The sequence below is a fragment of the Lactobacillus taiwanensis DSM 21401 genome, assembly GCF_001436695.1.
In the GTDB taxonomy this organism is placed as follows: Bacteria; Bacillota; Bacilli; order Lactobacillales; family Lactobacillaceae; genus Lactobacillus; species Lactobacillus taiwanensis.
In genome coordinates this window covers 1-114,068 of record NZ_AYZG01000007.1, presented here as the reverse complement: position 1 = coordinate 114,068, position 114,068 = coordinate 1, and the positions used below count along the sequence as shown (strand labels likewise).

At 33.8% G+C, this 114,068-nt stretch carries 115 protein-coding genes, 1 other RNA gene, 6 pseudogenes and 1 other annotated feature; of the genes and pseudogenes, 22 read left to right on the top strand and 100 right to left on the bottom strand.

All coding sequences use genetic code 11. The annotated features are described in order from the left end of the window. Positions 1-232 precede the first annotated feature (232 nt). A complete protein-coding gene (locus tag FD18_RS02375) occupies positions 233-598 on the bottom strand; it encodes a CvfD/Ygs/GSP13 family RNA-binding post-transcriptional regulator (protein WP_057718370.1) in 366 nt (121 codons plus the stop codon). 95 nt (positions 599-693) lie between these two features. Here FD18_RS02375 and FD18_RS02370 point away from each other — a divergent pair, with 95 nt between their 5' ends. Continuing rightward, on the top strand, positions 694-1,650 hold the full coding sequence (locus FD18_RS02370; protein WP_057718369.1) for an NAD(P)/FAD-dependent oxidoreductase: 957 nt from the start codon (positions 694-696) through the stop codon (positions 1,648-1,650). Positions 1,651-1,676: 26 nt separating this feature from the next. Next, complete coding sequence (locus FD18_RS02365) at positions 1,677-2,327, top strand: VTT domain-containing protein (protein ID WP_057718368.1); 651 nt, start codon at positions 1,677-1,679, stop codon at positions 2,325-2,327. Positions 2,328-2,334: 7 nt separating this feature from the next. Here FD18_RS02365 and FD18_RS02360 read toward each other — a convergent pair whose 3' ends face one another. From FD18_RS02360 to FD18_RS02340, 5 genes are read right to left on the bottom strand one after another with little or no spacing between them, the layout of a single operon-like run. Beyond that, on the bottom strand, positions 2,335-2,943 hold the full coding sequence (locus FD18_RS02360) for a TIGR01906 family membrane protein (RefSeq protein ID WP_057718367.1): 609 nt from the start codon (positions 2,941-2,943) through the stop codon (positions 2,335-2,337). Next, complete coding sequence (locus tag FD18_RS02355) at positions 2,940-3,722, bottom strand: TIGR01457 family HAD-type hydrolase (protein ID WP_057718366.1); 783 nt, start codon at positions 3,720-3,722, stop codon at positions 2,940-2,942. Before FD18_RS02355 ends, FD18_RS02360 begins: the two co-directional genes overlap by 4 nt. A gap of 2 nt (positions 3,723-3,724) precedes the next feature. Then, positions 3,725-4,270, bottom strand: a complete 546-nt coding sequence (locus FD18_RS02350; RefSeq protein WP_057718365.1) for a YutD family protein — start codon at positions 4,268-4,270, stop codon at positions 3,725-3,727. Beyond that, positions 4,260-5,648: a bifunctional metallophosphatase/5'-nucleotidase gene (locus FD18_RS02345; RefSeq protein ID WP_057718364.1), complete on the bottom strand. Its 1,389-nt coding sequence runs from the start codon at positions 5,646-5,648 to the stop codon at positions 4,260-4,262. Before FD18_RS02345 ends, FD18_RS02350 begins: the two co-directional genes overlap by 11 nt. 17 nt (positions 5,649-5,665) lie before the next feature. Then, on the bottom strand, positions 5,666-5,992 hold the full coding sequence (locus tag FD18_RS02340; protein ID WP_057718363.1) for a hypothetical protein: 327 nt from the start codon (positions 5,990-5,992) through the stop codon (positions 5,666-5,668). Between the two features lie 99 nt (positions 5,993-6,091). On the opposite strand from FD18_RS02340, the gene FD18_RS02335 reads away from it, so the two are divergent. The 6 genes from FD18_RS02335 to FD18_RS09705 all read left to right on the top strand — a co-directional run bounded on the left by FD18_RS02335 (position 6,092) and on the right by FD18_RS09705 (position 13,576). Continuing rightward, complete coding sequence (locus tag FD18_RS02335) at positions 6,092-7,474, top strand: glycerophosphodiester phosphodiesterase (protein WP_057718362.1); 1,383 nt, start codon at positions 6,092-6,094, stop codon at positions 7,472-7,474. Between the two features lie 19 nt (positions 7,475-7,493). Continuing rightward, a complete protein-coding gene (gene pepV / locus FD18_RS02330; RefSeq protein WP_057718361.1) occupies positions 7,494-8,891 on the top strand; it encodes a dipeptidase PepV in 1,398 nt (465 codons plus the stop codon). 101 nt (positions 8,892-8,992) lie between these two features. Beyond that, positions 8,993-11,806 (top strand): transglycosylase domain-containing protein, encoded by a 2,814-nt coding sequence (locus FD18_RS02325; protein WP_057718360.1) that lies wholly within the window; start codon positions 8,993-8,995, stop codon positions 11,804-11,806. A 152-nt stretch (positions 11,807-11,958) separates the two neighbouring features. After that, positions 11,959-12,477 (top strand): ABC transporter ATP-binding protein, encoded by a 519-nt coding sequence (locus FD18_RS10020; protein ID WP_162257025.1) that lies wholly within the window; start codon positions 11,959-11,961, stop codon positions 12,475-12,477. A gap of 58 nt (positions 12,478-12,535) precedes the next feature. Continuing rightward, on the top strand, positions 12,536-12,796 hold the full coding sequence (locus FD18_RS10015; RefSeq protein WP_338141083.1) for a hypothetical protein: 261 nt from the start codon (positions 12,536-12,538) through the stop codon (positions 12,794-12,796). A 132-nt stretch (positions 12,797-12,928) separates the two neighbouring features. After that, complete coding sequence (locus FD18_RS09705; protein ID WP_235499854.1) at positions 12,929-13,576, top strand: ATP-binding cassette domain-containing protein; 648 nt, start codon at positions 12,929-12,931, stop codon at positions 13,574-13,576. Positions 13,577-13,664: 88 nt separating this feature from the next. Here the strand turns inward: FD18_RS09705 and FD18_RS02310 are convergent, their stop codons facing one another. Continuing rightward, positions 13,665-14,660 (bottom strand): substrate-binding domain-containing protein, encoded by a 996-nt coding sequence (locus FD18_RS02310; protein WP_057718359.1) that lies wholly within the window; start codon positions 14,658-14,660, stop codon positions 13,665-13,667. Positions 14,661-14,803: 143 nt separating this feature from the next. On the opposite strand from FD18_RS02310, the gene FD18_RS02305 reads away from it, so the two are divergent. Then, positions 14,804-15,910: an aminopeptidase P family protein gene (locus FD18_RS02305; RefSeq protein ID WP_057718358.1), complete on the top strand. Its 1,107-nt coding sequence runs from the start codon at positions 14,804-14,806 to the stop codon at positions 15,908-15,910. 111 nt (positions 15,911-16,021) lie between these two features. On the opposite strand, the gene FD18_RS02300 is transcribed toward FD18_RS02305, so the two are convergent. Both FD18_RS02300 and FD18_RS02295 read right to left on the bottom strand, forming a co-directional pair. After that, the gene (locus FD18_RS02300) at positions 16,022-16,354 is read right to left on the bottom strand and encodes a hypothetical protein (RefSeq protein WP_057718357.1); all 333 of its coding nucleotides are present in this window, start codon (positions 16,352-16,354) and stop codon (positions 16,022-16,024) included. 33 nt (positions 16,355-16,387) lie between these two features. Next, entirely contained in the window at positions 16,388-16,819 is a 432-nt protein-coding gene (locus FD18_RS02295) for a DUF948 domain-containing protein (protein ID WP_057718356.1), read from the bottom strand. Between the two features lie 126 nt (positions 16,820-16,945). Here FD18_RS02295 and FD18_RS02290 point away from each other — a divergent pair, with 126 nt between their 5' ends. Continuing rightward, positions 16,946-17,845 carry a mechanosensitive ion channel family protein gene (locus tag FD18_RS02290; RefSeq protein ID WP_057718355.1) on the top strand — a complete coding sequence of 300 codons (900 nt, stop codon included), beginning with the start codon at positions 16,946-16,948 and terminating at the stop codon, positions 17,843-17,845. Positions 17,846-17,887: 42 nt separating this feature from the next. On the opposite strand, the pseudogene FD18_RS02285 reads toward FD18_RS02290, so the two are convergent. From FD18_RS02285 to murI, 3 genes and pseudogenes are all read right to left on the bottom strand, one after another. After that, positions 17,888-18,651, bottom strand: a pseudogene (locus tag FD18_RS02285) (acetate/propionate family kinase); the annotation flags it as partial. A gap of 167 nt (positions 18,652-18,818) precedes the next feature. Then, positions 18,819-19,442, bottom strand: a complete 624-nt coding sequence (locus FD18_RS02280; protein WP_057718354.1) for an XTP/dITP diphosphatase — start codon at positions 19,440-19,442, stop codon at positions 18,819-18,821. A gap of 2 nt (positions 19,443-19,444) precedes the next feature. Then, positions 19,445-20,245 carry a glutamate racemase gene (murI, locus tag FD18_RS02275; protein WP_057718353.1) on the bottom strand — a complete coding sequence of 267 codons (801 nt, stop codon included), beginning with the start codon at positions 20,243-20,245 and terminating at the stop codon, positions 19,445-19,447. A 96-nt stretch (positions 20,246-20,341) separates the two neighbouring features. Between murI and FD18_RS02270 the strand changes: the two genes are divergently transcribed. Further along, entirely contained in the window at positions 20,342-20,737 is a 396-nt protein-coding gene (locus tag FD18_RS02270) for a YslB family protein (RefSeq protein WP_057718352.1), read from the top strand. A 79-nt stretch (positions 20,738-20,816) separates the two neighbouring features. Here the strand turns inward: FD18_RS02270 and trxA are convergent, their stop codons facing one another. The 30 genes and pseudogenes from trxA to FD18_RS02125 form a co-directional block, all read right to left on the bottom strand. After that, positions 20,817-21,128, bottom strand: a complete 312-nt coding sequence (gene trxA / locus FD18_RS02265; RefSeq protein WP_020807775.1) for a thioredoxin — start codon at positions 21,126-21,128, stop codon at positions 20,817-20,819. An 84-nt stretch (positions 21,129-21,212) separates the two neighbouring features. Beyond that, positions 21,213-23,579, bottom strand: a complete 2,367-nt coding sequence (locus FD18_RS02260) for an endonuclease MutS2 (RefSeq protein WP_057718351.1) — start codon at positions 23,577-23,579, stop codon at positions 21,213-21,215. Between the two features lie 40 nt (positions 23,580-23,619). Beyond that, a complete protein-coding gene (locus tag FD18_RS02255) occupies positions 23,620-24,162 on the bottom strand; it encodes a CvpA family protein (protein WP_057718350.1) in 543 nt (180 codons plus the stop codon). Between the two features lie 52 nt (positions 24,163-24,214). Then, a complete protein-coding gene (locus FD18_RS02250; RefSeq protein ID WP_004895671.1) occupies positions 24,215-24,529 on the bottom strand; it encodes a DUF1292 domain-containing protein in 315 nt (104 codons plus the stop codon). Position 24,530: 1 nt separating this feature from the next. Continuing rightward, positions 24,531-24,962 (bottom strand): Holliday junction resolvase RuvX, encoded by a 432-nt coding sequence (gene ruvX, locus FD18_RS02245; protein WP_057718349.1) that lies wholly within the window; start codon positions 24,960-24,962, stop codon positions 24,531-24,533. Further along, positions 24,962-25,219, bottom strand: a complete 258-nt coding sequence (locus FD18_RS02240) for an IreB family regulatory phosphoprotein (protein WP_003647717.1) — start codon at positions 25,217-25,219, stop codon at positions 24,962-24,964. The genes ruvX and FD18_RS02240 overlap by 1 nt, the downstream gene beginning before the upstream one ends. 54 nt (positions 25,220-25,273) lie before the next feature. Beyond that, positions 25,274-27,922: an alanine--tRNA ligase gene (gene alaS, locus FD18_RS02235; RefSeq protein WP_057718348.1), complete on the bottom strand. Its 2,649-nt coding sequence runs from the start codon at positions 27,920-27,922 to the stop codon at positions 25,274-25,276. Between the two features lie 233 nt (positions 27,923-28,155). After that, complete coding sequence (locus FD18_RS02230) at positions 28,156-29,541, bottom strand: DEAD/DEAH box helicase (RefSeq protein ID WP_057718347.1); 1,386 nt, start codon at positions 29,539-29,541, stop codon at positions 28,156-28,158. Next, on the bottom strand, positions 29,525-30,490 hold the full coding sequence (locus tag FD18_RS02225; RefSeq protein WP_057718346.1) for a DHH family phosphoesterase: 966 nt from the start codon (positions 30,488-30,490) through the stop codon (positions 29,525-29,527). The genes FD18_RS02230 and FD18_RS02225 overlap by 17 nt, the downstream gene beginning before the upstream one ends. 36 nt (positions 30,491-30,526) lie before the next feature. Next, complete coding sequence (gene dinB / locus FD18_RS02220) at positions 30,527-31,648, bottom strand: DNA polymerase IV (protein ID WP_057718345.1); 1,122 nt, start codon at positions 31,646-31,648, stop codon at positions 30,527-30,529. After that, entirely contained in the window at positions 31,648-33,096 is a 1,449-nt protein-coding gene (gene zwf, locus FD18_RS02215) for a glucose-6-phosphate dehydrogenase (protein ID WP_057718344.1), read from the bottom strand. Before zwf ends, dinB begins: the two co-directional genes overlap by 1 nt. 115 nt (positions 33,097-33,211) lie before the next feature. Next, entirely contained in the window at positions 33,212-33,655 is a 444-nt protein-coding gene (yajC, locus tag FD18_RS02210) for a preprotein translocase subunit YajC (protein WP_057718343.1), read from the bottom strand. A 60-nt stretch (positions 33,656-33,715) separates the two neighbouring features. Continuing rightward, entirely contained in the window at positions 33,716-34,735 is a 1,020-nt protein-coding gene (ruvB, locus tag FD18_RS02205; protein WP_057718342.1) for a Holliday junction branch migration DNA helicase RuvB, read from the bottom strand. A 23-nt stretch (positions 34,736-34,758) separates the two neighbouring features. After that, positions 34,759-35,337 (bottom strand): Holliday junction branch migration protein RuvA, encoded by a 579-nt coding sequence (gene ruvA, locus FD18_RS02200; protein WP_057718341.1) that lies wholly within the window; start codon positions 35,335-35,337, stop codon positions 34,759-34,761. Positions 35,338-35,342: 5 nt separating this feature from the next. Further along, complete coding sequence (mutL, locus tag FD18_RS02195; RefSeq protein ID WP_057718340.1) at positions 35,343-37,232, bottom strand: DNA mismatch repair endonuclease MutL; 1,890 nt, start codon at positions 37,230-37,232, stop codon at positions 35,343-35,345. Between the two features lie 5 nt (positions 37,233-37,237). Beyond that, the gene (mutS, locus tag FD18_RS02190; RefSeq protein ID WP_057718339.1) at positions 37,238-39,814 is read right to left on the bottom strand and encodes a DNA mismatch repair protein MutS; all 2,577 of its coding nucleotides are present in this window, start codon (positions 39,812-39,814) and stop codon (positions 37,238-37,240) included. 108 nt (positions 39,815-39,922) lie between these two features. Then, positions 39,923-41,752 (bottom strand): ABC transporter ATP-binding protein, encoded by a 1,830-nt coding sequence (locus tag FD18_RS02185; RefSeq protein ID WP_057718338.1) that lies wholly within the window; start codon positions 41,750-41,752, stop codon positions 39,923-39,925. After that, the gene (locus tag FD18_RS02180; RefSeq protein WP_057718337.1) at positions 41,749-43,530 is read right to left on the bottom strand and encodes an ATP-binding cassette domain-containing protein; all 1,782 of its coding nucleotides are present in this window, start codon (positions 43,528-43,530) and stop codon (positions 41,749-41,751) included. Before FD18_RS02180 ends, FD18_RS02185 begins: the two co-directional genes overlap by 4 nt. A 16-nt stretch (positions 43,531-43,546) precedes the next feature. Continuing rightward, a complete protein-coding gene (locus FD18_RS02175; protein ID WP_057718336.1) occupies positions 43,547-44,788 on the bottom strand; it encodes a lanthionine synthetase LanC family protein in 1,242 nt (413 codons plus the stop codon). Further along, a complete protein-coding gene (locus FD18_RS02170; RefSeq protein ID WP_057718335.1) occupies positions 44,775-47,657 on the bottom strand; it encodes a lantibiotic dehydratase in 2,883 nt (960 codons plus the stop codon). The genes FD18_RS02175 and FD18_RS02170 overlap by 14 nt, the downstream gene beginning before the upstream one ends. Before the next feature lie 60 nt (positions 47,658-47,717). After that, complete coding sequence (locus tag FD18_RS10325; protein WP_268766057.1) at positions 47,718-47,840, bottom strand: hypothetical protein; 123 nt, start codon at positions 47,838-47,840, stop codon at positions 47,718-47,720. Positions 47,841-47,995: 155 nt separating this feature from the next. Further along, on the bottom strand, positions 47,996-48,826 hold the full coding sequence (locus FD18_RS02165) for a helix-turn-helix domain-containing protein (RefSeq protein ID WP_157053596.1): 831 nt from the start codon (positions 48,824-48,826) through the stop codon (positions 47,996-47,998). Between the two features lie 141 nt (positions 48,827-48,967). Next, a pseudogene (locus tag FD18_RS02160) lies at positions 48,968-50,731 on the bottom strand (ABC transporter ATP-binding protein). A 607-nt stretch (positions 50,732-51,338) separates the two neighbouring features. Beyond that, on the bottom strand, positions 51,339-52,166 hold the full coding sequence (locus tag FD18_RS02155; RefSeq protein ID WP_057718333.1) for a helix-turn-helix domain-containing protein: 828 nt from the start codon (positions 52,164-52,166) through the stop codon (positions 51,339-51,341). Positions 52,167-52,314: 148 nt separating this feature from the next. Then, positions 52,315-53,946 (bottom strand): chaperonin GroEL, encoded by a 1,632-nt coding sequence (gene groL, locus FD18_RS02150; protein ID WP_057718332.1) that lies wholly within the window; start codon positions 53,944-53,946, stop codon positions 52,315-52,317. 30 nt (positions 53,947-53,976) lie between these two features. After that, on the bottom strand, positions 53,977-54,261 hold the full coding sequence (gene groES, locus FD18_RS02145; RefSeq protein ID WP_003647727.1) for a co-chaperone GroES: 285 nt from the start codon (positions 54,259-54,261) through the stop codon (positions 53,977-53,979). A 217-nt stretch (positions 54,262-54,478) separates the two neighbouring features. Further along, complete coding sequence (locus FD18_RS02140) at positions 54,479-55,237, bottom strand: LiaF transmembrane domain-containing protein (protein ID WP_057718331.1); 759 nt, start codon at positions 55,235-55,237, stop codon at positions 54,479-54,481. Next, positions 55,234-55,692, bottom strand: a complete 459-nt coding sequence (locus FD18_RS02135; protein WP_057718330.1) for a LytTR family DNA-binding domain-containing protein — start codon at positions 55,690-55,692, stop codon at positions 55,234-55,236. The genes FD18_RS02140 and FD18_RS02135 overlap by 4 nt, the downstream gene beginning before the upstream one ends. Positions 55,693-55,869: 177 nt before the next feature. Next, a complete protein-coding gene (locus FD18_RS02130; RefSeq protein WP_057718329.1) occupies positions 55,870-56,436 on the bottom strand; it encodes an LOG family protein in 567 nt (188 codons plus the stop codon). A 132-nt stretch (positions 56,437-56,568) separates the two neighbouring features. Further along, positions 56,569-57,213, bottom strand: coding sequence for a redox-sensing transcriptional repressor Rex (locus tag FD18_RS02125; protein WP_003647732.1), 645 nt, complete (start codon positions 57,211-57,213; stop codon positions 56,569-56,571). 167 nt (positions 57,214-57,380) lie between these two features. Here FD18_RS02125 and FD18_RS02120 point away from each other — a divergent pair, with 167 nt between their 5' ends. Then, positions 57,381-59,306 carry an ABC-F family ATP-binding cassette domain-containing protein gene (locus FD18_RS02120; RefSeq protein ID WP_057718328.1) on the top strand — a complete coding sequence of 642 codons (1,926 nt, stop codon included), beginning with the start codon at positions 57,381-57,383 and terminating at the stop codon, positions 59,304-59,306. A 110-nt stretch (positions 59,307-59,416) separates the two neighbouring features. Further along, positions 59,417-60,709, top strand: a complete 1,293-nt coding sequence (locus FD18_RS02115; RefSeq protein WP_057718327.1) for an extracellular solute-binding protein — start codon at positions 59,417-59,419, stop codon at positions 60,707-60,709. Positions 60,710-60,802: 93 nt separating this feature from the next. On the opposite strand, the gene FD18_RS02110 is transcribed toward FD18_RS02115, so the two are convergent. Beyond that, the gene (locus FD18_RS02110) at positions 60,803-61,267 is read right to left on the bottom strand and encodes a hypothetical protein (RefSeq protein ID WP_057718326.1); all 465 of its coding nucleotides are present in this window, start codon (positions 61,265-61,267) and stop codon (positions 60,803-60,805) included. Positions 61,268-61,384: 117 nt separating this feature from the next. Beyond that, positions 61,385-62,203 carry a helix-turn-helix domain-containing protein gene (locus tag FD18_RS02105; protein WP_057718325.1) on the bottom strand — a complete coding sequence of 273 codons (819 nt, stop codon included), beginning with the start codon at positions 62,201-62,203 and terminating at the stop codon, positions 61,385-61,387. Between the two features lie 325 nt (positions 62,204-62,528). Between FD18_RS02105 and FD18_RS02100 the strand changes: the two are divergent. Then, positions 62,529-63,017: pseudogene (locus tag FD18_RS02100) on the top strand (ABC transporter C-terminal domain-containing protein); the annotation flags it as partial. Between the two features lie 58 nt (positions 63,018-63,075). On the opposite strand, the gene FD18_RS02095 reads toward FD18_RS02100, so the two are convergent. From FD18_RS02095 to FD18_RS02055, 10 genes and pseudogenes are all read right to left on the bottom strand, one after another. Next, entirely contained in the window at positions 63,076-64,329 is a 1,254-nt protein-coding gene (locus tag FD18_RS02095) for an MFS transporter (protein ID WP_057718323.1), read from the bottom strand. A gap of 206 nt (positions 64,330-64,535) precedes the next feature. Then, on the bottom strand, positions 64,536-65,357 hold the full coding sequence (locus tag FD18_RS02090) for a helix-turn-helix domain-containing protein (protein ID WP_057718322.1): 822 nt from the start codon (positions 65,355-65,357) through the stop codon (positions 64,536-64,538). 138 nt (positions 65,358-65,495) lie between these two features. Continuing rightward, complete coding sequence (locus FD18_RS02085) at positions 65,496-66,683, bottom strand: CaiB/BaiF CoA transferase family protein (RefSeq protein WP_057718321.1); 1,188 nt, start codon at positions 66,681-66,683, stop codon at positions 65,496-65,498. A gap of 99 nt (positions 66,684-66,782) precedes the next feature. Continuing rightward, positions 66,783-66,941, bottom strand: a pseudogene (locus FD18_RS10010) (type II toxin-antitoxin system YafQ family toxin); the annotation flags it as partial. A 15-nt stretch (positions 66,942-66,956) separates the two neighbouring features. Next, the gene (locus FD18_RS10320; protein WP_268766056.1) at positions 66,957-67,091 is read right to left on the bottom strand and encodes a hypothetical protein; all 135 of its coding nucleotides are present in this window, start codon (positions 67,089-67,091) and stop codon (positions 66,957-66,959) included. Next, the gene (locus FD18_RS02075; protein WP_014567149.1) at positions 67,091-67,390 is read right to left on the bottom strand and encodes a type II toxin-antitoxin system RelB/DinJ family antitoxin; all 300 of its coding nucleotides are present in this window, start codon (positions 67,388-67,390) and stop codon (positions 67,091-67,093) included. The genes FD18_RS10320 and FD18_RS02075 overlap by 1 nt, the downstream gene beginning before the upstream one ends. A gap of 118 nt (positions 67,391-67,508) precedes the next feature. After that, a complete protein-coding gene (locus FD18_RS02070; protein WP_057718320.1) occupies positions 67,509-67,958 on the bottom strand; it encodes a bis(5'-nucleosyl)-tetraphosphatase in 450 nt (149 codons plus the stop codon). Positions 67,959-67,974: 16 nt separating this feature from the next. Next, a complete protein-coding gene (locus tag FD18_RS02065) occupies positions 67,975-68,718 on the bottom strand; it encodes a hypothetical protein (RefSeq protein ID WP_057718319.1) in 744 nt (247 codons plus the stop codon). Positions 68,719-68,795: 77 nt separating this feature from the next. After that, positions 68,796-70,091: an adenylosuccinate lyase gene (gene purB / locus FD18_RS02060; RefSeq protein WP_057718318.1), complete on the bottom strand. Its 1,296-nt coding sequence runs from the start codon at positions 70,089-70,091 to the stop codon at positions 68,796-68,798. A 3-nt stretch (positions 70,092-70,094) separates the two neighbouring features. Beyond that, positions 70,095-71,384 (bottom strand): adenylosuccinate synthase, encoded by a 1,290-nt coding sequence (locus FD18_RS02055; RefSeq protein WP_057718317.1) that lies wholly within the window; start codon positions 71,382-71,384, stop codon positions 70,095-70,097. Positions 71,385-71,573: 189 nt separating this feature from the next. Here FD18_RS02055 and FD18_RS02050 point away from each other — a divergent pair, with 189 nt between their 5' ends. Continuing rightward, positions 71,574-72,566 (top strand): GMP reductase, encoded by a 993-nt coding sequence (locus FD18_RS02050; RefSeq protein WP_057718316.1) that lies wholly within the window; start codon positions 71,574-71,576, stop codon positions 72,564-72,566. 101 nt (positions 72,567-72,667) lie between these two features. Further along, a complete protein-coding gene (locus FD18_RS02045; protein ID WP_057718315.1) occupies positions 72,668-74,041 on the top strand; it encodes a ClC family H(+)/Cl(-) exchange transporter in 1,374 nt (457 codons plus the stop codon). A gap of 92 nt (positions 74,042-74,133) precedes the next feature. On the opposite strand, the gene FD18_RS02040 is transcribed toward FD18_RS02045, so the two are convergent. The 23 genes from FD18_RS02040 to FD18_RS01935 form a co-directional block, all read right to left on the bottom strand. Beyond that, positions 74,134-74,757: a hypothetical protein gene (locus FD18_RS02040; protein ID WP_057718314.1), complete on the bottom strand. Its 624-nt coding sequence runs from the start codon at positions 74,755-74,757 to the stop codon at positions 74,134-74,136. A gap of 236 nt (positions 74,758-74,993) precedes the next feature. Next, positions 74,994-76,040: a tRNA (adenosine(37)-N6)-threonylcarbamoyltransferase complex transferase subunit TsaD gene (gene tsaD, locus FD18_RS02035; RefSeq protein WP_057718313.1), complete on the bottom strand. Its 1,047-nt coding sequence runs from the start codon at positions 76,038-76,040 to the stop codon at positions 74,994-74,996. Next, positions 76,037-76,594: a ribosomal protein S18-alanine N-acetyltransferase gene (rimI, locus tag FD18_RS02030; protein ID WP_057718312.1), complete on the bottom strand. Its 558-nt coding sequence runs from the start codon at positions 76,592-76,594 to the stop codon at positions 76,037-76,039. Before rimI ends, tsaD begins: the two co-directional genes overlap by 4 nt. Next, complete coding sequence (gene tsaB / locus FD18_RS02025) at positions 76,578-77,303, bottom strand: tRNA (adenosine(37)-N6)-threonylcarbamoyltransferase complex dimerization subunit type 1 TsaB (RefSeq protein WP_057718311.1); 726 nt, start codon at positions 77,301-77,303, stop codon at positions 76,578-76,580. Before tsaB ends, rimI begins: the two co-directional genes overlap by 17 nt. 29 nt (positions 77,304-77,332) lie before the next feature. Further along, on the bottom strand, positions 77,333-77,848 hold the full coding sequence (locus FD18_RS02020; protein ID WP_218824133.1) for a folate family ECF transporter S component: 516 nt from the start codon (positions 77,846-77,848) through the stop codon (positions 77,333-77,335). A 51-nt stretch (positions 77,849-77,899) separates the two neighbouring features. Beyond that, the gene (locus tag FD18_RS02015; protein ID WP_057718309.1) at positions 77,900-78,640 is read right to left on the bottom strand and encodes an acyl-[acyl-carrier-protein] thioesterase; all 741 of its coding nucleotides are present in this window, start codon (positions 78,638-78,640) and stop codon (positions 77,900-77,902) included. Positions 78,641-78,657: 17 nt separating this feature from the next. Further along, positions 78,658-79,515, bottom strand: a complete 858-nt coding sequence (gene rsmI / locus FD18_RS02010; RefSeq protein ID WP_057718308.1) for a 16S rRNA (cytidine(1402)-2'-O)-methyltransferase — start codon at positions 79,513-79,515, stop codon at positions 78,658-78,660. A 4-nt stretch (positions 79,516-79,519) separates the two neighbouring features. After that, complete coding sequence (yabA, locus tag FD18_RS02005; RefSeq protein ID WP_057718307.1) at positions 79,520-79,864, bottom strand: DNA replication initiation control protein YabA; 345 nt, start codon at positions 79,862-79,864, stop codon at positions 79,520-79,522. Positions 79,865-79,874: 10 nt separating this feature from the next. Then, positions 79,875-80,732 carry a DNA polymerase III subunit delta gene (locus FD18_RS02000; RefSeq protein WP_057718306.1) on the bottom strand — a complete coding sequence of 286 codons (858 nt, stop codon included), beginning with the start codon at positions 80,730-80,732 and terminating at the stop codon, positions 79,875-79,877. Further along, on the bottom strand, positions 80,732-81,058 hold the full coding sequence (locus FD18_RS01995; protein WP_057718305.1) for a cyclic-di-AMP receptor: 327 nt from the start codon (positions 81,056-81,058) through the stop codon (positions 80,732-80,734). The genes FD18_RS02000 and FD18_RS01995 overlap by 1 nt, the downstream gene beginning before the upstream one ends. Positions 81,059-81,071: 13 nt before the next feature. Continuing rightward, positions 81,072-81,713, bottom strand: a complete 642-nt coding sequence (tmk, locus tag FD18_RS01990; protein WP_057718304.1) for a dTMP kinase — start codon at positions 81,711-81,713, stop codon at positions 81,072-81,074. A gap of 107 nt (positions 81,714-81,820) precedes the next feature. Beyond that, positions 81,821-82,057, bottom strand: coding sequence for a YaaL family protein (locus FD18_RS01985; protein ID WP_057718303.1), 237 nt, complete (start codon positions 82,055-82,057; stop codon positions 81,821-81,823). After that, positions 82,054-82,653, bottom strand: a complete 600-nt coding sequence (gene recR / locus FD18_RS01980) for a recombination mediator RecR (protein ID WP_057718302.1) — start codon at positions 82,651-82,653, stop codon at positions 82,054-82,056. The genes FD18_RS01985 and recR overlap by 4 nt, the downstream gene beginning before the upstream one ends. Before the next feature lies 1 nt (position 82,654). Then, entirely contained in the window at positions 82,655-82,984 is a 330-nt protein-coding gene (locus tag FD18_RS01975) for a YbaB/EbfC family nucleoid-associated protein (protein WP_057718301.1), read from the bottom strand. Between the two features lie 13 nt (positions 82,985-82,997). Then, a complete protein-coding gene (gene dnaX / locus FD18_RS01970; protein ID WP_057718300.1) occupies positions 82,998-84,806 on the bottom strand; it encodes a DNA polymerase III subunit gamma/tau in 1,809 nt (602 codons plus the stop codon). 62 nt (positions 84,807-84,868) lie between these two features. Beyond that, positions 84,869-84,949, bottom strand: an RNA gene (ffs, locus tag FD18_RS09265) — signal recognition particle sRNA small type. A 33-nt stretch (positions 84,950-84,982) separates the two neighbouring features. Further along, entirely contained in the window at positions 84,983-85,465 is a 483-nt protein-coding gene (gene tadA / locus FD18_RS01965) for a tRNA adenosine(34) deaminase TadA (RefSeq protein WP_057718299.1), read from the bottom strand. A 73-nt stretch (positions 85,466-85,538) separates the two neighbouring features. Next, complete coding sequence (locus FD18_RS01960) at positions 85,539-85,865, bottom strand: YxeA family protein (RefSeq protein WP_057718298.1); 327 nt, start codon at positions 85,863-85,865, stop codon at positions 85,539-85,541. A 21-nt stretch (positions 85,866-85,886) separates the two neighbouring features. Next, positions 85,887-86,540 carry a putative bacteriocin export ABC transporter gene (locus FD18_RS01955; protein ID WP_057718297.1) on the bottom strand — a complete coding sequence of 218 codons (654 nt, stop codon included), beginning with the start codon at positions 86,538-86,540 and terminating at the stop codon, positions 85,887-85,889. 11 nt (positions 86,541-86,551) lie between these two features. Further along, positions 86,552-88,537, bottom strand: coding sequence for a hypothetical protein (locus FD18_RS01950; RefSeq protein WP_057718296.1), 1,986 nt, complete (start codon positions 88,535-88,537; stop codon positions 86,552-86,554). Between the two features lie 58 nt (positions 88,538-88,595). Then, on the bottom strand, positions 88,596-88,865 hold the full coding sequence (locus FD18_RS01945) for a lactococcin 972 family bacteriocin (protein WP_094495897.1): 270 nt from the start codon (positions 88,863-88,865) through the stop codon (positions 88,596-88,598). A gap of 305 nt (positions 88,866-89,170) precedes the next feature. Next, positions 89,171-89,353, bottom strand: coding sequence for a hypothetical protein (locus tag FD18_RS01940; RefSeq protein ID WP_057718294.1), 183 nt, complete (start codon positions 89,351-89,353; stop codon positions 89,171-89,173). Between the two features lie 77 nt (positions 89,354-89,430). Further along, positions 89,431-90,042 (bottom strand): class I SAM-dependent methyltransferase, encoded by a 612-nt coding sequence (locus FD18_RS01935; RefSeq protein WP_057718293.1) that lies wholly within the window; start codon positions 90,040-90,042, stop codon positions 89,431-89,433. Positions 90,043-90,151: 109 nt separating this feature from the next. Here FD18_RS01935 and FD18_RS01930 point away from each other — a divergent pair, with 109 nt between their 5' ends. Continuing rightward, positions 90,152-90,376: a hypothetical protein gene (locus FD18_RS01930; RefSeq protein WP_057718292.1), complete on the top strand. Its 225-nt coding sequence runs from the start codon at positions 90,152-90,154 to the stop codon at positions 90,374-90,376. 45 nt (positions 90,377-90,421) lie between these two features. On the opposite strand, the gene FD18_RS01925 is transcribed toward FD18_RS01930, so the two are convergent. The 11 genes from FD18_RS01925 to rpmG all read right to left on the bottom strand — a co-directional run bounded on the left by FD18_RS01925 (position 90,422) and on the right by rpmG (position 96,958). Further along, a complete protein-coding gene (locus FD18_RS01925; RefSeq protein ID WP_057718291.1) occupies positions 90,422-91,258 on the bottom strand; it encodes an ion channel in 837 nt (278 codons plus the stop codon). A 77-nt stretch (positions 91,259-91,335) separates the two neighbouring features. Beyond that, on the bottom strand, positions 91,336-91,698 hold the full coding sequence (gene rplL / locus FD18_RS01920; RefSeq protein ID WP_003647769.1) for a 50S ribosomal protein L7/L12: 363 nt from the start codon (positions 91,696-91,698) through the stop codon (positions 91,336-91,338). A 42-nt stretch (positions 91,699-91,740) separates the two neighbouring features. Continuing rightward, a complete protein-coding gene (gene rplJ / locus FD18_RS01915; RefSeq protein ID WP_057718290.1) occupies positions 91,741-92,241 on the bottom strand; it encodes a 50S ribosomal protein L10 in 501 nt (166 codons plus the stop codon). A 37-nt stretch (positions 92,242-92,278) separates the two neighbouring features. Next, positions 92,279-92,402: a sequence feature (ribosomal protein L10 leader region), on the bottom strand. Between the two features lie 38 nt (positions 92,403-92,440). Then, positions 92,441-93,229 carry an amino acid ABC transporter substrate-binding protein gene (locus FD18_RS01910; RefSeq protein WP_057718371.1) on the bottom strand — a complete coding sequence of 263 codons (789 nt, stop codon included), beginning with the start codon at positions 93,227-93,229 and terminating at the stop codon, positions 92,441-92,443. After that, entirely contained in the window at positions 93,229-93,876 is a 648-nt protein-coding gene (locus tag FD18_RS01905) for an amino acid ABC transporter ATP-binding protein (RefSeq protein ID WP_057718289.1), read from the bottom strand. The genes FD18_RS01910 and FD18_RS01905 overlap by 1 nt, the downstream gene beginning before the upstream one ends. Next, a complete protein-coding gene (locus FD18_RS01900; protein WP_011161561.1) occupies positions 93,863-94,507 on the bottom strand; it encodes an amino acid ABC transporter permease in 645 nt (214 codons plus the stop codon). Before FD18_RS01900 ends, FD18_RS01905 begins: the two co-directional genes overlap by 14 nt. Positions 94,508-94,637: 130 nt before the next feature. Beyond that, the gene (gene rplA, locus FD18_RS01895) at positions 94,638-95,330 is read right to left on the bottom strand and encodes a 50S ribosomal protein L1 (protein ID WP_004895751.1); all 693 of its coding nucleotides are present in this window, start codon (positions 95,328-95,330) and stop codon (positions 94,638-94,640) included. Positions 95,331-95,427: 97 nt separating this feature from the next. After that, on the bottom strand, positions 95,428-95,853 hold the full coding sequence (gene rplK / locus FD18_RS01890) for a 50S ribosomal protein L11 (protein ID WP_004895752.1): 426 nt from the start codon (positions 95,851-95,853) through the stop codon (positions 95,428-95,430). A gap of 131 nt (positions 95,854-95,984) precedes the next feature. Next, a complete protein-coding gene (gene nusG, locus FD18_RS01885) occupies positions 95,985-96,536 on the bottom strand; it encodes a transcription termination/antitermination protein NusG (RefSeq protein ID WP_057718288.1) in 552 nt (183 codons plus the stop codon). A gap of 94 nt (positions 96,537-96,630) precedes the next feature. After that, the gene (secE, locus tag FD18_RS01880; protein WP_004895754.1) at positions 96,631-96,801 is read right to left on the bottom strand and encodes a preprotein translocase subunit SecE; all 171 of its coding nucleotides are present in this window, start codon (positions 96,799-96,801) and stop codon (positions 96,631-96,633) included. A gap of 7 nt (positions 96,802-96,808) precedes the next feature. Beyond that, the gene (gene rpmG, locus FD18_RS01875) at positions 96,809-96,958 is read right to left on the bottom strand and encodes a 50S ribosomal protein L33 (protein WP_003647778.1); all 150 of its coding nucleotides are present in this window, start codon (positions 96,956-96,958) and stop codon (positions 96,809-96,811) included. Positions 96,959-97,287: 329 nt separating this feature from the next. On the opposite strand from rpmG, the gene FD18_RS01870 reads away from it, so the two are divergent. From FD18_RS01870 to FD18_RS01860, 3 genes are all read left to right on the top strand, one after another. After that, complete coding sequence (locus FD18_RS01870) at positions 97,288-98,340, top strand: polyprenyl synthetase family protein (protein WP_057718287.1); 1,053 nt, start codon at positions 97,288-97,290, stop codon at positions 98,338-98,340. A 97-nt stretch (positions 98,341-98,437) separates the two neighbouring features. Beyond that, positions 98,438-99,685 carry an MFS transporter gene (locus FD18_RS01865; protein ID WP_057718286.1) on the top strand — a complete coding sequence of 416 codons (1,248 nt, stop codon included), beginning with the start codon at positions 98,438-98,440 and terminating at the stop codon, positions 99,683-99,685. 97 nt (positions 99,686-99,782) lie between these two features. Next, positions 99,783-101,543, top strand: coding sequence for a 1-deoxy-D-xylulose-5-phosphate synthase (locus tag FD18_RS01860; RefSeq protein ID WP_057718285.1), 1,761 nt, complete (start codon positions 99,783-99,785; stop codon positions 101,541-101,543). A gap of 67 nt (positions 101,544-101,610) precedes the next feature. Here FD18_RS01860 and FD18_RS01855 read toward each other — a convergent pair whose 3' ends face one another. The 12 genes and pseudogenes from FD18_RS01855 to FD18_RS01805 all read right to left on the bottom strand — a co-directional run bounded on the left by FD18_RS01855 (position 101,611) and on the right by FD18_RS01805 (position 111,909). Next, positions 101,611-103,119, bottom strand: coding sequence for a gluconokinase (locus tag FD18_RS01855; protein ID WP_057718284.1), 1,509 nt, complete (start codon positions 103,117-103,119; stop codon positions 101,611-101,613). Between the two features lie 121 nt (positions 103,120-103,240). Then, positions 103,241-103,459 (bottom strand): P8 family protein, encoded by a 219-nt coding sequence (locus FD18_RS01850; RefSeq protein ID WP_003649422.1) that lies wholly within the window; start codon positions 103,457-103,459, stop codon positions 103,241-103,243. A 67-nt stretch (positions 103,460-103,526) separates the two neighbouring features. After that, on the bottom strand, positions 103,527-104,084 hold the full coding sequence (locus tag FD18_RS01845; RefSeq protein ID WP_057718283.1) for a sigma-70 family RNA polymerase sigma factor: 558 nt from the start codon (positions 104,082-104,084) through the stop codon (positions 103,527-103,529). A 143-nt stretch (positions 104,085-104,227) separates the two neighbouring features. After that, a pseudogene (locus tag FD18_RS09580) lies at positions 104,228-104,353 on the bottom strand (family 1 glycosylhydrolase); the annotation flags it as partial. 53 nt (positions 104,354-104,406) lie between these two features. Continuing rightward, entirely contained in the window at positions 104,407-104,514 is a 108-nt protein-coding gene (locus FD18_RS10315; protein WP_256978280.1) for a hypothetical protein, read from the bottom strand. 23 nt (positions 104,515-104,537) lie between these two features. Continuing rightward, a pseudogene (locus FD18_RS09905) lies at positions 104,538-105,242 on the bottom strand (PTS transporter subunit EIIC). Between the two features lie 470 nt (positions 105,243-105,712). Further along, positions 105,713-106,468, bottom strand: a complete 756-nt coding sequence (gene rlmB / locus FD18_RS01830; protein WP_057718281.1) for a 23S rRNA (guanosine(2251)-2'-O)-methyltransferase RlmB — start codon at positions 106,466-106,468, stop codon at positions 105,713-105,715. Continuing rightward, entirely contained in the window at positions 106,455-106,898 is a 444-nt protein-coding gene (locus tag FD18_RS01825; protein WP_057718280.1) for a Mini-ribonuclease 3, read from the bottom strand. Before FD18_RS01825 ends, rlmB begins: the two co-directional genes overlap by 14 nt. Continuing rightward, positions 106,891-108,303 (bottom strand): cysteine--tRNA ligase, encoded by a 1,413-nt coding sequence (cysS, locus tag FD18_RS01820; protein ID WP_057718279.1) that lies wholly within the window; start codon positions 108,301-108,303, stop codon positions 106,891-106,893. Before cysS ends, FD18_RS01825 begins: the two co-directional genes overlap by 8 nt. Positions 108,304-108,397: 94 nt before the next feature. Further along, positions 108,398-109,897 carry a glutamate--tRNA ligase gene (gene gltX / locus FD18_RS01815; protein ID WP_057718278.1) on the bottom strand — a complete coding sequence of 500 codons (1,500 nt, stop codon included), beginning with the start codon at positions 109,895-109,897 and terminating at the stop codon, positions 108,398-108,400. A gap of 81 nt (positions 109,898-109,978) precedes the next feature. Then, positions 109,979-111,358: a DNA repair protein RadA gene (gene radA, locus FD18_RS01810; protein WP_057718277.1), complete on the bottom strand. Its 1,380-nt coding sequence runs from the start codon at positions 111,356-111,358 to the stop codon at positions 109,979-109,981. Continuing rightward, a complete protein-coding gene (locus FD18_RS01805; protein WP_057718276.1) occupies positions 111,358-111,909 on the bottom strand; it encodes a dCTP deaminase/dUTPase family protein in 552 nt (183 codons plus the stop codon). The genes radA and FD18_RS01805 overlap by 1 nt, the downstream gene beginning before the upstream one ends. A 182-nt stretch (positions 111,910-112,091) precedes the next feature. Between FD18_RS01805 and pepC the strand changes: the two genes are divergently transcribed. Beyond that, entirely contained in the window at positions 112,092-113,441 is a 1,350-nt protein-coding gene (pepC, locus tag FD18_RS01800) for an aminopeptidase C (protein WP_057718275.1), read from the top strand. A 157-nt stretch (positions 113,442-113,598) separates the two neighbouring features. Next, positions 113,599-114,015, top strand: coding sequence for a low temperature requirement protein A (locus FD18_RS01795; RefSeq protein WP_057718274.1), 417 nt, complete (start codon positions 113,599-113,601; stop codon positions 114,013-114,015). Positions 114,016-114,068: the final 53 nt, after the last annotated feature.

The following is a 114,068-nucleotide window of genomic DNA, read 5'->3' as shown; positions in this document are numbered from 1 at the left end:
TTCGCTTGCCTCAAACAGCATGTATTACTTTACAGGCTTTTTTACTTTTCGTCAACAAGTTTTTTAAGAAAAAATGCATTCTCGAATATTAATTATTTATTTATCTATTATTATCTGGTTTTATCCTTAATATTTTTTGTTTAAGCCTACTATCTATAATTAAAATTCGGATATATAGAAAACTGCGTTAAGCATATTTACTTAACACAGCCTTCATCTCTTTTTATTTTTTCTAAATTGAATATCTTTCTTTAGCTTCTTTAATCTGATTATTTAATACTTCTTTTAATGGAGAAAATCCATTTTTTACACGTTTAGAGGTCCAAAAATGCACTCTCTTTTTTCTTGCTTCCTTTACTTCTGGCAAAACTGCACGTCTAGATAAACTAATTTGATTAGAATAAGGATCGATATCTAGCACTTGCACCTTTATAGTTTCTCCAACTTGATATTCTCTTCCTATATCTTTTACGTAACCTCCATGAATTTCAGAAATGTGTATTAAACCCTCTCTCTTACTATCTAATCTCACAAATATCCCATACTGCCGTATCCCACTAATCTTTCCTTCAACTATGTCACCAATTTTAACTTGCATACTATCTCATCCCTTACTAATATTAATTATAACTGTCTTTTTAATTAACGCTAAAGACATGACTTCTATGATTAATTTTGATGGAGGAGTTTTTAATGGAAAAATATGATCTAGCAATCATCGGAGCTGGTCCCATTGGACTTTTTGCTGCTTCCTTTGCTAATTTACATGGTTTAAAAACAATTTCTTTTGACGCTTTAGACGAAGTCGGTGGACAAATCAATATGCTTTATCCTCAAAAAGAAATTAAAGATGTACCTGCCTTTTCTTCTATTAAGGGGAAAAAACTGGTATCTAATCTACTTAAGCAAAATACTAAAACTAACTTTTTACTTTCTCACAAAGTAAAAAATATCTCATTTTCAGACGATAATAGTATCTTAATTGACAATGCATACCAGGTTAAGAGTTTACTAATTGCTACTGGTCTTGGTGCTTTTAAACCTAAGACTCTCCCTTTAGCTATAAATGCTAATGAAAAATCACATATTCATTATTCAATGCAACATCCCGAAGTTTTTGCTAATAAAAAAGTCGCAATTCTAGGCGGAGGCGATTCAGCACTTGACTGGGCCTTAGAATTATCAACTACGTCAGATGTATTTCTAATACATCGTAGAAATGAATTTCGTGGACTTGAAAGCTCAGTTACTAAACTTAAAAGTTTAAAAAATGTTGAACTTTTAACGCCTTACCTTCCAAAGGATCTTCACTTAATTGATAATAAAATGGAATTGGTTTTGCATAAGGTTGGTAATAGTGATGAATTTATTACTAAAGATATTGATGAAATTTTAGTTGCATATGGATTTAAGAGTGATAATCGCCAGTTGCGTAAATGGGGTATTAAACTAGAAAATAATCTAATCTCTGTTTCACAGCAGATGCATACAAATCTTCCAAATGTTTACGCAGTTGGTGATGCAATCACTTATCCTGGAAGAGTACCAATGATTGCTTTAGGTTTTGGTGAAGCACAAATTGCAATTAGCAGCATTATGCAAAACCTATTTCCAGAGAAAACAATGATTTTTCATTCTACTAGTATCTAATTTTTGAAAGGAAAAAATTTATATTTATGGGACTTATTGATTTTATTCTACATATTGATGACCACTTAGTTACCATTGTAAATATGTTTGGCAACTGGACCTATTTAATCTTATTTGCAATTATCTTCATTGAAACAGGTTTAGTTATTTTTCCATTTTTACCGGGAGATTCACTTATCTTTGCTTGCTGTGCCATGGCCGCAACCCCAAAATATAATCTCCATTTCTGGGTCTGCTATCTAGTCTTTATTGCTGCTGCTGTTTTAGGCGACACAATTAACTATGAAATTGGTCATTGGTCACAAGCCGAAGGAGCAAAACACAGCTGGTTTAATAAATTGATTAATCAAGACAAGCGAAAAGCTGCAGAAAACTTCTTTGATCGACACGGCGGTATCACAATTGTAATTGGTAGATTCATTCCATTTATTCGTACATTTGTTCCATTCGTATCCGGTGCAAGTAAGATGCATTATAGAACCTTCATTATCTATAACTTCATCGGTGGTTTTCTCTGGGTAACCTTATTCTCTGCTCTTGGATTTTTCTTTGGAAATATCCCAGTTGTCCAAGAACATTTTTCATTGATCGTAATCGCAATCATTTTAATTTCAGTACTGCCGGTCTTAATTATCTGGTTAAAGAAAAAGATGGTATTAAAAAAGGAGCTTCGTTAAAGCTCCTTTATTTTTTTGCCAAAATAAAACAAGAAAAATATAATTCATAGATTATTCCACCAATTGCAAAACAACCAGCAAAGAATTCTTCTGTTAAGACATTGATAATCGGATCAGTTGTTGGATTAAATAACCAGTCATTATTATTAAATAATAAGTGATGAAATGAAATAAAGAATTCATCAAAATTCATTAAAGCAAAAGGTAAAACAATTACTGGTAAAATCATAAAAATCAAAGCAGTTGTTCTTGAAAGGTAAATATAATTAAATCGCTTTCTCATTTTTAAGAAAATAAGAATAACTAACCCAATTATAAAAACAATTATCGCTAATTCAAACAGTAATTTACATTCATAAAAATGACGTGCTGCACTGGCTGAAGTTGGAAAATCAGACATGCGGAGCTTTTCTTTAAAAGGCGATAATAAGTAATCTAACAATTGAGTATAGTTTTTCATTACTGTTCCAATTGAAGTTTTTACTAACACATTTGTTTTTTGAACTTTCACAAAAACTGCTAAAAGTGGCCAGCTCAAAACTAATGCGCCTAAAGTAGCCGTAGCTAACGCCCTCAAAAAGTTATAAATAATTGCAACGATTGGTTTTCTTTTCATAGTTCCCACTCATCTAGATTTTCAACTACATAAGTTGGTTGTTTATCTTTTTCATCAAGCTGCTCTTTAGTAGTAACTCCAGTCATTGTTAATAATGAATCAATCCCGCAATTAATCCCAGCCATTATATCAGTATCATAGTTATCTCCAACTAAAATAGCATCTTGGCTTTGAGCATTTAACATTTTTAGAGCACTCGATACAATAATTGAAGATGGTTTTCCAATATAAGTTGGTTTAACTCCGGTAGCAACTTCAATCATTGTACAAAGTGCGCCATTTCCAGGTAATAATTCATCCCCAGAAGGTAAATTCTTATCAGCATTTGTCCCAATAAAAGTTGCACCACCTCGAATTGAACGAGTTGCAACACGAATTTTATGATAGGTTAAGTCAGTATCCATTCCAACAATTACATATTTAGGATTACGATCATCATAATAAAAACGCTCATTTTTAAGTAATCCTTGAACTAGTCCAATCTGACCAATAATGTAAACTGGAATTTTAGCAGCATCAGGATTTTGTGCAAGCAAAAACGATTCAGTTGCCAAAACCGGCGTATAAATATGATAAATATCAGTATTAACTCCATGTCCACGAAGTTTATCAACTACCATTTGCGGTGTACGAGTTGAATTATTAGTTAAAAATAAATGTGGAATATTTTTCTCTTGCAAGCGGTGAATAAATCTAACACCACTTTCAATGGTATCGCTTCCGCGATAAATTGTTCCATCTAAATCTATTAAGTAACATTTATAATCTTTATGTTCCACAATTAGCCCTTTCTCTTCTTAATTACAAAGCCTTTATTTTTATGTTGTCCACTTCCACGTTGATATTTTACAGCTGTTTTATGACCACCAATTATTGTCTTATGCACGCGATTTTCTTTAAAATATGGACATTTGCTACGATAACGATTATTGGATATATTCTTTCTCTTATTTTGTCTACCAAAAGCGACTTTCTTTATTTTATTTTCTTGAGCCAATCGTAAAACAAAATACGCGCTGCCAGGATTACAATATTCTTCTAAATAATCAACAATTGCATTGGCTTTTTTATCTATTGCAACCCGATCATTTTCATCATAAAATCCTTTTAATCTTAAATGCTCACTTGATACGTCTCCAACCAAATAATCATATTGATCAAGGTACGGATCGTACTTTTCTTTTAGCATATCAATATCTAGCGCATCTTTTATATTAGCTATAATTTCATACTTTCGCCCGTTAATCATTACAAAATCTTCATTAATAATTACATGAGCTAAAGGATGATAAAGCGTTGATTCTTTATTTTCTTCTTTATACTCCATTATTTTTCTCTCTATTGCTTATTGGATATTTCCTTTTCAAATAATTTCCAATTACAGTCCTTAAATAATTAGGAAATAAAAATTTATTCTTCCCCATAATTGAAATTGTAGGGAAAAATGGAATCAAAACATAATGATCAAGTAAAGCTAAGGTATATTCTTTTTCAGGATCAATCTCTTTTCCGTTAATGTAAACAGTCCTACTCTCATGATCTACTTGAATCCCCTTATATACGAGATCACCAAATATTTTTCCTCTAAAACTCATCCCTTTAAGAGCAAATTTACTTAAAAAATGCCGATTCTTTTCCATTTCCATAACCATCCGCCAAACATCTTTTCCAAATAATTTAGTTTGAACTACATGCATTGGATGAGGTAAAGATGCTTGTAAGTCTGCCTCAGTCAAAATTCCTTGGTGAAATGGTTTTAAAAATAAGCCACTATTTAAAACTGCGACATCAGTTCCAGCAAAATCACTAATTGCATCAAGTGAAACCTGAATGGCTGCCATTTTATCATTATTAAATTTAGCCGGTAAATCAGCAACTTGACGGGCATTTAGCATTTCCTCACCTTTTTGACGCCAAGCCAAGATTTGCTTTTTATCAGAAGCTAAAGTTGGTAAATCTTCTGTAGAAACAGTATTAGGCTTGATTGATACTACTTGATGATCATCATTTAATTCAATGCTAATATCGCCAATATGCTGTCCCCATTTACCTGTTTGCGTAATCCAAGTATGATTTACTTTTTCACCTTTTGGTAAATAATCATGACTATGTCCACCAACAATTAAATCTACTTCTGGATAATTATGTGCTATATATTTATCTACTCTTAACCCAATATGACTAACTACTATTAACATGTCATATTCACCTTTTATTTTAGGAAGCAAATCATCTAAAGCATTAGAAATCAATTTTATATGCCAATGGTTTGGGCCATAAGTCATTGGATAAGCAGCCGTTAGTCCTACAACTGCAATTCTAGTATTCTTTTTAGTTTTAAAAATCTTATATGGAGTGCACCATTTAGGCATACTTTCGTCTTCTTCACGTAAATTTGCCAAAATAACTGGAAAATTCGCATTATCAAATAATTTTTCTAATACAGCATGCGAATTAGAAATTCCTTCATTATTTCCAATAGTAATTGCATCATAATTAAATTCATTCATTAATTCGATATTTACTTCTCCCTCCGTTGCGTCTGACAAGGGATGAGAGCGATCCATAAAATCTCCAGCATCAAAAGTAAAAGTTTGATCGACACTTTTATCATTTTGTGCTTGGTGTAAATATCTTTTTATTTTAGGAAATTGTTCGAAATGAGAATGTAGATCATTTGTATGAACAATACGTAGTTTTTCCATACTCTACCTTTTTCTTTCTAACCAATATGATTGGCTTTTAATACAGCTTTAAAAGCATCTAAAACTTTTCCTTTTGGCTTATCCCATTCTACCCATTGTGGATCCTTCCAGTCATCTTCATTAGTTAAGGTTTCTAGTTGATAAGTTTCATTAATATATTCTTCGTATAATTGAAGAGCCTTAGTTCTAGCCAAATTCAGCTGAAGTATCCGCACTTTCTTTATTAATCCTCGGTCTACGGCCAGTTCAGCAATTCCATTTTGATCAATATTTGAAATTTCATAGTATTTAGATCCATCATTTCGAGTAACTTCTTCGATTAAATCTAATTGCTCATAAGCCATCTTTAGCATCTACTTTCTTAAAATGATTATTAACTACTATATTAATTATAGAAAAAAGTACACATCCATGCTATTGTTAAAAAGAATAGAGGTGTACACATGAAAACAAGCAGGCTTTCTTTTTTAGCCCTTTTTTTTAGTTTGATTTTTATTTTTGAATCGGGATTTCTGGTTATTGGACATCGCGGCAATCCTAGCAAATATCCTGAAGAAACCATTCAAAGTGATGACTCAGCTTTTGACGATGGAGCGGACTATGTAGAACTAGACCTGCACGTTTCTAAAGATAATACTTTAGTTGTTTCTCATGATCGCGACTTAAGCCGAGTTGTTGGATCATCGGTTATTGTATCACAAAACAATTTCTCCTATTTAAACACCTTAAAACAAGCTAATGGTGAATCAATTATCTCCTTAGATCAGTTATTTAACTACTATAAAGATAAACCTAAGACTAAGTTTCTTATTGAAACAAAAAAGACCAAACATAACAGCCCTAAAAATATGGAAGAGCTCCTTGCCGCAAGTATCAAAAAATATCATATGCAAGATCGAGTTATGATTCACAGTTTTTCTGCTTCTAGTCTAAAAACTATGAATGAACTTTTACCAGATGTTCCAAGAATTTTTATTGTAGGATCATTAAAAAGAATTAACTTTGAGGTATTGAGTTATGTCAACGGTATTAATATCTCCTCTGATCTAATTACTCAAAATCCTAAACTTATTAATCAACTTCATGCCTTGCATCAAAAAGTTTTTGTCTGGGCAGAAATGAATGAATCACCCAGACTCTGGAATTGGCTAATTAATAATGACATTGATGCTGTTGTAACTAACTTCCCAGCCCTAGGATACAAGTATAAACTAGCCAAAAGTGGTACTAAGAAATATGACGTCAACAAAGATGGGATGTACTTTGGTCGTCTTCCAATTACTATTAGTGAAAATCCATATCTAAGCGTCAAAACTTCAAAAGAGCTCAAATTCTTAGAACCAGTTCATGTTTCTTCAGCTGTTATTACTTCTGAGCAAACATTCTATCAAATTGGTGATAAAGAATTTGTACCTGCAGACTTAGTTAGTTTAGACTTACAACCTGAGTGGATTTTACCTTATTGGAATTTAAGTATTATTAATCCTACTCAAAATCCAATTTTCACTTATAATAAACCTGATAAGCAATCTGGTAAAAAAGGTCAGCTTTTACCACGAAAGCAGTATCGAATTTTGGGTGTAAGTGGAGGTGTTAAGGAATTATGGCTTTTGACTGATAATGGCTGGATTAAGTCATCAAAGATTCTGTACTATGGCTTATTTGACAAAAAATCATTTGCCTACAAGAACTATAAGCGACTTGATCCCGCCTATCGTCAAACAAATGTCGCCCTGTTTCCTTACTTACCCGTAGAAAAAGTTCCAATTAAAAGTTTTTGGTCGACTTATTCTGATGTAAATGCTGTAATATTTAATCAGAGATAAAAATTAAAGGAGTACATTTATGGAAGAACTAGATTATAAGAAATTAGCTCAAGAAAAAAAGGATGCTATTTTAAACGATTTAAAAGAATTGATCGCAATTGATTCTTCTGAAGATTTAAACAATACTAGCAAAGAATATCCAGTTGGTCCTGGCCCAGTTAAAGCAATGAAGAAGTTTTTATCTTTTGCTAAACGTGATGGTTTCGACACTGAAAATTTTGATAACTATGCAGGTCGAATTAACATGGGTGCCGGTGACAAGCGTGTAGGTATTATTGGACATATGGATGTTGTTCCTGCTGGCGAAGGCTGGAAGACTGATCCATTTAAGATGACTATTAAAGATGGAAAAATTTATGGTCGTGGTAGCGCTGATGATAAAGGTCCATCATTAGCTGCTTATTACGGAATGCTTATCTTAAAGGAACATGGATTTAAGCCTAAAAAGAAAATTGATTTTGTCCTTGGAACTAATGAAGAAACTAATTGGGTAGGAATTGATTACTACTTGAAGCATCAACCAGCTCCTGACATTGCCTTTTCACCTGATGCAGAATTTCCAATTATCAACGGTGAACAAGGTATTGTTACCTTAAAGCTTGACTTCAAATTTGATCCAAGCCAAGGTAACGTTAAGCTTTGGACATTCCAATCAGGTATTGCTACTAATGTTATCCCTCAAACTGCTCATGCTCAACTTGAAGGCGACATTGACGGTATTAAAGAAAAATTTGACCTATTCCTTAAAGAACATAAACTTGAAGGAAAGGCAGAAATGCTTAGTGGTCGTCTATCATTAACTTTAACTGGTCATGGTGCTCACGCTTCAGCTCCAGAAACTGGTAGAAATGCTGCTACTTACCTTGCACTCTTCCTTGATAGCCTAAGTTTTGACGGTCAAGCAAAGAATTTCTTACATTTTCTTGCAACTGTTGAACACAAAGACTTTAATGGTAAGAAATTAGGCATCTTCCACCACGATGATTTAATGGGCGATTTAACTAGCTCACCAAGTATGTTTAACTTTGAAGGTCAAAATGCATACCTACTAAACAATGTTCGCTACCCACAAGGTATTGAACCAGAAGAAATGGTCAAAAACATTAACGAAAAATTTGGTGACATCTTAGACGCTAGAGTTGAAGGTTCAGCAGAAGCTCCTCACTACGTTCCTGAAGACGATCCAATCGTTAAGACCCTTCTTTCAGTTTATGAAAAGCAAACTGGTAAGAAAGGTCACGAAGTTATTATTGGCGGTGGTACATACGGCCGTTTATTTAAACATGGTGTAGCTTTTGGTGCTCAACCAGAAGGTGCCCCACTTGTTATGCACCAACCAAATGAATATATGAAAGTTGATGATTTGATCAATTCAATTGCTATTTACGCCGAAGCAATCTATGAATTAACTAAGTAATTAAAAATATTAATGAATTCGTAAAAAGGACAGCATCAAAGCTAGTCCTTTTTTTGCTATAATAGGTGGAAAGTAAAGTAATTAACAAAGGATCCTGATCTGTGAAAAATTTAAAAGAAAAAATCAGAAAATTCCTGACTGCAGGGCCGGAAATAAAAAAACTACAAAGCGAATCAGACGAAAGTCAATGGAAGTTCTATAGTGGCATAATTTATTTGACTTTGCGTCGCGTTTTCCACTATTTGATTTTAATTGCCTTTTTCGGCTTATTTTTACTAATTGGTTTTGGTGGAGGATATGCTCTTGGAATTGTCCGTAACCAATCTATTCCAACAGTTAGCGAATTAAATCATCAAATAAATCACGCTCAAAATTCAGCTACCCTTTATTACGCTGGCGGCAAGAAAATAGCTACAGTACAACCTGATACTGTTACTAAAAAAGCTAGTAAAAACGAAATAACTCCATTAGTTAAGAATGCTGTTACAGCAACTGAAGATGAGAACTTTTACATCCATAAAGGCGTATTACCTAAATCCTTAGTTAGGGCTGTTCTTTCTGAATTAACCGGCGTCGGGGTACAGACTGGTGGGTCAACTTTAACTCAGCAATTAGTTAAAATGCAATTTTTAACTAGTCAGACAACTTGGCACAGAAAAGTTACTGAAATGTTCTATGCACATAAGATCGAAAAATACTTCTCTAAAGAGGACATTTTACGTGCATACTTAAATGCTGCTCCTTATGGTAAAAATAATCGTGGTGAAAACATTGTAGGTATCAAGACTGCAGCTGAAGGTATCTTTGGCAAGTCCATTTCTGAACTTAACTTACCTCAAGCTGCCTTTATCGCCGGTTTACCGCAAAGTCCCTCTGTTTATACTCCCTATCGCTTAAACGGAAAAGTCAAAAAAGATCTCGACTTAGCTATGCGTAGAAAAGATATCGTGCTTTTCCGTATGTACAGAAATGGTGATATTAGTAAAAAAGACTATCTTGCGGCTAAAAAATATGATCTACGAGCAGACTTCCTTAAACCTGAAAAGGCACCAAAACAAAAGAAACAAAGCGGTTATCTGTACAACCTCGTTATGAATAAGAGTACCAATCTTTTAGTAGAACAATTAATTGAGCAGGATGGTCTAAAAGTTTCTGACGTGAAACAAGACACTAATCGTTATAACCAGTACTTAACTAATGCTAGCGAATTATTGCATCAAAAGGGCTATCATATTAAAACTACAATTAGAAAGCCTCTTTACCAAACTATGCAACGTGTAGTTAAACAAAATAAATATGGTCAAGATAAAACTTCACGTGACTTTGATTCAGATACTAACAAGTGGGTTAATACAACGGAACATGTAGAAAATGGTAGTGTCGTAATTGATAACGCAACAGGCAAAGTTTTAGCCTTCAGCGGTGGCGTTGATTTCAAGAATTCTCAAATTAACCACGCCTTTGATACTTATCGCTCACCTGGTTCGTCCATCAAGCCATACCTAGTTTATGGGCCTGCAGTTGAACATAAACTTATTTCTAGTCAAACTGCACTTGCTGACTTCCCTACTCGCTTTGGAAACTATATTCCAACCGACTATAATTCTACTGTTGAAAATAGATTTATATCTGCTCAAGAAGCATTAAGTAAGTCCTACAACTTACCAGCTGTAAACCTATACAGTAAGCTTGTAAACGATAAGAATATTAATCTACGTCAAGATATGAAGAAGCTTGGCTTAAACCTTAGCAAAAGTGAATTTGAAAACTTAGGCCTAGCTCTTGGTGGTACAGACTATGGCTTCTCTGTAGCTGATAATGCAAGTGCCTTTTCTAACTTCTACAACAATGGCAAACGTGCAGATCCTTACTACATTGATGAAATTCAAGACCCATCTGGTAGAGTAATTTACAAACATAAGCAAAATTCACAAAAAGTATTCTCTACTGGTACTTCCTACATTATGCAGAAAATGCTTCACCAGGTAGTAACCAAGGGTACTGCTTCAAGTTTAACTGGTACTTTAAAGTTCAACTATAAAAACTTAATCGGTAAAACTGGAACTAGTAACGACTACCGCGATATTTGGTTTAATGGCTCTACTCCAGGAATTACGATTTCTAGTTGGATGGGATATGATAACTTCTATGGTCACTCCTACAACCTAGATTCTAATTCTAGTGAAACCAATCTAAACCTCTGGGCAAATATTGCAAATGCCTTATATAAAGAAGACCCTACAATCTTTAAGCTCTATGATTCTCCAAGTTCTCCAAGCTCTGTTTATAAGAATAGAGTTTTGAAACAAACTGGAACATTACCAGGAACAGTTAGTTTTGATGGCGATAACATCGACCTAACCGGTAAAAAGACAACTGCATTAAGTCTTTCTCCAGCTCCAGCTGCAACTGCTAAGTTTGGTATTGGTGGTTCAACTGCCGACTACAATCTCTTCTATGATCACTTAGAAGGAAAAGACAATGACTACGGTAAGGTCTTAATCTACACTGGTAAGACTATTTCTAAGAAGAAAAATATCAATAGTCTCTTTGCTGTAGCGAATGGCTCAACATCTGAAGATGCACGTAACTATTATGGTAAGAACCATGAAGTCTACCGTGAATCAAATAACAACTCATCATCTTCAACTAATAGAAACGTTGGAGCAAATGATAGACAAGCTCGTAGTAGTGGCGGACAAGGAGGAAATAATAATTCTTCTTCATCGTCAACCAGACGGAATACAGCGACCGAATCTCCTTCTCAAAATACTAGTTCAGAAAACAGTAATTCAACTAATGAAATTAATTCAAATATTAGTTCCGATGAATCTGTCTCTATTAATGCAAACAGTAGTACTGAACCAACAGCAGGCGATGCTGCTGCCGTGGACAATGGTCCTACTACTCTATAGTTAAAATTATTATTTTAAAGTATCAAAACTGATAATCATTAATTTGATTATCAGTTTTTTATTTGTGAAAATTGTCATTTTATTAAAATTTGTATTGAAAATAGTTAATTAAAGTATTAATATTTAAATAAATTTTAATTAAAGGAGAAGGTATGGAATTACTGAAATATTTTAAAAAGTTAAAATGGGAATTTCTATTAGTAGTATTTCTTATAATTGTTAATGCTGGATTTTTAACACTAGCAGGTATTTCTAGCGCGAATGCATTGAGTGCGGTTGCTAAATTACGCGCAGCTGAATTCTTTATGTGGGTTGCAATAATGGGTGGAGCCTATATTATTTATGCTATTGTTAATTGTCTTGTTAATGTAGAACAAATGCGTTTATCTCAAAATGTAGACAAACTAATCAGAAATAGTATTGCAACAGACTTATCCAAGGCAAACTATGCTACTTTTCATAAACAAACTGTAGCCACATACAGTTCTTGGTTAACTAATGATATTACTACGATTAATAATTTCGGAATCACTGACTTTTTAATGATTGTCAGACAAATTAGTGAGATTGTTTTTGGGATGCTCACCCTAGCATATTTCAATATAAGTTTGGTAGTAACTGTTGTTGTCTTAACAGTTATTATGGGGAATCGTGCCAAACATGTTTTCTAAAATCCTAGCTAAACGATCATTAGAATAGACTCATGCTAACGAACGATTAGTTAACACAATTAATGATATATTAAATGGCTTCAATACCCTCTTTTTAGCCAATCTTCCTCAGACCATTGTTAAAAAAATCGATGGTTCTTCAGACGATGTAAAAAAGCATACATTAAATTACAGTAAAACTGCTGGAATAACTCAAGCAATAACTAATGGTTTAGCATTTATTAGCCAAGTTATTATTTTAGGACAAACGGGTTGGCTCATTTTACATCATCTCACTCCAGTAGGAACTATTAGTGGTGCACAATTTTTGCTGAATTAAGTGGTATTAGCTTTAACTGGCAGGAATTTAAGTCTATAAAATCAATAATGGAAAAGTTCAAATCTATCTCTAACAAACAAAGTGAGCCTCATTCAATTTCTAATTGGCAACTAGGAAAACTTGGCTTAAAGATTGGTTCATCATTATGCTAAAAATGATGAACCAATCTTTCATAATTTGAATTTAGACTTTCTATTGCAAAATAAATATATCTTAACGGGAGATTCTGCAGCTGGAAAATCCACAATTTTAAATTTAATTGGTGGTTTACTAAGAAACTATCAAGGAGAAATTAATCTTGGTAATATGCGTTATGATCAAATTTCAGATCATGACCTACATCAAAAGATTTCTTATTTACAGCAAGATCCATATATTTTTTCAGCATCCCTAAAATGGAATTTAACCCTAGGAAAAGAGATATCAACTCAGAAAATTAATAAAGTAATCAAAGAGTGCGGTCTAGAAGATTTAATTGCTACACTACCTAAAGGAATTGATACAGTTTTAGATGATCAAGGAAAACAATTATCTGGCGGACAAAAACAACGTATCGCATTTGCTAGAGAAATATTACGTGACACTCCAATTTACCTATTAGACGAGGCAACGTCTGCATTAGATAAAGCTTCAAGTATACAGCTTGAGCGTTTGATCTTGACTAAACAGGATAAAACTGTGATTATGGTAACCCACCACTTAAGAAACGAAATTGAACAATTAGCTAACGAAGTGATCAACTTAAATAAAATAAAAAACACGACCAGTGAAAATATTTAAACTCACTACTACTAAAAAAGTACTGTTAACATCAACGGTTTTTCAACCGAAGAGTAACAGTACTTTTTTATTTTTAATATTAACTTATCTACTTAGTAGAAGCAGACTTCTTCAAAGTATATGGCAAGATGACATGAGCATCATCTAGCTCTTCATCATTCATCAACTTAGTTAACATTCTCATTGCAACAGCACCGATATCATAAAGTGGTTGTTGAACAGTAGTTAATTGAGGACGAACAATTTTAGCAACATTAGTTGATGCAGCAGAAATAATTTCTAAATCTTCTGGAATCTTCACACCGGCAGCAGAAGCAGCATTAACTATACCAGCAGCTACCACATCACGTGTTGCAATAATTCCATCTACTTTATCTGTCTTAATTTTATCAAATAGATTATAACCATCTTCATAGGTTCTAGCATCTTCGTAGATATGAACATTCTTTAACTTATGTTCTTCCATAAAGTCTTTATAAGCAACGAAACGGTTATCTTTGTTAACATAAGCTTTTCCGTCACCAACAACTAAAGCAAGGTTCTTCTTACCATTCTTCAATAACAAACCTAAAGCTTCTTTTTCAGCAGCCTTATAATCAATTGTTACACTTGGAAAGTCTTGGTTAGCATCAGCAGTGCCAGCTAAAACAACCGGTGTATTAGTACGCTCGAAGATTTCTTGCGCCTTTTCACCCATTAAGTTTGACATGTAAATTACACCATCAACTTGCTTATTAAGTAAGTTTTGGATTACTTGATCCTCATTTAACAAAGTATTACCAACACTGGAAAGTAAGATATTGTACTTGTACATTGTAGCAATATCGTCAATTCCTTTAGATAATTCTGCAAAGTGCATATTTGTCAAATCTGGCATAATTAAGCCAACTGTTGTAGTTCTCTTTGAAGCCAGTCCTTGAGCAACTGCATTAGGTTGATAATGCAGGCGATCAATGACAGCTAATACCTTTTCACGTGTTTCTTTACGTACATTATTATTTCCATTTACTACTCTTGAAACAGTAGCCATAGAAACTTTTGCTTCACGAGCAACATCATAAATAGTTACTTCTTGCTTTTGCATAAATTTCTCACACTCCTGTAAAAACACTCTTTTATAACTTATCAAGAATAGCAACACATTGCAACCGTTTACGACTAAAAACTCATTACTTTACCATATTATATGGTATACTCCCAGTATATATTAAAAAAGGAGTTAAAATTATGAACTTAGACAAATTACAAAATTGGTTAATTTCAACTAATAATGATGTTGCCTACATCTCTGACCCAATTAGTATTAACTACTTTACTGGCTACAGCATGGATCCTCACGAAAGAATCTTTGCTTTACTAGCTTTTAAAGATAAACCAGCCTTTATTTTTGCACCTGAATTAAATGTTGAAGAAGCTAAAAACTCTGCTTGGAACGGCGATGTTTATGGTTATCTCGACCATGAAGATCCCTGGGCAAAAATTGCTGATTTAGTAAATCAACGGATTAGCAATATTAAAAATATCGCTATTGAAAAGACACACCTTTCAGTCGATCGCTTAGAAGCACTAAGAATCGCATTTCCTGATTCATCATTTACAAATAATGTTTCTCCTTTTGTTGCCGAAGCACGCTTACGCAAAACTCCTGAAGAAGTTGAACAATTAAAAGCGGCTGGTGCAGAAGCAGATTTTGCCTTTCAAATTGGTTTTGATGCTCTGAGAAATGGCGTAACTGAGCGTTATGTTGCTGGCCAAATTGACTACCAATTAAAGCTTCAAAAAGGCGTCATGCATACTAGTTTTGAAACAATTGTTCAAGCTGGTAAGAATGCTGCTAATCCTCATCTTGGTCCAACTATGAACAAGATTGAGCCAAATGAATTAGTTCTTTTTGACCTTGGAACTATGCACAATGGATACGCTTCTGATTCAAGTAGAACCGTAGCTTACGGCGAACCAACTGCTAAAGAAAAAGAAATCTACGAAGTTAATCGCGAAGCTCAACAAGCAGCTATTGAAGCCGCAAAGCCAGGTATTACTGCTAGCGAATTAGATGCTGTCGCTAGAGATATCATCACTAAAGCCGGCTATGGTGAATACTTTATTCACCGTCTTGGACATGGTATCGGAATGAATGTTCATGAATTTCCACAAATCATGGAGGGAAATGATATTGTTCTTGAAGAAGGTATGTGTTTCTCAATCGAGCCTGGTATTTACATCCCTAATGTAGCCGGCGTTAGAATCGAAGATTGTGGTGTTGTAACCAAGAATGGATTTGAAACCTTTACTAAGACCAGCAAAGACTTGAAATACATTCCGGTCAAAGATTAATCCTAAAAAATAGTATCTCTATTTCCCTGCTGATAATTAAATCAGCAGTTTTTTTTAACAAAAAAAGAACCAAGTATCAAAACTTGATTCCTTAAATAATAAAATTTAACTTTAGTTAGTTTCAGCATTGTTTAAATCACTAACAGTATCCTTATCAGCCTTTTCGTCTTCACCAAGGTCCTTGTTAGTGTCGTCAATTACGATATCATCAAAATCTTTTAATTCTGAATCATCTTCAACTGACTTAGGGAATGATGCTAATTGGTTCTTAATTGCTTCTGTTCCCTTATCATACTTTTCTTTTAAATGTTGCAATTTTTCATTTTCAGCAATTTTTTTCTTTACATCGTCGGTTACATCTTCTGGCAATAACAATGAGCCAGCAATCAAACCAACACCTAAACCAACAACGCTACCTAATAAAAATCCGCCAAGTTTACGCATAATTATTCTCCTTTAATAAATATCTAATAAATATTAGTCTTCACCGCGACGACGTTTACGTCTTGCAAACATTCGACTAACTAGAGATGAAAAGATGCCAATTCCAACTCCTCTAATACCCATATTAGAGAAACGCTCAACCATTCTTCTTGATGAAGAATTAATATCTGACACACTTTCACCTAAATCTGCAGCTGCCTTCACAACTGGTTCTAATTCTGTTACTTTACCGTTTACATCAGCTAAAAGAGCATTACTTTTTTCTAATAAATCTTCACTTTGTTTCATCAATACAGCAGTTTGCTTTGTTAAATCATCAACAGCTGTATTAACGCTATCCAGAGTTGAGTCAACTTTCTTCATTGTCTTAGTAGCTCTAACAATTAAAGGCAAAGTAAATAAGACCAAGATTAAAAAGGCAACCGCTGCAATTAAGCCAGCCAATGCACCATATGAAATTGACATAATCTATCCTCCATTAATTATTCCTCTCATAAGAAAGTCTAGCATTATTCCTCACCTCAAGCAATAAAATAGTACCTAACTTTTTGATATACTATTAAAGAGAAAGCTAAGAAAGAAAGGAAATCTATGAACTGGTCTACCCTTCTAAAAGGAACTTCTACTACAACTAAAAAAACTAACGTCGATTCCTTAATTGATTGGAACGACGTATTTCATACCTTATTAAGTCGTAGTATTCAAATAATAATCACCACTGTCATTTTCTTTTTAATTTGGCATATTGGTAAAAAATTACTAACCAAATACTTACTCAAAAATCCTAAATTTCAAGAAAAAATGACAGGTCGAAAAAGGACTTTGGCTCAACTTGGAGTCGCTCTTTTCCAATATACCATTCTTTTGTTCTATCTCTACAGCATTTTAACCCTGCTTGGTATACCTGTTGGCACACTTTTAGCCAGTGTGGGACTTGTTTCACTAGCTTTAGGGATGGGCGCCCAAGGGCTTGTTAGTGACGTCATAACTGGAATGAACATCTTAAGTGAAGGGGAATATAATATTGGCGATACAGTTAAGATTGGCAACTATACTGGAACCGTCCTTTCATTCACGCTACGCAATACTAGACTTAAGACAACCAATGGTGCCGTCATCTACATCCCTAACCGCAACATTACTGTAGTTGAAAATTTAAGTCACGGTTCACATTCAGGGTGGAGTATGAACATCGACTTAAACTTATCAGTTGAAAATGATCTTACTGATATTAATCATGCTGTCGATAAGGCTAATGGTGCTTTAAAAGATAAATTTAAGAAACAAATCAAAAAAGGACCGCAAATTATTGGAATTATTAATCAAACAGGTTCTAGTTTTATTTATCAAATTCATTTCCAAGTAATTGCTAATAGTCAAAGTATGATTAAAAATGCTTATCTAACTGCCTATATTAAGGAATTTAATCAGGCAGGAATTAAATTTAGTTCCCTTCCCACCAAGCAAGATAATAATCAATCTAATTCATAAAAGATTAAATAGCTAGACTTTCGTCTACAACTTAATCTTTTTTTATTGCCTTACACGCACTATTTCACGTGCAATCATTAATTCCTCGTTAGCTGGGACAATTAATGCCTTTACTTTTGAATCAGGCTTAGAAATAAATTTTTCACCATCAGCTCGATTAGCTTTAAAATCTGGATCTAAACCTAAACCCTATAACCCCTGCTCGAATGTCAGGATCATGCTTACCTATTCCAGCAGTAAAGATAATTGCATCTACCCTATTCAATTCAGCGGCATATGCACCAACATAGCAAACAACACGATTTATAAAAATTTTACGCGCTTATCTTTACTTTCAATTAAATCACGCAGATCAGATGAAATCCCTGAAATTTCCAATAAACCTGATTTATAGTTTAAAATATCAATTGCTTCATCTATATTCATTCCTGTTTTATGCATTAATCTTTGCAAGGCAGATGGATCAAAATCTCCACTTCTAGTCCCCATTATTGTACCAGTTAATGGACTAATTCCCATTGAGGTATCATAGGACTTTCCACATTTTACGGCCGTCACAGAAGCACCAAATCCTAAGTGACACACAATTAGATTAACCAAGTTAGGATTCTTTTTTAATATTTTTGCTGTTCGTTGTGCTACATAAGAAACTGATATTCCATGCGCACCATATTTACGAATACCATAATCTTGATAGTACTTATAAGGATTGAATACAAATAATGAATTTGATCAAGAGTTTGATGATAAGAATTATCAAACACTGCAACTTGTGGTACATTCGGGACAATTCTAATGATGAACTTCCTGAGTTAATTGCTAAAACTTTTTTCATACGCTATAACCTTAAATTATATTTAAACCGACGTTTATTAAGAACTATACAGTTTAAGTATGGCGCTTTTATTAATAAAATTAAAAGTCACAACAAAAAAAGAACTTATTCCTTAATTAGAATAAGTTCTAAATTTTATTATTCATTTTCCATCTTTTTCCACCAACTAGGTAGTTCAGCCAATAACTTTCTTAAAGCTTGACCACGGTGAGAAATTGCATTCTTTTCATCAACTGTCATTTCAGCAAAAGTCTTTCCCTTATCTGGTACAAAGAAAAGTGGATCATAACCAAAATTGCCGTCTCCTTGCGGATAAGTCAAAATTTCTCCCCGAATCTCTCCTTCGGCTACTAAATCATCATCAAACTTACCAGGCCAAGATACAACCATCGTAGTATGAAAAGTAGCCTGTCTTTTTTCTTTCGGTACACCGCCCAATTCTGCCAATAACTTGGCATTATTTAAAGCATCATTATGAGCTTCTCCACCATAGCGTGCTGAATAAACACCAGGTGCTCCGTTTAATTTATCAACAGACAAACCTGAGTCATCGGCTAAAGTTGGTAAATTACTAAATTTAGCCATTTTATGTGCCTTTAATTTTGCATTAGCTAAAAAGGTAGTTCCAGTTTCTAAGACATGTGGTGGATCATTTAAATCATGATTAGTAATCACATGAATTGGAAAATTAATCTTACGTAAGGCTTCTTCTACTTCTTTAGCCTTATTTTTATTGTTAGTCGCAAATAATAAAGTATCCATTTTTATTCCTCAGCATTTACATGATAACCATTAATAGTGTCGTCATTCATCCATTGACGCGTAATCTCAGTAAACTTCTTTGCTTCACCCGTTGTGTAATACTCATGTTTAGTATCATGTCCTTCAGCAGCAAATAAACCATCGCGTCGTAAAACATTATAAGTATATTGTGCCACCTGGTCAGCTGGATCAACAATCTTTTTGTCTTGACCAACAACTTCTACAATCTCATCCCTTAATAAAGGATAATGCGTGCATCCTAAAACTAAAGTGTCGTAATCCGCATCCTTTAGCGAAGCCAAGCTTTCTTTCACTACTACTTTTTTTATGTCTTCACTAGGATCTTCTTCAGCTAAAGGAGCTAATTGTGGTTGTGCGAATTCACTAACTTGAATTTCAGGATCACGATATTGAATTTCTTTTAAATACGAATGACTATCTACAGTTGCATTTGTTCCAATTACGGCTACATTTTTAGTATCTGTAGTTCTAGCAGCCGCTAATGCACCTGATTGCACCACACCGATTATTTGCAAAGGAATTTCTTTTTGAATTGTAGACATAGCTACAGCAGTTGCAGTATTGCAACCAAAAATAATAATTTTTACATCTTTACTTAATAAGAAGTTTACACTATCGCGAGTTAGAGAAATAATTTCTTCTCTTGAGCGATCCCCATACGGCATATTAGCCTGGTCGCCAATAAAAATTGTTGACTCATTAGGCATCTTTTCAATTACTTTTTTTAAAACGGTTAAGCCGCCTAATCCTGAATCTAAAACTCCAATTGGTCGATTATCCATTTAAAAAACTCCTTTAAACAAATGATGATTAAATTCTCTTTTCTACTTCACCTATTTTAAGTTAAAATGATATAGAAGACAAAAGGAAATGAAAGCATGGAACATACAAACGAACATCTTTATTTTTTAAATTCATTATATCGTGATTTTATCTTACCTACCATTTTAGGTAGCGAAGATAAAGAAATTCTTTACTGGGCCGGAAAACACGTCAGTAGAAAGTATGATCTATCAGACATTGATGATCTAATTGAGTTTTTTGATATGGCTCAATTTGGAACATTAAAAGTTCTCAAAGATAAAAAGCATACTGCAGTTTTTGAATTATCGGGGCAAGTTGTGACTGATAGACTTGATAGTCAAAGCGATGAATTTTCACTTGAAAGTGGCATTATCGCTGAGTGTCTAGAACGTCAAAATGGTACACCAACTGAAGCTTCAGCTACAATCACTAAAAAGCACGTCGTTCAAATTACTGCACAATCTGATTAGCTTAGCGATGTAAGTATTAACACTAAAAAACGGGTAATTCCTCAATACAGAGGTTTTACCCGTTTTTTATCTCTATAAATTAGTCAGTGTATTGATCTAAAATTTGTTCTAGCTTTTCTTTAGGAGTGTAACCAGTCAAACGGTCAACAATCTTACCATCCTTCTTAATTAATAAGGTTGGGATTGCCATAATTCCTAAATTACGTGCAGTTTCTTGGTTTTGATCAACATCCATCTTAGTGAACTTTACATCGTCCATTTCTTCAGAAAGTTGGTCAATTACCGGTGATTGCATCTTACATGGACCACACCAAGTTGCCCAAAAATCAGTTAAAACAACGCCTTCACTAGTTTCATCTTCAAAAGTTGCATCTGTAATTTCATCAACCATAGTTATTACCTCACAAAATCAATTAAATTCTTTATATTATAAGTATAGTTTAGTTGAACTGCTTACTTTTTGCAAGTATATTGCTTACTGTAAATGAACGATTGTTGCTCCAGTTCCGCCTTGATTAGCAGGTGCATAGCTATAACTTTTTACATGTCGATTTCTCTTTAAGTATTGCTGTACACCATTTCTAATCGCACCAGTTCCGATACCATGAATAATAGTTACGGTATTTAATCCCGCTAACAGAGACGTATCAAGATAACGATCTAAATTAGTTAAAGCTTCTTCATAACGTTGTCCTCTTAAATCAAGCTCACTACTTGCTCTACTTGAACGAAGACCGCGACTAGAACGAACAGTTTTTTCTGGTTTCTTTAGACTAGATTGAGTTGCAACTTTTTCAACATCACGATCAGTAACTTTAACTTTCAAGATACCAATTTGAACTTCAAATTCATGTTCTCCTAACTTCTTAGTAATCACACCTTGTTGCCCATATGACAATACTTTTACATTATCACCTACATTTACATCATGCCGACGCTTTTCACGTTGCAATACTTTATTATGAGCCAAATTTTGATTTTCACGTTCAAGTTTGTTTAACGCACCCTTAGCATCAATTACCTTATTAGTTCTAACCTGTCCACCGGCTCTTCTTTGTTGTTCCAAATCATTGATAATCTTATCAGCTTTTTGTCTCTTTTTAGCAAGCATTTCATCAGCTTTTTCTTGAGCTTTTTCAAGTTGTTTCTCCACTTGCTGATTATACCAGTCAAGACCATTTTGAAGTTGGCGTTTAAGCGTAATACTTTGATCAACATTCTGCTTCAAAGTTTCATGAAGCTGCTCAGCTGCCTTAGTTTGCTCAGTTAAACGCTCAATCATCTTATTGATATCACTATCTTCATCATTCATTAAGCTTTTAGCTTTATCAACAACAGCTTCATCCATCCCCAATTGATGTGCAATAGCAAAAGCATTACTTTGACCAGGGATACCAATCCTTAAACGATAAGTTGGTGCCAATTTTTTTAAGTCAAATTCCATTGAAGCATTTGTTGTTCTTTTGCGATTATAGCCATAGAGCTTTAATTCTGGATAGTGAGTAGTAATTGCAATTTTTGCTTTCGTTTGACGTAAATCATCCAGAATTGCAATTGCCAAACTAGCACCTTCTTCAGGATCAGTACCAGCACCTAATTCATCAATTAAAACTAAATCGTCTTCAGTTACATCCTTCATAATGCGAATAATTTGATCCATATGGGATGAGAAAGTACTCAATGATTGCTCGATTGACTGCTCATCCCCAATATCGGCATAAATTTCATTAAAGACAGTTAGTTGACTACCATCCTCAGCCGTAATAAATAAACCAGCCTGAGCCATTAATTGCAACAAACCTAAAGTTTTTAGAGTAATTGTCTTTCCACCTGTATTTGGTCCAGTAATTAGCATCGTGTCAAAACTGGTTCCTAGTTCAATATTATTTGGAACCACCTTTTTAGGATCAATTAAAGGATGTCGAGCCTTTCTTAATTTAATTACATGATCTTGATTTAAAACTGGCTCAGTGGCTTTCATCACCTTAGCTAACTTACTTTTTGCACTTAAAAAATCTAGTTGCGTTAAAGCTGTAGCATTATTCTTAATTTCTTTTTGATAAATACCAGCAAGTTCTGATAATTCAACCAAAATGCGGTGAATTTCTTGTCGCTCTTGTGCCATTAAATTTTGCTGACGATTGTTAAGAACTAAAACTGCTTGTGGTTCAATAAATAAAGTTTGTCCACTAGCACTTTGATCATGAACGACTCCGCCAAACTTATTTCGATATTCTTGTTTTACTGGCAAAACATAGCGTCCATCTCTAATAGTTACAATATTTTCTGATAGATATTGTGTGTGTTTACCGCTAATATAGTCATTCATATGATTCTTAATGTCAGTTTCATTACTTTGAATATCATGTCTTAACTGCATTAATTGAGATGAAGCTGTATCTTTAACCGTTCCATCATATTCAATTGATTGATATAGTTTCTTAAATAATTCTTCTGGAACCGCTAAATTTTTGAGATATTTTTCAATTGGACGTGTCTCAATTTCTCGCTCTTCTAAATCTGATGCAAATTGTCCAACATCTTTAGCTAAACTTAAAACTAAAAAAATATTACCTAATTCTTCACCGTTTAGATTAGCTTTAACTTTTAATCTCTTTAAACTAGATCTAACATCCTTAAAATTAGTTATTGGCATTGGCCCTTTAACTCTAAGAATATTAGAAAGTACCCTAGTTTGATCGATTGACTTTTTTACTTCATCAAAATCACTACTTGGCATTAATTTCAACGCCTGCTTTTTTGCAGGGGCAGTAATTGCCAAGTCACTTAGTTGTTTAATTATTCGATTATATTCTAATTTTTCAATAATTTTAGAGTTCATATTTTCCACCTAGCAAAAAGGTCCCATCACTGGGACCTTTTTATATTGTTGTAATGAATAAATTTATAAAAATTTGGGAAATCCCTGGGGAAAAGTGCAAAATTCCGCTTGCCAGAATAGAATGTCCCAACATATTTTGCAAACTATTATTAGGAATCGTAGCCAAAATAAACAAAAGTAGATAGACACTAATTAAAGTCACAATAAAGGAAATTATTAAGCTCCCCCATAGATTTAATCTAGCATCTACAATAACATATCTTAACTGACTAAAACCTAACATTACCAGGCGCCATAAACAGCATACAATTAATAAAATAAGCGAAAAAGCAAAAGCTGCATAAAATGACTTATCTAATGTTAATCCTGTCGTTTTATCAAAAAATGCGAAACTACTTCGATCACTTGCAGAAGGATATGGTACCCAAAGATTTAGAAAGTTGCTAAAAGGTCGATACAAAAGAGTTGCAAAAATTAATCCTATTACATATCCACCAGCCGCTAACCCCTCATATACTATTCCACGCCGATAGCCTACATAACAACAATAGATAAAAATTAATAAAATGAAGAAAGAAATCATTGTTCATCCTTATTAAGCAAAAAAGACCAGCAACGCCAGTCTTTTTTGAAGATTATTCGCCGCTTAAGCGATCGTCTGACAAAAATGTATTTAAAACGCCTTGTACCATGTTCCACTCATCATCATCAGTGATTTCATGCAAGTCAGAACTAGTTACATCGCCATCTGCATCTGCGTCATAGCTAAAAGCTTGTACTTCAACATCATCGTCGTCGCTAACAGCTGCAGGATATAGTAAAACATAAGATTTACCATAATCTTCAGACGTAAAAGTAAACAAAATTTCAAAAAGTTCCTCATTACCTTGTTCGTCAACTAAAGTAATTTGACGATCATTATCTTGGTTAGCGTTAATTTTTTCACTCATTTTAATTATCCTTTCTGGTTGCTTCTAAGTAGTTTTGCAAGATTAAAACAGCAGCCATTTGATCAATAACTTTTTTTCTTTCAATACGATCATGAACACCGGCTTCTTGAACCAAAATTCGGTCAGCCTGAACCGTTGTAAGACGCTCATCCATGTAGTAAACAGGAAGATCAAACTTCTCTTTCAAGCGTTCTCCATACTGCTTACTTCTTTCAACTGAATGACCGCTGCTGCCGTCCATATTCTTAGGTAAGCCTAAAACAAAGCCTTCAACATCGTATTTTCGCACAATTTTTCTAAGTTGACGCATGCCAAAACTATACTTGCTTTCGTCAATTTTTATAGTTTCAAGCTCTTGAGCAGTAATCCCCAAAGGGTCACTGATTGCAACACCAACGGTTTTAGAGCCAACGTCTAGTCCAAGTAATCGCATTATTTATTTTTACCTAAATAACTCTTAACCAATTCCTCAATAATTTCATCACGTTCATGTTTCAAGATTAAATTACGGGCATCATTATGCCGAGGAATATATGCAGGGTCGCCTGAGAGTAAGTAACCAACAATTTGATTAATTGGGCTGTAGCCCTTTTCCTCAAGTGCATTGTATACGTCTTGAAGAGTATCGTACACATTCTTACCCTTATTTTGGTTAAAGTCAAAATGCATTGTTTTATCTAGCGAACTCATAATAAAATTCCTCCTATTCTTCTTAATTTTACTTGAAATATCGAACGAACTCAATTAATTTTGTTTTTCTTCAACTTCTTGTAACACTTTAGCAATAGCGTCCTTTAAACCAGCTGGATTCTTACCACCAGCCTGAGCCATATTTGGACGACCACCACCGCCACCACCAAAGATTGGAGCAGCAGTCTTAATTAAGTCGCCTGCCTTAAGACCTGCTTTAATTGCTTTATCATTCAAGCTAATTACCATGTTAGCCTTATCATTAACTTGGGCAGCCAAAACTAAGACATCGGACTTATCGCTACTCTTCCAGTTGTCGGCAAGCTCACGTAAATCGTTCATACCTTCAACATCAGCTTGAGCAGCAATTACAGTTAAGTCCTTAACTTGTTTAACATCGTTGAACAAGTCACCTGCTTTTGCCCTGTTAATTTGAGCCTTTAATTGTTCAGCTTCTTTTTGGCTTGTACGTAAATCTTCTTCAATTGAAGCAATCTTATTAGTTACATCTTCAACCTTGGTTGCCTTAACTTCTTCTTGAACTTCCTTCAAGATCTCATCACGGTCTGTTACATACTTGTATGCTTCTGGTCCAGTAACAGCAATAATTCTACGGGTACCAGCACCGACAGCAGATTCAGAAACAATCTTAAGCATACCGATTTGGTCAGTATTTTCACAGTGAGTTCCACCACAGAATTCAGTTGAGAAATCATCAATTTGAACAACACGGACTGTATCACCGTATTTTTCACCAAATAATGCTAAAGCTCCCATCTTCAAACCAGTATCTGGATCAGTAACAGTCGTTTTTACTGGAATTTCTTCCCAAATCTTTTCATTAACTATCTTTTCAACGTTAGCAATTTCCTTCTTAGTCATTGGCTCTAAACTAGTAAAGTCAAAACGTAAGTAGTCAGGTTCAACTAAAGATCCAGCTTGGTGAGTATGAGTACCTAAAACCTCACGTAGAGCTGCATGCAATAAGTGGGTAGCAGTATGATTGTGCTTTAAGCCGCGACGACGCTTTTGATCAACCTTCAAGATGTATTCTTGTCCCTTTTCAAGTGGCAAAATAACATCTACAAAGTGCAAGTTTTGATCATTTGGTGCGTGTTGTACATCAGTTACACGAGCGACTAATTCACCATTTTGATTCAAAATTTCACCATGATCAGCAACTTGTCCACCACGTTCTGCGTAGAATGGAGTCTTATCAAAAATTAAAGTTGCATGTTCACTGTCAGCCTTGTCAACTAACTTATCATCTACAACAATATCAATCAACTTAGCATGCTTTTCTTCTAAGACACCATATTCGAATTCACTCTTATCTTTAATGTTCATTAAAGTAACATCTTGTGAACCCATTGATTGTAAGTTACCACGAGCTTTTCTCGCACGTTCCTTTTGGGCTTTCATTTCTTCATCAAAGCCCTTCTTATCAACTTTAAGGCCGGCATCTTGAGCAGCTTCAAAAGTTAATTCGTATGGGAAGCCATAAGTATCAAATAACTTGAAAGCATCCTTACCAGAAATAGTTTTATTATCGCTCTTCTTAGCTTCAGCAATAATATTATCAAGCAAGTTCAAACCAGATGAAAGAGTCACTTGGAATCGTTCTTCTTCGTTCTTAATTACCTTTTGAATAAATGCTTGTTGATCAACAACTTCTGGATAGTGACTCTTCATAATTTCGCCAACTACAGGTACCAACTTGTACAAAAATGCACCCTTAATACCTAAACGTTGCCCATTTAAGTCAGCACGTCTAATTAATCGACGCAAAACATATCCACGACCTGAGTTTGAAGGTAAAGCACCATCTGCAATCGCAAAGCTAACAGCACGAACGTGGTCAGCAATGATCTTAAATGAAACATCGTCTTCTTTGTTTACTGCATATTTCTTGCCATCACTTAACTTCTCAGTTTCCTTAATGATTGGCATAAATAAGTCAGTTTCAAAGTTAGTTGGAGCATCTTGAATAATTGAAACAACACGTTCTAATCCCATACCGGTATCAATGTTTTTATGTGGTTGATCAACATATTTACCATTAGGCAAGTGGTTAAATTGTGAAAATACGATGTTCCAAATTTCGAGGTAGCGAGCATTTTCTCCACCTGGGAAGTTTTCTGGATCGTCTTCTGCAACGTCATTATTTTCTTGACCACGGTCGTAGAAAATTTCTGAGTCAGGACCACATGGACCTTCACCAATATCCCAGAAGTTATCTTCTAACTTAACAATGTGGTCTTCTGGCAAACCAACAACATCGTGCCACATGTGGTATGCTTCAGTATCTTTTGGATAAACAGTTACATAAAGCTTGTCTGGATCAAGACCTAACCACTTTGGACTAGTTAAAAATTCCCAAGCCCAAGGAATAACTTCTTTCTTAAAGTAGTCCCCAACTGAGAAATTACCAAGCATTTCAAAGAAAGTTTGGTGACGTGCTGTTTTACCAACATTCTCAATATCGTTAGTTCTGATTGATTTTTGAGAAGAAGTAATTCTGTGATTCTTAGGTACCACAGAACCATCAAAATATTTCTTCATTGTAGCAACCCCAGAGTTAATCCATAACAAGGTTGGGTCGTCTTGTGGAATCAATGATGCACTTTGCATAACCATGTGGCCATGCTCTTTAAAAAAGTCCAAGAACATTTGACGTACTTGTGAACTAGTCAATTGTTTCATAAAAATCTCCTACAACAATATAAAAAACACTATTGCATTTAACAAGGACGCTCCCAGCGCGGTACCACCTTGATTGCAACAGTGTTTGTTACCTCTTAATTATTTATTATTTATCAATTTAAAATTAGGTAGCATTACTAAGTACCTCTAGATCTTCTCACCTAATAGATCCTCTCTTTGAAAAAATACCTCAGTAATATGTCCTAAACGTGATTTATTTTACTACAAATTTTCTAGTTGTCAAAATTCTCACGTGCTTGTTCGCGTTCACGTTTACGTCTACGCTTAGCTTTTCTAATTTGATGGCGTTCTTCGATCTTCCTCTTTTGCTGACGGTCTTTTTGAATAGCCTGTTTAATCTTCTTCTTGTAGCCCGGCTTAACCTTCTTCTTGGTCTTCTTAACCATTCCAATCATTCGGTTATCTAACTTGTGGCTACGAGCTTGACGATTGTCTCTACGATGATAGTGAGTTCTTTCAACTAGTTCGCCATTCTTTAATTCCTTAAAGTCAAAGTGAATACCTAATTTTTCTAGATCTTCAATTTGTGACATTTCATCATCATAAATTAGAGTAATTGCATGTCCTTCTAGTCCATTTCTTCCTGTTCTACCAATTCGGTGAATTACAAATTCAAGATCCTTAGGAATTTCATAGTTAATTACCGAACTTACACCAGGTATGTCAATTCCTCTAGCAGCTAAATCACTGGCTACAACGTATTGATATTGACCTTCATGTACTTGACGAATAATTCTCTTTCTTTCGCGTTCAGTAATTCCACCATGGATTTTCGCTACCTTAAGTCCTTGCCCTTCAAGATAGTCGGTCAATTCATCAACTGTCTTTTTGGTATTAGCAAAAACTAAAGCCAAATATGGCTGTCCCATCGTCAAAAGTTTGTACAAGATTTCTTTTTTATCGCGAGAACCAACATCAATTAAGTCATTTTGAATTGTTGGAGCAATAATTGCTGGATTATCAATTACAATAAAGTCTGGCTTTGCCATGTACTTTCTTAAAAAGTTTTCAAGTTTAACCGGAATTGTAGCTGAAAATGCACCTAAAACAGCCTTCTTGTCTAGTTTAGACATAATTTCATCCATCTGACCTAAAAAGCCCATGTCTAATGTCATATCTGCTTCATCAATGATAAATGCCTTGACATTCTCTAAATTAATGAACTTTTTAGAAACAAAATCATGTAAACGTCCTGGAGTTGCAATGATTAATTGCGGCGCCTTATTTTCAGCCTTCTCAATTTGTCGATTACGATCATTTCCACCACCTAAATATTCAATGGAAATATTTAAGCCACTAGCATCCCTTAATTGACGTGCAACCTTATATAATTGATTAGCTAATTCACGGCTAGGTGCAGTTACAACAGCTTGTGTTACTGGTGCATTTTCATCAATCATATTCAAAATTGGAATCAAATATGCATGGGTTTTTCCTGAACCAGTTGCAGCTTGTACAACAACATTTTTATTATCTAAAAGTGCTGGAATAACTGAAGATTGCACTTTAGTTGACTTTTTAAAATTAATTTTTTCTAGTCCAGCTTGTAATTCTGGACGAATTTTTTCATTTTGAAATATGCTACTTGTTTGTGCCATGTTCCTCATTGTACTTCTTTGTTACTTCTACTACTTCGTCAAAGACTTGCTTAACTTCATCCATATCTTTGGCATTAGCACCAGATGCTAATGCGTGTCCACCACCATCGTGCTTTTCAGCCAAGTGATTAATTACAGGACCTTTTGAACGATAATGTACACGGAAAGAACCGTCTGGTTTTTCAACGAATACGTTCCATGCTAAAACATCCTTAATTCGACCAGGGGTTGAAACAGCAACATTTGCTTGATCATCAGTAAGACCCATTTTCTTTAAGTCATCTTGCATTAAAATGGTGTAAGCTGCTCCAACAGGATTAACTTCCATTTTATCCATTGCTAAAGCTTGAAGCTTAGCTTCATCAAAGGTTACATCCGCAATTTCTCTAGCGATATCAGTAATATTAATTCCTGTCTTAGTTAATTCAGCTGCTACATCAAAAGTATGTGCAGAAGTTTCAGGATACATAAATCTTCCCGTATCCCCGACTATACCAGCATATAAAGCTTCAGCCACTTCTTTAGTAATTGGTAAATTTTCTTCCTTTAAAAAGTCAAAGACAATTTCTGAAGCTGCTGGTGCGTCTGGATCAACGTAGCTCATATCTGCATAAGGATCTACATCAGGGTGGTGATCAATCTTAATTAAAAGATCCCCTTTATCATAATTTTTATTAGAAATACGAGGTGTATTTGCAGTATCAGTTGTAATGACTAAAGCACCCTTATAGTCTTCAGGCTTAACTTCATCCATTTTGTTAATCCAGATTAGGTCGCCTTCATCATTTTCACCAGCACAAAGAATCTTCTTATCTGGGAAAGCTAATCTTAATGATCTAGCTAAACCAGCTTGTGATCCAATAGCATCTGGATCGGGACTAGTGTGTCGATGCAAGATAATTGTTGGATATTCTTTTATTTTTTCATAAATTTCATCAAAAGTTGCCATAATTTCTCCTTATTCTTTTTTATTCAACTTTATTATTTACTTATTTTCAAAAATATCTAAAGAAATATTTTCGACTGGGTGCTCTTCAAAATCAGTTACTGTTAATCCTAAAAGCCGGATTCCGGTTGCAAGCATTTCTTTTTCTGTTTCAAATAATGCACGTCCAGTATCGTAAATAACTATTTTATCATTAGTTCCTCTTTTTAGCTTTCTGCGTTTGGTAATTGTTTTAAAGTTAATGTCTCTAACCTTCAAGACAACACAATTAGCAAGAAAATGTCTTTCCCTTAGACTTTTCTCAAGCTCACCACTATAAGCACGCAATTTGGTTAAAGCTTCATTTTCATCAAATAAGCTTTGATTAAAAGTACGCTCAATTCCGATGGATTTCCGGTTTCTTTCTGAATCAGTTACTACAGGTCTTAGATCGATTCCATGAGCATGTTGAGCAATCACATACCCCATTCGGTTAAACTTCTTAATTAAAACGTCAGTGGGAACTTCTTTTAAATCTGCCCCAGTATAAACTCCCATTGCTTCAAGTCTTTCTTGTGTCTTTGGACCAATTCCAGGAAAATTACCAATTTTTTGTTTTGCTAGAAAATCAAGAGCAGTTTCTGATCTAATGATAGTCCTGCCAAAAGGCTTAGCATATTCTGAACCCATTTTAGCTAAAAATTTATTGTACGAGACGCCAAACGAACTAGTCAAACCTACTTTTCGATAAATCTGCTCCTGTAAGATTGATCCAAGTCTGATAGGATTCGCAATATGGAGTTTGTTTTCGGTTACGTCTAAGTAAGCTTCATCTAAAGCCACTGATTCAACTTTATCAGTTATAACATGCATCAAACGATGAATTTGAGCAGAAACTGCGCGATACTTTTCAAAATGAGGCTCTACAATTACTAGTTTGTCTGCTGGAATCAAGTGCATTGCTTTAGCTGTTGGCATAGCAGAATGGGCACCATATTGCCGAGCAATATAGTTAGCAGTCGCAACCACGCCGTGACCATTATTTTTCTTAGGATCTCCGCCAATTAAAACTGCCTTGTTTCTAATTGCGGGATTATCTCTCATCTCAACAGAAGCATAAAAGGCATCCATATCAATGTGGATTATTTTCCGACTGGTATTGTTTTTAGGCAATAAATCCATTAACGGTAAATCCAGTGTTCGCTATCTTTTTCAAAAATGTGGTTGCTTGACTCGGTTCCAAATTGGCCACTTGGATATCGTTCAAGCTGCTTGAGGTCTTTGTTTTCTTCTTGCCAAGCATCTTCAACTGCATCAACAAACTTCCAATATTGCTTTAATTCTGACCAGTGCGTGAAGTTAGTTCGATCAGCTACAAAAACATCATGTAGTAATCTTTCATAACCATCTGGAACTTGTGCCATTTCTTCCTTAGAAAACTTGTAAGTGAGGTTCTCTCTTCTTAAGCCTTCACTAGTGATCTTCTTACCATTAATTGTGAAGAAAATCTCACTCGTTGGATCGATAATAATAGAAATATTATTTGAATGCGCATTGCCATACAAATTATTCAGATGATGAAGAACAATATCAATTCTAGAAACCTTGTCCTTCATCTTCTTACCAGTTCTAAAATAAATTGGAACACCCGCAACTGGTCCCTTCTTGAAATTAACCTCACCAGCAACAAAAGTTTCCACCTTAGAATCAGGAGCAACTTGATCAGCCTTTAAGTACTCCACTTCATCATTGCTTGCTAGGTACTGACCACGTGAAAAGTGTTTTTTAACCATTTCTGGTGTTGGAATTACTAAACTATCTAATAATTCTTGCTTTGCTTGGTGAATATGATCAGAATCTAATCCCTCAGGTTCTGGCATTGCTAAAAGAGTGATGATTTGGAAAATATGATTTTGAACCATATCACGCAACGCACCTGAAGTTTCATAATAACCCCCACGAGTTCCAACACCCAAACTTTCTGCAAGAGTAACCTGCATATTAGCAATGTAATTCTTGCACCAAATATTCTTAACGATTGGGTTAGCCATACGAAGTGGCATAATATTTTGAATCATTTCTTTGCCAAGATAATGGTCAATTCGATATACTGAATCTTCATCGAAACTTTCGCTAATTTCTTGATTTAATTTTTCAGCTGAAGCTAAATCATGACCAAACGGTTTTTCGATAACTAGACGGTTAAAACCAGTTCCAATTAGCTTTTGATCATTGATGTGGATTGCAATTGTACCAAAAAATCTTGGAGCCATTGCCATGTAAAAGATACGGTTGCCTTCTGCATGATATTTTTCATCAAGTTTAGTAGCTAGCTCTTTTAAAGCAATATAGTGACCAACATCAGTTACATCATGGGATTGGTAATAAAAGTGAGAAGCAAATTCTCTAGCAGTTTTTTCATCAAAATTATCATTAGATTCTTTAACAGCTTCAATTACTTGTTCTTGTAAGTATTCATGGCTCCAAGGTCTTCTTGCTGTGCCAATTACGGCAAAATGATCATGGATTAGGCCTTTTTGGTATAGGTTATATAAGGCTGGATAAAGCTTACGGTGAGCTAAGTCGCCTGAACCACCAAAAATAATCATAATAACTGGAATATTTTTCATACTAACTACCTACCTAATAAAAAGTAACTTTACCAATTCATATTTTACAATACTAATCTTATCAGTGGAAAAATAAAAACGTCCTTTCGGACGTTTAACAGAATTTTTATTCAATTTATTTATTTTCTTCTGAATTAGAATCAGTTTTTTCTTCAGCTTTTGTACTTTCATCTGCTATTTTTTCTTCTGATTCAACTTTTTCTTCTTTTGCTTCGTTAGCTTCTACATCTTTTGCAGGAGTTGCAGCAGTTGGAAGCACACGACGGATTGCCATTCTTTCAAAGGTTAAGAAGATTCCATCTGCATCAATAACAACAGTCTTATCTGCATCATTGATTGAATCAACCTTTCCGTGAAGACCATCAACCATAATTACTTGATCGCCCTTCTTAAGCTCAGACATCATCTTCATACGTTCTTGTTGTTGCTTCTTTTGTGGCTTAATCATTGAAAAATAGAAAAAGACAAAAATTGCGATAAAAGCAATGATCATAAAAATATTATTCATACCAGCAGCACTTTGTGCTAAGAAAAATGTATTCAAAGTATTACACCTCATTATTTTTATTAATTAACTTTCAAGTAATAATTATACCGTATTTTTAGCTTAACTAAAAACTCACTTTTCATTTTTTGGTGGATAACCTAATTGCAGATATGCTTTTTGCGTAACGCTTCTCCCTCTAGGAGTTCGAGTAATAAAACCTTTTTGCAGTAAGTACGGTTCATATACTTCTTCAATTGTATCTGTATCTTCCCCTACATTAGCTGCAATTGTCTTAATCCCAACTGGACCTCCGCCATAATTTTCAATCATCATTCTTAAAAGCTTCCGGTCCGTCTGGTCTAGTCCTTCATCGTCAACTTCTAATAAATGAAGTGAGTGCTTAGTTGTTACTAACGAAATAGCTTCTTCACCCTTTACTTCTGCAAAGTCACGTACTCGTTTAAGCAGACGGTTAGCCACACGCGGCGTACCACGGGAACGACGAGCCAATTCAATTGCAGCTTCAGGATCAATCTTAGTATTAAAGACCATACTTGATCGTTGAATAATCTTTTCTAAGTCTTCAACTGAATAATACTGCATATGTTCAATAATCCCAAACCGATCTCTTAAAGGCGCTGACAATTGTCCGGCTCTAGTCGTTGCTCCAATCAAGGTAAATGGTGGCAGCGGCACGTGAACTGCGTGCGTTGTTTGACCTTCTCCAACAACAATATCGATATAGAAATCTTCCATTGCTGAATAGAGAACTTCTTCCACAGGTTTAGCTAAACGGTGGATCTCATCAATGAATAAGACATCCCCCGGATTCAATTCTGAAAGTAGCGCTACTAAGTCTCCAGCCTTTTCAATTGCTGGACCTGACGTACTCTTTAAGTGGACGCCCATTTCATTTGCAATTACAAAAGCTAAAGTCGTTTTACCCAAGCCAGGAGGTCCATAAAGTAAAACATGATCTAAGGCTTCATCACGTTGTTTAGCTGCCTTAATATAGATCTTCATTTCACTTTTAACCTTGTCTTGACCAATGTATTGTGCCAGATATTGCGGACGAAGGGATAACTCTACAGCTTCATCCTCGTCACTACTTTCAGCTCCTATAACTCGTTCTTCATCATTCACATTTTTCACTTCCCTATCTATAATTTAATTACTTATTTTTTCAATAATAAGGCAAGTGCCTCTTTCACATAACCATCAGCAGTATTTTCAGGTAACTTTGCTAGTTTTGGCATAATCTTATCGACTTCTTTTTGGGTATAACCAAGGGCAACTAAGGCAAGCAGAGCATCTTGTAAACTTGGCGAAATATCAACAGTAGGAGTCGCCTTTTTAACGTAATTACCTAATTTTCCTTTTAGGTCCAAAACAATCTGTGAAGCCGTCTTCTTTCCTACCCCTGGGAAGCGAGTTAAGTATTTTACTTCACCATTTTGTATTGCGCTGGCTAAAGAATCGGTATCTTCAGCCGCCATAATCGCTACAGCAGATTTAGGTCCAATTCCTGAAACACTCAAAAGTTTCAAGAATAGTTCCTTATCTTCTAATGATAGGAAGCCATACAAAGTAATTCCAGTATCACGCACAACTTGTTCTACATAAATAGTTGCAGGTTGATTCTCTTGGTAACTATAAGGAGTTGGGCAGAGAATCTTATATCCTACGCCATTTACATCTAGGACCACATATGCTGGATCAATTTTTGCTACTATTCCTTTGAGATATTCAAACATTTTACCTACTCATCTTTTTTAAACATTTTATTTAAGTCATTTTGGCCTAATTGAACAATAATAATTTTACCTTCAAAGTCTTGGTAAGGATCACTACTTGTACTCAACTTTTTCAATAAGTCCTGTGCTTCAGCTGGATTAAGCGTTCTACGCCTTATTTTTTGGTGTCTGGATATTTCACCAGCAACTTGCGCTTTAAGCTTAACCAAGTCATTAGCGCCTTGATTTAAGTAGAGATCTACGATCATCCGAACATTTTTTTCTATATTAGGTTGAAGCCAAATCGGATAAGTTCTTAAAATCAAACTATTTTGTCCAAAATCTTCTAAAAATAGACCAAACTCTTTTAAATTTTCTAAACTTTCTTTCAATTTTAGATAGTCTACATTACTAAAATCTAAAATTAAGGGACTAAGCAGGCCTTGTTGAGAAATATTTTCGCTAGTTAAATCCTGCAAAATCTTGTCATACGCCAGTCTCTTTTCAGCAGTAACTTGATCAACCAGATATAGATCCTCATCATGACGAGCAATTAGATATGATTTAGTTGCTCCTAAATAAGTTAATTGCGGCAAACTATTTGCTAGAATCTCATCTCCTGATGAAATTACGCTCCCGTCCTTCTGCTCTTCTTTTTCCGCATCAAATGGATCAAGTTGCACTTGTTTAGCTACATTTTCGTCCCAACTCGCAGTAATAACATACTTATCGTCATTTCTTACCTTATCAAGACTAACAAATTCAGCTGCTGTTTCATGAACTTCATTACTTTCATCAGCTTCAACCTGCGGTGTAAATTCAATCGGTCGAGCGGTGTTTACGACATCTTGATTTAGATTAAACTTCAATTGATCAATGTTAGTTGCCTTCTTTGGTGTCAATAAGTTATCAAGACCAGATTCAATTTGTGGGGTCTTTTCTAACGCTTCTGAAATACTCGTTGTTAACAAGCGTTCTAGTTCTTGTTCTTTTGATAAGCGCACTTCTTGCTTAGTTGGGTGCACATTTACATCAACTAACAAGGGATCAAGTTCAATCTTAACTACCGCAATCGGATAACGACGCGGTCTTAACTTGCTACCATAACCCGCAATAATTGCTTGGGTTAAACGATAATTTTTAATATAGCGTCCATTTAATAGCAATGATATAAAATTACGATTTGATCGAGTAGTATTTGGGTCCGAAATTAAACCCGTAATTTTAAAGTCTGGACTACTGTTCTTTAAGACGTCCATCTTTTCAGCAAGCTGACGACCATAGATATTAGCAATATCTTGTCTAAGATCGTTACGTCCGTTAGTTTTAAGCAAAATTTTTCCGTTATTCGTCAGGGTAAAAGCAACATCAGGATGACCCAATGCAAGGCGGTTAACAATATCGACAATTTTTAAAATTTCAGTTCGCTCAGACCTCAAATATTTAAGCCGAGCTGGAGTATTAAAGAAAAGATCCGAAACCGAAATTTTTGTTCCTTTAGGAGAAGCAGCATCTTCTTGTAGTTTTTTTTCACTACCTGAAAAAACTGCACGGACTCCTCCTAAGTTATCGCTACTTGTTACTACTTCAACATGGGAAACAGCTGCAATTGAAGCTAAGGCTTCCCCGCGAAATCCAAGAGTTGAAATATTGAATAAATCGCGTTCAGTCGCAATCTTACTAGTTGCATGACGAGTAAAAGCTAGATCAATTTGATCTTTAGCAATTCCGCTTCCATTATCTTGGACTGTAACTTGCTTTAAGCCAGCGTCTATAAAATCAATTCGAATTCTAGTGCTACCAGCGTCAAGCGAATTTTCACATAGTTCTTTTACAACACTTGCCGGTCTTTCAATAACTTCACCAGCTGCAATCTGATTAGTTAATTCAGGCGAAAGTTCATGAATTTTACTCATGATTCTCAGTCCTTATCTTTCAATTCCTGCTGCCACTGCGCTACCAGTTCCATTACTTGAAGTGGAGTCTTATCAGCAAGATATACATTTTGAATATCATCTAACACATCTTTTTCATCATCTGAAATTGCTGGAGCACCTTCACTTTCTTCAGGTACAAATAAATCAAGTTGTTCACTAGCTGGTTGAAGTTCTCCTGCACCTTGTTTTTCTAATCGTTTAAGCATTGTAGTTGCTTCACGCAAAACCTTGTGTGGCAATCCTGCTAATTGAGCAACATGAATACCATACGATTGATCAGCAGGTCCTGGAAGAATCTTGTGTAAGAAAATTAACTTTCCATTTTCTTCAGTAGCGCCAACATGAATGTTCTTTAGATGTTTTAAAGTCTGATCAAGATCAGTCAATTCATGGTAGTGAGTCGCAAAGAGAGTTTTAGCACCAACTTTATCATGCAGATACTTCACAATTGCGCCAGCTAACGCCATTCCATCATAAGTAGCTGTACCTCGTCCAATTTCATCAAATAATACTAAAGAACGCTTAGTTGCATGCTGCAAAGCATCGTTTGCTTCACTCATTTCTACCATAAAAGTACTCTGACCTGAAATTAAATCATCAGCCGCACCAATACGAGTGAAAATTTGATCAAAAATCGGCAAAGTCGCACTATCTGCTGGTACAAAACAACCAATCTGCGCCATAATTGCGATCAATGCCATTTGACGCATATAAGTAGACTTACCGGACATGTTTGGACCAGTAATCAAGAAAATATCAGTATCTTGATCCATCTTAATATCATTTGGAATATAACTACCAGCAGCCATGACTTGTTCAACTACAGGGTGGCGACCGTTAACCACATTAATTTCTTGTTTATCTGTCGCAAAGCTAGGACGCACGTAGTTATTTTGTTCACTTACAGTCGCAAAGTTAGTTAAAACGTCTAAACTTGCAATTTGCTTGGCTAACTTCTGCAAGGCTGGAATATACTTTTTAACATCTTCCCTTAGTTTTACAAATAAGTCGTACTCTAAACCAGTGGACTTAGCTTCAGCTTCTAAAATCAATGATTCATGTTCTTTTAAGTCAGGCGTGATATAACGTTCTGCATTAGTTAATGTTTGCTTTCTAGTATAGCGATCAGTTGGCACCTTATCTTTATTTGAATTTGTAACTTCAATATAGTAACCAAAGACCTTGTTATAGCCAACCTTTAAGTTATTAATTCCCGTCACTTCACGTTCATGGCTTTCCATTTCGGAAAGCCATTTTTTACCATTATTCATGGCATCACGATAGCGGTCTAATTGATCCGAAACATCCTCTCTAATTAAACCACCTTCTGTAGTTGAAAGTGGTGGATTATCCACAATCGTGTTAACAATTAAATCATGGATTCCCTTTAGTGGATCAATTTGCTGGGCAAAATTTTGTAGATGTGGATTATTTGTTTCAAGTAAAGAATCCAAAATATTAGGAATCGCAGCTAAAGAATGCGCTAATTGCAACATTTCACGTGCATTAACCGATCCAAAGGCAATTCGGCCTGTTAATCTTTCTAAGTCATACACACCCTTTAAGCTGTCGATAACTTTTTCACGGGTAAAATAGTCATCAAGTAGTGCTTGAACCATTTCCTGCCGGCGTGTAATTTCAGAAACTGATAAAAGTGGACGTTCAATCCAAGACTTAAGAAGTCTACCTCCCATAGCTGTGCTAGTCTTATCTAAGAGCCAGAATAAAGACCCCATCTTCTTAGCAGTCTTAGCTGATTTGATTAATTCTAAGTTTGTTTGCACAGTATGAGACATTTGCAAATATTGCGTCGGCTCATAGCTTTGAGCTACCTGCAAGTGGGCTAAGCTGCGCTTTTGCGTTGAGAGCAAGTAGGCTACTAATTGCTTAGTTGCCTTAATTTCTGCATGATCAGTTAAGTTTTGCGCTACATAAGAAATTTCTGCATGCTCACCTTCTACTTCAACTGGTTCAGAAACAGTAATGTTAGCCTTTTTTAAAAAGTCCTTGTTTGCCTCTGTTAAGTGTCCGTTATATACAACTTCTCTTGTCTGAAGCGACAATAACTCGTTTGCTACTCCTTCAAAGTCAGTTAGATGAGTGGAAAAAGTTTCCCCAGTGGATAAGTCACTGTAGGCTAAACCAAAGCCAGAATTTGTAGAAATAACAGAAGTTAAATAGTTACTATCTTTTGCTTGGTCAGGACGTTCCTGCATCATAGTACCTGGCGTAATTAACTGAATAATTCCCCGCTTGACCATTCCTTTAGCTTTTCTTGGATCTTCAAGTTGTTCGCAAAGTGCTACTTTATATCCCTTTTCTACTAAAGTATTAACGTAAGTATCCACAGCTAAATGAGGCACGCCTGCCATTGGAATTGGATTTTTAGTTTTATTTGAACGATGAGTTAGGGTTAATTCCAGAATTTGTGCACCTTTGATTGCATCATCTTCAAATAATTCATAGAAGTCACCCACACGATAAAACAAAAACGCATCGGGATATTGTTCCTTAATTTCGTAATATTGCTTCATCATTGGTGTCGTATCTTTTTTTGCCATTCGTTACCAAATATCCTTTCTTCCAAAAACCTATGTTCTATTATAACTTATCAAGCACAAAAATACTTCACAGCCTCTAACTGTGAAGTGTTGAAACGCAATTAAATTTTAATCCAATTTTTCAAAATATTCTTGTTGAATTTTATAAAGTTGATAATATAAACCTTTATTTTGAATTAATTGCTTATGATTTCCCTCTTCTACAAGGTGAGCAGAGTCCAGAACATATATATAATCACTATTTTTTGTCATACTCATTCTATGAGAAATGAATAATGTTGTATGACCTGAGGTAATTTTCTCCATATGTTCAAACATCTCAGCTTCTTTTATTGGGTCAAGAGCTGCTGTTGGCTCATCTAATATATAAATCAAACTATTACGATAAACTGCACGACTTATTCCTAATGCTTGCTTCTCTCCTCCAGAAAAATTTATTCCTTCTTTATTTAATTGAGTCGTTAGAGGAGTATCAATTCCTTTTTTTAAAGATAATACTTTTCTATCTAATCTTACTTTTCTTAAACTATGAATTATTTTATTTGTATTCTTATTTGTCCCTAAAGATATGTTATCAGCAACGCTTCCAGCAAAAATAAAGATATTCTGAGGTACACTAGAGAACATCTTACGATATAGGTTAATATCAAACTTATCAATGTTAATACCATTTAATGTGATATAACCAGAAGTCGGTGTAATTAACCTTAGTAACAACTTAACAAGAGTTGTCTTTCCACTTCCATTTTTACCAACAAGAGCAACTCTCTTTTTACTATTTAAAATAAGATTGATATTCTTTAGGGCAAAGTTTTTACTATTAGGGTAACGATAGCTTACATTATGAAACTCAATTTCTATATTATTTTCATTAATATCTTGAATTGGCCCTTTTTTCTTATTTTTATTCCCCATATTCATAAATTCAAAATATTGATGAATCACATTCAAAGAGGCTCTACTATTTCCAATAGTATTAAATAGATTACTTAAATCATAGATTAATAATTCCAGGGTTCCTACACTAGCTACAATCATACCTATTCCTAATCCCTTATTTATGATTATTAAACCTAAGATAATATAAAGAATACCAATTACCGTGTTAATTAAAAGTATGGGAATACTATTCAGATTGGCTACTTTTATTTGATACTGCTTATCCTTTTCTACTCCTTCTAATACCTCTTTTCTAGCTTTTTTGAAAAAAACTTGATCTGGATCAAATATCCACAACATTTTTTTTACACTAATATCTTTAAATGCTTGCTCAAAATAATAGGTTAAAAGTTGATTAAAACCGATATTATAGCTAAAAAAATCACTCATTATTTGTCCCATCTTTTTTCCTGATTTAAAGGAGATAAAGAGAGGGCAAACTATTAATAATATTACTATGCCTACCAAAGCAACTTGATTAGCTACACTGATATTTCCTTGTGTTAATAAAATCGTCACTAATATTCCTCCAGATAAGAGTAACGTTGTCATAAAATCAACCACATCATTAACCACATTTTGTACAAAACTCTGAAAACCCCCAACAAACTCCAATCCTGATTTAACATTATTAAATAAATTTCTAAATTTAGGATCTTCAAAAGTCTCGTAATCTACTTCAACTAAATGATTTGCCATATTAGTTCTTGCTCGTAAATTTATTAGTCTTATCTGTTTCTCAGCGTAATTGTCTAAAATTTTATGTAATATTGAAATAATTATAATAAGAATAATAAACGAAATTGTGATATAAATTATATTCGCATTATTCTGACTGCTATTAACTAACAAATTAATTTCTATTCCTACAAATATCACATTAATAAATTGTAAAAAACTAGACATAACAGCATTACTGATCTGTACAGCTATAATATGTGGATATAATTCATTAATTCTAGGGAGTAGTGTAACAAATTCTTTTATTTTCTTTTTCATAGTCCCTCTCCCTCTTGATAATATTTTGATTGACTCTGATAAAGCTTCTGATAGTCATTTGAACTTTTTATTAATTCATCGTGAGTTCCATAAGCCACAATTTTTCCTGCATCTAATAGGCAAATCTTATCAGATAAGGAAATAGAAGCTAATCGATGTGAAATAAAGATGACTGTCTTCTTATTTGCTAACTCTTCAATAGTTTTATACAGTTCATTTTCTCTAATGGCATCCAGCGAAGCAGAGGGTTCATCGAGAATATAAGCATTTGCATTCTTATAAAGCATTCGAGCTAACATTAATGTTTCTATCTCTCCACCCGATAATTCAATTCCACTAGGATTAATATATTTAGTTAACACCGTCTCACCAGTTAATGTATTTCCTAATATCTTAGATAATTCTGTCTTTCTATAAATATCTTTTAATTTATCTGTTTGAATTCTCCTCCCAACAGTAATATTGTTAGTAATTGTTGTGGCAAGTACAATATTTTCTTGAAACATTGTAGAAAATCTCGCTCTTCTTTTGGCACTGTTTTCCACCTTACCATTAATTAAAATTTTCCCCACAGTAGGTTTTAAATACCCCATTAATAAGAGCATTAAAGTAGATTTTCCAGCACCATTTTTCCCAATAAGTGCTAAATGTTCTCCACTTTCAATCTTTAAATTAAAATCCTCGATGATATACTGGCAAGAATTAGAATATTTAAATGAAACATGAGAAAACTCAATAGAAATTGGGTTTAAAGAAAGTGTTTCTTCAATTTTTTTATTACTATTAATATATTTGTCACTCTGATCAATATATTTTCTTCCAATTGTCAAGTCAGCATTAGCTGATAGAAAAAGTCGAGAGTTTTTCCATAGATTAGTCACTAGAAGTTCAATATTTGCACAGAGAGTAAAATAAAATGTAAAACTTTCAATACTGATTCTTGACTTTATAGCCATCCAAATTAATAAACCATACACGACTACCATACGAATCAAGGTTAAAGTTTGTAGAGAAAGTGTATTTATTAATCTTTTCTTCAATATTTGATTTTCTACTTTCTCAATTTTCCTCGCGCTATTAGAAATTTTTTCTTTCATCGTAGATACATAATTATATAATCGAATTGTTTGACTGGCTTCATCGGAAAAAGCAATTCGATTGTAGTAATTATTTTTTAAATATAAATCCTCTACCTTTTGGTTCAAATAGTTACGATCTTTCGTATATTTTCTCATCAAGAATAATGCACTAAGTACCGTAATACTTACTATTGTAGGAAAAATCCAAGAAAGATGTGAAATCAGAAATGTAATTACTACTAAGCTTACTCCACTACTTAAACAAGCAATTAACTCTGGAAAAAACATTGCTACTCCACTATTATCATCATCAAAACCATAATGAATACTTGTTTGACGCATTGCTTGTCTTTCTTCATCTAAACTAAGCTCGTATGGCTCCAATAAAAAAGCTTGTGCATCTCTAGCTGTAATATTCATTCTTAAATATACATTTTCCCAAAACATTTTGGTATGTAATCGATTATTCAACCAACTAATTAAGCCAATACTAAAACATAAAAGCAGTAAAAGTCCTAATCTTAAGTAAGAAACTGTATTAGAAAAAACATATACTACATAAGCAGAAATTATTGAAGTTAGAATAACAGTTCCTAAAGTATATAAAATAGTTAGTAGTGGCCAAATTATAAATTCATTTTTCTTCCCATTAGTAAACTTTATGAGCCAATTAATATTACTGATTATTTGTTTTAGCATTATTCAAACACCTTCTTTATAGCAAAAAAATTTTAGTCCAGCTTAATATTCTTTCATCAATCAGTGACATTAAAGACAAAAAACAGCCTGTAGCACCATTTAATAGGCCTAAATCTAAAAATTCTTTCTTATTCTCGTACTTTTTACCTCGAGAAACAAAATCATAATCTCTAAATCCGAATTCTCTACTACTGTCGTATTTATTTAATAATTCGATTGCTAAATTTCTTTTTATTAAATTCACATTAATTCTATTGTTATCCTTTAAATTGAGTAAAATTGACAACAAACCTGATATTCCATGGCAAAATGTTGGAGTTTCAAGCTCAGTATCTATTAAATCTATTGTATTAATTTTATTAAAGATATTACTAACTATCTTTTCTAAATAGGTATCATTTAATTGTTTTGCAACTTCTAGTAATCCATATGCTATTCCTGGTGTCCCATAACACCAGCTTTGCCTTCTTTTAAGACTATTTGGATTAATATTTTTTATATTGATTCTATCTTCCCATGGATTAATTAATTTTTGTTTTCCTTCCTTTTTTGTAATATAAATCTTTATGTAGATTTCAGAAATCTGCTTTAGACTTCTTTCTACTTTTAATCTGTGACATTTATCTAAATATTCATTCTTACTGGCTTGAACTAATACCAACATAATTCCACCTATACCATGGGCTACTCCTAAATTTATGATTGTCTTTGTTAACACAGAATCTAAACAGTCGCATAAATACCTTACACATTTTCTAATTAAAAATTTATTATTTGAAAACAGCAGTAATGTTAATAGATTAGCAGACAATCCATTAATGAAGTCATAGTCTAAAGACTTTATAGTACCTTTTTTTATTTTCCTATTAATAATTTCCAGCCTTAATCTGACTAAATCTTCATAATTATTTTGTAATTCTGTCAAATTAATATTAACTTTACCAATTTTATTAACTACCTTTAAAGCTAGCAATACTCCAGTCAGTCCATATGCAAATGATAAAATCACTCTTTTTTGTTTCTTTAATGATGAAACAAGATAGTTTAAATATTTTTTTATTAGAGGGGTCGCAATCTGGGAATTTGTAAAAAGATTGTAATATGATAAGAAAATCAATATTGATGGATAGTTATCAAAATAATAACCTTTAAGCATTTCCTCTCCCTTATCATTTATATACATAACATTTGAATAAGAATTTAGGTCTTTATAAAAGTTATCTACTATATGTCTGATTATTTTTTCATTTATTTCCATCATATTTTCTTTTATTGCAAAATCCCTTCATTATTTTATAAGTGATATATTCAATTTTTAATTCATCTTTTCTCTCCAATAACATCCTATTAAAATGCAAATGAATAAGAGAAACACAAATAGATTTTTTATAATTTTTATCAATATTTTGTATCATTGCTGATTTCTGTTCTTTATTTTGCATTAGCTCAAATAACTTTTTAATAGACTTAAATTCATCAGAATAAATGATTTTTCTAGAAATTTTATTTGCTATTTTTCCATAGGATCTCTTGTTTTCTTTTGTGTCAAAATACGATAATATTTCCTTCATTTCATCATAAGAATTTATACCAACATGAAACAACAGTTTACATATCAACAGAGCATGATTTAAATACGACGTATTCATGTTTTCAGCGAAGCGTAGGCACATACTACTATCAAAACTAAAAATATTTTCTATCGAATAGAATAAATTTTCTCCACCATATCTTTCTATCTCTCTTTCATAAGTACTCAAGCTATACTTACTTATGTAATTAGCTTGAACAGCTTTTTTCAGTTCATTCTCTATACTATTTCTAATAGCTGTATATCTTGATAGATCCTTTATATGGAATCTGATTCTAAGATGTGGTTCAGGAATTAAATAATATATATAGAAGAATTCATCTATCGCATTTATTTCTTTTAATCTTGTTATTAAGGGTGTAATTATCTTTTTTAATACATCCTTAAATAAGATTCTTGGAGTATAGATCTGATAGTATAACCATTTATCGTTATTATTGGGTACCACAATACGATTGCATTTGTTAAGATAAGAAATCGAAAATAATTTTTGTTGTGTGCTTTTTAATTTCTTAAATGAAAATACATATTCTGTGGGAGACGCACTATTCGAAGATATATCTTCAATAAGACTTATTCTCTTATTTTTATGTAATTTACTTAGCAGTTCTTCTATATCATTATTTTTTCTCAAATCAAATTGTAGCTTTACATCGTTTTCTAAATAAAATACTTTATATGGACAATTCCAATTACATAAATACTTGCGTAATTTTGAAATTTGTATATCCCGATTCTGTGCGTCAGAAATAATGTCACTAGTTATTTCCCAGCGGGCAGGATTCAATATAATATGTTTATACGTAAATCGAGGAATTCTTGGGAAAGAGACATTATTAATGTAATTTAATAAAGAAAAATTATTTATTTTGTTTAAATACGATACTTCAATTAAAAATCTTAAGATAGGAGAATAAGCATCATATCTCTTAAAATTAATCATAGAAGTTATTCTAAAAGAAACTTGCTTTTGATTTTTCACATTAATAAATGCGAATTTCATAACATTTTGATCATTACTATAAGCACACACTGCAATTTCATCAAGATTTAATTTATTTTTTTGAGAATCACTAAATCCTACTACTAGACTAGACTGATCAAAACTGTTTTCTTTATTATCTAAATTCGATAATTTTTTATTAAACAAAGATTCGTAAATTTCTATTTCTGATGTCTTTTCTTTTTGATTTTCAAATACATAATTAAATCTACCCCATACATTTTTAGGCGAGTTAAATCCTGTATTAGGATTTATGGCCAAATAATAATTTTTATTTCTAAAAATAGGAGTGGTAAAAAGATCATAACCTAATGGAAATATCTTATGATCTTTACGTTTAATTTTTTTATCCACTTCATTAGTTATGTCAATTATTAATTTATTATTATGTATATCTTTTAAAATTTTTTCGTCTATAATGTTTTGAATTTTATTATCTAAATCTGATCCTTCTGGCAATTTAAAAATAGAATATGGGTTTCCTAAACCTCTAATAGGATCAAAAACTGTTTTTAATGGTACAGCAACATTTATTCCATATTTTTCAACAAATTGATTTAAATAGCTTTTTATAGTAGTGTTATATTTTTGTCCCGTGGCTGTTTTTTCAAAAAATTCGTTACTCTCTTCAGCAGCTTCATAATATTTACTCTCTATTTTCCAACTATTCTTGAAAAATAAATCTACAAAAATTGGATTAGATACCTGTACTATTTCATTCATAAGTTTATTAAGTATCTCTAAAGTTTTTATTCCTTCTCCAATGGGAATCCTCTCATAGCTGCTAAACAAACTCTTAATTTCCATTAATTTTTTTTGATCAAAAATTAGAGCCTTATTATTCCATTTTATTAATTTATTAAAATATTCTATTGAATTATTATTTAAAGGATCTAAAGATGTAGTCAAAATCTTCTTTTTTATAAGCTCAGATATAAATTGCAAAATATTTTCTTTGGAATAATTAGATGCAGGTAACACGCTACGAAGAGAATAAAAAAGAGTTTCAATATCAATAAAATGTTGGGTTAATTTTTTTATTTTTAATAGTATTTCCGTATTAGCAATAGATATTGTTTCATTATTTCTATATAAAAATAAACGAACAGACGATATAATTAATGCATTCCATTGAACTTGTACTTTGCTAATATTATTTAAGCTTGCTAACAGTTTATCTCTAATCAGCATTAGCCATTCCATAGTTGGATAAACCCTTTTATATTTTTGATTTTCTAAGTTAGTTGTTTTTTCACGTTCTCCTATTCCAACAGCAGTGAATATTCCATATGGTGTTGCTCGAGAATTTATTCTTTTAGAATAATCTCTTAATGAATTTACAACTTTTAATTTTGATTTAGAATTTAAGTTACTATAGTTACAGATCGATTTATACAACGATGGACTTGATATTAAAATCGCTTCTAAAAAAGTTTTATCAATTTTAATTTGATTATTTTTAATATTGAAATGAATATTAATATCATTATTTGAAATTCTTACTTGGACACTATTTAAAACTTTATTATTCATAATACACAAAAGGCCTCTACCAAAAAGCAGAGACCTCCTCCAAAATAAATACGCTAATGACTAACCTTGTAACTTTGAAGGACCATTACAACAACCTGTAGATGTAACTCCATTAGCTTCTAAAATAACCTCTAAATTATCTGCTAAATCAAATTTTTCTACATCTAAATTTAATTCTTTCATAACTTAAACTCCTATCTTTTTCAATTCATTAATTAGACTTAGGTAAAACTGGTAATGTAACTATAATCATCAGTCGCTCTCCTTTCTAATTAATAATTAATTAAACTATAATATTTTTTCAACTATATTTGTTAAAATTTGCAAATTTGCAAATTTTATTTTGGTAAGTTCATTATGAATTTCTCATAACCTGAGAAAGATAACACTTTTAGCAACTCATTAGCTTTTTCTCTATCATTTGTAAATAATGCTTCAAAATATTGGCCAAGTAACTTATAGATTAATAAATCTGGAATAGCTGACATATTATAAAGAAGCAATAAGACTTGACTCAATTGAGTTCTATCATTGTCTTTATAACTTCTTCCTAAATAATTAATACAGATAGAACCGATTCTTCTCTGTCTTTCAAAAGAATATTGATTTATTGTGTTTCCATATCTTTTCACAATTTTCTTAATATACATATTCAACCGATCCATATTAAAAATCATCATTGAACTTCCAAATAATTGTAGAAAAACCTTATCTGTTGTCCAATCTTCAGCTTCATCTAGTTTTTTTGAAAATTTTTCTATTATTTTTGGATCAAGATCATCAAGATTATTTTCTAAAGTTTTTTCCATCAAAGTAGCGTCTAATAATAAAGTAGTAAGACCATCATTTTTCTTAGACTCTTCTTTAATTTGCTTTATCTTATTAAGATCCCGTTCATAAAATGCAACAGCCAATTCATTTAATTTTTTATCATCTAGTTCCTTATTGTCTTTTTGATCATTTGGATTTAATAAATTAGTAATATTGATATGATTCAACTGTACTATTTTAAAAAATTCACTCGTCCTTAAGTCTTGCTCTCCACTTTCTACGCGTGAATACTGGGAAACGGAAATTATCCCACCTAGAAATTCTTTCTGTGTTAAGTGTCTCTTTTTACGTTCTCGATATAAAAATTTGCCTATCTCGATTCTTTCCATTATTTCCACCGTATTTTTCCTATTTCTTTATTTACCAATAATTTTAAGTCAATTAGAATTGATCTTTACTTTATTTTTATATGAATTATATAAAAAAATTCTCCATGCTGCTTGCATGAAGAATTTAATTACTTATTTCAAAATTGAATCTTACAGATATGCATTTTTCTGTAAGTCGTACATTTCTTTATATTTTGGATTAGTATGCAACAAATTAGTATGCGTATCAAACCCGCTAATTTTTCCACTATCTAAAAATAATACTTTATCAGCAAACCTCACTGCTGACAATCGGTGAGTAACAAAGAAAATTGTCTTTTTATCATTTTCTTTCAAAAAGCGTTGATAAATTTCTGATTCACTTTTTGCATCTAAGGCTGCCGTTGGTTCATCTAAAAATTCAATCTTACCATCAGCATATAAGTCTCGTGCTAAAGCTACTTTTTGCCATTGACCGCCCGACAAATCAGTTCCATTTTCAAAATCCTTAGCCAGCATCGTATTCAGATTAAGATGATCATTAACTAATAAATCACCCAATCCAGCTGCTTTAAGAACATTATTTACCCTATCTTTATTGAATGAATATCCGGTAATCACGTTTTCTTTAAGAGTTAATTTAAAGCGAGAAAAGTCTTGAAAAGTAGCTGATAAATTTTTATGTAAGTCAAAGATATTAATGTCTTTTAAATCATAGTTATCAACAGAAATTTTTCCATTAGTCGGGTCATAAAAACGCATTAATAATTTTACCAAAGTAGACTTTCCCGACCCATTTTCTCCAACAATTGCAACTTTTTCTCCACTTTTAACTGAGAAACTAACATTGTGCAAAATCTCAGTATCAGAAAATGGATATGTAAAAGACAGATTCTTAACATTAATATCATTAAAATCATCGGGGAAACTTTGCGTACCATTCTTAAAGTCATCTTGATATCCAAGAAAATTAAAGTATTTTTCAATCCATAATAATGAATCGTATAACAAACTACTGTCTTCTACTACTCGAGCCATACTGGTAGAAATATAGCCAATTACTGAAACAAACATCAATAAGACGCCAACTTCTAATGCACCTGTTCTTACTGAATTAGTAAACCAATAAAAACCATAGCCAAACACTCCGACAGTTAATACAACAAACAGTGAACTAGTCGTAAGTTGCTTTCTACGAATTTGATTAACATCTTTTTTAGTTTGTTCAAATAAGCTTATATATTTTTCGATGATCTTTGGAAACATGTTGAAAAGTCTAACTTCTTTAGCATCCCTGCGATCTAACAACAAACTACTATAGTAATGTAGATATCTCGCATTCTTGCTTCTTTCAACCATTGTTTCAAATGACTGCTGCTGAATACGGTAGTAAGAAATACTCTGTGGCACCATTACAATTAATAAGAGCAATGCCAGCCACTAATTGTATCGTGCTAGATAGATTAGCATAAAAGCTAGCGTTAGAAACGATTGCAAAACTGATACACCAAAAACAATTAAATTAACTGGACGCCAGCTTGCATCATCTCTGAGCATTTGTAAATCATCAAAATATTTGCTGTCATCAAAAATACTGATTGATTGCAAATCTTCAGATTTTTTCATCAAGCTAATATTGATGAAGCCTGTTAACTTATCTGTTAGAACTCCTTGAACCATCGTCGAAAGGGATGGTAAAAATTGTTGAAACGCAGTAGCTACAATCCATACAATGATCATTTCCATAAAAGGTGAATGATTAGTAACTTGATCAATTACCTTTTGCCCTGCTGCCACAGCAAGTAGAGGAATTACAGCTTGAAGTGGCGCAAGTAATAAGACACACGTGGCAACTAAAGGGGCCGATTTGAAGAACAGACGATAAGTTCTAGTTAATTCGTTGAAGTATTGGTTTAATTTTTGTAAATGTTTCATTTTGTCCTCCTTGATGAACGGATTCAACAAAATGAATTGTAACTATTCTCCGCTCATCTATTATTTATTGTTTTGTAAATTTTGATGAGCATTTAATACTACTGTCGGCATAATTTAATCCTCCTTATTTAAATATTTTATTAAATTATACTATAATAAAATGTGTTTTTTATTAAAAAGATTAATTAATCCAAAATTTATTATTTGAAGAATTAGTTACTTTTTTTAGTATAATATTTTTTCCAATAGTAAATAGACAACACAGTAAAAATAGCTACACCGATTAATAAGATGTATTTTCCTTGTATTACCAAATACAGACAAAATAAAGTTACATAAGTACATACTAACGCTTCGTATAAAATTGGAATTCTTGGTCGAATAATATAATAGAGAATAAAACTCACGATTATTGATAGTATTATAAGATAAAATTGAAATTGGTTATTCATACGTAACTCATTCCATTATTGTAAAATATGAAAACTATATGTCATGTTCCAATTCAAATCCATATAAATCTGATTATGAAAATGATTATATTTACAGACAATTATTTTTTATATTTATCATTTTACTCACATTTTTAGTGCAAAATAAAAAGTGTCTAAATTGACACCCTTAAAATTTCAGAAATTTTATTCATATTATTGTTAGTAAAAAAGTCTAGGATATCCTGTATTTTTTTCTCATCGCCTTGAAAATATGCTCGATAAAAATTTTTCATTATTTTTCCAAAGCAGTTTAATGGTTTTACTGATAAATTATCTAATAAAATGAATATATCTTCTACTAAGTCTAAATTTTGTGATGATGATCGAATCAATAGGGACAGATAATTAACCATTATTGAAGAAACTAAAATTTGCATCTCTCGTGGAAAGTTTTCAATATTAATATATTTTTTCAAAAGAGATGTTACTATTGGTTTCATTTCTTGATCTGACCATAAAGGAAGACTGATTGAGAATAAACTAAGATTTTCTTTATTCCAATTTTCTGCTTTGAAAATTAGAGATTTAACATGTTTTTTTATTTCATTAGGTAAGGTATCTATACTTCCCTTTAAATTTGCCTTATTCAGAATAATCATCGATTTTAAAAGATCTTTAGTATAGTTATCTGTTTTAATATTTGGTATTTCTAATTCTAATTCTTTAACCTTATTCAAGTCTTGATCATAGTATGCCCGGCTTAACTGCTCTCCCCAATATTCTTTATCAATTCTATTATCCTTAACCCCGCATTTTGTCAGAAATTCACTAATATCAATGTCATGCATCTCTAAAATCTTAATTAAATCACTGGCATTAATCTCATGAATTCCTCGTTCAATTTTAGAATAATACGATTTTGTCAGAATAGGATACGCCATCTCAGTTTGAGATAATCCTAGATTTTTTCTAGTTTCTTTTAAAGCTTCGCCAATAGTCATCCCTGTCATCTTCTTTCTTAATGAAAAATCACAGTTTAATTTTTTATTAAGATATTATACTCTACTATACAAAAACACTCCATGATCATCAAAAATCATGGAGTGTTTTATCAATCTATTAAATTAGTAAACGTAATTAGTTTCTAAATTACATTCCCATACCCATACCTGGGTTTGGAGCTACAGGAGCTTGGTTCTTGTCATCTTCTGGAGTGTCAGCAACAACAGCTTCAGTAGTTAATAACAAGGCAGCAATTGAAGCAGCATTTTGAAGTGCTGAACGAGTTACCTTAGTTGGGTCGATGATACCAGCCTTAACCATGTTTTCCCATTTATTAGTTGCAGCATTGTAGCCAACTTCTGGATCTTCATGTTCTAAGTGATCTAAAATAACAGCACCATCTTTACCAGCGTTTTCAGCAATTTGACGTACAGGAGCGCCTAAAGCTTTCATAACAATCTTAACACCAGTTTCTGCGTCTTCGCTGTCACCCTTAACAGTGCCTTGGATGGACTTCATAACATCAACTAATGCAGTACCACCACCAGCAACGTAACCTTCTTCAACAGCAGCACGGGTTGCGTTCAAAGCGTCTTCGATTCTGTACTTTCTTTCCTTTAATTCAGTTTCAGTAGCAGCACCAACCTTGATGACAGCAACACCACCAGCAAGTTTAGCAAGACGTTCTTGTAACTTTTCACGGTCAAAGTCTGAAGTAGTGTCAGCAATTTGCTTCTTGATTTGGTCTACACGTTCTGCAATAGCTTCCTTAGAACCAGCACCTTCAACAATCGTAGTTGAATCCTTAGTTACAGTAACCTTGCCAGCCTTACCTAATTGATCAATCTTAGTGTCCTTTAATTCAAGACCTAGGTCTGAAGAAATTACAGTACCACCAGTTAAGATAGCAATATCTTCAAGCATTGCCTTACGACGGTCACCAAAGCCAGGAGCCTTAACAGCAACAACGTTGAAAGTACCACGGATCTTGTTCAAAACAAGAGTTGGAAGAGCTTCACCATCAACATCATCAGCAATGATTAATAAGCTCTTACCTTGTTGAACGATTTCTTGTAATAATGGCAAGATATCTTGAATGTTAGAAATCTTCTTGTCAGTAATCAAAATGTAAGGATTGTCTAAGTCTGCTTCCATCTTGTCGTTGTCAGTTACCATGTATTGTGATAAGTAACCACGATCGAATTGCATACCTTCAACTACTGAAAGTTCAGTATCAATACCCTTTGACTCTTCAATAGTAATAACACCATCGTGACCAACTTTTTCCATTGCGTCAGCGATTAAGTTACCAACTTCAGTTGAAGCTGATGAAACAGAAGCAACTTGAGCAATTTCGTCCTTAGTACTTACCTTGTGACTAATCTTGTGTAATTCGTCAACAGCTGCCTTAGTAGCAGTTTCAATACCGCGACGAATACCAACAGGGTTTGCACCAGCAGTAACATTCTTCATACCTTCACGAACAATTGCTTGAGTTAAAACAGTAGCAGTAGTAGTACCGTCACCAGCAATGTCGTTAGTCTTTTGTGCAGCTTCAGAAACAAGCTTTGCACCCATGTTTTCAAAATGGTTTTCTAATTCAATACTCTTAGCGATAGTAACACCATCGTTAGTAATGTCAGGAGCACCATAGCTCTTTTCCAAAACAACATTTCTACCTTTAGGTCCTAAAGTTGTCTTAACAGTGTCTGCTAATTTATCAACACCTTTTAATAATGAGTGTCTTGCATTTTCAGAAAATTTAATCTCTTTAGCCATATTATATGCCACCTTTTATTTCAAATTTTATTACTTAACGACAGCTAATAAGTCGCTTTCACGAAGAACTAAGTACTTTTCGCCTTCGTACTTCAAGTTAGTGCCAGAGTATTTATCAAAAAATACAGTTTCACCTTTTGCAACTGACATAGGAATTAAGTCGCCATTTGCGTTGCGCTTACCATTTCCTACGGCAATAATTTCGCCCATTTGAGGCTTTTCTTTAGCGTTAGAAGCCAGGACAATGCCTCCAACTTTTTCTTCTTCTTCGTCTTTTACTTTAACGATCACGCGATCACCGATTGGTTGTAACACGTTAGTCCCTCCTGTACATAATTTAAATCTATAATTATATTACTTAGCACTCATATATCATAAGTGCTAACTTACAATTACGATAGTACATTGTTTATAAAAGAAAAGCAAGTATTTAGACACAAAAATTAGCACTTTTTTACCTAGAGTGCTAAAAAAGTGCTAATTTACTTGGATATTTATTTAAAATTTCAATATGGATTGTCTTGTTCTAGTTCTAAACTCTCTTAATAGTAAGATCTCCCATGTTAGCACGACCTTGAAGTACTAATGTTGGCCCTTCTGCTGGTTGATCACCCTCAATAGTAAAATCACCAAATTTATGTTCAAGTTGATTATCAACTCGCCAAGAAGTTGGAATATAAATATTTATATCTCCCATCGACATATTGATATTAGCAACTACTTCATCCCCAGCAGGCTTAGCTGAATCAAGATATACATTAACATCTCCCATTGAAACATTCACAGTCACCGTTTCTAAGTGTTGCGAATGAATGTAACGCGAAGTAGAAGACATCTTTTCACTAATTACGATATTGTCACCATTGTCTGAACTAGATGTATCAGAGAATACGTGCTCAGCCTTAAATTTATGTGGAGCCTTCAAGTCTGACCAATTAGCATTAACTTTTTCACCATTAATAATCACAGTCGGTCTCCAGCTTTTCTTGAAAATTAATCTCAAACCTCCCCAGATTAAAAATGCTGCTAAAAGTACTGTCCAAGGAACAATACGCTCAATGTGTAGAGGTTTTGCATAAATAATTAATAGGAATGCAATTGAAAAAATACTGCCTCCTAAACTTTTATTAACTAATGATGTAATCAAAGTTGCTCCAAATACAACTGTCCAAAAAATTGCCCAAAAACCTAATTCTAGTGGCATCAAGTGGAGCTGATCTAAAACTAAAAATGCAGCTGCCGCAAGTAAACCTAGCCCCCAAAGAACTCTTCCAAAACTTGCCTTTCTCATGATAATGCCCTTCTCTCTTTTAATCTCTCATTTAAATCTCGGTAATATCTTCTTGAAACATAGACAGTTTTATATGAATCATGAAACTTAATCTGACAATTAGAGATCGATTTAGTAACAGCATAAATCTGATCTAAATTTAATATCGTCGATTTCGATACTCGCATGAACTGCCCACTTAATAAGTTTTCTAGTTCGTATAATTTATACTTAACAAAATATGCATTCCTAGTCGTATGCGCCATTACCTGCCTAGCGTCTGTTTCAAAAAAGAGAATATCGTTAATACTTAAATAATAGGAAGTATTGTCCATCATCCCTTCAATTTGATCAGGATGTTCTGAATCAGTTTGAAGTTGATGATAAATTCTTTCTACCTCAGGCGTTAAACTTTTAGCATGGATCGTTATTTCTGTCTCTTGCTGATCTGGATCAAGCTCAAGCTTAACTTTCACAATTCTCACTTCCTTGTTTCGTTCTTGATATTTATATTAAACATGGATATAAGATTAAAATCTAGTGAAATTGACTAAGCGGTTAATTTAAAGTTCCAAGCGGTCAAAAAAAGCATGAAACTAAAGATGTGGGGGAAAAAATTAGTTCATACTTCTTTTAATTTTTAGCTTAATAAATTAATATTCTCGATAAGCTGGAGCCTGGTATTCTTTCATAAACTGCAAAATTTTATCAAAATCAGTTTCAAAATAAATTGCATCTAAATAAATATCTTCTAAAAAGTCGTCTTTATTCATCCGCTTGAGTAATTTATCTAAATTATCATAGAAACTATCATAATTATAGAAAGCCACCGGCTTAGCATTATCACCAATTGCTGTCCAAGAAATAGCTTGACTGATCTCTTCCAAAGTACCAATACTGCCCGGAAGAGCCACCATCCCATCAGCTAACTCCATCATGACGTCTTTTCTTTTATTCATATTTTCAACTACGCGAAAATCTTGTACTTTCTCATAAGCTGCTCCGCGGTCTTTTAATTCTTCAGTAATAATGCCATGGACAATGCCGCCATTTTCTAAAACACCGTCTGCAACTGCCCGCATTAAACCATATTTACCTCCGCCATAGACTAATTCGATCTGATGTTCTGCCATTTTCTTACCAAATTCATAAGCTGTCTTAGCATACTCTGATCGGTTGCCTGTTCGCGCTCCACAATAAACTGCAATCTTTTTAATCATTTTATCTACCTTATTTCTAAAAATTCTATGCGCATTTATCTTAAAATTATTTTCTCTCTGATTACAAATAAAAGTGCATAAAAAATGCACAAGCCTACATGAACTTGTGCAAAACTACTATAATATAGTAGATTATTTTTTGTTCTTATCTTTATCAGAGTCTAAAAAATAAATCAAAGTTTGAAGTTCAGTTGCTAAATCCACATTCTGAACTCTTACGCTAGATGGAGCAGATAAACGAAGCGGCGTAAAGTTCATAATTCCTTTAATTCCGGCATCAAACATTTCATTGGCAGTCTTTTGTGCTGCTGTTTGTGGTACACAAAGGATCGCAATCGTAATTTGTTGTTCACGAAGCTGTTTCTTCATTTCACTCATATCATAAACTGGCACACCTGACATAATTGTTCCAGTAATTTCAGGATTAATGTCAAAAGCAGCGCTAATTCTGATATTATTAGTACGCTTGAAGTTATAATTCAAAAGCGCATGTCCCATATTACCAACACCAACTAAGGCAACGTTAGTTAAAGTATCTTGGTTCAAAATCTTTTTAAAGAAATTAAGCAAGTTCTTAACATCATAGCCATAGCCACGCTTACCCAAAGCACCAAAGTAAGAAAAATCACGACGAATCGAAGCACTGTCAACTTGAACTGCTTCAGCAAGTTCAGTTGAAGAAACCTTTTCTTTTCCTTCATCATTTAAAAAGATCAAATAGCGATAATACAGCGGCAAGCGTCTGGCAGTAGCCTTAGGAATCTTAATTTCATCCATTAAGAGGCCTCTTTCTTTTATAAAATACGAATGTGAAATATTTACTAATCAAACTAATAATAGGCATTCTTTAAGGATAAATCAAGAAACAATTTTCACAAAGGTCATATTTTCATAAAATTTAAAAGATTCACTATGTTAAAATAAGCACTAGGAGAAAAATAATTATGATTATTGCACAAGCTCAAGACCTCGAACAACGTTTTGGAGGCAATACTATCTTCAGTAACATTTCTTTCTCAGTTCCTGACAATGCCAGAATCGGTCTTGTCGGACCTAATGGAGCTGGGAAGACTACCTTATTAAAGATCATGACTGGTCAACAAGAACCAACTAGTGGTCAATTTACTATTAATAAGGGATTGAAAGTCGGCTACATCGCCCAGGAAAATGGTCTCGATGAAGAAAAAACAATCTGGGATGAAATGCTTACTGTTTTTAATGATTTAATTGAAAAAAATAAAAAGATCACCAAAATGCAGGAGCAAATTGCCGACCATCCCGAAGATGAAGAATTGCTCAAGCGTTATGATCAATTAGCCTACGACTTTGAACAAGAAGGCGGCTTTACCTACCAAGCTGAAATTAAAAGTATTCTTAACGGATTCAATTTCAAAGAAAATACTTGGAATAAAGTAATTGGCACCCTTTCTGGCGGTGAAAAGACGAGACTTGCTTTTGTTAAATTGCTTTTGCAAAAGCCACCAGTATTATTACTTGACGAGCCTACTAACTACCTTGACTTAGACACTTTAGATTGGTTAGAAGCATTCTTGAAAAACTATCAAGGCGCAATTATTACTGTTTCCCACGACCAGTACTTCTTAGATCACTTAGCTAATCAAATTTTCGAATTAAACTTCGGTAAATTAACTACTTTCAAGGGTAATTACAGCCAATACGTTAAAGAACGTGAATTGATGGATAGCCAGCAAGAAGCTGCTTATGAAAAGCAACAAGAAAAGATCAAAAAGGAAGAAGAGTTTATTCAAAAAAACCTAGTTCGTGCTTCTACTACTAAACGTGCTCAAAGTAGACGTAAGGTTTTAGACAAGATGGAGCGAATTAAGCCACCTAAGCATAAACAAAAAGTTCGTATTAACTTCACTAGCGAACGTCCTTCTGGAAAAGAAGTACTGATCGCTAAGGATCTGACTATCGGCTATCCTGATAAAGTAATGGTTTCTGATATCGACTTCCAAGTTAATAAGAATGACCGCGTTGCTATTATCGGCCCTAACGGAATTGGTAAGTCTACCTTGCTCAAGACCATTATGAAAAAACTTGAACCAAAAGATGGCTCAATTAAATATGGCGCAAGCTTAGATATTGGTTATTATGATCAGGAGCTCCAAAGTTTAGATCCTTCAAAGACTGTTCTTGATACAATTTGGGATCGTCACAAGACAATGCCTGAAAAAGATGTCCGCTCTATTTTGGCTTCCTTCTTATTCACTGCCGAAGATATCGATAAGACTGTTGGTCAATTATCTGGTGGTCAAAAGGCTCGACTTACTCTAACTGTTTTGTCTCTTGAAAAAGACAATTTCTTATTAATGGACGAACCTACCAACCACTTAGATATTGAAGCTAAAGAAGTGCTTGAAGAAGCTTTAGATAATTACGACGGCACCCTGCTCTTTGTTTCTCACGACCGTTACTTTATTAATGAGTTAGCTAACAAGATTATCTCAGTTCGCGATGGTCACGCTAAGATCTACAATGGTAATTATTCTTACTACTTAGATGAAAAAGCTAAACAAGCTGCTGCCGTTCAAGAAGCAAAAGCTGAACAAACTGAAAGTACTACTAGTGCTAATCAAAATCAGGGTAAACTTTCCTATCAAGAGCAAAAGGCTCGTGATTCACAAAAACGTAAGTTAGAACGCGCTGTTAGTGATGCAGAAGCTAGAATTGAAAAATTAGAAAATGAAGAACAAGAGATTCAAACTGAAATGGCTAATCCAGATATTGCTGCTTCTTTTGAAAAGCTTGGACCTCTTCAAGAAAAATTATCTGCTGTTCAAGAGCAACTAGATCAAGCAAATACTGACTGGGAAAATGCTTTAGAGGCACTAGATGAATTTGAATAATTTTTGACCATCCGATGAGGGATGGTTTTTTATTATTTTAAAAATTTTCGGCTAATTTTAAATTCATGTTAAAATAGTACCTGTCAAAATGAATTGACGGGAGAAGAAAAATGAAATTTAGAAAAAAGATGTTAACTCTTGCCGCAATTGGAACGGCACTTTTAGCAGTTGGATGCTCTAAGACTCAAACTAAGGAGTCTAGTAGCAAAATTCCGACTAAGATTACCAAGAATACTACGGTAACTTTTTGGTATTCATTAACCGGTTCTTCTGAAAAAGCCCTCAAGAAGATGACTGCGGACTTTGAAAAAGAAAATCCAAAAATCAAGATCAAGCTTGAAAGCCAAGGCGGTAATTATGCGGATCTTCAGTCTAAGCTTTCCTCAACAATGCAATCACCTGATAATTTGCCGACTATCACCCAGGCTTATCCAGGATGGTTGTATAATGCCGCTAAGCAAAAAATGCTAGTTGACCTCACTCCTTATGTTAAAAATGATGACCTTGGCTGGGGCTCCTATGCTAAAAGTAATATTAAGCAAGCACTTTGGAACGGCGCAAAAATTAACAATACTCAATACGGAGTCCCATTCAATAAGTCAGTTGAAGTACTTTTCTATAATAAGACTTTACTAGATCAATATAATCTCAAAGTTCCGCAAACAATGGGCGAGCTTAAGTCTGCTTCTGAAAAGATCTATCAAAAGAGTGACCATCAAGTAACTGGGGCTGGTTTTGATGCTTTAAACAATTACTATATGTTGGGGATGAAGGAAAAAGGCATCAACTTTACTAAGAAGATTAACTTTTCTGGTAAAGATTCAAAAGAAGTAATTGACTACTACGCTGATGGGGTTCGTAAGGGCTACTTCATGCAAGCTGGTACTGAAAAATATATGTCTACCCCATTTAATTCTGGTAAGGTAGCAATGTTTATCGGTTCAACTGCTAATGAAGCATATCTAAAACAAGGCTTGAAGAAAGAATATCAATTTGGCATTGCCCCTCGTCCAAGCAAGGTTAATGCGCAACAAGGAACTGATATTTATATGTTTAACCAGGCTAGCGCTAGACAAAAGTCAGCTGCCTTCAAGTATCTAAAATTCTTGACCAGTAAGAAAGAACAATTCTACTGGACTAAAACTACCGGCTATATGCCAGTTAATACGCAAGTCCTAAACTCACAAGCTTACAAGTCACTTAATACAAGTAAAGTATCAGCAATCTTGGCTGAGACTACTAAAGACTTGTACTTCTTACCAGTAACTAAGAATGCCACACCTGCTTATGACCAAGTTCAAGCAAGTATGCAAGCAATCTTAGCTGATGCTAAAAAGAAGAAAAATATTAATCCAGCTATTCAGACTGCCAAGCAAAAATTTGATGCTAGCTGGAAACAATAATTAAACATAAAAAATATGCCTAATTAGATCTATCTTGGTCCAATCAGGCATATTTTTGTATACGGTTAATATTAATATCGCTAATGTCCATTTTTATTGTTTATTTTCCACCCCTTTAGGAACTAATTGCCAGTAAGTACCATCTTGACTTTGGTATGCTCCATTAGAAGCCTTTTTTAAATCAAAGGTTACTTTCCTTGTTTTAATTTTATAGCCATCTTTCAATCGCTCAGTTTTAACCCGTCCTAATTTCACCCATTCACCAGCTTGTGGTCGAGTATTTCCATTCTTCGAAAAGGCATTTAAAATATCTTTACTTAATTTTGATGGCTTGCTCTCTTCATTGCCACCTAAGCGTGTGGCAATATAAGCAGTATTTTTATCAAACATTAAATAAAAAGAATTACTTAACCGGTTATCTTCTTTTTCTAAAGTCATTAGACTTTGACCAACCCATTCCTCAGGAACCGTGGTCTGATTATGATAAAACCATGCTCCTCCACCAACGAAAAGCAATAATGCTACAAAAGTAGCCACAAATAGTTTTTTATTTTTCATAGCTCACTTTTCCTATCTAGAAATATTTACACAAATAATAAATTTATATTTATCATTTGTTGTTTATAATTATCACCGCTTTTTCAGTTTTTATTCATTATGTTGTGCTATACACAACTAAATTTGCCAATATTCCATACAATCTTTATATCTACATTTCATCAGCAATTTTTTTATTTGAGTTGCTTTTTCTGTATTCCCACTAAATAAATTAAAATATAACTCATGACAAATTCGATAAAGCAAAAAATGAGTAGTCGTTTCTAAGCTCGCTAAATAATCTAATGCAGCTTCAATATTATCTCCGTTTAATTTTTGCTTATAGCAATAACAAAGATAATTATTACAAATAATTGCTACTCTTTCCCTCATACTCTCAGAACAAGAATTCTTTTGATAATGTTTTAATAATTGACCAAGAAAATAGTCTACTTGCTCTAAAGAAAATATCTTCATACAATCAGAAAATAATTGTAATGCACCGATATTTTCCACCCAATTTTCATGTTCTGAAAATCTAGTAACTATTTTATTTTTAAAGGCTAAACTTAAGTCAGATAAGCTATTTTCTAAAGAAGCAATAGCAATTATTGTTCGATATTTAAAAAGTTGATGCTCTTTTAAATCTAGGATTTCATTTAAATAAATTCCTACTTTTTCCCTTTGATTGTTATTAAAAGCATGCAACATCTTTTGCTTCAATTCTTCAGCTTTTTTATCTTCAGACGTATAGTAATCATACTTAACTTTATTAAAAAAATCACTGATATCAATATGGTGTTTCAAAAGAATTCTAAATAAAGTATCAATTGAAGTACTTTCTAATCCACGCTCTATTTTTGAATAATGACCCTTGTTAATAATGCCCTTTATCATCTGTTCCTGAGTTAAGCCTAATTTTTGACGTTCTTCTTTTAACGCCTGTCCAATTTTCATAATCTCATCTCCTTATTTACTTTTATTTATTTTTTATTAATTTTATAACAAAAAAAGAATTCAGAAAACTGAATTCTTTATCTAGATGATTAATTTGACTCGTGTTAATTAGTTACTTTTGGTTGTTAATTCCTCTATATCTCTGGTTTAAAACTAATCCTAAGTTTCTGTCTAATTTTTTCAAAAGTGTGTTTCCTTCTATCCCTCACGCCTCACCAAATAATCATTAGCCTTATCCAAAATTGCTGACAAGTCTTCAGATCTAAACTCCTTAAAGTTTTGCTTTCTAATTCTTTCTTGAGTAGCGTGATAATTTAACCATTCAGAAGAAGCACTAGATAATTACGATGGAACCTTGCTTTTTGTTTCTCATGACCGTTACTTTATTAATGAGTTAGCTAATAAGATTATTTCAGTTCGTGATGGTCACGCTAAGATTTACAATGGTAATTATTCCTACTACTTAGATGAAAAAGCTAAACAAGCTGCGGCTGTTCAAGAAGCAAAAGCTGAACAAACTGAAAGTGCTACTAGTGCTAATCAAAATAAAGGTAAACTTTCCTATCAAGAACAAAAGGCACGCGATTCTCAAAAGAGAAAACTAGAACGTGCAGTTAGCGATGCCGAGGCTAAGATTGAAAAATTAGAAGCAGAAGAACAAGAAATCCAAACTGAAATGGAAAATCCAGATATTGCCGCTTCATTTGAAAAGCTTGGACCACTCCAAGAAAAATTATCCGCTGTTCAAGAGCAATTAGACCAGGCAAATACTGACTGGGAAAATGCCTTAGAAACCCTAGATGAATTTGAATAAAGTAAAAGATCAAGATTCTCAAAAAATAGAAAATCTTGATCTTTTTTCATGTTTATTTTTATTCTATTTCATTGTCAGAAACATTTTTTTGTTTTTTATCCTTTAAAATTAAGAAGTAGTAAACCGCACTTAATAATAATGCTGCTCCATAAATATATTGAGTCATTAATGAACCACTAACTTTAATAATCCATCCACCAACTAATGTACCAATCGGAATCATGGCTGACAGAATACTATCATTTATAGTTTCGACTCTGCCTAAAATTGATGAGGAAAAGCTAGTTTGAACTAAGGCCTCAAAATTGGTATTCATCATGGTAATCCACATTGAAGAAATCGCTGATGCAACCAATAATACCCAAATGTTAAGATAAATAGAAATGGGAACTAATACTCTAAAAATTCCTGCTCCTAAGAAACAAATTGCAATAAAAATTTGCATATCTTTCTTTCCGATTTTAAAACGTTGAACTAATAACGTACCCCCAATGCTTCCTAAAGAGGACGTAAATAACAGCGTTCCATATCCTAAAGCTGAATCACGAATATAGCTTTGAGCAAAATAAGGTAATCCCACCGAAAAGATACCATAAAAGAAATTAGTAAAGGCAATTGGCAAAATTAATTCCAATATATTTTTCTCTTTACGTAAAGTTTTCCAACCTAATGCCATATCTTTACGATAAGAACCAGTAAAGTATTCGTCCTCTTCTAAAAATTCTTTTGCAGCTAAATTTATTTTCAGACTTCCATAGAACTTAAGTGCAATTGCGAATACTATAGCAGATAAAACTACAGTAATCGGAATAGATGTTAAAGTTATAATTACTGTTACTCCAGCATCTAATAGCAAATCTAAAACCCTATATGTTAATTGAAAAATGCCGTTGAAACGAAGTAACTCTTTTTCTGACACAAATAAAGGCAACAATTTATATTCTGCTGGATAAATTATGGCTGAAAGAATAGTTGAGGCAATATATAAAGTTATTAAAATGATGCTGATGATTAAATTATCAATACGTAAGTATAGAATTAAAAATGTAATAACACTAATAGCAGCTTGAAGAAAAGTTGAACTTTCTAGAAGTTTTTTGATGGAAATTCGATCGATTAGTGGTCCAAATCCAAATGAAATCATATCAATTCCTGATGCTACTGCAAAAATTATTGATACGATAAAAGGCGAACGCGATACTTCTTTAAAGTGCCATAGTATAGCCATATAAAATAAACTATCAGCAATATTGGTAGATATTCTACCAAATAATAAATTATAAACATCTTTCTTTTTTGTTTGTTTTGTCATAGCTTTATCCTAAGAATCTTCTATTTCAAGTTCGTGTTGAAAGCTTTCTTTCCAGTTTTCTTCCCTTGGTAAAAATGGAAATCTACCACTAATTTATAATAATGGGTACTTCCCAGATCATGTTTTTCTTCTTTCTTAATTATTTGATATTAGTATTACACATATTTTTCAATTTCATATTTAAGTTTTGCTATGCGAAACTTAAATTACACTTTCCAACTTTTAACTCTGTTTTCATATCCCCATTTACATAGTGATTCCTTTATATCTATTGCCTCTTTTTTATTTCCGTTAAATAAGTTAGTATAAAAATTACAGCTAATATGATAAAAAAGAAAATGGATATTCTTAGGTAAATTCTTTAAATAATCTAAACACTTTTTTATATTATCTCCATTAACATCAGAATAATAACAATAATATAAATAGTTATTGCAAATAATTGCTACTCTTTCTATTTTTATTTCTGGATGATCATCTTTTTTTCTATAATAATTTAATAAATAATCTATATTATTATCTAATTGCGCTTGAGTAAATACAGACATACAATTAGCTAACAAACGTAATGAATCGATATTTTCCACCCAGTTGTTAAAATCGTTGAATTTTTTAACTATATTTTTTCTTGTATTTTCGCTTAATTGATCCAAATTCCCGTCAAAGGTAGCAACAGCGATGAGCGCACGATATTTAAAAATAAGATTTTCATCCAATTCAAGAATTTCTGCTAAACATTTCTTGACTGCTTCAGTATTTGAAGTATTAAAAGCATTCATCATCCTTTTTTCTAATAAGCCGGCTGTAACATCTTCTTTAGAAGTATATGTATCTTTTATACTTTCTAAAAATTCATCAACATCAATATGATGTGCAAACAGAATTTTAAACAAACTATCTGCTGAAATTCCTTCAATATTGCGCTCTATTTTAGAATAATGACTCTTTTGAATAACATTCTTCGTCATTTCTTCTTGAGTCAATCCTAAACTTTCTCTTTCTCTTTTTAATGCTTCTCCAATAGTCATTTTGATCCTCATCTCTAAAAATTTAATCAATTTTATCGCAAAAAAATTTTAAATCATTATATATAAATATTTTCCCACAAAGTAAAAGATCAAGATTCTCAAAAAATAGAAAATCTTGATCTTTTTTCATGTCTGCTTTTATTCAAATTCCTTACGAATCTGCTCACCTTGTTCGTCTAGTTCTGGTGCATCTTTTTGCAATCCATAAGAATTCCAAGTTCCATATTTAAGTGGTGAACCTAAAACTTCATTGCCATCAGGTAGCGTCTTAACCATCCCGCGCTCAATAATTTGATCAAGGCGTCTGGTCTTATCCACATTCAAAACTAAACCAGCTGGCACACCTGCTTCATGTAAGATCTTATCCCACTCAGCAGCAGTCTTAGTTTTAAGTACATCCTGCATTGCATTTTTAACTTTTTGCCAGTTTTTCTCACGCAAATCATTTGTCTTAAAATCTGCTTGATTAATCCATTCTTCATGCCCTAATGCATTAGATAATAATCCCCATAAATGATCATTTCCACAACAAATAGCAATTGGCTGATCTTGACAATCAAAAGTATCAAACGGATACATATCAGGATGACGATTGCCAATTCTGTGTGGTACTTCATGTGGCCCAAGAGCAATCATTAGGTCTTGCACCATTAAAGAGAAGGTAGAATCTAGCATCGAAACATCTACAGTTGTACCCTTTCCTGTTCGCTCTCTTGCTACTAAAGCAGTGGTAATCGCGCTATAGCCCATGATTCCTGCAACAACATCAGAAACTGAAGTTCCAACACGTGTTGGCTTACCGTTTGGTTCACCTGTAGCATCCATTAATCCAGATACTGCCTGAACAATGGTATCGTAAGCCGCCTGTTTAGACCATGGTCCGTATTGACCAAAACCAGAAATAGAAGCAAATATTAGCTTTGGATACTTTTTAACCATTTCTTCTGGATCAAATCCTAGGCGTGTCATTACACCTGGACGGAAGTTTTCTACAACTATATCAGCCTTAGCAATCATGTTTTCGACTAAAGCATGATCTTTTGGATCTTTCAAATCTAAAGCAATTGATTCTTTACCTGCATTACAGATTCTAAAGTATTCACTTGAACCATCTGCAATGTATGGTCCCATGTGGCGGGTATCATCCCCTGTTTTTCTTTCAATATGAATTACTCGTGCACCTGCGTCGGCAAGCATTCTTGTACAAGTTGGACCTGACAAGACATGGGTGAAGTCCACAACTAAGATTCCTGCTAGTGGATATGGCTTATCTTTATCTAAATGAGGATTATTTGCTTCTAACTTGGCATAATTTGGTTCTGACATTTTTATATACGCTTTCTTATTTTAATTGTATTCAAGTCTTATTTTAGATAAAAATGAGCAAAATAAAAAGCCGTTTGATATCGACGACTTTAATTTTAATTATCGTAAATCAGAATGAAATAATTCATTATGAGACCCTAGTCTAACCAATCGAAAGACTTTTTTATTTTTGTTTTTTGTATGAATAACAAGCAAATCAAGTTTCCCCTCAAATAAATGAAATTCAAAATATCCTACATAATTCAATTCCTCATTAGTTAAAAGATGTGGATCCTATTCTTCCGGTATTTCTCCAGTTTCTTGCATATATGAAGTTATTGTTTGAATTTCATCCCATAACTCAGGAACTTTCTTACTCCAACGATTTACATCCTGAATAAAAGTATCTTTGGCCTTTATTTCATACATTACTCTAATTCCTTTGCACGTTTTTTCATATAACTAATCAATTTATTAGTATCTTTAAAGGCTGGAGTATCGTCTTCAATTAAGCCCATATCTTTAGCTTCTGCCAGTAAAAGAGCTTTCTTAGTATCGTCTGTAAGCGTATTAGAATTGGTTACTGAAAAGGGAATTCCATTATGTCTAATAATTTGTTTAAAATACATTTTAATACTAGTAGACATGTCTAAACCGAGATTATCTAAAATTCTTTTAACTTCATCATGATCTTTAGAATCTGCACGATAACTATATGTATGTGCCATATTAATCACTCTCCTTTTCTAAAATTATACTACAATTTATATACGTTGTATTTAATTTTAACTAGATATAATCTTGCTTAAATTATAGAAAATCTCATCACACTGATTATTCTCAGAATCAATATCCATTTAAATAATCATTAGCCTTCTCCAGAATAAAGGATAAATCTTCAAAACTAAATTCCTTAAAGTTTTGCTCTCTGATTCTTTTTTGTGCATCTTCATAGTTTAGCCAAGCAGTCTGCCTAATTTCACTTTCTTGTCGTTTTATTTCCTGATGAGGATTGTATTTTGCTAAAAATAAAGTTACGGTCTTTTCAATTTCTGAAGTAACTTGATATGAATAGCTTTTACTAAAATCAAAATTAAATTCAGGCTTCAAACCTACTTCTTCAAAAATTTCTCGTTTTGCAGCTTCTTGCGCTGTTTCTCCTGCTTCAAGATGTCCTTTTGAAAAAGCCCATGCACTTTTAAATTGCTTATAAGGCTGACTTTGAACTAATAGATATTGGATTTCATTATTTTGCTTACGCCAGATAATTGCGCCTGCTGAATGTTCATGTTTCATGATATTTTTCCTTTAATTACAACTCTTCTTTAAATCCATTCCTTGCCCATAACCAAAGGGCAGATTGAAAATCAATAGGTATATAATTGGTACCCTTTAGCGCTTCAATCCAAGCTTTTATTACATAATCCTGTACTTTTGTACTTTCTACTTCTTCATCTGTAATCAGCCCAAGTTTATGCGTAGCTCTAATAATATGACGATCTGCAGCAATATAAATTTGATCAGTATTAATCAAAGGTAGATTCGTATACTGATACATCACATATAGCCAGTAATTACACAATTTTTTACCAGACAGGTATAGAAAATCCTTTTTCCTCTCTACCTGCATATAATGACGAACTTTTTGAACATCATTGTCAAAATAAGCAAAAAAATCAGTTACTTTCCCATTGAAATTATTATCTAAAGTCTGACAAAATCTAATCCAAATTTGTGTCTGCTTATTTTTCTGCAAAGCCAAACTATATTTAGTTAAGGCTGCCTGTACTTCAATAAAATCTTTATTCATCACTTCTTGTGGATTAAATACAAAGCTAGTTTCATTATCTTCAAAAGTAGCCGTAGCACTTTTCCACAAGGTATTAGAATTTCGTTGATAATCTAAAGCAGTTGGCAATGTATAAAAAATAGCATTTTCTTCAGAATTAGGATCTAAATTTTGAGGACGTGTATCTTCTGGCACATTGCTTCCCCAGTACCCTGATTTATATATTTCAGTTAAATGCTCAAGTTTATTTAGTAGTTCTTGATTCATTAATATATTTTCCTCCCCAAAATAAAAAACGTTCTGTCAGACATAATTATATCTAACAAAACGTTTTAGTTTCTATCTTAGTCTAAACCGCACTTTTCAAAAATTTCATCAACATGCTTCAAGTGATAATGATAATCAAATGCATCATCTAAATCGTCTTCAGACAAGTAATTCATAACTTCACTATCTTCAATTAGCTTTCTAAATGAAGTTTGTTCTTGCCATGACTTATTAGCTAATTTTTGCACCATATCGTAAGCTTTTTCACGTGATAAGCCTGCTTCATCAATTAACTTTAAGAGCACACGTTGTGAATAAATCAAACCATAAGTACGATCCATGTTCTTAAGCATTGTCTCAGGGAAAACATCTAAGTTAGTCAAAATCCGGTTAAAGCGGTTTAGCATGTAATCTATTCCAATTGTTGCATCAGGTAAAATTACACGCTCAGCACTTGAATGAGAAATATCTCTCTCATGCCATAAAGCCACATCTTCATAAGCTGGCACCATAAAGCCGCGCATTACTCGAGCCATACCGCATAAGTTTTCTGATCCAATTGGATTATGCTTGTGAGGCATTGCAGAAGAGCCTTTTTGACCAGCTCTAAAGTGTTCTTCAACTTCATGAATTTCACTACGTTGCAAACCGCGAATTTCTGTTGCCCAATTTTCAATACTTGTAGCAATTAAAGCAATCGTAGCAATGTAGTATGCATGTAAGTCTCTTGGCAAAACCTGACTAGTAACTGGTTGCTGAGTTAAACCAAGCTGCTTTAAAACGCTAGTTTCAACTGCTGGTGGGACATTAGCAAAAGTACCAACAGCACCAGAAATCTTACCAGATTCAACATCTTTAGCAGCTACTTTAAAGCGTTCAATATCACGGTTAATCTCGGCATACCAGCGAGCAAGCTTCAAACCAAAAGTAGTTGGTTCTGCTTGAACACCGTGAGTGCGTCCCATTTCAACAGTGTATTTATATTTTCTAGCCTTATCTGCAATAGTCTCTTTTAAAGCCTCTAAGTCTTTCAAAATGATCTCATTAGCTTGCTTTAAGATATAACCTTGTGCAGTATCTACAACGTCGGTTGAAGTTAAGCCGAAGTGAACCCACTTCTTTTCTTCTCCTAAGCTTTCAGAAACTGTTCTAGTAAAAGCAACTACATCGTGGTGAGTAATAGCTTCTAATTCACTAACACGCTCTACTGTAAAAGAAGCATTGTCAGCAATCTTCTTAGCGTCTTCAGCAGGAACTTCACCCAGTTCTTCCCATGCATTAGTCGCCGCAATTTCAACTTTTAGCCAAGCATTATATTTATTTTCTAACGACCAAATTTTGCCCATTTCTGGACGAGTATAACGTTCAAGCATAAATTACATTTCCCATGGATTCTTCAAAACAATAGTTTGTTCACGATCTGGACCAACTGAAACAGTAACTAAAGGAACACCAACTAATTCAGAAACGCGGTTCAAGAATTTCTTAGCGTTTTCTGGCAAGTCTTCCCATGTCTTTACATTAGTAATATCTTCATCCCAAGCAGGTAGTTCTTCATAAACAGGCTTACATCTGTATAATTCTTTCAAACTTGCTGGGTAGTAGTCAATCTTCTTACCATCAAGTTCATAAGCGGTAGCAATCTTAATCTTCTCAAAACCAGAAAATACATCTAATAAGTTCAAACTTAAGGCATTGATACCAGCAACACGTTTTGCGTGACGAAGAGCTACTGAGTCAAACCAACCAACACGACGTGGACGACCAGTAACAGTACCATATTCATGAGCAGTTTCACGAATGCGATCGCCAACTTCATCTAATAATTCAGTTGGGAATGGACCTTCACCAACACGAGTAGTGTAAGCCTTGCAGACACCAATTACAGTATTTAAGCGGTTAGCACCCATTCCAATACCAGAAGCAATTCCGCCTGAAATAGTGTTTGAAGAAGTTACATATGGATAAGTTCCTTCATCAATATCAAGCATTACACCTTGCGCACCTTCGAATAAGACTTTTTCATCATTGTCTAAAGCTTCATTTACCACTACTGAAGTATCAGTAACGTATTTCTTCATCTTTTGACCATATTCAAGATACTTTTCAAAAATATCTTCAAACTTAAGTGCAGGCTTGTTATAAACCTTAGTGAATAAAGCATTCTTTTCAGCTAAATTAGTACGTAATTTTTCTTCAAAAGTATCTCTTTCAAGTAAATCACAAACGCGAATACCAATTCTTGAAGCCTTATCCATGTAACAAGGACCAATACCGTTCTTGGTAGTTCCGATCTTCTTGTCACCTTTAGCTTCTTCTTGATAAGTATCTTGCAAAATGTGGTATGGCATAATTACATGTGCTCGATTAGAAATCTTTAAGCCACTAATGTCGATACCTTCTTTTTCAAGGTTGTCTAATTCTCCGAACATTACTTCTGGATTGATAACTACACCATTACCAATTACAGCACCCTTCTTAGCAGCAAAAATTCCAGATGGAATTAGGCGCATCTTGAAAGTCTTGTCACCAATTTCAATTGTGTGGCCTGCATTGTTACCACCATTTGAACGTACAGCCATGGCTGCATCCTTACTTAAGAAATCAGTAATTTTACCCTTTCCTTCGTCGCCCCATTGACTACCTACAACTGCTATTGCTGTCATTTGATTTCACCTCATAAAAATCATTTTCTTAAAACCGAAGACTAGTTTAACAATCTAAGCTTCAATAGTCAATTATTTCCGAACGTTTTTAATAACTAATAAAATAAACATTCATTTTTGCTCTTGACTTTACCTAACAACCCCCGTATATTAACTCATGTAGTTTTAAAAAAGCATGAGGTATATTACATGAGCAATTACTTTAGTATGGAAGCCTTCGATTATGATGATATTCAACTTGTACCGAATAAATGCATCATTAAAAGCCGTAAGGAAGCTGACACTAGTGTTAAATTTGGAAGCCGGACATTTAAAATTCCTGTCGTTCCAGCAAACATGGAAAGCGTTATTGATGAAGATCTAGCTATTTGGCTAGCAGAAAATGGGTATTATTATGTAATGCACCGTTTTTATCCAGAAAAACGAGCTGATTTTATTAAAACGATGCATGATAAAGGTTTATTTGCCTCAATTTCAGTTGGAATTAAAGATAGCGAATATGACTTTATTGACTACTTAGCTAAAGAAAAGATTATTCCTGAATATATTACAATCGACGTAGCTCACGGCCATTCAGATTATGTAATTAAGATGATTAAATACATTAAAGATAAGTTGCCTGATACATTTTTAACAGCTGGCAACATTGCAACTCCTGAAGCAGTTCGTGAATTAGAAAACGCTGGAGCTGATGCAACTAAAGTCGGCGTAGGCCCTGGTAGAGCATGTATTACTAAGTTAAAAACTGGCTTTGGTACCGGAGGCTGGCAATTAGCAGCACTTAGAATGTGTTCTAAAGCAGCCAGAAAGCCATTGATCGCTGACGGTGGTATTCGCCACAACGGTGACATTGCCAAGTCTGTTCGCTTTGGCGCTTCAATGGTAATGATTGGATCTCTATTTGCAGGACATGAAGAATCTCCTGGCAACTTAATTACAATTGATGGTAAGAGATATAAGCAATACTGGGGGTCAGCCTCCGAGGTTCAAAAAGGAGCTTACCGTAATGTTGAAGGAAAGCAAATGCTAGTTCCTTACCGTGGTTATATTAAGGATACCTTGCGTGAAATGCAGGAAGATTTACAATCTTCAATCTCCTATGCTGGTGGTAAAGATCTAAGTGCAATCCGTGTAGTAGATTATGTTATTGTAAAATCTTCTATTTTTGATGGCGATAAGTAAATCAATAACGATGTCAAACAGCTATCGTTATTTTTATTGGCTTAAATATTAATTGATGTAAACTAAACTTAATAAGTAATTTTTAGAAAGCTGGTGAAGAAATGATTAAAACTGCCAAGCAAGTCTTAGCTAAGCCGTTTACATCAAACTTTTTCTTTATTTTCTTACAAGGGATTATGATTGGAATGATAACGGGCCTAATTGTTGGTACCTTTCGATGGATTATTGACCACACAATGAAATTTCTCTTTTTCATTTATCCTTTAATGCGTCAAAAGCCAATCTACTTAATTCCGTATGTTATTGCTACTTTATTAATTGTTTTTATCCTTGGTCAAGTCATTAAACCAGTGTTGAATAACATTACTGGTTCTGGTGTACCTCAAGTTGAAGCTGTAATGCTTAATGAAAACAAGATGAATTGGTGGAGCATTTTATGGCGAAAATATGTAGGTGGACTTCTTGCAATTTGTCCCGGTCTATTTTTAGGACGTGAAGGTCCTTGTATTCAAATGGGTGCAATGGTGGGGCAAGCTTTTGGTGAAAATCTTTTCCATGCCGATCCGGATGATCTTAAGCGCCTGCAAGGCTGCGGTATAGCGGCTGGCCTTAGTGCAGCTTTTTCGGCTCCTTTAGCTGGGGTTTTCTTTCTAGTAGAAGAAATAACCTTTAACTTTACACCCAAAGAAGTTTTGACGGCCCTAGCTGCCGCTATGTCTTCCGACTTAATGACACTATTCTTTTTTGGTACTCAGCCTTGCCTTTATCTTCCTTTAGAAAAATCCTTGCCACTTACCTCCTATTGGTTTGTTACTATTATGGGCGTGGCATTAGGCTTACTGGCTCATCTCTATCAATATTGTCTCTTAAGTCTGAAGCCAGTTTATTCAAAACTTACTAAGATACCTAAGATTTATCACAGTATCATCCCTTTACTCCTAGTAATTCCAATTGGTTTATGGAATGCAACTTTACTTGGCGGTTCTCATGATTTCATTTCTAGTCTTTTTGAACCGATTTTCATGAAAAATATCCAAACGGGGACTTTGAGTTTAATGTTACTTCCATTAATTTGGTTTATTGTTCGCTTTATCTTTTCTATGATCTCTTATGGTGCCTCTGTACCTGGTGGTATTTTTATGCCAATCTTAGTTCTAGGAGCACTTCTGGGCGTTATATTTGCAGTAATTATGATTCACTTTAATATTGCCCCTAAGCGTTGTTACGGCATTATAATTGTCACTTCTATGTGTGCTTACTTTGGTGCAATCGAAAAGGCTCCTTTTACAGCTTTAACGCTTTTAACAGAAATGGTTGGGTCAGTTGAGCAGATCTTCCCAATGCTGATTACTACTTTTATCGCTTACTTTGTGTTAGATCTCTTAGGTGGAAAACCAATTTACGCAGCTTTAAGAATTCAGATGAATTATCACAAGTTATCTAACTTACCTGAAGTCAAACATGCAGAAGAATAATTCATAAATATTTTCAAAACAAAAGGTGTTAATCATTCATCGCAATAAGCGAAGATGATCAACACCTTTTTATATAGGAAATAATGATTCTCCTACAAGTTAATTAAAATACTTAATGCTATGCCCCAAATGATGGCATAAACTACAGCTACCATTACTAAGTAAATAACTGCTCCCCAGAATGGGTCGTGAATCATCTTTTCCGTTCCCGGATCTGGGCAAACAACTAAAAGAAATGATCCCAATGCAAATAATGCATAGAAAATCCAAACTAAAACTTCTCCAAATCCAAGCAAGCCTGAGCTTAAACTCAAAATTAAGAAAAAGAATGCACAAATTGCAATCCAGAAGTTCCAGTTAGTTACTTGAGCAACCTTATTAACATACTGCCAGAAGCCACCTGTGTTACCAAACACGAATAAGTGACCAACCATGGAACAAAGAATTGTAATAAGCTGAACAACAAATAAAATTACTATTGCCCAGAAAGTTGCACCAGATCCATGGTGTACTAATGGCATGTCAAACAGGTTAGCAATATAATTACCTGCAACTGCTAAACCAATGAATAATACAATATCTTCACCTAATAAGGTAACAACTCCGTACCACTTCTCTGCAGGATTGTGACCTAAAGGATAGCGCCATGATTCTACTAACCAACGCCAATAAGTGTTAGGAGTTTCTTCCTGTGGAGATTGAGCTTCATCTTTCATACTAATTCCCTCCTCAAGACTATTTATCTTCCATATTTATTATAACAATAATTGCTATAAAACGGCAAAATAAGGGCTTGTGGGCATTTGATTGAAATAAGAAAACCCAAGCAACGAAGAAATTGCTTGGGTTTGATGAAATATTAATGTGTTAGTTATTTAAAACTAGAAAACAAAAACATTCTACAAAAAAGAGCCAAACATCCCTGTTCGACTCTCTTTATAACTACTACCTTCTATTTCAACATACTCTCTGCATATGGCAACTCAAGTGATGGATCTGCATTCAAATTCTCATCACTAAACTTACCAGCTTTGTACAAGTTATATGCTGCAGCACCAATCATTGCCGCATTGTCTCCGCAAAGCTTCAAGTCTGGTAAAATCATCTTTGGCTTAATATCAGCAGGCAACTTCTCAATTTCTTCTGCTAATCTATCGCGTAAGCCGTGATTCGCGGCGACACCGCCGCCCAAGATGAATGTCTTCGGCTTATATTCTTTGATCGCTCTAATTGTCTTGTGACTCAACACATCAACAACCGAAGCCTGAAAACTTGCAGCTAAATCGTACTTATCAAGCTTTTCATGAATTTGATCTGCATGATGGCAAGTGTTGATAAAGGCACTCTTTAATCCTGAGAATGAGAAATCATAATCATCATCTTCCATCATTGCTCGTGGGAAGTGGAAAGTATCCTTACCTTTATGTGCCCATTCATCAATGGTTTTACCAGCTGGATAATTAACTCCTAGCACACGACCGATCTTATCGTATGCTTCACCAGCCGCATCGTCTCTCGTATCGCCCACAATTTCAAAGTGGATAGGATCTTTCATCAAGACAATCTCAGTATGTCCACCAGAAACTTGCAAAGCTAGAGCTGGATATTCAATTTCATCCTTTAATTGAGCAGCCATAATATGGCCCATAATATGATCAACGCCAATCAACGGAATCCCAGTTGCCATTGAAGCAGCTTTTGCAGCACTAACCCCAATCAACAAGGCTCCAACTAGTCCTGGTCCATAGGTAACTGCAATTGCATCAATATCATCCCAAGTAGTGTTTGCCTCAGCTAAAGCTTCCTTAGTAATTTGAGTAATTACTTCAATATGGTGACGACTTGCAACTTCAGGTACTACTCCACCAAAACGTTGGTGACTTTTAATTTGCGTAGCTACAATCAAGCTTTCTATTTCACGGCCATTTTTAATGACTGCGGTAGAAGTTTCATCACATGAACTTTCAAATGCTAAAATTCGAATATCTTTTTTTGTCAATTTACTTCTTCCTGTTCTTTATCTGTTAATTTTTTAAGCATATTTACTGCATCAGCTTGTTCTGTAATATAGTAGTTTTTTCGAATAAAATTATCCTTAAACCCAAGTTTTCGATATAAGCTTTGAGCATTATAATTATCGCTTCGCACTTCTAAAGTCATCTGAACTGCATGATTTTTTCGCGCCATTTCAATCATTGTCCTGAGCAAAAATTCACCAATTCCTCTTCTTTGAAAGCTTGGCTTTACCGCAATATTAGTTATATGTCCCTCTTGCGCTTGCATTCTCATTCCAACAAAGCCAACTAGGGTTGACCTCTGATAAACTACTAAATATAAAGAATTGGCATGCTTTTTTAATTCACTCTTAAAAGAAAACCGACCCCAAGGAGTTCTGCCAAAATATACCTCTTGCTCTAATTTCAATAAGTCTGCAATATTTTCATCGCTAGCCTTCATAATCTGATAAGTTTCATTTTCTAACCTCAAAGCAAAAGGTGAAAAACTTAAGTCAATTTCTACTGGATGAAAAAATAAACTAAACTTCCTCAACATAGTCGCTATCTGAACCAAAAGCCTTTCCAGTCTTATTATGCCAATCAATTTCAGCTTGCGTACGTCTTAAATATTTTGGCACCATCTTATCAGGATCAACCGCTTCTTTATTAAGTGCTAACTTACCAATTTCACCAGCGTGAATTTGATTATCGCTTTCTGCTTGAACAAAATTATCTGAACCTAGTAATTCTGCAATCTCATCATGATGCTTATCAATGGAGCTTCCTACAAAGATAACTTGATCAGGTAAATTTAACTCTTTAACTTTGTTAATTAAATCATCTATATGATAATGACCATCCGGAACTAAGTTTTCTAGCTTACCATCTACTTTTCGATAAACTCCTGCAAAGAAATTCTTATTGCGAGCATCAAGTTCACTTACAATCACACCATCACTTACACCATTAGCTAAAGCAGCTAAAGTTGACACGCCTACTAAATCCTTATTCAAGATAGAAGCAAACATCTTAGCAGTTGTAATACCAATTCTCAATCCTGTATAAGAACCTGGACCTTCTGCGACAGCAAAGCGATCGATATCTTTTAGGGTAAGGTTATTTTCTCTCAATAATTCATTAATTAAAGGATCTAAATGTTCACTATGATTACGATGATCCTCTTCATTTTTTTCAAAAATTTTATCTCCATCATTTAGTGCTACGCTCAAATGATTGGTTGCAGTCGTGATACTTAATATTTTCATTTAAACTCTATCCTTAATACTTATCAAAATTACCTTTTTATTTTAACACGTTGTAGAGCATTTAAAATTACGTAAAGGAGGACAATTTGAATCCAAGGTACAATTAATTCCTTTAATATTCTTTGTAAAAATGCAGCTCTTAAATCTAACCCATATAATAGATGAATCCAATATGTATTCATTAATACATTAACAACTATTGTCACTAATAAAGTTGCAGCAATAATGCGCCACCATTTAATTGGTTTTTGATATAAAAAGATCGCATAAATCACAACCCCTACTATTGCTGAGAGAATAAATCCTGGGAAAAATCCACCCTCAACGCCAAAAACAGCTGATTTTAATAAATCACTTAGTACTGCACCAACTCCGCCCCAGAAAGGACCAAAATAATAAGCCAATAATGCACTTCCAATAAATCCCAATCCTACTTTTACTGTAGCTGGACCAAACGATATTTTTTGTAGCACAACATTCATTGCTACCAGTAATGCCAGAGTAACTAAGCCCTGCAAATCTATTTTCTTTATTCCTGTCTTCATCGGCATCCCTACCTTCCAAAAAAAGCACGACTTTACTAACAAGTCATGCCTCTAATTTTCTCTCCAAATAATCTCAGCTAAAGCAGAAGTTTCACCTTGATTAGAAATCAAATGATACGAAATAAGTCTTTCTGAATCAAGTTTTACCTCTGATAAAGCTTGAGCGCCATATTGTACTTCCTTCTTGAATGAAATATCAATACTCTTAATAGTATGAGAATTTAAAAACTCTCTAGGTAAGGTATCAATCATCCAATCAAAGTAAACACTATTAGTTAAATGATGGTTCGTATCTAAATCATAATATCTAACTGCATATGTCTTATTTGATTCATACTCCTTTTCTTTTAAAGGACGCAATCTCTTAAAGCGTGGCATATGCTTCAAATACGGATTTCCAAACTTTTCCATCATTTGACTATCTGCTTCAGTAATTTTTCGATTTTCCAAATCTAAAATTACCCACTGGCTTTTAGCATCTACTATCTTTTTGTTAGTAGAATCAATTATACCAAAATCTCTGTATTCAAAAAAGCGATTATAACCACTACCATTAGTTGTTACCGTAATTTTTTCGCCAGCTTTAGGTAAACGCTCAACATCAAGATGATATTCAACCACTACCCAGCCCAAGTTTTGCTTTAACAAATCCTTGATACCTGCTCCTCCTTGAGTTAATTGATCATTTGAAACTTGCATAAAATGTTCAATTAACTTAGGAAGTTGTATTCTTCCTGTTTCATCACAGTCACCATAAGTAACCTGATGTCCTTCTTTAAAAATCTTTTCCATTAACGCTCACCACGCAATTAATTTTGATGATATTTATCATAGAGTTCATTTTTTGATACTTTATTAGCTTTAGCAACTAACTTAATAGCATCTTTTTTACTTTCGCCAGCTTTAACTCGATCAGCCACTTGCTTAATCAATTCATCCCAGGAGAGTTGCTTTTCCTCTTCTTCATTTGGCGAAACTAAAACCACAAATTCACCACGTGGATCATTCTTAGTAAAATACTCATTAATCTCACTAATTGATCCTCTGATATATTCTTCATGAATTTTAGTTAACTCACGAGCTAAAGCAATCTTTCTATCTGGCTTGATTACTTCCGCTAAAGTTTTCAAAGTTTTCTTTAAACGGTGCGGTGCTTCATAAAAAATAGATGTAGCACGTGCTTGATCCATCATTTCAAAATATTTCTTTTGCTCGCTGCTCTTTCTAGGTAAAAAACCATAATAAGTAAATGGTTGTGCATCAAAACCAGACGCAATTAGAGCCGTCGCAAAAGCAGAAGGTCCTGGAAGAGATACTACTGGAATATCATTTTTAATACACTCTTGTACCAAAATATAACCAGGATCAGAAATAACTGGCATTCCAGCATCAGAAATTTCTGCAATTGTATTTCCCTCTTTAAGCAACTTAATCAACTCTGGTGCACGTTCTTTTGAATTATACTTATGAAAAGAGATCATCTTATTATGAACGCCAATTTTTTCAAGCAAAATACCACTGGTTCTTGTATCTTCAGCAGCAATATAGTCAGCCTCAGTCAGAATTCTCTTAGCTCTTAAAGTAATATCTTCTAAATTTCCAATTGGAGTAGGGACAAGATACAGACGTCCCTTATCTTTTTCATTAAAACTACTCTGCACTTGCATTATTTTATCCCCTACTCTTTTGCCTATGATTTACAAAGTTATCTAAAATATCTAAGCAAAACATGCAGTCTTCACCAGATTCACGATGAGAACCATAATACATATTGCAAATATGATAACCTGAGTCATAAATATTGCGTAATGATTTTAAACCAGCTTGAGACTTATTCTCAGCTGGTTCTTTATTTGCATCTAACTTACTAATTTTTTCTCTTAATAGTTGGTTTTCAACCTTTAATTCTGTATTTTCTTTTAATACTTCAAGCATGTCATTTTCCAGACCGGCAACAGTTTTTGTCATTGCTTGAAGATTTTGCTGTAATTGTGACAATTGTGAAAATGGATCCACTCAAAAACACCTACCGTTCAAAACTCAATACTAAATAATCTAACGTATTGTGGAAACTAACATTACTAGCTCGCATCTTATCAGCTATCATTAACAATTCTAACAAGTATGCGATTTCCCTTAACTTTTTATTTGCTTCTAAATTCTTTAGAGCCAAAGTCTTAAGCTGGTAAAAAACAAACTTTTGACTTGCAGACTTAGTAGCAAGGCTACTTATTCGACTAACACGTACTAAGGCTAAATCATTATGCTCTAATAATTCTTGAAATAAATATTTGCTCTCTTCTTCAAGCTTATTCGTATCACCGAGATCATCTATTTCTTCATCAGTTAAACCATATTCAAGTAGCTCGGCTCTTTTACTATCAATTTTTTCATCAGAAAAATTAAGAATCTGCGTTCTAGATTTAACTGTTGGTAAAATTTGATTTTCATTATTTGTAATCAGAATTGTAACTACTGGTGCAACAGGTTCTTCTAACAAATTAAGAAGAGCATTACTAGCAGCTAAAGTTAATTTTTCTGCATTTTCAATTATAAAAAATCGACGATTTCCTTCAACAGGGCTCTTTGCCAGTTCTTCTTTTAAGGGACGAATCTGATCAATAGAGAGAGTTTGTTTTCCCTCTAATTTCACCAAAAAGACATCTGGATGATTTCCATCCAAAATTCTTTGGCAATTGTTGCAAGTCCCATCTGGCTTGTTTTCTCCCGTACAATTAAAAAGACATGCAAGCCAATAAGCTGTATTAAGTCCCTTTTTTTGCATAGGATCAACAAACAAGTAACTATGAGCAACTTTTTTATTTAGATAAGCATCCCTTAAAAGATCAACCTGCTTACTACCTATATTCTTTAAATCAATCATTAAAAGTGCTTAAATTCCTCAACTGGTAATACAAAGACCGTCGCTCCACCAACAGTAACTTGTACAGGTTTGCCTAACATCGACGTACCAGCCGCATCCATGTTCATATTAGAAACATATTGTTCTCTAGTATGTGAACTCCTCTTAATGATTTCTAATACTTCATTTACTCGTGAATCTTCAATACCAACAATAAAAGTTGTATTTCCTGCCTTTAAAAATCCACCACTAGTAGCTAATTTAGTTGCCCGAACATCATTTTGAATAAATTCTTTCGCTAATGCATCTGCATCTTTATCCTGCACAATTGCTAAAACAAGTTTCATTCTTACCAAATCCTTACATAAAAATATCAGGTAATTGCTTTCTTATTATTTTAACACTATTGGCTGCAACATCCTTGATCGGCAAATTTGCATCTACTCTTTTAATTCTATCAGGATATAGCTTTAAAAGCTCAGAATAGCCTGCATAAACCTTATTATGAAATTCTAATTTTTCTTGCTCAAGCCGATCTTCTTGACCTGCACGTTCTTTTTCAATTCTAGACAAGCCAACCGCTGGATCTAAATCTAAAAAGATCGTTAAATCTGGTTCAAGTCCGCCAGTTCCAAAATCATTAATTTGTTTTACTTCTTCAACGCCTAAATCTCTACCCACACCTTGATATGCTAAAGAACTATCGATAAATCTATCAGATAAAACAATTTTACCAGCTGCTAAAGCAGGACGAATCACTTCACTAACATGCTGGCTTCTTTGAGCTGCATAAAGAAGAGCTTCAGTTCGATCATCCATTTCTTTATTTTCTGGATCTAAAATAATTGTCCTAATGTTTTCGGAAATTTTAGATCCACCAGGTTCGCGTGTAACAATTGTTCTTTCTTGCAAAGTTTTAGGTAATTGCTTGATAAGCTCGTTGATAACTGTGGTTTTTCCTGCCCCATCTGGGCCTTCAAATGTAATTAAATATCCTCTCATGTTTACCCCCACTTGGCATTGTACTGTAAAAGAAAAAAGAAAGACAGACTTGTTTTTTTAAGATTATTTATTTTTCCATAAAAAAAGCCCACCTTTGGTGGACTACATTATCTAGTAATAACGCTTGATGAGCTACTAGATTTAGTGTTTCTTCTTCTTGCTTCTTCATATAAAAAAATAAATTTTGCATGAAGAATTTTATTTAAAACACGATTATCAAATGAATAATCAACCGTTGTTTGGTCGAAAACTTTCTGTTCTGCAAGTTGTCTTTGCAGTTGAGCCACAATCCTTAATAATCGTTCGTCTCCTGCTTTTTTAACTTTATGCCTTTTTCCAATCATAGATCTGTTCTCCCTTGAACAGCACGCTTTAAAGTAATTGAATTTGCATATTCGATATCGCTACCTACGGCTAGTCCTGCAGCAAGACGTGTTACCTTCAAACCAGCTGGCTTAATGAGTTTAGCCAAATACATGGCAGTTGCTTCTCCTTCTGGGCTAGAGTTTAAAGCCAGAATAACTTCTTTCACATCATCTTGTTTTTGAAGCCTAGTAATTAAACTTTTAATATTAATTTCTTCTGGTCCAACTCCATCCATTGGCGATAAAACTCCATGTAAGACATGGTACAAACCATTATATTCGCCCATCTCTTCAAAAGCCATTACGTCTTTAGGCTGTTCAACTACCATAATGGTAGAGTGGTCACGATTTGTATCACGACAAATTTCACATGGATCGCTTTCAGTGATATTGCCACAAATCGAACAAGAATGAAGATTTTCTTTTACCTGTATTAATGCTTTAGAAAAATCTTCTACATCATCTTCAGGCATATCCATTGTATAAAAAGCTAATCGCGTTGCTGTTTTTTCACCAATACCAGGCAATTTCATGTAATTATCAATTAAACGTGCAATTGGTAATGGATATTGCATCTTACATCAAACCCTTAGTATATTTACCCATTGATGCTTGAGTCGCATCATCAACAGCTTTAATTCCTTTATTAACAGCATCAATAACTAAATCTTGAAGCATATCTGGGTCATCTGGATCAATTGCTTCTCTATTAATCTTTAAATCTTTTAACTTACGGTCCCCACTAAATGTAGCAATAACCATATCATCAGCTGATTTACCTACAAATTCTTGAGTAGCCAAACTTGCTTGTTCAGCTTCCATTTGTTGTTGCATCTTCTTAGCCTGTTTAATTATTCCTTGCATGTTGCCGATGCCCATACCGCCAAAATTAGGTCTTCTACTCATCTTTTTTCTCTCCTTAATCTTTAACTTGTGCTAGATCACCAAAAAGTTCTTTTGCCTTATCAATGACTTGCTTTTTGGCTTCTGGATCTATTTGATTACCATTTGCTTCTTGTTCAGATTTTTCTAGTCTTTGAAATTTTTTAGCAAGTAACTCTTCTTTATGACTTGCCACAAAATCATGACGTACTTTCAACCATGAAGAATCTGCAACTAAAACAATACTATAATTATGCTTTGTTAACTTAGCAATTTCAGCTTCAAGTTGAGAAATTAGATCCCCATCTTGATTTGCTCGTTCAAACCATAATTCATATTTACATTTTAAAACAACTTGCTCATGACTTGCAGCTACAGGATCCAAAACTTCCATTACAGCTCGTTGAGAAACCTTTAGAGTAGACAGTAAGTCTGGCCAAATATCTTTTACTGTATTTAAATCTTCCTTAGTGGCATTTTCAAGCACATGATATACTTGCCGGCGGTTATTTTCTTGAGCCGCTTGGTTATTAGAACTAGCCTTTCTTCTTCTCGGCTTTTGTTCTAGTTGATTTTCTTTATCGGTAAGGGGTTTAATTTGTGACTTAGTTTCAGTTTTAATTGTGCCAGAAAAGTCTGAAGTAATATTTCTAGCAGGCGCTGGCCGATTTTTCAATTCAGCAACTTGCTTGCTTAAAGTGTCAATTTGATTTTTTAGAGTTTGAACAATATCTGATGAAATTGCTTCCGCTGCTTGGCCCGCAGATTCATTTTTTACTGGAGCTTGAGTTACTTGAACTACAAATACATCAAGCGGAATTTGTTGCTGATTAGTATAGCGTAAATCATTTAAAGCAGTATTAGCTGCTTGGACTAAATTATAAAACTTTTCTTCTGGAATTTTAGCTAATTCAGAGGCATAATTCTCAGTTAAAAAAGTTTCTTCCTTATTACTCTTAATTGCCAGCATCCCTTTAACAGTTAAACTAATCAACTCGTCTAAAATATTTTTAGTTGATGCGCCGTCTTTTAGGAGACCATGAACTATTTCAAGAGCTGTCGAGGTTTCACCATTAAGTAAATTTAATAATACTTGTTCAACTTTTTCTTGAGCAGCGTATCCGGTGATTCTTAAAGCATCTTCATATTTAACCTTATCTTGATCATAAGACAAGATCTGGTCCAAGATACTTAAACTATCACGCATTCCACCATCAGCTACTTGAGCAATTACTTCAAGGGCCTTTTCTTCAAAGTCAATTTTTTCTTGGCCTAAAATATAAGTCATTCGAGCAATTAAATCATGTTGATCAATCCGCTTAAAGTTGTAGCGCTGAGTTCTTGAAATAATAGTTGCAGGAACCTTTTGAAGTTCAGTCGTAGCTAAGATAAATACCACATGCTCTGGTGGCTCTTCTAGTGTCTTAAGTAAGGCATTGAAGGCTCCCATCGAAAGCATATGAACCTCATCGATGATGTAGACTTTATATTTACCTTGTGTTGGGGCGTATTTTACTTTATCTCTGATATCTCGAATTTCATCAACACCATTGTTGGAGGCGGCATCGATTTCGATGATATCATTCATTGTTCCTTGATCTGCTGCAAGACAGTTTTCACACTTATTACATGGTTCTCCGTCTTGCAGATTAGTACAATTTAAGGCCTTGGCAAAAATTTTAGCACATGATGTTTTACCAGTACCACGTGGTCCTGCGAATAGAAAAGCATGTGATATCTTGCCACGCTTGATTGCATTTTTTAATGTATCAGTAATCGCTGTCTGCCCTACAACTCCATCAAAAGTTCTAGGACGCCACTTACGATATAGCGCTTGATAAGCCATTTTGCACTTCCTTTATCAAAAAAACTCCTAGCTCAAACGAGCTAAGAGCTGTTTATTTTCTCAAAAAAAGGCACATGCCCAAGTAACCTTAGTGCTGCTACCTTCCGGTCCTGACACAATTTGGAGGTCGGACATTGCCCACAAACTATAATACAGTATTTTGATTTATTTTTCCACTATTTATCTTGCTTTTGTTTACGTCTAATTTCACGGAAAAAATCTTTTAGCATTTGAGCAGCTTGATCCCTAAATAAACCACCATAAATTTGAGGATGATGATTAAATTTTTCCACTTTAAATAAATCAATTACGCTACCTGCTGCTCCAGCTTTTGGATCAAAAGCACCATAGTAAACTTCAGCCAGTCTTGAATTAATGATTGCCCCGCTGCACATAGGGCATGGTTCAAGCGTAATAAATAAACTACAGTCGACTAAGCGCCAGGAATTTAATTTTTTACAGGCTTGTCTAATCGCAATCATTTCGGCATGCTGCGTTGCATCTTCATCAAGCTCGCGTCTATTATATCCTTCGCCAATCACATTGCCATTTTTATCTACAACAATTGCACCAATTGGTACCTCACCTTGTTCTTCAGCCTTTTTTGCCTGTTCAAAGGCTAGGTGCATGTATTTTTCTTTTTGCTTTTTAGTTAACATGGATCTTCCTCTTTAATTTCTGCTTATATTTTAACAAAAAGAAAAAAGCTAGCGACCTGCTAGCTAAAAATTTTTATTGTTGGTTATAAAATTGATTTTTTGTAATGTATGAAATTGATTTTACATATTGACCCTTATGATGGATCTTAATATATTCCTGATTTGGATCATAACCACCTACTTGTTTTATTTTATAAGCTCTAGTTTTACTATCCTTTGGGTTAATGATCGTTACTTGTTTGTAATTCTGAGTGTTTTTTGGAACCTTAGCATAACTAACTGTTTCCCTAACCAATGGATTTAAACGATCGGTAGCAGACGTATGAACAGTCAAAACTCCAATAATTGCTATTACCAGTACAGTTAGAAGTGAAATAACTCCTATTTTAAATTTCTTCATATTTTCCCCCTGCATTAAAGCTTAATTTTTAACAAATTGAATAGTATGATTGTTTAATTTAACTACGTAATCACAGGCATTCCATACTTTCGGATCATGGGTTGCTATTAAAATTATTGCCTGTTTACTAAAATCTGCCAATAAATGTTTTAAAATAAGTGAAGCATTATCTGGATCTAAGGATCCTGTTGGCTCATCTGCAAAAATTATTTGAGGTTGTTTCAAGATTATGCGCGCCAAGGCTATTCTCTGCTGCTCTCCTCCACTTAAAGTATAAACTTTTCGTTCTAAATCTAAATATTTCAAATCTAATTGCTCAAGAACCTCATGCATTAATTTTATTTTTTGAGATTCCGATATCTTTTTATGCTTTATCCCAACCGATAAGTTACTCTTAACAGAATCATTATCAATTAATCCAAAATTTTGAAAAATATATCCTAATGTATCTCTTCGTAATTTGTCTATATTTTTTTCATTTACTTCTTTTCCAGAGATACAGATCTTCCCAGAGTCGGGTTGTTCTAGTCCCCCAAGAATATTTAAAAAAGTAGTTTTTCCTGCACCACTCCGACCAATAATTGCATAGCTCTTTCCTTTTTCAAATTCACATGAAGTCTCGTTTAAAATAATTCTATCTTTAAACTTTTTACTAATCTGAATAGCCGATAACATACTGATCCTCCTTAATTTCCTTTATTTAACGTCAAAAGTAGTTTCTTTTCAGATCGATTTGAAAGAAAGAAAATAATTAAACCCTCTGCAATTAAATAGATAATTAAGTACCAAAGAGAACTAAAGGATGCTTTTTGGACTATGAACACACATAAAAATAAAATTGTATCTATACTTAAATTAAATAAAACAAATCTAGAGACCAAATTTATATTTGATTGACCAAATAATTTATTAATTGTTAATTTTGAGCGATTTTTTTGTATAAAGGATAAACTGATAAATGCAATAACTAAAATTAATTGAATTAAAGAAATTATAACTATTAAGGATAAAATTGTAATACGCTGGACTAACTCAATTCTAAAGTTAGCCAATCTTGTTTTAGCATCTGTAATTCCACCAATATACTTAGAAAGTCCAGTTTTATTTAAAGTTCGCTGCAACTTGTCTAAATCAAAAAACTGAATCATCCCTTGAGTTGCTGCAGAATAGTAGAAATTATCCGATAAGGCATTCAAATCATTTATTACTACAATAATTGGATCTCTTGAAATTGAATCAACAATTTTTTTTCCAATTGTATAATTAAAAATAGATTGATTGTTCGCATAAGTAACTATCTTTAAACTTCCCTTCATCTTTTTTGTACCTGATAAAGTTTCCTGGAAATTTATAAATTCATTAAATTTTTTGATAAAACTCTGTCTCTGATTTTCTCTATTTATAGGAAATAAGATTGTAAAATTTTTATTTTTAATATCTTTAAAACTGATTTTTTTATTATTAGTACTCTTGATTTCATTGTATTTAAAGTAGTTTTTATTAACAAAAAGTACATTTCCACTTTCTGGAGTATCATCTTGTAAATTAGGATGAAATTCTTGTGAATTTCTTGAAACAATATTATTCGGCATTAAATCCATTGTTTCTCTAGTTAAACTCCCTAATTTATCTGTTTCGGTTACATTTTTATCATCTACATTAGTAAATTGAAGAATATAACCACTATTGTGCTTAATCCATTCATGCATTATAGTCTGGTCATTTCTAAAAGTCTCAACCGTATGGTGTAAGCTTAAGACGTTGATAGTAGTTAAAATTATCAAAGATATTTTAAAGATATATCCTGTAGCAACGAAAGGTCTAGTATAAGTTTGTCCCTTTAAAGCTGGATAAAGATTAATATATGCTAACACAGTATAGGAAATAAGATCCAAAACGATGAAAAATGCAAATATAAATATCAACACTAAGAAACTATATTTGAGCCAAAATATAATCCCATCTTTATTCATCACTAAAAGCGTATAACCGATACTCAGTCCTAAAAATATGCCGATTAAAGTACTAAATGATACAAGCATTCGTTTTAGATCGTTAACTATTATCTGTAAATACGACCATCCATTTAACCTTAAAACTGCATATTTTTTAAATGAATAAATTTTTTCAATCAACATAATGATAAGTAAAATAGCTAAAAGACTTATAAATATAGGTAAATAGCTAATTATGTTATTTTCATTTTTTAAAAGGCTGAGTAAAGAAATATGATAAATTGTAAAACTCAATCCTAAGCTTGATAATTTTTTACTCAATTCTTTAAGTGATTGAGAATCAGCGTTGGTATAGTAACGTCCTTTAACTTCTTCTAAATTAAGTTTCTGGTCGTTTATTTTTGAAATATCTGAATTTTTGAAATAGGTAATATTTTGATTTAATTTATCATTAAAATTATAAAATGACTTTGATGTATTCCCAGTTACGGTATTTAATCTTACTAAACTAATTTGATAGTTATTTTGAGTAGCACTTTTCTTTAATTCATCAAATACTCTTTTTTTAGAATACTTTCCATTTTGATTGGTTACTTCAATAACAGTAGGACTTCCAGGAACATTTCCCTTATCCAACTGCTGAGTAAGCATACCAAGTAAAATCAAACTAAGAGCAGTTATAATTCCAAAGATTCCTAATTTAACAATCCTAAACATTTTCTCATATACAAAAATAATAGCGCATCTAATGCGTTATTATTTTTCCCTTTATAAATTATTTCACATTGTAATATGATTGGTTTCCCATCCATGCCTTCGTAGCAGAAGCTCTTGCAGTTACTCCTGGTCGTGTCCATCCACTAGAAGTCGAGTAGTTTCCCTTCACGGAAGCACTGTGAGTTCTACCATTATGTGAATAATATGACCAGACATAGGTATTACCTACTCCATAATTCCAAGTTCCTCCTTGAGCATAAACTGTTGCTGCCAAGGCTGGCGTGATAGTTAATGCTAACGCTGCTCCAGTCGTTGCAAGAGCAGTTATAATTCTACTTACCTTTCTTTTTCATGATAATTCCCTTCCTTTCTTAATATTTTTTATTAATATTTTTTGTTTTTATTAAAAATAATACAATATTTCATAAATTACAATAAAAAGTCTAATTTTTTATTACGGCATAACCTTATATAATTTTTAAGACGTAAGTCGCTCCCGATATCTTTAAGGATCAAGTTATAACTAAAAAAAGCTGGCTAAATTAACCAGCTCACTTAAATAAATTCATTATAAAACATATTCATGTATAGGATAACAAGTAAAAATAAAAAAGATCCTTTGACCCTTTCTACTTAAATTCGGCCATGTTTTTTAATCGTATAACAATCAACAAAATAGCCAATTGATCCAACAAAGTAAAGCGTAGCCAAACCAGCTGCTCCCAAAAAACGATTACCATTGACCGATAAATAAATCATTCCACCAAGACCAACCAAAACAATCAAAACTAAAATAATATTAATAAACAGTTTCATAATGAATTCACTTCTTTCAAAGTATTTCGTTTCTTATTTTGTATTCGCTTTCATTATAAATCATTTTAGTTATATATTTAATTATTTTTACTCATTAAAATATAGTATCCCTTATCACGAGCTAAAATTTCACAGTTTCCGTATACTTTTGTCATTAATTTCTTTGCACTTGGTGCACCTTGTTTTTTCTGAATTACTACTAATAAAACACCATTTTCAACTAAATGATCCTTGGCTTCAGTTAAAATCTGGTCCACTACTTTCTTTCCGGCACGAATTGGGGGGTTAGTAATAATTAGCCCATATTTTTTATCCACTTGTTCATAAATATCTGATTGATAAATATTCACATTATCTACCTGATTAAATTGTGCATTTCTTTTAGCTAAGTCTAAGGCACGCTCGTTTACATCTACCATATCGACTTCTTGATCAGGCCAAAATTTTGCAGCAAATAATCCCATCGGGCCATACCCAGTTCCAACGTCAAGAATTCCATTTTTTGGAAAATCGATATCTTTCATGGTCTTGATTAGCACACCTGATCCATAGTCAATTCTCAATTTTGAAAATACACCTGCATCAGTTGTAAATTTTAAGTCAATATTGTCAATATGATAATCAACTAAATGCTCATCATGCTTAGCATCTGGATTAGCCGCAAAATACATTTGATTCTTTTTTGCCATAATTATTCTCGCTTCTTTTATTTATCATTTATAGTTTATCAATTCTGCTTTGCTTTTTTCTACAAAGTTTTATAATTAGAATGTTACAGAACAGAAAGGAAGAGATGGAATGACGATTTCTATTCCTATATTTATTTTAGCAATTATTATCGGAATTATCTGTTTATGGACAGGATTTAGAATAAAAGGCAAACAACCTGTATTTGGACGCGTTCTTTCAACAAATAGCCAAACTTGGGCAAGATTCTGGTTAACAACTGGCTGGGTAATCATTATTATCGCAGTTTGCTACATTCTATTTATGATCATCTTACATTTTTATTTATCTATCTAAAAAAAGCGTAAATTCAACAGTAATAGGGTCTATCGAATTTACGCTTTAATTTTTATCTTTTTTCTTTTCAATCCAGTCCCTAAACTTATTCCACTCGCTAGGAGTATGGGTAGGCTTTAATTCCTGGATTTGCTTTTGTAAATTTTGATTTTGTTCAGCTAAAAGTTTATTTTGTTCCTCTAGGCGGTCTAATTTATCTAAAATCAAAGTCAATTCCGCATCTTTATCTTTAATGCTAATGTTGCCCTCATTTCTTCTCATTAAATATGTAGTAAGAGAACTAGTAACAATTCCCATTACCCCTACTCCAATTAGAATCATCGCTAGAATTACTAATTTTCCAAGTAAGGACTGCGGAGAAATTGTATGACGGGAAATATCACCATAGCCAACTGTACTAGCAGTAGTAATAGCCCACCAAAAAGCTTGATCAAGTGAAACATGCTCTGTAATCGAAATAGCAACTGAACCTAGCATCAAAAAGGCAATACTAAAATATATTACATATAAAATTCCGTGAGTATGCAAGATATCCTTTAGCATTCCCACAAGACCTGCCAGCCGAATTAAACGTAACAAGCGAAAGTAAAGACCGATGTCACCTAATTGAGCAAATTTCATCCAATTAAAAGCAATTCCTACCGGAATAATTGCCAATAATTCAAAAATATTATTTTTAAAAAATACTTGCTTATCTTTTGCTAAATATAAGCGATAAAAATAATCAATCGCTAAAATAATTAAAATAATATTATTAAGCCAAAACCATTTACTATTAGCACCATTAATATCAATTATTGCCGCAAAATCTAATACAATTAAAATAATTGAAATAATGGCCAAGGTAGCTTTAAACCATTTATAAAAATTCTTCTTAATCATAATTTTATTGTAAACAAAAATGAGGACTCCGTAAAATAGAATCCTCATTTTTAACAGTGTATTCAGTTAAGACTTTATTACTTAACAGTAACAGTTGCGCCAACTTCTTCAAGTTTAGCTTTGATGTCGTTAGCTTCGTCTTCAGAAACGCCTTCCTTAACGTTCTTAGGAGCACCATCAACAAGGTCCTTAGAATCCTTAAGGCCAAGACCAGTGATGTCACGAACAACCTTGATAACCTTAACTTTTTCTTGACCAACATCAGTCAATTCAACGTCAAATTCAGTCTTTTCTGCACCTGCGCCTGCAGCACCTGCAGCAGCAACTGGAGCAGCAGCTGAAACACCAAATTCGTCTTCAATAGCCTTTACTAAGTCGTTTAATTCAAGGATTGAAGCACCTTTTAAATCTTCAATAATCTTTTCAGTATCTAAAGCCATTATAAGTTTCCTCCGAAATTAGATATGTGTAAATTTACTATATTATTCGTCTTTTGAATCAGCGACAGCCTTAACAGCGTATGCAAAGTTGCGAACTGGAGCTTGTAATACAGATACAAGCATTGAAAGTAAACCTTCGCGACCTGGAATAGCTGCAAGTTTCTTGATTTCTTCTTGGCTGGCAACCTTACCTTCGAGCATACCACCTTTAATTGATAATGCATCGATATCATCTTCGTATTTAGAAACAATACGAGCTGGTTCAGTAATGTCTTCTGCATCAGCAGTGTAAACAACAGCAGTAGGACCAACAAAAGTATCGTCTAAACCTTCGATACCAGCCTTTTCAGCAGCACGCTTTAAGTAAGTGTTCTTGATAACTTTCATCTTAACGTTAGAATCACGTAAATCCTTACGTAAGTTAGTTACTTCTTCAACAGTTAAACCTAAGTAGTCAATTACTAAGATAGCTTTCGCTTCCTTAAGTTCTGCTGCAAAGTCATCAACAAGCTTTTCTTTTTTAGCAATGATTGCTTTACTCAACGAATTCACCTCCAAATTTACTTTAAGATAAATTCTATCAGCCGAAATAAAAACCCCATGCCAAAAAGACATGGAGTTGTAAAACTCTTTGTTTTTCTGGCCTCGGCGGGATATTAAGGCACGTTAGCCACCCGAGTCTTAGGTAGAATTTACTGTACAATATATTACCGTAAATTAGGTAAGTCGTCAATAGCTTTTTTTAATTAAACCATTTTTCGCGAATCTTTTTTAGCTCTCCTGTCTTCTCTAGGTGGTTAAGAGCTTGATTGATTTTGTTTTTAAGAGTTTTATCTTTTTTATTGATTCCTACTGAAAATTTTTCACTTGGATATGGTAATTTTTCTTTTTTAAATTCTTTTTGATACTTGCTATGAGCTAAATAATAATTTGCATATACCCCATCGATTAATAAACCATCAATTCTACCAGCTTTTAAATCAATGAAGGCATTGTTATAAGTATCATACAAAACTGTACTTTTAACGCGTTTTTTTAAGACTTTAGGATAATTATCCAAATCATCGGCTCCTGAAGATCCTGTCTGAACTCCAAGAATTTTTCCCTTCATTTGTCGATAATTATCTATTCCCTTATTTTTCCGTGTAACCAGGATCTGATCATTTTCAAGGTAAGGTTTTGAAAATGCTACTTTCTTTGCCCTAGCCTTCGTCTTAGTGTATCCATTCCAGATAACATCTATGGTTCCATTACGAAGCTCAGTCTCTTTCATTGACCAATCTATTGTTTGAAAATCAGGTTTTAACCCAATTTCCTTGCAAACCGCTTTAGCTAAGTCAACATCAAAGCCAACAAGCTTACCATTTTTTTGGCGAAAATCCATTGGTACGAAGCTGTCGTCAACACCAATTACTAAAGTACCGCGCGACTTAATCGTCTGCCATGAATTTTCCTGTCTTTGACATCCAGCCACGCCAACAGAAGCTAGCACAATGATCAATAGGCACAAAAATCGTATTATTTTTTTCATCATTTTTCTATTGGCTCAACTTTTAAGATTTTATCAGCAACAGCTTTTCCAAACTGGTGATCATGAGTAATAATTACCTGCGTCATTCCAGTTTGTTTAAGCTTTAAGAAAATATCTTTTACTTTTCCTACTAACTCAGGGTCTAAAGCAGATGTAGGCTCATCATAACATAAGATTTCAGGTTTCATTTGCAGTGCTCTAGCAATGGCTACACGTTGCTTTTGTCCTCCTGATAATTGATATGGATATAAAGTTTTAAACTTGTTTAAGTCTAGTTGATCTAAAACAGGTGTAGCTGCTTTTTCAGCTTCTGCTTTACTCATCTTATTTACCATAATTGGAGCAAGCGTAATATTATCCATTACCGAAAGGTTTGGAAAAAGATTGTAGTCTTGAAAAACCATCCCTACCAAGTGATTATTACGGTCTGTAGGATCAAATTCTTTTCCATTATGGATGAATTTCCCACTATCGGCACTCTCAAGACCAGCAATTAAACGAAGTAGGGTCGTTTTCCCTGCACCTGAGGGGCCAATAATACTTAAGATATCTCCTTGATCTAATGACAAACTTAATTTATCAATAATTTTTCTCGTGCCAAAGCTCTTACTTATATTCTTGAGCTCTAAAACTTTATTTCCAAACATTGCTTCTCTTCTCTACTACTCTCAATAAAGCTGTTAAAACTGCTGTCATTGCCAAATATACACACCCTACTAATACGAGTGGAACTAGAGATACATCTCTTGCAGTCGCAACATTTCCAGCACGTAAAAGGTCTCCTAAACCAATTACATAGACCAAACTGGAGTCCTTAACTAAGTTTATCAGCTCATTACCAATTGAAGGCAAAACAATCTTAACAACTTGTGGACGTACAATTCTATTAATTGTTTGCCATCTACTTAACCCTAGGACTTGTGCTGCCTCAAATTGTCCGACTGGTACTGCTTGAAGCCCACCACGAAAGATTTCTGCAAAGTAAGCTGCATAATTGATAATAAAAGCAACTAAAGCAGCTTCATATCTTGGAAAGACAATTCCCACAGTTGGTAAGCCATAAAAAATAAAAATTAATTGTAGTAAAAGCGGTGTACCACGAATAATCCATACATAAAATTTCAAAATAGCTTTAACTAACTTCAATTTTGAATGTAAACCAAAGGCAACTAATAAACCTAGCGGAATAGAAACTACTGTCGTCCAAAAAAAGATCTCAATAGTTAACCAAGCACCGGAAAATAATGAAGGTAAAATACTAAAAATATAATTTAGCATTTCCTTCACCTCCTGTTCTAAAAATAGCATATTGTTTAATTTTAACTAAAATCTCATTACACTTTCAACCTTAGTACAAAAAAAGACTTCACAATTGTGAAGTCTTTTTGCTTAATTAAACAACTATTAATTAGTCTAAGTTTAATGGATCCAAGTGGATACCAGGGCCAAAGGTTGCAGAAACGGCAACACTCTTAACGTATTGACCCTTAGCTGATGCAGGACGTGCACGAAGAATAACGTCACGTAAAGCATCAAAGTTTTGTGCTAATTTTTCAGCGTCAAATGAAGCCTTACCGATTGGTGCGTGGATCAAACCTTGCTTATCAACACGGTATTCAACTTGACCTGCTTTTTGGTTTTCAACAGCCTTAGCAACGTCCATAGTAACAGTACCAGTCTTAGGGTTTGGCATTAAGCCCTTAGGTCCTAAGATACGACCTAAACGACCAACCTTAGCCATCATCATTGGAGTAGCAATAACTACGTCAAAGTCTAAGTAACCGTTTTGAACTTTTTCTACTAAATCATCAGAACCAACTTCGTCAGCACCTGCTTCTTTAGCTTGGTCAGCTTGTGGACCTTCAGCAAAAACAACAACTTTCTTAGATTTACCAGTACCGTTTGGAAGTACCAATGCACCTCTAATTTGTTGATCTGCTTGCTTAGGGTCAACGTTTAAGTTATATGCAACTTCAATAGTTGCATCAAAGTTTGCGTATGAAGTTTCTTTTGCTAACTTCATAGCTTCATCTACTGAATAAAATTTAGTTGAATCAACTTTTTTAGCTGCTTCTAAATATCTCTTTCCATGCTTTGCCATGTAAAAATCCTCCTGAAAATGTGGTCAAACGAGTCTTCTCACACTCTCCCACCTTGATTCGTTAATTTTGATTAACGATCCGACGTTCCTAAAAACACTAGTCTTCTACAGTGAAGCCCATGCTTCTAGCAGTACCTTCAATCATGCGCATAGCAGCTTCAATATCTGCAGCGTTTAGATCTTTCATCTTGGTTTCGGCAATTTCCTTAACTTGGTCCTTAGTTACCTTAGCAACCTTCTTAGTGTTAGGTTCACCAGAACCCTTGTCCACTTTAGCAGCCTTCTTCAAAAGAACAGCAGCTGGTGGAGTCTTAGTAATGAATTCGAATGAACGATCTTCATAGACAGTAATAACTACAGGGATAATCATACCCTTTTGATCAGCAGTACGTGCGTTGAAGTCCTTAGTGAAACCAACGATGTTGATTCCAGCTTGACCCAATGCAGGACCAACTGGAGGTGCAGGAGTTGCTGCACCAGCAGGAATTTGCAGTTTAACTACGTTAATAACTTTCTTTGCCACGGTCAATACCTCCTTGATTCCGTGATGCGGTTATAGTGGAGAATTTTCCTTCTTCTCCTCCCACAATAATAAAGATACTCTAATATACTACCAGCAATTTATTAAATTGACAATAGCTAATTAAATTTTTATTATTGGTCAAATTCTTTTACTTGGTTATAGTCAAGTTCAGCATTTGTTTCTCTGCCGAACATATCAATAGAAACATAAAGTTTATCTTTTTCTGGATTAATTTCAGTAATCTTACCACTCATGCCACTAAATGCACCGTCAATAATAGTTACTGTTTCACCAACTTCATAGTCAGCTTTAGGTTTTTTAGCTGGTTGGCCTTGAGAAGCAAGAATTCTTTCAATTTCGTCATCATATAAAGGAGATGGCTTTGATCCACCACCGTGACTGCCAACAAATCCAGTAACGTTTGGCGTATTTCTGACAACATACCAACTTTCATCAGTCATTACCATTTCTACTAAAACGTAACCTGGAAATACCTTTTCATCTACTTCTTGTTTCTTACCACGAACAGTTTCAGTTTTTTGTTCTTCAGGAACAATTACTCGAAAGATATAATTTTGCATACCCATTGATTGGGCTCTAGAAAGTAAATCTTTCTTAACTTTTTCTTCGTAGCCAGAATAAGTGTGTAAAACGTACCATTTCTTTTCGCTGGTTTCAACCATGTTTCTAAACTCCTTAAAATAATACCTTTATGCAAATAAAAAAACCTCCGAGGGAGGCTTTTTAACCGATTTAATTATAACACATATACTGTTTTTATAAGAACATTTGCGTTAAGTAGCTAAATAATAAATCTAGCAAACCAAGGTAAGCACCAAACAAAATTGAGCTGATGATTACAACACCTGTATCACGTCTATTTTGTTTCCATGTAGGCCATGATACTTTTGCCATAGTTTGGTTAACACTCTTAATAAACTTAAACATTGCTTACCTACCTCGTTTCCTTATGCAAAGTTTGCTTTCCGCAATGCTTACAAAACTTCTTAAGTTCAAGTCTTTGCGTTCTATTCTTGCTTGCTGCAATCGAATAATTGCGAGAACCACATACAGTACATGCAAGAGCTGCTTTCTTTACTGCCATAAAACCACTCCTAAACTGCATTTATCTTAGCAAAAAAATGTTATTTTAGCAATTCCTATCAATAAAGTAAAGAAGAACCTAATTTACCCATCAAAAAATTATATCTCCTTTTAAATAATATTAATAGATAGTGTAGAATTATACTTATAAGATCATTTTTAATTAAAAATAAAGCTATCTTCAAAATTGAAAATAAACTAAAAAATAACAATTTTACTTCATTAACTTTATTTCCGTTTAATTTTAACTGCTCTTATGCTGATATTCAACTGATTGGAAGGATTTATTAATTAAAAGGAGCAACTTTTCCTTTTAATTAAATATTTATCATGGCAGAAAATTCAACTCATCCACTACAAAATTCACTTTCCGAAAAAAGAACCAATAACACGAGCAATTTCACTTTTTGGGACAAGTTTCCAGAAACTCAAAAAGATATGATTGCCATCAATCGTATTATTTTAAAACATGTAAATACTGTTCCGGGTCTACTAGGAAAGGCCTTAAAAGACACTTTTGTAGCTCCTGGGAAAATGCTGCGTCCTGCTTGCGTAATGCTCTTTGGGTCTTTTGGGCCAAATGCTAACCAAAAACGCGAAGAACTACAAAAAATAGCAACCTCAATTGAGACTCTCCATAATGCTACCTTAATTCACGATGATATTATCGATGAATCGAGCATGCGCCATGGTAGGCCCTCAATTCAGACCAAATATGGCAAGCATATCGCAGTTTATGCTGGCGACTATTTATTTGCTTTATCGCTCACTCTTTTAAGTGAAAATGCTCAAAGCTTACACAGCGTTATTGCGGATGGAAAAACTATGCAAAATATCCTAGTCGGCGAAACTGAACAATATAACAATGCGTATAACATTAATATTTCTGAAAAAGAATACTTAGATCAGATTAAAGGTAAAACTGGAGTCTTATTTGGTCTAGCCTGTTTTATTGGTGCTTATGAGAGTGGCCTTAAAGTAACTAAGGCCCTAAAAGCTAAAAAGTTTGGTGAATACTTGGGCCAAGCTTTTCAACTACGAGATGATATTTTAGACTACACGACTACTAGTTTTACTTTTAAAAAGCCAGTCTTATTAGATGTTAAAGATGGTATCTACTCTGGTCCCTTAATTTTCGCCTTACAAAACGACTCTACAGGCCGCTTACATGAGTTAGTTAAATTAGGACAAGATTTGACTAAAGAACAATTGCAAGAGATAGAAAAAATGGTTAATGACCTTGGCGGGGTAAAACGAGCACAAAAGTTAGCTGATAAATTCACTGATAAAGCTTTACACAACTTACAAAAGCATTGGCCAGACAACAAAACTCGCCAGCAACTTGAAGAGCTAACAAATATTTTATTAAAAAGAAGTTATTAATTAAGAGAATGTTAAGACATTCTCTTTTCTTTCCCTATTCTTTACCAATTCGCTATAATCTTTTTTTGGATTATAATTCTAGAAAGTAGGAAAAGAAGTGACTAAGAAAAAAGAAAATTCGCATTTTTTTGCCTGGTGGGTTTTTATTGCCTCCTGTTTAATTTCTTTAGTAGGATTTGGATTAATTGTTAATACTATTGGTTTATTCTTTGAGCCAATTAGTAAAAGTTTCCATGTTGGTCGGGCAAGCGTTGCCTTAATGACAACCTTGCAAAATGCTGCTGCCGCAATTACCTTGCTGTTTGCAGGTAAAATTATGACCAAGCTTAACTTGCGTTGGCTTTTAACTTTCTGTTTTGCTGTAATTGGATTTTCCATGCTTAGCTTATCAGTAGCACAAAGTTTAACTCATTTTTACATTGCTTGGATCATCATTGGAATTTGCCAACCAATTGCTATTACTTTATCCATCCCTGTTCTATTAGGAAACTGGTTCAATGAAAAATTAGGAACTGTGATGGGAATTGCCCTTGGAGTTTCAGCCTTTGGTGGTACCATCTTTAATCCAATTATTGGTAACATCATTACCAACTTTGGATGGAGAGGTGGCTTCATCTGCGAAGGATTACTAATTCTCGGAATTTTAGTTCCTTCAGCATTCTTCTTAAGAGAAAAACCTAACCAAAAACATCAAGCATACGGCAAAGTGAAAAATATACCAGAAAAAGTTCTTGAAACTAGTGGTGTTACCCTTAAGGCAGCACTTAAGACACCTGTCTTTTATGCTTTAGCATTTGCAATGCTTGCACTGCAATTTGTTTCTGGATCTGTGCAACATATTTCAGGTCATATTACCAGCCAGGGTCTCCCATTAACAATTGGTGCCTCAGTAGTTTCTGGGGTAATGCTTGGAGCAGCAGCTGGTAAGATTTCTATCGGTTTTATGCTTGATCGTTTTAATACACGAGCTACTTTATTTATTTATTCTTTATTTGGCTTGTTAGGCTGGAGCGGCGAAATTTTCTTTAAGACTAGTCTTCCACTTATTGCCTCTGCCTTTATTTTAGGTTTGGGTCAAGGTGTGTGTTTAGTTGCTCTTCCTTACCTTATTCGAGAAGAATTCGGAGCTAAGGACTACAGTACAATTCTTTCAGTAATTAATATGACTGGTGCATTTGCAATGTCTGCATCTGTTTACTTAAACGGTCTTTTATTTGATACTACTGGTTCTTATAACTTCGGTTGGGCAATCAACGCAACTGCTTTTGCGCTAAGTTTTGTTGCTTTGTTCCTTACCCTCAAAAAGCAAAATGCACCTCAACCATTCGAAGAAAGTATAGATTAATCTCATACTTCTCTATGCTAACTTAATATTAGTAAAAGCTTACTCATTGACTTACAATAAATGAGTAAGCTTTTTTATTAATGTTGGGGTGAAAAATATGAATAAACATCCAGAATTTTTATTGAACAAAATTGAAAGTCCAAAAGATTTAAAAAAATTAAACTTAAAAGAGCTAGAACAATTAGCTAGTGAAATTAGAACTTTAATTCTAGAAAAAGACTCCGTAGAAGGTGGACACCTTGGGCCAGACCTCGGAATTGTCGAGACTACGATTGCCTACCACTATGTTTTTGATGCACCTAAAGATAAGATTGTTTGGGACGTTTCTCACCAAACCTATCCACACAAGATGTTAACTGGCCGTGCTTATGCGTGGCTTGATCCAGATAAGTACGAAGATGTAACTCCTTATTCTAATCCTGAGGAAAGTCCCTATGACTACTTTGCTGTTGGTCATACTTCAACTTCAGTTGCCTTAGCAACTGGAATGGCTAGAGCACGTGATATGCTAGGAGAACATGAAAATATTACAGCTCTTATTGGGGATGGTTCTTTAACTGGTGGCTTAGCCTTTGAAGGCTTTAATAATGCGACTGATGAAAAGCATAATCTAATTATTGTAGTAAATGACAATCAAATGTCGATTGACGATAATGTCGGTGGGGTTGTAACTGCTTTGAAGAAACTACGCGAATCGAATGGTCAAACAGCTGATAATCCTTTTACTGCGATGGGACTGGATTATAAATATGTCGGTCAAGGAAATGATATTAAAGCAATGATTGATGCCTTTAAATCAATTAAAGATATTGATCATCCAATTGTTTTGCATATCAATACCCTTAAGGGTAAGGGATACGAACCAGCTATTGAAAATGAAGCTAGTCACCACTGGGTATTGCCTTTTGATCTTAAGACGGACAAGACAACTGTACCAGCTCCAAAGACTCCTAATCCAACTACTGTAATTCTTGATTTCTTAAAGAAATATATCGAAAATCAAGAAAACATTCTAGCAATTAATGCTGCTATCCCAGGCGTCTTTAGCTTAGGCGAGATTAAGAATAAATATCCTAAGAATTATAAGGATGTAGGAATTGCTGAGCAAGAGTCTGTCGCCTTTGCTGCAGGGGCTGTTAAAGAAGGAATTGTCCCAGTTTTATTTGAAAATTCTACTTTCTTACAACGTGCTTATGATCAACTTTCGCACGATGTAGCAGCTAACGACTTACCAGTCGTAATGGTGGTAGCTGGTGGCGGAATTACTGGTACTTCTAAGACTCACTTAGGTATTTTTGACAACGCCATGGTCGCAAATTGGCCAAACTGGGAATACTTAGCTCCTACCACTTTGAATGAATTAAAATCAATGCTTGAATGGGCAGTTAAGCAAAGAAAGCATCCCGTAGCAATTAAGTCTCCAGTGAATCCAGTCCCTGAAGGTGAAGCGGCTGATGAAGATTACTCAATTATTAAATATGATGTAAAGCCCGGTTCTAAAGTTGCAATCATTGGTTTAGGTGACTTTTATCAATTAGGTGAAAAGGTAGTTGATTTATTAAAGACAGAAAATATTAATGCCACTTTGATTAATCCAAAGTCTGCCGCTCACCTTGATTATGAAGCATTAGATAAACTTCAAAACGACCATGAATTAGTTGTTACTCTAGAAGACAATAGTATTGATGGTGGTTTTGGTCAAAAGATTGCGAGCTACTATGGTCCAACCAAGATGATGGTTAATAATTATGGTGCTAAAAAAGAATACACTGATAATGAACCAAAAGAATCTATCTACAAGCGCGACCATTTAATGCCTGATCAAATTGTTAGTGACATTTTAGAAATCCTAAAATAAGTTAAATTCATATTTATATTAGAAAAAGGGTAAATTGTACTAATTTGATACAACTTACCCTTTTTGATTATTCAAATAATTTAGGATATTTTTTCTGAAACCGAGCTATTTTATCATAGCTTTGGTCTAAATCGTGTTCTACTTCTCGATAGATTGGAATTATATCCTGGTAGATCCGCACATTTTTTGGATTTGGAAAGTAGACTTTACTGTTATCTATTTCTTTCACTATTTTGTCTAAGCTATTCTCTTCATTTAAGCCCAATTGTGCTAGAAACATGGCTGCTAAAGTTCCACTTTGATCATTTTTAATTACCACTACTGGTAAATTAAAAATATCAGCAATTAACTGCCTTACAAAATCACTCCTTACAAAGCCGCCAGTGACTCTTAATGCTTCTGGTTCCCCTAATTTTTCGCGCAAGCCTCTAGCTGCACCTAAAAGATTAAAGACAATACCTTCTAAAACACTCCGCGCCATTTGCGGTTTAGTGTGGTTTCGACTTAATCCAATAAAAGATCCACGAGCTTGAGCATTCCAAATTGGTGCCCGCTCTCCTCCTAAGTAAGGATGAAAAATCAAGCCATTACTACCAGCAGGAACAGTTTCAGCAACACTAATAAAATCTTCTGCAGTCTGATCGGGCCCAAAAATCGTTTTTCTAGCCCACTCAAAGACTATTCCACCATTGTTTACCGGACCGCCAAGAAGATAATGGCTTTTATCCACCGGATAACAAAAGAAGCGATTTTTTGAGTCAACTATTGCTTTAGGTGCAATGGCTCTTATAGCTCCTGATGTACCAACATTTAGTGCAAAATACTTTTTATCTAAAACACCAACACCAATTGTTGATAAATATCCATCACTAGCTCCTAAAATAATTTTTGTTTCAGGATTTAAACTCAATTTTTGTATATATTCTGTCTCTACTTTTCCAACTACATCTTCTGGTTTAGCTAAGCTTGGCAATTTTTTTGGATCTAGTTCAATTTTATCAAGTAATTTCCCATCCCAAGTTAAAGTGTGAAGATTAAGCAAGCCAGTTCCAGCTGCCATAGTTGTATCGGTGACTATCTTACCAGTTAAACGCCAAATGATATATTCTTTAATTCCAATCCACTTTTGCACTTGTGCAAAAAGTTTAGGATTTTCTTCTTTAATCCACAATAATTTATACACAGGAGCCATTGGATGAGGCGGCATTCCTGTCTGTTGATAAATATCTTGCGCAAGTCCACTTTCTTTTGCTTGCGCCACAATCTGGCTACTTCGATTATCTGCCCAAGTAATACTGTTAGTCAGTACTTGATTGTCTTTTCCAATACCGATTAAACTATGCATTTGACTCGACCAAGAAATTGCTTTAATTTTTCCTGACACTCTTTTACTTAAGCCGAAAATAATCTTTTGAACAGCATCAAATATTACTTGTGGATCTTCTTCTGCTTGATCCACTTGTTCTTGAATTAAAGGGTAAGGAATTGATAATTCTTCAATATTTTTACCATTTTCTTGATACAATACACCCTTACTTGCTGTTGTTCCGATATCCATCCCAATTATATAGTCCATAAGCCGCCCCTTTCTTTTAAAATATATTTTCTCACAAAAAAAGAACAATCCCTAGAGACTGTTCTTTGGTGGTCAAACAGTGCGTGACCACGGTGCGTAGAATTATTATTTTTAGGTGATGTTACTTCTTAAGATTTTCGTTGACGAAGGCTTCGATCTTATCGTCAGAGTCTTTCAAGAACGGAAGCATGTCACTTTCCGTCTTCATGGTATCTCTACCATTCTTTTCCATAAAGTAGTCCCATAGTGCATCTCTAACAGGCATGTCAGAGTCGCTCCAATCAAAAACTTCCTTCATGTGACGGTCTAACAATTCTGTCTTAATAACTTCATCTGCCATCTTAAAATTACCTCCTAAATAAATTCTACAAATATTATTATAGTCTTTTTATCACCTCTATGCGAATTTAAAACAATTCCTTCCGTAATTTTGTTTTACAACGAGCTTTGGCCTGCAATAATTGATAGCGACTATACTTTGTTTTAGCTTGAGCCTCTTCAATTGTTATCTCTCCCAAAAAAATTTTTAAGGCTATTAGTTCTTTCTCAGAGAGTTTTTTAATAAATTTTTGATACATTTCCTTTCGAGGCGTAATATGCATCTCTTCCACTTCTTCTTTAATTAGATTTTTCTGCACCACATTATCATAGGAAATAGATTTAGAAAATGCGTTTCTTTTATGAGCTAACTCATATCTTAAAAGTGAGCGTAAGTGGTTATAAAACTTGGTTCGATAATACGCACCAAAATTTTCTGTCCTTTCTTCGTCATACGTACAACAGCTTTGATAACACATAATCAAGGCTTCTTGTTCCCAGTCATCTTGATCAAAATTTCGCAGATAAAAATTTAATTTTGCTCCATTAATTAATGGGCGATATCGATTAACTAGCTCACGCAGTGCAATTGTATCTTGTTCCTCTTTCACGCGTCTAATTAAATAAACTTCATCCATTCTTTCCATCAGGAAAATCCTCCTTTTTCTATTTGATCATCAGAATAAAAAAAGGAAGATTTTTTTCTAAGGGAACGAACGTTTATGGGATACAAGTATAAAAAGGTTGTGCTTAGTTTCGGAACGATAATTTATTATCTGTTAAAAAATTATTATTGCAAAGTTTTACTTAAGACTTTAAACAACAAAACACTGCTTTTTAAATGCCTATCTTGACTAGCGAAATCCACATAAATTAACTCGTAACGTTTATTATATCCATTTGACCACGAAGATTTATCTTGTAAAGACTACAGGAAATAGCCTGCACATTAACAAAAATTTTAAAGATTCAAACATTAAGAATTGGTGCAAAAATAAAAGGTATAAAGAAAATCTGATTTAAGATTAATGGAGCACCAAATAAAATAGATTCATTTACACCAAAAATAACTGGAATGGTTGATGCATGTCCAACTGCTTTTAATTGGTTAGACTTGAATAAAAAGCAAACATAAATGTTACTACTAAAGTTGCTCCAGTTCCTCCCAAAGTAGCAACAAACATTTGAATTCCTTGCAACAAAATATGATTAATGCCTTGAATATTTCCTGAATTAAATGCTTTTAAATTAGCTTCAACATTGGTTAGATATATTGCCGTAACTGCTGGTTCAACGATTGAGGGGCCTTGAATTCCGATAAACCAGAAAAACGCTATTGCACCATAAATAATTGTCAATCCGACATACCCATCTGCTGCTGTAAAAAGTGGAGTTAGGCTTTTAATTATCCAAGCTGCCAAATTCATATTAGTTAAAGCTCTAAAAATTAGTGTAAATGACTAAAAGAAAGTAGTTGCTAAAGCAAAAGGAATACTATTCTTGAATGCTTGAGCTATATTTTGAGATATTGCGTCAGGTAGCGTGATCGTGACATTATGTTTAAAACAAAAATAATAAATATTAGGTACGATAAATGCTACTAAGAAGATACAAATCAAGCCTTTAGTTCCAATCATATCAGTAGCTAAATATAAATTTCCTTTATTTAATAAAGTATCTATTGCCACAAATGAAAAAGAAATTTGAGCTGTATATTGAACCCCAGCAACTGGAATTTGGTTAGTTTTAGGCAACTTTAGATTTAAACTTCCAGTTAAAGCTTTAGCTACAGTAGAAGCAGCCATTAAGGACAAAAAGCCCATTAATTCATAGTGATATTTTCTATGTGCGTGATCAACGACATGCATAGTAGTTACAGCAATATCTACTGGTGTATTCTTTAATAATGAGAAAATAGTCCGTTTTGTCGCACTATTTTCAAGATAAAAAATATTTTCAACTTTACTCGTATCTATCTCCTTTCCTTCAGTTTTTTTAAAGCAATTCGGTTTCCTACTACAACTGCTTCAAGATTATTGCCTAGCTCAACCAAAGCTGAATTATTATTAAACACGCGCTTGATCAACAACAACTCTCCCCACCTCCTTAAAAAAGGATAAAAAAAGACTACTGAATAAGCTCCACTAACGTACTGTTAGTTAGAGTTATTCAGTAGTCTCGCCCAATCCAATAGTAACAAACTACTTTTTCAATCTCTTACTGCTTGTTGTCATATCAGGTTCAGTTAATATATGCAAACGTTTTTCTTGAATTTTTATTTTTCTGGATGGCGACTATTGAACATCCCATAAAGTAAAACACCAGTTGCTACACTAGCATTTAAGGATTGTACATGTCCTACCATTGGAATGGTTAAAGTTTGATCCATTTGCTTTAATAACAATGGCGAAATCCCCTTGCCTTCATTACCAATAACAAGCACTGTTTTGCCTTTGGCATTCCACTTACGATAATCTTCGCCTTCCATCGCAGTTCCAAAGATCCAGTAACCGCGCTTTTTAAGGATCTTAGTAGTCTGTACTAAATTATTAACGCGAGCCACTGGAACATAGTCAATTGCTCCAGTCGAAGTCTTGGCAACAACGGAAGTTAAGCCAGTCGCTCTTCTTTTTGGAATAATTACTGCATCAACGCCAGTAGCATCGCACGTTCTTAAAATTGAACCTAAGTTATGTGGATCTTCAATAGAATCTAGCATTAAAATAAATGGATCTTTTCCTTCTTGATCAAATTTATCAAGAAGTTGATCTAAATCTGCATATTCAAATGGCGCTACTGTCAAAACCAAACCTTGGTGGTTTTCATGATTAACCATCTGATCCAATTTATTTTTCGGAGCATTTTGTACGACTAAATTCTTTTTACGTGCTAATTGATAGACTTGATTAGCAAATTCTTCCTGCACTCCATTTTGTAAAAATACTTTATTAATTAAATTGGCATCTTGTGTCTTTAAAAAATCAATCCCAGCATGACGTCCATACACAAATTCATCATTATTTGAACTCATAGTTATCTAATCCTCCTTGCTCCACTTGATCAATGCACCATTTTGCCAACTCATCAATTCGTTCTTTTTTACCTAGCAAGTCTAGGTATCCAAGCATTGCTTCAAAACCTGTTGATAGTTTATAAGTATTGATTGAAGTATTTTTAGCATGTGTATGACTTTTAGCATTTCTTCCACGCTTAAACGCTGCTAGTTCATTTTCATCAAGCATATTTAAGTCTTGCATCTTCGTAATTAAAGCAGCTTGCGCTTTGGCAGAAACATAATGAGTCGCATATCTTTGAAGCATTTGTGGTTTTACAATACCACCCTTAACTAAGTGACGTCTGATATAAACTTCATATACACCATCTCCAAGATAAGCTAAGGTTAATGGACCTAAAGCATCTGGATTAGTCGTTCTTTCTGTTAAAACTTTTGGCTTAAGCACGATGCCACCTCGTTCCTTGTGGGGTATCTTCAATTACAATGCCCCTAGCTTGTAATTGATCTCGCAGACGATCACTTTCAGCCCAATCTTTGTTTTTACGAGCTGCATCACGTTCAGAAATCATCTTTTCAATATCTGTATCATCTTCAGCTTGATTTTCATTAAAGTTAACGCCAAAAATTTCAAGCCAATCAATTAATATCTTTTTAGCACGTTTTAATGCTGGTTTATCCACTTTATCCTCTTGAAGATGAGTATTAAGGGTAGAAGTCAAATCATACATCACACTCAAAGCGTTTTGAACATTAAAATCATCATCCATTGCTTCAATAAATTCAGCCTTTGCTTGCGTAAGATTATCTCTTAATATGCTATCCTCAAGTGAATCTGTTTCATCCTGCAGTCTAGCCTCAAGATTGCGTAAAGTATTTTGATAGCGTTTAAGAACAGTTTCTGCTTGTTTTAAACCATCCTTAGAATAATTAATTGGTCGGCGGTATTGAACACTTGACATATAGAAACGTAAAACTTGTGGATCAATTTGCTTCAAAATATCATGCACTGTAACAAAGTTATGGAGTGACTTTGACATTTTTTCTTGTTTTTTACCAACAGTTACAAAACCATTATGCATCCAGTAATTAACAAACTTTTTACCAGTTTTAGCTTCACTTTGAGCAATTTCATTTTCATGGTGTGGAAATTCCAAGTCTTGACCACCACCATGAATATCAATCGTATCACCTAAATATGTGGTGGACATAACTGAACACTCAATGTGCCAGCCGGGACGGCCTTTACCCCATGGCGAATTCCAAGCAATTTCATCGTCCTCTTTTTGAGCCTTCCACAAAGCAAAATCAATTGGATCTTCTTTTTTGTTTTGTTCTTCCTCATTAATATGCTCAGAAGCTCCCTCTTCAAGCTCAGCGATATTTTGATCGCTTAATTGTCCATAATTAGGAAATTTTCTAGCCCGGTAATATACATCACCATCAACTTCATAAGCATATCCTTTATCAATTAAATCTTGAACAAAACCAATAATTTCTTTAATTTCATGAGTAGCTCGAGGATGAAGCGCGGCTGGCTGAATATTCAAGGCTTCTGTATCTTCTATAAAAGCCTTAATATAACGTTCAGCAAGTTCAGCAACTGTTGTATGTTCCTTACGTGCTTCATTAATCATCTTATCGTCAACATCAGTAAAGTTAGAAACATACTTTACGTCATAACCACGATATTCGAAATATCTACGAATTGTATCAAATGCAATAACGCTCCGGGCATTTCCTATATGAATGTAATTATAAACAGTTGGACCACACACATACATGCTTACTTTTCCAGCCACTAATGGCTTAAACTCTTCTTTTTTTCGAGTTAAAGTGTTAAAGACTTTCATGATCATCCTTCTTTCACTTAAGACATTCTTTCATAACTATTATTCTAACAAAAAAAGCCACGCTTTCACGTAGCTTTAACTGTATTAGAAATAATTAAAGACCTAAATCGCTTAATTGCTTCAAAGTTAAGTCAATGTGTTTATTAACTTTTTCTTTACCCATTAATTCAATCGCTTCACCAATACCAGGTCCAACCATTGAACGAGTAGCAGCAATTCTAATTGGCATAAATAATTTTCTACCCTTTACACCAGTTTCACGACGAGTAGCTTGGATTGCATTCATAACTTGAACTGCAGTAAAGCGAGGAACAGCATTTAGTTGCTTCTTAAATTCTTCAATTACTGGACGTGCATCGTCTTTTTTAATTTCTTCAATTTCTGCATCAGATAATTCTGGAGCTTCTTCAAAGAAGATCTTAGTAATATCTACAATTTGCTTAGTGTAAGACATTTGCACAGCGTAGATATTTACTAATTGACGAACCCATTCCATCTTTTCAGGTGAAATTTCTTTATCAACTAAACCAGCTTCTTGCAAATTATTTAAAGCAAGATCTAATAAAACATCACGATCTGCTTTCTTTACGTATTGGTTGTTGATCCATTCAAGCTTCTTTTGATCAAAAGCAGCTGGTGATTTAGATAAACGCTTAGGATCAAATGATTTAATTAATTCTCTTTGTGAGAAAATTTCACTTTCACCAACAGGTGACCAACCAAGTAAAGTAATGAAGTTAAACATTGCTTCTGGTAGGTAACCAAGATCACGATATTGTTCAATAAATTGAAGAACTGATTCATCACGCTTAGAAAGCTTCTTACCAGTCTCAGAGTTAATGATCAAAGTCATGTGACCAAACTTAGGTGGTTCCCAACCAAGTGCTTCATAAACTACTAATTGCTTAGGAGTATTAGCTACGTGGTCGTCTCCTCTAAGAACGTGAGTAATTTCCATTAAATGGTCATCAATTACAACGGCAAAGTTATAAGTTGGCATACCATCACGTTTTTGGATAACAAAGTCGCCACCAATAGTATCAGATTCAAATGACACCTTGCCTTTAACCATATCATCCCAAGCATAAGTTCTATTTTCTGGAATATGAATACGAACAACTGGCTTTAAGCCCTTTGCCTCTGCATCTGCTTGAGCTTGTTTAATCTCATCAGCAGTCATGCCTTCATATTCGTAAGTATAGTGAGGAGCAATACCCATTGCACGTTGTTCTTCACGTTGTGCTTCAAGTTCTTCTTCAGTCTTGTATGAGTAGTAAGCCTTACCTTCGTCAATTAATTGCTTAATGTACTTATTGTAAATATCTTTACGCTCTGATTGGCGGTAAGGGCCAAAGTCGCCACCCTTATCAGGACCCTCGTCCCAGTCAATACCTAACCAGTGCAAGTTTTCCATTTGGGACTTAGAACCACCTTCAACATTACGTTTTTGGTCGGTATCTTCAATTCTTAAGACCATTGTCCCTTTGTTATGACGTGCAAATAAATAGTTAAATAATGCAGTACGCGCGTTACCAATGTGCAAGTGGCCTGTTGGACTTGGTGCGTAACGAACACGAATTTTTTGTTTTGCCAAAATTAAAGCGCCTCTTTCAAAATTTATTAAAATTCATCCATTTAAGTGTAACTTTTAACGAGCAAAAGTTCAATCCATCTTCTAGTTAAAAACAAGTTTTAAAACTTGTGGCAAACTTGATACTCCGATTACTTCAATATTAGAATTATTTTTTAATTCAGAAGTCAGATTATGTTTAGGAATAAAAATTCTCTTAAACCCAACCTTAGCAGCTTCTTTTACTCTTGAATCAATTTGATTTACTCTTCTAATTTCTCCAGTTAAACCAACCTCACCTACAAAGCAATCTGTAGAAGAAATTTCTTTATTTTTATAACTGGATGCCACAGCCATACAAATTGCTAAATCAATTGCTGGCTCATTTAATTTTATCCCACCAGTTGCAGTTAAAAACGCATCTTGATTTTGAAGCATTAAATTGCCGCGCTTTTCTAAAACTGCTAATAAAAGAGCTACACGATTGAAATCTAAACCCGAAGTTGTTCTTTTTGCATAACCAAAAGCTGTAGGGGTCACTAAAGCCTGAATATCTGCAAGGAGTGGTCTAGTTCCTTCAAGAGAAACTACAACTGCTGAACCAGTTGAATTAGGTAATCTTTCATCTAAAAAGATTGCAGAAGGATTATTTATCTCAGTTAACCCTTCATTTTTCATTTCAAACATACCAATCTCGTTAGCTGCTCCGAAACGATTTTTAACTGATCTTAAAATTCGGTAAGAATGGTGTCCGTCGCCTTCAAAATAAAGAACAGTATCAACCATATGCTCCATAATCTTTGGACCAGCGATTGCTCCTTCTTTAGTCACGTGTCCAATAACAAAGGTAGTAATTTGATCATTTTTAGCAATCTTCATTAATTCACTAGTTACTTCACGAACTTGAGAAGCTGAACCCACCATTGAATCAAGGGATGGTTCATTCATTGTTTGAATAGAATCAATTACTAAAAAGTCTGGTTTAATTTCATCGATTTGCTCACGTATATTCTGCATATTTGTTTCAGGATAAAGCAAGATCCCACTATTGCTTACCCCTAACCGGTCTGCTCGCATCTTTATTTGACTAGCCGACTCTTCACCTGAAACATATAAAACACTGTGTTCTTTGGCCAAAGCTCCGGTAATTTGAAGCATTAAGGTAGATTTCCCAATTCCAGGATCTCCACCGATCAAAACCAAGGATCCTGAGACAATTCCCCCTCCTAAAACACGATTTAATTCTTCAAAAGGAGTTACAATTCTTTTCTCCTTTTCAGCCCTTACTTCATTTAATTTTACTGGATCATTATTTCCAATTTTTGTCATTAAACGGCTAGCGGTAGCCTTAGTTGAAACTTTTCTAACTTCTTGTGTTTCTTCTTCAAATTGATTCCAGGCACCACAATTTGGACATCTACCTAAATAAGAAGCTGAAATATAACCACAATTACGACATTTATAACGTGTTTTTACTTTTGCCATTATTCTTCATTCCTTGTTCCAGAAGAACCAAAACCACCAAGACGTTGTCTTTGAACTGGTTCATCATTATCAGCTTTTAAGTAGGGCATAAAGATTCCTTGACCAATTCGTTCACCCTTTTTGATCTTTAAGGGACGAACTCCATAATTAACCAATTGGAAATAAATTTCCCCCTCATTTTTTTCATTATTGTAATAATCACTGTCAATTACACCAATTCCATTAGGCAAGGTGACATTACGTTTATAAGTATTAGATGAACGATTAGCTAAAATTAAGACTTCATCTTCTGGCATGTAAGCTTTAATACCAGTAGGCACCAAAAAAGGTTTCAATACTTTTTCTGCTAATTCTAAATCTCGCTCATTTAATTCATGACTATTTCTAATTAATCTAAAAATTCTTACGAAGTTCATACACCAAATAGATGGCAAAACTATGTCTTGTGCACACTCAAAGTCATAACCTGCACTAGCAATCGTTTGACGTTGAGGCAAGCTAAGACCAGCATTACGATACTTAGATACTATTTCAAAACCACGTTTTTTCATTATTTTTCCCCTCTTTTTCCTAGACCTATATTTTACGTTAATTATTGTAAGATGTCCCTAATTATATATACGAAAAAAAGCACCTATTTTTTTAGGTCAGATATTCTTTTTTCAAGTACTAGACGACTATCTTTAATTTAAGCTAAAATAGAATTAAGCTTTTTCTAATTAAGGAGGATCTTATGAGTAAAAAAATCACAAACGATCTTATTAATAATTTCGAAAATGACTTTAACTCAAGTAAAGCTAACAAAATTGCGGCTCGTGCAGCTCAAGAAAATGGTATTTTTAAAGCTAGTCAAAATCTACAAACTAAGATTGACTTAGACCCAACTTTTTCAATTGAAATTGATACTGGTAAAGTTGCTAACCAAAAACAATCTGGTCGCTGCTGGATGTTCAGTGCTTTAAACACTATGCGTCATTCAATTCAAAAGAACTTCAAAATTAAGGACTTTGAATTATCTCAAAATTACACTAACTTTTGGGACAAATTTGAAAAGTCAAACTGGTTCTTTGAAAATGTAATTGCTACTGCTGACAAAGATTTAGGCGATCGTAAAGTTGCTTTCCTATTTGCAACTCCACAACAAGACGGTGGTCAATGGGATATGCTTTGCGGAATCATTGAAAAATATGGTATTGTTCCAAAGAAAGTTTACCCAGAAACAGCTAATGCAACTAATTCAAGTGCTTTAAATGACACTCTAAATACGCTTCTTAGAAAAGATGGACTTGAATTACGCAAGATGGTTCAAGATGGAAAGAGTGAAGAAAAAGTTCAAGCACGCAAAAACGAAATGCTTAAGGAAGTTTACCGTATTTTAGCTATTTCTCTCGGTGTTCCACCTAAAACTTTTGATTTTGAATACAAAGATGACGATGGTAACTACCATAGAGATGCTGCCCTAAGTCCACAAGACTTCTTTAAAAAGTACGTTGGCTGGGATTTAAACGAGTACATTTCCACAATTAATGCACCAACTAAAGACAAACCTTTCCACAAGGTATTTTCGGTTGAATACTTAGGAAATGTGGAAGGTGGACGTCAAGTACGTCACTTGAACTTACCAATTGACGAAATGAAAGATTTGATTATCACTCAACTTAAAAATGGTGAAGTTGTTTGGTTTGGATCAAACGTTGTTAAAGACTCTGAACGTCAAGCTGGTTTACTTGATACTGAACTATACAAACGTGATGACTTATTTGATGTTGACTTTGAAATGTCTAAAGCTGACATGCTTGATTCAGGCGAAAGTATGATGGACCACGCAATGGTTATTACAGGTGTTGATTTAGTAGATGGCAAGCCAACTAAGTGGAAGATTGAAAATTCTTGGGGTGAAAAGCCTGGATTTAAGGGTTACTTTGTAATGAGTGACAGCTGGTTCGATAAATTTGTTTACCAAGCAGTTATCAACAAGAAGTATCTTAGCAATGACTTGAAGAAAACATTTGAGGACGGCAGTAAAGATCCAATTCAATTACTTCCTTGGGATCCAATGGGTGCTTTAGCTAATAATTATTAGAAATAAAAATCATTCAGATTGCTTTTATTGCTTTCTGAATGATTTTTTATTTTGTCTAGTTTTAGTATCTAAGAATATAAAATTAATTTCTTCCACTATATTTCTCTCTCTTACTTTATAATAATAGCAGTTACTCAGTAAGAAAGGATTTCATACAATACCTAATATATTAACAAAGCGTGTCTCAATAATTGAATTATTTTATGATCTTGTGTTTACTTATATGATCTCGCAAGCAACGAGTTTGATTCATCATTTACATCACGGCACCATTTTACCTATCTCATTTTTAATTTTTGCAGTTATCGTTATTGTCTTCATTAATTCTTGGATGTTCCAGTCAGTTTTTACTAACCGGTATGGCTCACCTAGTTGGGCAGATATTACTTTTTATTTCATTGATATGATGACTTTGCTGTATATGTCCAATTCCTTTACCAATACTAGTTCAAAAGATTTAACTACCTTTTTCCTTGCTGCTAGTCTGCTTTCTTTTACACTCTTTCTGCAATATCTAATTGTTTTCTTTAAATCATCTAATTCAAATGATAAAAATACTGCTAAGTTTTTTTGATATAGTCCTACTTTAGTAGACAGTACAAATATATAAAGTACTATCTATGAAAG

Bases quoted from the DNA above. Each gene is read 5' to 3' on its own strand.
- zwf (WP_057718344.1), bottom strand. From the start codon at position 33,096: ATGAAAAATATTCCAGTTATTATGATTATTTTTGGTGGTTCAGGCGAC.
- recR (WP_057718302.1), bottom strand. From the start codon at position 82,653: ATGCAATATCCATTACCAATTGCACGTTTAATTGATAATTACATGAAA.
- radA (WP_057718277.1), bottom strand. From the start codon at position 111,358: ATGGCAAAAGTAAAAACACGTTATAAATGTCGTAATTGTGGTTATATT.
- FD18_RS01995 (WP_057718305.1), bottom strand. From the start codon at position 81,058: ATGAAACTTGTTTTAGCAATTGTGCAGGATAAAGATGCAGATGCATTA.
- FD18_RS02270 (WP_057718352.1), top strand. From the start codon at position 20,342: ATGGAACATACAAACGAACATCTTTATTTTTTAAATTCATTATATCGT.
- FD18_RS02335 (WP_057718362.1), top strand. From the start codon at position 6,092: ATGAAAACAAGCAGGCTTTCTTTTTTAGCCCTTTTTTTTAGTTTGATT.
- FD18_RS02070 (WP_057718320.1), bottom strand. From the start codon at position 67,958: ATGAAACATGAACATTCAGCAGGCGCAATTATCTGGCGTAAGCAAAAT.
- groL (WP_057718332.1), bottom strand. From the start codon at position 53,946: ATGGCTAAAGAGATTAAATTTTCTGAAAATGCAAGACACTCATTATTA.
- nusG (WP_057718288.1), bottom strand. From the start codon at position 96,536: ATGGTTGAAACCAGCGAAAAGAAATGGTACGTTTTACACACTTATTCT.
- FD18_RS01900 (WP_011161561.1), bottom strand. From the start codon at position 94,507: ATGCTAAATTATATTTTTAGTATTTTACCTTCATTATTTTCCGGTGCT.
- FD18_RS01975 (WP_057718301.1), bottom strand. From the start codon at position 82,984: ATGAGTAGAAGACCTAATTTTGGCGGTATGGGCATCGGCAACATGCAA.
- FD18_RS01860 (WP_057718285.1), top strand. From the start codon at position 99,783: ATGAATAAACATCCAGAATTTTTATTGAACAAAATTGAAAGTCCAAAA.
- tsaB (WP_057718311.1), bottom strand. From the start codon at position 77,303: ATGAAAATATTAAGTATCACGACTGCAACCAATCATTTGAGCGTAGCA.
- tmk (WP_057718304.1), bottom strand. From the start codon at position 81,713: ATGAGAGGATATTTAATTACATTTGAAGGCCCAGATGGGGCAGGAAAA.
- FD18_RS02125 (WP_003647732.1), bottom strand. From the start codon at position 57,213: ATGGATGAAATTAAGATTCCTAAGGCTACTGCCAGACGCTTGCCGCTG.
- FD18_RS10320 (WP_268766056.1), bottom strand. From the start codon at position 67,091: ATGTATGAAATAAAGGCCAAAGATACTTTTATTCAGGATGTAAATCGT.
- FD18_RS02340 (WP_057718363.1), bottom strand. From the start codon at position 5,992: ATGGCTTATGAGCAATTAGATTTAATCGAAGAAGTTACTCGAAATGAT.
- FD18_RS02180 (WP_057718337.1), bottom strand. From the start codon at position 43,530: ATGCTAAAACAAATAATCAGTAATATTAATTGGCTCATAAAGTTTACT.
- FD18_RS01805 (WP_057718276.1), bottom strand. From the start codon at position 111,909: ATGAAAAAACGTGGTTTTGAAATAGTATCTAAGTATCGTAATGCTGGT.
- FD18_RS02050 (WP_057718316.1), top strand. From the start codon at position 71,574: ATGAGCAATTACTTTAGTATGGAAGCCTTCGATTATGATGATATTCAA.
- FD18_RS01850 (WP_003649422.1), bottom strand. From the start codon at position 103,459: ATGGCAGATGAAGTTATTAAGACAGAATTGTTAGACCGTCACATGAAG.
- FD18_RS01910 (WP_057718371.1), bottom strand. From the start codon at position 93,229: ATGAAAAAAATAATACGATTTTTGTGCCTATTGATCATTGTGCTAGCT.
- dnaX (WP_057718300.1), bottom strand. From the start codon at position 84,806: ATGGCTTATCAAGCGCTATATCGTAAGTGGCGTCCTAGAACTTTTGAT.
- FD18_RS01955 (WP_057718297.1), bottom strand. From the start codon at position 86,540: ATGTTATCGGCTATTCAGATTAGTAAAAAGTTTAAAGATAGAATTATT.
- FD18_RS02155 (WP_057718333.1), bottom strand. From the start codon at position 52,166: ATGACTATTGGCGAAGCTTTAAAAGAAACTAGAAAAAATCTAGGATTA.
- FD18_RS02255 (WP_057718350.1), bottom strand. From the start codon at position 24,162: ATGATTTCTTTCTTCATTTTATTAATTTTTATCTATTGTTGTTATGTA.
- FD18_RS02375 (WP_057718370.1), bottom strand. From the start codon at position 598: ATGCAAGTTAAAATTGGTGACATAGTTGAAGGAAAGATTAGTGGGATA.
- FD18_RS10020 (WP_162257025.1), top strand. From the start codon at position 11,959: ATGGAATTACTGAAATATTTTAAAAAGTTAAAATGGGAATTTCTATTA.
- FD18_RS01925 (WP_057718291.1), bottom strand. From the start codon at position 91,258: ATGATTAAGAAGAATTTTTATAAATGGTTTAAAGCTACCTTGGCCATT.
- FD18_RS02085 (WP_057718321.1), bottom strand. From the start codon at position 66,683: ATGTCAGAACCAAATTATGCCAAGTTAGAAGCAAATAATCCTCATTTA.
- mutL (WP_057718340.1), bottom strand. From the start codon at position 37,232: ATGAGTAAAATTCATGAACTTTCGCCTGAATTAACTAATCAGATTGCA.
- FD18_RS01960 (WP_057718298.1), bottom strand. From the start codon at position 85,865: ATGAAGAAATTTAAAATAGGAGTTATTTCACTTCTAACTGTACTGGTA.
- FD18_RS02170 (WP_057718335.1), bottom strand. From the start codon at position 47,657: ATGAATAATAAAGTTTTAAATAGTGTCCAAGTAAGAATTTCAAATAAT.
- FD18_RS02360 (WP_057718367.1), bottom strand. From the start codon at position 2,943: ATGAAAAGAAAACCAATCGTTGCAATTATTTATAACTTTTTGAGGGCG.
- alaS (WP_057718348.1), bottom strand. From the start codon at position 27,922: ATGAAACAATTGACTAGTTCACAAGTACGTCAAATGTTCTTGGACTTT.
- FD18_RS02240 (WP_003647717.1), bottom strand. From the start codon at position 25,219: ATGAGTTCGCTAGATAAAACAATGCATTTTGACTTTAACCAAAATAAG.
- trxA (WP_020807775.1), bottom strand. From the start codon at position 21,128: ATGGTTGATGAAATTACAGATGCAACTTTTGAAGATGAAACTAGTGAA.
- FD18_RS01905 (WP_057718289.1), bottom strand. From the start codon at position 93,876: ATGTTTGGAAATAAAGTTTTAGAGCTCAAGAATATAAGTAAGAGCTTT.
- FD18_RS02095 (WP_057718323.1), bottom strand. From the start codon at position 64,329: ATGACAAAACAAACAAAAAAGAAAGATGTTTATAATTTATTATTTGGT.
- FD18_RS02020 (WP_218824133.1), bottom strand. From the start codon at position 77,848: ATGAAGACAGGAATAAAGAAAATAGATTTGCAGGGCTTAGTTACTCTG.
- FD18_RS02055 (WP_057718317.1), bottom strand. From the start codon at position 71,384: ATGACAGCAATAGCAGTTGTAGGTAGTCAATGGGGCGACGAAGGAAAG.
- murI (WP_057718353.1), bottom strand. From the start codon at position 20,245: ATGGATAATCGACCAATTGGAGTTTTAGATTCAGGATTAGGCGGCTTA.
- rplL (WP_003647769.1), bottom strand. From the start codon at position 91,698: ATGGCTTTAGATACTGAAAAGATTATTGAAGATTTAAAAGGTGCTTCA.
- FD18_RS02130 (WP_057718329.1), bottom strand. From the start codon at position 56,436: ATGATTAAAAAGATTGCAGTTTATTGTGGAGCGCGAACAGGCAACCGA.
- rlmB (WP_057718281.1), bottom strand. From the start codon at position 106,468: ATGAGTTCAAATAATGATGAATTTGTGTATGGACGTCATGCTGGGATT.
- FD18_RS02225 (WP_057718346.1), bottom strand. From the start codon at position 30,490: ATGGCAACTTTTGATGAAATTTATGAAAAAATAAAAGAATATCCAACA.
- rsmI (WP_057718308.1), bottom strand. From the start codon at position 79,515: ATGCAAGTGCAGAGTAGTTTTAATGAAAAAGATAAGGGACGTCTGTAT.
- mutS (WP_057718339.1), bottom strand. From the start codon at position 39,814: ATGGCAAAAAAAGATACGACACCAATGATGAAGCAATATTACGAAATT.
- FD18_RS01935 (WP_057718293.1), bottom strand. From the start codon at position 90,042: ATGGCAAAAAAGAATCAAATGTATTTTGCGGCTAATCCAGATGCTAAG.
- yajC (WP_057718343.1), bottom strand. From the start codon at position 33,655: ATGAGGTGTAATACTTTGAATACATTTTTCTTAGCACAAAGTGCTGCT.
- FD18_RS02250 (WP_004895671.1), bottom strand. From the start codon at position 24,529: ATGAGTGAAAAAATTAACGCTAACCAAGATAATGATCGTCAAATTACT.
- cysS (WP_057718279.1), bottom strand. From the start codon at position 108,303: ATGAAAGTCTTTAACACTTTAACTCGAAAAAAAGAAGAGTTTAAGCCA.
- pepV (WP_057718361.1), top strand. From the start codon at position 7,494: ATGGAAGAACTAGATTATAAGAAATTAGCTCAAGAAAAAAAGGATGCT.
- FD18_RS02110 (WP_057718326.1), bottom strand. From the start codon at position 61,267: ATGAAAAATAAAAAACTATTTGTGGCTACTTTTGTAGCATTATTGCTT.
- FD18_RS02140 (WP_057718331.1), bottom strand. From the start codon at position 55,237: ATGAGAAAGGCAAGTTTTGGAAGAGTTCTTTGGGGGCTAGGTTTACTT.
- FD18_RS01930 (WP_057718292.1), top strand. From the start codon at position 90,152: ATGACGATTTCTATTCCTATATTTATTTTAGCAATTATTATCGGAATT.
- FD18_RS02230 (WP_057718347.1), bottom strand. From the start codon at position 29,541: ATGGCACAAACAAGTAGCATATTTCAAAATGAAAAAATTCGTCCAGAA.
- FD18_RS01870 (WP_057718287.1), top strand. From the start codon at position 97,288: ATGGCAGAAAATTCAACTCATCCACTACAAAATTCACTTTCCGAAAAA.
- rpmG (WP_003647778.1), bottom strand. From the start codon at position 96,958: ATGGCAGTAAAGAAAGCAGCTCTTGCATGTACTGTATGTGGTTCTCGC.
- FD18_RS02075 (WP_014567149.1), bottom strand. From the start codon at position 67,390: ATGGCACATACATATAGTTATCGTGCAGATTCTAAAGATCATGATGAA.
- FD18_RS02345 (WP_057718364.1), bottom strand. From the start codon at position 5,648: ATGGAAAAACTACGTATTGTTCATACAAATGATCTACATTCTCATTTC.
- FD18_RS02115 (WP_057718327.1), top strand. From the start codon at position 59,417: ATGAAATTTAGAAAAAAGATGTTAACTCTTGCCGCAATTGGAACGGCA.
- secE (WP_004895754.1), bottom strand. From the start codon at position 96,801: ATGTTTAAGTTTATTAAGAGTGTTAACCAAACTATGGCAAAAGTATCA.
- FD18_RS02015 (WP_057718309.1), bottom strand. From the start codon at position 78,640: ATGGAAAAGATTTTTAAAGAAGGACATCAGGTTACTTATGGTGACTGT.
- pepC (WP_057718275.1), top strand. From the start codon at position 112,092: ATGAGTAAAAAAATCACAAACGATCTTATTAATAATTTCGAAAATGAC.
- FD18_RS02370 (WP_057718369.1), top strand. From the start codon at position 694: ATGGAAAAATATGATCTAGCAATCATCGGAGCTGGTCCCATTGGACTT.
- FD18_RS01855 (WP_057718284.1), bottom strand. From the start codon at position 103,119: ATGGACTATATAATTGGGATGGATATCGGAACAACAGCAAGTAAGGGT.
- ruvA (WP_057718341.1), bottom strand. From the start codon at position 35,337: ATGTTTGAATATCTCAAAGGAATAGTAGCAAAAATTGATCCAGCATAT.
- FD18_RS02305 (WP_057718358.1), top strand. From the start codon at position 14,804: ATGAACTTAGACAAATTACAAAATTGGTTAATTTCAACTAATAATGAT.
- FD18_RS02065 (WP_057718319.1), bottom strand. From the start codon at position 68,718: ATGAATCAAGAACTACTAAATAAACTTGAGCATTTAACTGAAATATAT.
- FD18_RS02365 (WP_057718368.1), top strand. From the start codon at position 1,677: ATGGGACTTATTGATTTTATTCTACATATTGATGACCACTTAGTTACC.
- FD18_RS02310 (WP_057718359.1), bottom strand. From the start codon at position 14,660: ATGCAAAAGCAAGAAGTAACTATTTATGATGTTGCTCGTGAAGCAAAA.
- FD18_RS01985 (WP_057718303.1), bottom strand. From the start codon at position 82,057: ATGATTGGAAAAAGGCATAAAGTTAAAAAAGCAGGAGACGAACGATTA.
- FD18_RS10325 (WP_268766057.1), bottom strand. From the start codon at position 47,840: ATGAAAGAATTAAATTTAGATGTAGAAAAATTTGATTTAGCAGATAAT.
- FD18_RS02105 (WP_057718325.1), bottom strand. From the start codon at position 62,203: ATGAAAATTGGACAGGCGTTAAAAGAAGAACGTCAAAAATTAGGCTTA.
- FD18_RS02175 (WP_057718336.1), bottom strand. From the start codon at position 44,788: ATGGAAATAAATGAAAAAATAATCAGACATATAGTAGATAACTTTTAT.
- FD18_RS02260 (WP_057718351.1), bottom strand. From the start codon at position 23,579: ATGAACTCTAAAATTATTGAAAAATTAGAATATAATCGAATAATTAAA.
- FD18_RS02295 (WP_057718356.1), bottom strand. From the start codon at position 16,819: ATGTCAATTTCATATGGTGCATTGGCTGGCTTAATTGCAGCGGTTGCC.
- FD18_RS02040 (WP_057718314.1), bottom strand. From the start codon at position 74,757: ATGAAAGATGAAGCTCAATCTCCACAGGAAGAAACTCCTAACACTTAT.
- rimI (WP_057718312.1), bottom strand. From the start codon at position 76,594: ATGTTGAGGAAGTTTAGTTTATTTTTTCATCCAGTAGAAATTGACTTA.
- FD18_RS02045 (WP_057718315.1), top strand. From the start codon at position 72,668: ATGATTAAAACTGCCAAGCAAGTCTTAGCTAAGCCGTTTACATCAAAC.
- rplA (WP_004895751.1), bottom strand. From the start codon at position 95,330: ATGGCAAAGCATGGAAAGAGATATTTAGAAGCAGCTAAAAAAGTTGAT.
- FD18_RS02300 (WP_057718357.1), bottom strand. From the start codon at position 16,354: ATGCGTAAACTTGGCGGATTTTTATTAGGTAGCGTTGTTGGTTTAGGT.
- FD18_RS01845 (WP_057718283.1), bottom strand. From the start codon at position 104,084: ATGGAAAGAATGGATGAAGTTTATTTAATTAGACGCGTGAAAGAGGAA.
- FD18_RS02290 (WP_057718355.1), top strand. From the start codon at position 16,946: ATGAACTGGTCTACCCTTCTAAAAGGAACTTCTACTACAACTAAAAAA.
- dinB (WP_057718345.1), bottom strand. From the start codon at position 31,648: ATGGATTTATTGCCTAAAAACAATACCAGTCGGAAAATAATCCACATT.
- FD18_RS02185 (WP_057718338.1), bottom strand. From the start codon at position 41,752: ATGAAAAAGAAAATAAAAGAATTTGTTACACTACTCCCTAGAATTAAT.
- purB (WP_057718318.1), bottom strand. From the start codon at position 70,091: ATGCTTGAACGTTATACTCGTCCAGAAATGGGCAAAATTTGGTCGTTA.
- FD18_RS02350 (WP_057718365.1), bottom strand. From the start codon at position 4,270: ATGGAGTATAAAGAAGAAAATAAAGAATCAACGCTTTATCATCCTTTA.
- tadA (WP_057718299.1), bottom strand. From the start codon at position 85,465: ATGTTAACTAAAAAGCAAAAAGAAAAATACATGCACCTAGCCTTTGAA.
- FD18_RS02120 (WP_057718328.1), top strand. From the start codon at position 57,381: ATGATTATTGCACAAGCTCAAGACCTCGAACAACGTTTTGGAGGCAAT.
- FD18_RS02280 (WP_057718354.1), bottom strand. From the start codon at position 19,442: ATGGATACTTTATTATTTGCGACTAACAATAAAAATAAGGCTAAAGAA.
- FD18_RS01950 (WP_057718296.1), bottom strand. From the start codon at position 88,537: ATGTTTAGGATTGTTAAATTAGGAATCTTTGGAATTATAACTGCTCTT.
- ruvX (WP_057718349.1), bottom strand. From the start codon at position 24,962: ATGCGATTACTTGGACTAGACGTTGGCTCTAAAACCGTTGGTGTTGCA.
- FD18_RS01940 (WP_057718294.1), bottom strand. From the start codon at position 89,353: ATGAAACTGTTTATTAATATTATTTTAGTTTTGATTGTTTTGGTTGGT.
- FD18_RS02000 (WP_057718306.1), bottom strand. From the start codon at position 80,732: ATGATTGATTTAAAGAATATAGGTAGTAAGCAGGTTGATCTTTTAAGG.
- FD18_RS02090 (WP_057718322.1), bottom strand. From the start codon at position 65,357: ATGACTATTGGAGAAGCATTAAAAAGAGAAAGAGAAAGTTTAGGATTG.